117 protein-coding genes and 2 tRNA genes (1 of these 119 running past the window's edge) are annotated in these 115,343 nt (G+C 35.5%); 50 read left to right on the forward strand and 69 right to left on the reverse strand.

Annotated elements, in window-relative coordinates; all coding sequences use genetic code 11:
- Positions 1–127 precede the first annotated feature (127 nt).
- The 5 genes from ACVFVN_RS07925 to ACVFVN_RS07945 all read right to left on the reverse strand — a co-directional run bounded on the left by ACVFVN_RS07925 (position 128) and on the right by ACVFVN_RS07945 (position 7,037).
- A complete protein-coding gene (locus ACVFVN_RS07925) occupies positions 128–1,027 on the reverse strand; it encodes an MBL fold metallo-hydrolase (protein WP_456234847.1) in 900 nt (299 codons plus the stop codon).
- A 90-nt stretch (positions 1,028–1,117) separates the two neighbouring features.
- Positions 1,118–3,676 (reverse strand): type I DNA topoisomerase, encoded by a 2,559-nt coding sequence (gene topA / locus ACVFVN_RS07930; RefSeq protein ID WP_456234848.1) that lies wholly within the window; start codon positions 3,674–3,676, stop codon positions 1,118–1,120.
- Between the two features lie 53 nt (positions 3,677–3,729).
- A complete protein-coding gene (locus ACVFVN_RS07935; protein ID WP_456234849.1) occupies positions 3,730–4,881 on the reverse strand; it encodes a hypothetical protein in 1,152 nt (383 codons plus the stop codon).
- Between the two features lie 5 nt (positions 4,882–4,886).
- Positions 4,887–6,023: an EpsG family protein gene (locus ACVFVN_RS07940; RefSeq protein ID WP_165134298.1), complete on the reverse strand. Its 1,137-nt coding sequence runs from the start codon at positions 6,021–6,023 to the stop codon at positions 4,887–4,889.
- Between the two features lie 3 nt (positions 6,024–6,026).
- Positions 6,027–7,037 (reverse strand): hypothetical protein, encoded by a 1,011-nt coding sequence (locus ACVFVN_RS07945; protein WP_456234850.1) that lies wholly within the window; start codon positions 7,035–7,037, stop codon positions 6,027–6,029.
- A 299-nt stretch (positions 7,038–7,336) separates the two neighbouring features.
- Here ACVFVN_RS07945 and ACVFVN_RS07950 point away from each other — a divergent pair, with 299 nt between their 5' ends.
- From ACVFVN_RS07950 to ACVFVN_RS07985, 8 genes are all read left to right on the forward strand, one after another.
- Positions 7,337–8,962, forward strand: a complete 1,626-nt coding sequence (locus tag ACVFVN_RS07950) for a tetratricopeptide repeat protein (protein WP_456234851.1) — start codon at positions 7,337–7,339, stop codon at positions 8,960–8,962.
- Between the two features lie 156 nt (positions 8,963–9,118).
- On the forward strand, positions 9,119–10,393 hold the full coding sequence (locus ACVFVN_RS07955; RefSeq protein WP_456234852.1) for a T9SS type A sorting domain-containing protein: 1,275 nt from the start codon (positions 9,119–9,121) through the stop codon (positions 10,391–10,393).
- A gap of 314 nt (positions 10,394–10,707) precedes the next feature.
- Positions 10,708–14,199 (forward strand): isoleucine--tRNA ligase, encoded by a 3,492-nt coding sequence (gene ileS, locus ACVFVN_RS07960; RefSeq protein WP_456234853.1) that lies wholly within the window; start codon positions 10,708–10,710, stop codon positions 14,197–14,199.
- Positions 14,200–14,295: 96 nt separating this feature from the next.
- Complete coding sequence (locus tag ACVFVN_RS07965) at positions 14,296–14,682, forward strand: TraR/DksA family transcriptional regulator (protein WP_165134313.1); 387 nt, start codon at positions 14,296–14,298, stop codon at positions 14,680–14,682.
- A gap of 98 nt (positions 14,683–14,780) precedes the next feature.
- Positions 14,781–15,023 carry a DUF6576 domain-containing protein gene (locus ACVFVN_RS07970; protein ID WP_456234854.1) on the forward strand — a complete coding sequence of 81 codons (243 nt, stop codon included), beginning with the start codon at positions 14,781–14,783 and terminating at the stop codon, positions 15,021–15,023.
- Between the two features lie 9 nt (positions 15,024–15,032).
- Positions 15,033–15,224, forward strand: coding sequence for a DUF2683 family protein (locus ACVFVN_RS07975; RefSeq protein ID WP_165134316.1), 192 nt, complete (start codon positions 15,033–15,035; stop codon positions 15,222–15,224).
- A complete protein-coding gene (locus tag ACVFVN_RS07980) occupies positions 15,224–15,868 on the forward strand; it encodes a lipoprotein signal peptidase (protein WP_456234855.1) in 645 nt (214 codons plus the stop codon). Before ACVFVN_RS07975 ends, ACVFVN_RS07980 begins: the two co-directional genes overlap by 1 nt.
- 70 nt (positions 15,869–15,938) lie before the next feature.
- On the forward strand, positions 15,939–16,580 hold the full coding sequence (locus ACVFVN_RS07985) for a SanA/YdcF family protein (protein WP_456234856.1): 642 nt from the start codon (positions 15,939–15,941) through the stop codon (positions 16,578–16,580).
- Positions 16,581–16,692: 112 nt separating this feature from the next.
- On the opposite strand, the gene ACVFVN_RS07990 is transcribed toward ACVFVN_RS07985, so the two are convergent.
- Positions 16,693–17,958: a T9SS type A sorting domain-containing protein gene (locus ACVFVN_RS07990; protein ID WP_456234857.1), complete on the reverse strand. Its 1,266-nt coding sequence runs from the start codon at positions 17,956–17,958 to the stop codon at positions 16,693–16,695.
- A 259-nt stretch (positions 17,959–18,217) separates the two neighbouring features.
- Positions 18,218–19,498: a T9SS type A sorting domain-containing protein gene (locus ACVFVN_RS07995; RefSeq protein WP_456234858.1), complete on the reverse strand. Its 1,281-nt coding sequence runs from the start codon at positions 19,496–19,498 to the stop codon at positions 18,218–18,220.
- A 396-nt stretch (positions 19,499–19,894) separates the two neighbouring features.
- Here ACVFVN_RS07995 and ACVFVN_RS08000 point away from each other — a divergent pair, with 396 nt between their 5' ends.
- The 3 genes from ACVFVN_RS08000 (at position 19,895) to trpS (ending at position 23,535) form a co-directional block, all read left to right on the forward strand.
- The gene (locus tag ACVFVN_RS08000) at positions 19,895–21,358 is read left to right on the forward strand and encodes a helix-turn-helix domain-containing protein (protein ID WP_456234859.1); all 1,464 of its coding nucleotides are present in this window, start codon (positions 19,895–19,897) and stop codon (positions 21,356–21,358) included.
- Positions 21,359–22,501, forward strand: a complete 1,143-nt coding sequence (locus tag ACVFVN_RS08005) for a tetratricopeptide repeat protein (RefSeq protein WP_165134328.1) — start codon at positions 21,359–21,361, stop codon at positions 22,499–22,501. It abuts the gene before it with no gap.
- A gap of 65 nt (positions 22,502–22,566) precedes the next feature.
- Positions 22,567–23,535 (forward strand): tryptophan--tRNA ligase, encoded by a 969-nt coding sequence (trpS, locus tag ACVFVN_RS08010; RefSeq protein ID WP_165134331.1) that lies wholly within the window; start codon positions 22,567–22,569, stop codon positions 23,533–23,535.
- 43 nt (positions 23,536–23,578) lie between these two features.
- Here trpS and ACVFVN_RS08015 read toward each other — a convergent pair whose 3' ends face one another.
- Together ACVFVN_RS08015 and ACVFVN_RS08020 are read right to left on the reverse strand one after the other, a co-directional pair.
- Positions 23,579–23,875: a GNAT family N-acetyltransferase gene (locus ACVFVN_RS08015; RefSeq protein ID WP_456234860.1), complete on the reverse strand. Its 297-nt coding sequence runs from the start codon at positions 23,873–23,875 to the stop codon at positions 23,579–23,581.
- Positions 23,876–24,061: 186 nt separating this feature from the next.
- A complete protein-coding gene (locus ACVFVN_RS08020; RefSeq protein WP_456234861.1) occupies positions 24,062–25,273 on the reverse strand; it encodes a type IX secretion system plug protein in 1,212 nt (403 codons plus the stop codon).
- Between the two features lie 58 nt (positions 25,274–25,331).
- Between ACVFVN_RS08020 and ACVFVN_RS08025 the strand changes: the two genes are divergently transcribed.
- A complete protein-coding gene (locus tag ACVFVN_RS08025) occupies positions 25,332–25,970 on the forward strand; it encodes an MBL fold metallo-hydrolase (RefSeq protein WP_456234862.1) in 639 nt (212 codons plus the stop codon).
- A 33-nt stretch (positions 25,971–26,003) separates the two neighbouring features.
- Here ACVFVN_RS08025 and ACVFVN_RS08030 read toward each other — a convergent pair whose 3' ends face one another.
- Both ACVFVN_RS08030 and miaA read right to left on the reverse strand, forming a co-directional pair.
- A complete protein-coding gene (locus tag ACVFVN_RS08030; RefSeq protein WP_456234863.1) occupies positions 26,004–26,564 on the reverse strand; it encodes a thioredoxin family protein in 561 nt (186 codons plus the stop codon).
- 2 nt (positions 26,565–26,566) lie between these two features.
- Complete coding sequence (miaA, locus tag ACVFVN_RS08035; protein WP_456234965.1) at positions 26,567–27,469, reverse strand: tRNA (adenosine(37)-N6)-dimethylallyltransferase MiaA; 903 nt, start codon at positions 27,467–27,469, stop codon at positions 26,567–26,569.
- Between the two features lie 67 nt (positions 27,470–27,536).
- Between miaA and ACVFVN_RS08040 the strand changes: the two genes are divergently transcribed.
- Together ACVFVN_RS08040 and ACVFVN_RS08045 are read left to right on the forward strand one after the other, a co-directional pair.
- On the forward strand, positions 27,537–28,691 hold the full coding sequence (locus ACVFVN_RS08040) for a methionine aminotransferase (protein ID WP_456234864.1): 1,155 nt from the start codon (positions 27,537–27,539) through the stop codon (positions 28,689–28,691).
- The gene (locus ACVFVN_RS08045; protein ID WP_456234865.1) at positions 28,688–29,251 is read left to right on the forward strand and encodes a DUF2911 domain-containing protein; all 564 of its coding nucleotides are present in this window, start codon (positions 28,688–28,690) and stop codon (positions 29,249–29,251) included. The genes ACVFVN_RS08040 and ACVFVN_RS08045 overlap by 4 nt, the downstream gene beginning before the upstream one ends.
- Before the next feature lie 206 nt (positions 29,252–29,457).
- Here the strand turns inward: ACVFVN_RS08045 and hutG are convergent, their stop codons facing one another.
- The 3 genes from hutG to ACVFVN_RS08060 all read right to left on the reverse strand — a co-directional run bounded on the left by hutG (position 29,458) and on the right by ACVFVN_RS08060 (position 33,231).
- Positions 29,458–30,375 carry a formimidoylglutamase gene (gene hutG, locus ACVFVN_RS08050; protein WP_456234866.1) on the reverse strand — a complete coding sequence of 306 codons (918 nt, stop codon included), beginning with the start codon at positions 30,373–30,375 and terminating at the stop codon, positions 29,458–29,460.
- Between the two features lie 2 nt (positions 30,376–30,377).
- The gene (hutI, locus tag ACVFVN_RS08055; RefSeq protein WP_456234867.1) at positions 30,378–31,601 is read right to left on the reverse strand and encodes an imidazolonepropionase; all 1,224 of its coding nucleotides are present in this window, start codon (positions 31,599–31,601) and stop codon (positions 30,378–30,380) included.
- Positions 31,602–31,743: 142 nt separating this feature from the next.
- Positions 31,744–33,231 (reverse strand): catalase, encoded by a 1,488-nt coding sequence (locus ACVFVN_RS08060; protein WP_456234868.1) that lies wholly within the window; start codon positions 33,229–33,231, stop codon positions 31,744–31,746.
- A 171-nt stretch (positions 33,232–33,402) separates the two neighbouring features.
- On the opposite strand from ACVFVN_RS08060, the gene ACVFVN_RS08065 reads away from it, so the two are divergent.
- The 5 genes from ACVFVN_RS08065 to ACVFVN_RS08085 all read left to right on the forward strand — a co-directional run bounded on the left by ACVFVN_RS08065 (position 33,403) and on the right by ACVFVN_RS08085 (position 38,164).
- Positions 33,403–34,356 carry a hydrogen peroxide-inducible genes activator gene (locus ACVFVN_RS08065; protein ID WP_165134364.1) on the forward strand — a complete coding sequence of 318 codons (954 nt, stop codon included), beginning with the start codon at positions 33,403–33,405 and terminating at the stop codon, positions 34,354–34,356.
- 189 nt (positions 34,357–34,545) lie between these two features.
- A complete protein-coding gene (gene metK, locus ACVFVN_RS08070; protein WP_456234869.1) occupies positions 34,546–35,826 on the forward strand; it encodes a methionine adenosyltransferase in 1,281 nt (426 codons plus the stop codon).
- Positions 35,827–35,910: 84 nt separating this feature from the next.
- A complete protein-coding gene (locus tag ACVFVN_RS08075; RefSeq protein WP_456234870.1) occupies positions 35,911–36,408 on the forward strand; it encodes a hypothetical protein in 498 nt (165 codons plus the stop codon).
- A gap of 180 nt (positions 36,409–36,588) precedes the next feature.
- The gene (locus ACVFVN_RS08080) at positions 36,589–37,179 is read left to right on the forward strand and encodes an RNA polymerase sigma factor (RefSeq protein WP_456234871.1); all 591 of its coding nucleotides are present in this window, start codon (positions 36,589–36,591) and stop codon (positions 37,177–37,179) included.
- Positions 37,180–37,456: 277 nt separating this feature from the next.
- Positions 37,457–38,164: a YjjG family noncanonical pyrimidine nucleotidase gene (locus tag ACVFVN_RS08085; RefSeq protein ID WP_456234872.1), complete on the forward strand. Its 708-nt coding sequence runs from the start codon at positions 37,457–37,459 to the stop codon at positions 38,162–38,164.
- A 28-nt stretch (positions 38,165–38,192) separates the two neighbouring features.
- Here ACVFVN_RS08085 and ACVFVN_RS08090 read toward each other — a convergent pair whose 3' ends face one another.
- From ACVFVN_RS08090 to smpB, 3 genes are all read right to left on the reverse strand, one after another.
- The gene (locus tag ACVFVN_RS08090) at positions 38,193–38,933 is read right to left on the reverse strand and encodes a YebC/PmpR family DNA-binding transcriptional regulator (protein ID WP_165134378.1); all 741 of its coding nucleotides are present in this window, start codon (positions 38,931–38,933) and stop codon (positions 38,193–38,195) included.
- Between the two features lie 110 nt (positions 38,934–39,043).
- A complete protein-coding gene (locus ACVFVN_RS08095; RefSeq protein WP_456234873.1) occupies positions 39,044–40,534 on the reverse strand; it encodes an OmpA family protein in 1,491 nt (496 codons plus the stop codon).
- A 67-nt stretch (positions 40,535–40,601) separates the two neighbouring features.
- Entirely contained in the window at positions 40,602–41,060 is a 459-nt protein-coding gene (gene smpB, locus ACVFVN_RS08100; protein WP_165134384.1) for an SsrA-binding protein SmpB, read from the reverse strand.
- Positions 41,061–41,138: 78 nt separating this feature from the next.
- On the opposite strand from smpB, the gene ACVFVN_RS08105 reads away from it, so the two are divergent.
- Positions 41,139–42,761 carry an ABC-F family ATP-binding cassette domain-containing protein gene (locus tag ACVFVN_RS08105; RefSeq protein ID WP_165134387.1) on the forward strand — a complete coding sequence of 541 codons (1,623 nt, stop codon included), beginning with the start codon at positions 41,139–41,141 and terminating at the stop codon, positions 42,759–42,761.
- A 54-nt stretch (positions 42,762–42,815) separates the two neighbouring features.
- On the opposite strand, the gene ACVFVN_RS08110 is transcribed toward ACVFVN_RS08105, so the two are convergent.
- The 3 genes from ACVFVN_RS08110 to ACVFVN_RS08120 form a co-directional block, all read right to left on the reverse strand.
- Positions 42,816–43,460, reverse strand: coding sequence for a response regulator (locus ACVFVN_RS08110; protein WP_456234874.1), 645 nt, complete (start codon positions 43,458–43,460; stop codon positions 42,816–42,818).
- 12 nt (positions 43,461–43,472) lie between these two features.
- Positions 43,473–44,249 carry a sensor histidine kinase gene (locus ACVFVN_RS08115; protein WP_456234875.1) on the reverse strand — a complete coding sequence of 259 codons (777 nt, stop codon included), beginning with the start codon at positions 44,247–44,249 and terminating at the stop codon, positions 43,473–43,475.
- Between the two features lie 338 nt (positions 44,250–44,587).
- On the reverse strand, positions 44,588–45,340 hold the full coding sequence (locus tag ACVFVN_RS08120) for an RDD family protein (RefSeq protein ID WP_456234876.1): 753 nt from the start codon (positions 45,338–45,340) through the stop codon (positions 44,588–44,590).
- A gap of 23 nt (positions 45,341–45,363) precedes the next feature.
- Between ACVFVN_RS08120 and ACVFVN_RS08125 the strand changes: the two genes are divergently transcribed.
- From ACVFVN_RS08125 to ACVFVN_RS08155, 7 genes are read left to right on the forward strand one after another with little or no spacing between them, the layout of a single operon-like run.
- Positions 45,364–46,356: a stage II sporulation protein M gene (locus ACVFVN_RS08125; protein ID WP_456234877.1), complete on the forward strand. Its 993-nt coding sequence runs from the start codon at positions 45,364–45,366 to the stop codon at positions 46,354–46,356.
- Positions 46,325–47,293: a DUF4013 domain-containing protein gene (locus ACVFVN_RS08130; protein WP_456234878.1), complete on the forward strand. Its 969-nt coding sequence runs from the start codon at positions 46,325–46,327 to the stop codon at positions 47,291–47,293. The genes ACVFVN_RS08125 and ACVFVN_RS08130 overlap by 32 nt, the downstream gene beginning before the upstream one ends.
- Positions 47,286–48,059 (forward strand): DUF4129 domain-containing protein, encoded by a 774-nt coding sequence (locus tag ACVFVN_RS08135; protein WP_456234879.1) that lies wholly within the window; start codon positions 47,286–47,288, stop codon positions 48,057–48,059. Before ACVFVN_RS08130 ends, ACVFVN_RS08135 begins: the two co-directional genes overlap by 8 nt.
- Positions 48,059–49,231: a hypothetical protein gene (locus ACVFVN_RS08140; RefSeq protein ID WP_456234880.1), complete on the forward strand. Its 1,173-nt coding sequence runs from the start codon at positions 48,059–48,061 to the stop codon at positions 49,229–49,231. The genes ACVFVN_RS08135 and ACVFVN_RS08140 overlap by 1 nt, the downstream gene beginning before the upstream one ends.
- Before the next feature lie 19 nt (positions 49,232–49,250).
- Complete coding sequence (locus ACVFVN_RS08145; RefSeq protein ID WP_456234881.1) at positions 49,251–50,243, forward strand: AAA family ATPase; 993 nt, start codon at positions 49,251–49,253, stop codon at positions 50,241–50,243.
- A gap of 4 nt (positions 50,244–50,247) precedes the next feature.
- Positions 50,248–51,570: a DUF58 domain-containing protein gene (locus tag ACVFVN_RS08150; protein ID WP_456234882.1), complete on the forward strand. Its 1,323-nt coding sequence runs from the start codon at positions 50,248–50,250 to the stop codon at positions 51,568–51,570.
- 25 nt (positions 51,571–51,595) lie between these two features.
- The gene (locus tag ACVFVN_RS08155; protein ID WP_456234883.1) at positions 51,596–52,015 is read left to right on the forward strand and encodes an OsmC family protein; all 420 of its coding nucleotides are present in this window, start codon (positions 51,596–51,598) and stop codon (positions 52,013–52,015) included.
- A gap of 87 nt (positions 52,016–52,102) precedes the next feature.
- On the opposite strand, the gene ACVFVN_RS08160 is transcribed toward ACVFVN_RS08155, so the two are convergent.
- Both ACVFVN_RS08160 and rho read right to left on the reverse strand, forming a co-directional pair.
- A complete protein-coding gene (locus tag ACVFVN_RS08160) occupies positions 52,103–53,053 on the reverse strand; it encodes an isopenicillin N synthase family dioxygenase (RefSeq protein ID WP_456234884.1) in 951 nt (316 codons plus the stop codon).
- Positions 53,054–53,156: 103 nt separating this feature from the next.
- A complete protein-coding gene (gene rho, locus ACVFVN_RS08165) occupies positions 53,157–54,935 on the reverse strand; it encodes a transcription termination factor Rho (protein WP_456234885.1) in 1,779 nt (592 codons plus the stop codon).
- A gap of 167 nt (positions 54,936–55,102) precedes the next feature.
- On the opposite strand from rho, the gene ACVFVN_RS08170 reads away from it, so the two are divergent.
- The gene (locus ACVFVN_RS08170; protein WP_456234886.1) at positions 55,103–55,492 is read left to right on the forward strand and encodes a DUF4293 family protein; all 390 of its coding nucleotides are present in this window, start codon (positions 55,103–55,105) and stop codon (positions 55,490–55,492) included.
- 104 nt (positions 55,493–55,596) lie between these two features.
- The gene (locus tag ACVFVN_RS08175; RefSeq protein ID WP_456234887.1) at positions 55,597–57,435 is read left to right on the forward strand and encodes an ABC transporter ATP-binding protein; all 1,839 of its coding nucleotides are present in this window, start codon (positions 55,597–55,599) and stop codon (positions 57,433–57,435) included.
- Between the two features lie 12 nt (positions 57,436–57,447).
- On the opposite strand, the gene ACVFVN_RS08180 is transcribed toward ACVFVN_RS08175, so the two are convergent.
- The 10 genes from ACVFVN_RS08180 to ACVFVN_RS08225 all read right to left on the reverse strand — a co-directional run bounded on the left by ACVFVN_RS08180 (position 57,448) and on the right by ACVFVN_RS08225 (position 64,331).
- A complete protein-coding gene (locus ACVFVN_RS08180) occupies positions 57,448–57,984 on the reverse strand; it encodes a hypothetical protein (protein WP_456234888.1) in 537 nt (178 codons plus the stop codon).
- A 32-nt stretch (positions 57,985–58,016) separates the two neighbouring features.
- Complete coding sequence (locus tag ACVFVN_RS08185) at positions 58,017–58,490, reverse strand: hypothetical protein (protein ID WP_456234889.1); 474 nt, start codon at positions 58,488–58,490, stop codon at positions 58,017–58,019.
- Positions 58,487–59,038 carry a hypothetical protein gene (locus tag ACVFVN_RS08190; RefSeq protein WP_456234890.1) on the reverse strand — a complete coding sequence of 184 codons (552 nt, stop codon included), beginning with the start codon at positions 59,036–59,038 and terminating at the stop codon, positions 58,487–58,489. Before ACVFVN_RS08190 ends, ACVFVN_RS08185 begins: the two co-directional genes overlap by 4 nt.
- A gap of 46 nt (positions 59,039–59,084) precedes the next feature.
- On the reverse strand, positions 59,085–60,392 hold the full coding sequence (sufD, locus tag ACVFVN_RS08195; RefSeq protein WP_456234891.1) for a Fe-S cluster assembly protein SufD: 1,308 nt from the start codon (positions 60,390–60,392) through the stop codon (positions 59,085–59,087).
- Positions 60,393–60,442: 50 nt separating this feature from the next.
- Positions 60,443–60,844, reverse strand: a complete 402-nt coding sequence (locus ACVFVN_RS08200) for a four helix bundle protein (RefSeq protein ID WP_456234966.1) — start codon at positions 60,842–60,844, stop codon at positions 60,443–60,445.
- Positions 60,845–60,874: 30 nt separating this feature from the next.
- Positions 60,875–61,618 (reverse strand): Fe-S cluster assembly ATPase SufC, encoded by a 744-nt coding sequence (gene sufC / locus ACVFVN_RS08205; protein ID WP_456234892.1) that lies wholly within the window; start codon positions 61,616–61,618, stop codon positions 60,875–60,877.
- A 170-nt stretch (positions 61,619–61,788) separates the two neighbouring features.
- Positions 61,789–62,052, reverse strand: a complete 264-nt coding sequence (locus ACVFVN_RS08210) for a four helix bundle protein (RefSeq protein ID WP_456234893.1) — start codon at positions 62,050–62,052, stop codon at positions 61,789–61,791.
- Between the two features lie 55 nt (positions 62,053–62,107).
- On the reverse strand, positions 62,108–63,553 hold the full coding sequence (gene sufB / locus ACVFVN_RS08215) for a Fe-S cluster assembly protein SufB (protein ID WP_456234894.1): 1,446 nt from the start codon (positions 63,551–63,553) through the stop codon (positions 62,108–62,110).
- Between the two features lie 38 nt (positions 63,554–63,591).
- Complete coding sequence (locus tag ACVFVN_RS08220) at positions 63,592–63,849, reverse strand: four helix bundle protein (protein WP_456234967.1); 258 nt, start codon at positions 63,847–63,849, stop codon at positions 63,592–63,594.
- A gap of 152 nt (positions 63,850–64,001) precedes the next feature.
- Complete coding sequence (locus ACVFVN_RS08225; protein WP_165134453.1) at positions 64,002–64,331, reverse strand: HesB/IscA family protein; 330 nt, start codon at positions 64,329–64,331, stop codon at positions 64,002–64,004.
- Positions 64,332–64,658: 327 nt separating this feature from the next.
- Here ACVFVN_RS08225 and ACVFVN_RS08230 point away from each other — a divergent pair, with 327 nt between their 5' ends.
- On the forward strand, positions 64,659–65,459 hold the full coding sequence (locus ACVFVN_RS08230) for a GLPGLI family protein (protein ID WP_456234895.1): 801 nt from the start codon (positions 64,659–64,661) through the stop codon (positions 65,457–65,459).
- A gap of 30 nt (positions 65,460–65,489) precedes the next feature.
- Here ACVFVN_RS08230 and ACVFVN_RS08235 read toward each other — a convergent pair whose 3' ends face one another.
- The 14 genes from ACVFVN_RS08235 to ACVFVN_RS08300 all read right to left on the reverse strand — a co-directional run bounded on the left by ACVFVN_RS08235 (position 65,490) and on the right by ACVFVN_RS08300 (position 79,218).
- Positions 65,490–67,223 (reverse strand): hypothetical protein, encoded by a 1,734-nt coding sequence (locus ACVFVN_RS08235; protein WP_456234896.1) that lies wholly within the window; start codon positions 67,221–67,223, stop codon positions 65,490–65,492.
- 1 nt (position 67,224) lies between these two features.
- Positions 67,225–67,791: an LPS assembly lipoprotein LptE gene (gene lptE / locus ACVFVN_RS08240; RefSeq protein ID WP_456234897.1), complete on the reverse strand. Its 567-nt coding sequence runs from the start codon at positions 67,789–67,791 to the stop codon at positions 67,225–67,227.
- Between the two features lies 1 nt (position 67,792).
- Positions 67,793–69,079, reverse strand: a complete 1,287-nt coding sequence (locus ACVFVN_RS08245) for a sigma-54 interaction domain-containing protein (protein ID WP_165134462.1) — start codon at positions 69,077–69,079, stop codon at positions 67,793–67,795.
- A 71-nt stretch (positions 69,080–69,150) separates the two neighbouring features.
- Positions 69,151–69,501: a hypothetical protein gene (locus ACVFVN_RS08250; RefSeq protein WP_456234898.1), complete on the reverse strand. Its 351-nt coding sequence runs from the start codon at positions 69,499–69,501 to the stop codon at positions 69,151–69,153.
- Positions 69,502–69,508: 7 nt separating this feature from the next.
- Entirely contained in the window at positions 69,509–69,733 is a 225-nt protein-coding gene (locus tag ACVFVN_RS08255) for a PDDEXK nuclease domain-containing protein (protein WP_456234899.1), read from the reverse strand.
- 46 nt (positions 69,734–69,779) lie between these two features.
- Complete coding sequence (locus ACVFVN_RS08260; protein WP_456234900.1) at positions 69,780–70,370, reverse strand: DUF1016 N-terminal domain-containing protein; 591 nt, start codon at positions 70,368–70,370, stop codon at positions 69,780–69,782.
- Positions 70,371–70,391: 21 nt separating this feature from the next.
- Complete coding sequence (miaB, locus tag ACVFVN_RS08265) at positions 70,392–71,828, reverse strand: tRNA (N6-isopentenyl adenosine(37)-C2)-methylthiotransferase MiaB (protein WP_456234968.1); 1,437 nt, start codon at positions 71,826–71,828, stop codon at positions 70,392–70,394.
- A 264-nt stretch (positions 71,829–72,092) separates the two neighbouring features.
- A complete protein-coding gene (locus ACVFVN_RS08270) occupies positions 72,093–72,707 on the reverse strand; it encodes a hypothetical protein (protein ID WP_456234901.1) in 615 nt (204 codons plus the stop codon).
- A 205-nt stretch (positions 72,708–72,912) separates the two neighbouring features.
- Positions 72,913–73,596, reverse strand: a complete 684-nt coding sequence (locus ACVFVN_RS08275) for a M15 family metallopeptidase (protein WP_456234902.1) — start codon at positions 73,594–73,596, stop codon at positions 72,913–72,915.
- 29 nt (positions 73,597–73,625) lie between these two features.
- Positions 73,626–74,855 carry a rod shape-determining protein RodA gene (gene rodA / locus ACVFVN_RS08280; RefSeq protein WP_456234903.1) on the reverse strand — a complete coding sequence of 410 codons (1,230 nt, stop codon included), beginning with the start codon at positions 74,853–74,855 and terminating at the stop codon, positions 73,626–73,628.
- The gene (locus ACVFVN_RS08285) at positions 74,852–76,819 is read right to left on the reverse strand and encodes a peptidoglycan D,D-transpeptidase FtsI family protein (protein WP_456234904.1); all 1,968 of its coding nucleotides are present in this window, start codon (positions 76,817–76,819) and stop codon (positions 74,852–74,854) included. The genes rodA and ACVFVN_RS08285 overlap by 4 nt, the downstream gene beginning before the upstream one ends.
- Complete coding sequence (locus ACVFVN_RS08290) at positions 76,816–77,322, reverse strand: rod shape-determining protein MreD (protein ID WP_456234905.1); 507 nt, start codon at positions 77,320–77,322, stop codon at positions 76,816–76,818. The genes ACVFVN_RS08285 and ACVFVN_RS08290 overlap by 4 nt, the downstream gene beginning before the upstream one ends.
- Positions 77,312–78,166: a rod shape-determining protein MreC gene (mreC, locus tag ACVFVN_RS08295; protein ID WP_456234906.1), complete on the reverse strand. Its 855-nt coding sequence runs from the start codon at positions 78,164–78,166 to the stop codon at positions 77,312–77,314. Before mreC ends, ACVFVN_RS08290 begins: the two co-directional genes overlap by 11 nt.
- Positions 78,167–78,192: 26 nt before the next feature.
- Positions 78,193–79,218 (reverse strand): rod shape-determining protein, encoded by a 1,026-nt coding sequence (locus ACVFVN_RS08300; protein ID WP_165134492.1) that lies wholly within the window; start codon positions 79,216–79,218, stop codon positions 78,193–78,195.
- Positions 79,219–79,473: 255 nt separating this feature from the next.
- Here ACVFVN_RS08300 and hemA point away from each other — a divergent pair, with 255 nt between their 5' ends.
- From hemA to hemE, 4 genes are read left to right on the forward strand one after another with little or no spacing between them, the layout of a single operon-like run.
- Positions 79,474–80,763, forward strand: a complete 1,290-nt coding sequence (gene hemA, locus ACVFVN_RS08305; RefSeq protein WP_456234907.1) for a glutamyl-tRNA reductase — start codon at positions 79,474–79,476, stop codon at positions 80,761–80,763.
- Positions 80,738–81,652: a hydroxymethylbilane synthase gene (gene hemC, locus ACVFVN_RS08310; RefSeq protein WP_456234908.1), complete on the forward strand. Its 915-nt coding sequence runs from the start codon at positions 80,738–80,740 to the stop codon at positions 81,650–81,652. Before hemA ends, hemC begins: the two co-directional genes overlap by 26 nt.
- Positions 81,653–81,667: 15 nt before the next feature.
- Entirely contained in the window at positions 81,668–82,336 is a 669-nt protein-coding gene (locus tag ACVFVN_RS08315) for a uroporphyrinogen-III synthase (protein ID WP_456234909.1), read from the forward strand.
- Positions 82,337–82,340: 4 nt separating this feature from the next.
- Positions 82,341–83,366: a uroporphyrinogen decarboxylase gene (hemE, locus tag ACVFVN_RS08320; RefSeq protein ID WP_456234910.1), complete on the forward strand. Its 1,026-nt coding sequence runs from the start codon at positions 82,341–82,343 to the stop codon at positions 83,364–83,366.
- A 36-nt stretch (positions 83,367–83,402) separates the two neighbouring features.
- On the opposite strand, the gene ACVFVN_RS08325 is transcribed toward hemE, so the two are convergent.
- The 3 genes from ACVFVN_RS08325 to ACVFVN_RS08335 form a co-directional block, all read right to left on the reverse strand.
- Positions 83,403–83,663 carry a hypothetical protein gene (locus ACVFVN_RS08325; protein WP_165134507.1) on the reverse strand — a complete coding sequence of 87 codons (261 nt, stop codon included), beginning with the start codon at positions 83,661–83,663 and terminating at the stop codon, positions 83,403–83,405.
- Positions 83,664–83,894: 231 nt separating this feature from the next.
- Positions 83,895–84,194, reverse strand: a complete 300-nt coding sequence (locus ACVFVN_RS08330) for a hypothetical protein (protein ID WP_456234911.1) — start codon at positions 84,192–84,194, stop codon at positions 83,895–83,897.
- A 111-nt stretch (positions 84,195–84,305) separates the two neighbouring features.
- On the reverse strand, positions 84,306–84,797 hold the full coding sequence (locus tag ACVFVN_RS08335; RefSeq protein ID WP_456234912.1) for a YkgJ family cysteine cluster protein: 492 nt from the start codon (positions 84,795–84,797) through the stop codon (positions 84,306–84,308).
- Positions 84,798–85,021: 224 nt separating this feature from the next.
- Here ACVFVN_RS08335 and ACVFVN_RS08340 point away from each other — a divergent pair, with 224 nt between their 5' ends.
- On the forward strand, positions 85,022–85,399 hold the full coding sequence (locus ACVFVN_RS08340; protein ID WP_165134516.1) for a group III truncated hemoglobin: 378 nt from the start codon (positions 85,022–85,024) through the stop codon (positions 85,397–85,399).
- Here ACVFVN_RS08340 and ACVFVN_RS08345 read toward each other — a convergent pair.
- From ACVFVN_RS08345 to hflX, 6 genes are read right to left on the reverse strand one after another with little or no spacing between them, the layout of a single operon-like run.
- A complete protein-coding gene (locus ACVFVN_RS08345; RefSeq protein ID WP_456234913.1) occupies positions 85,396–85,722 on the reverse strand; it encodes a DUF6122 family protein in 327 nt (108 codons plus the stop codon). The two genes, ACVFVN_RS08340 and ACVFVN_RS08345, sit on opposite strands and share 4 nt — an antisense overlap.
- Positions 85,722–86,441: a DNA alkylation repair protein gene (locus tag ACVFVN_RS08350; protein WP_456234914.1), complete on the reverse strand. Its 720-nt coding sequence runs from the start codon at positions 86,439–86,441 to the stop codon at positions 85,722–85,724. Before ACVFVN_RS08350 ends, ACVFVN_RS08345 begins: the two co-directional genes overlap by 1 nt.
- The gene (locus ACVFVN_RS08355) at positions 86,442–87,074 is read right to left on the reverse strand and encodes a CatA-like O-acetyltransferase (protein WP_456234915.1); all 633 of its coding nucleotides are present in this window, start codon (positions 87,072–87,074) and stop codon (positions 86,442–86,444) included.
- Positions 87,074–88,360, reverse strand: a complete 1,287-nt coding sequence (locus ACVFVN_RS08360; protein WP_456234916.1) for a cation:proton antiporter — start codon at positions 88,358–88,360, stop codon at positions 87,074–87,076. The genes ACVFVN_RS08355 and ACVFVN_RS08360 overlap by 1 nt, the downstream gene beginning before the upstream one ends.
- 22 nt (positions 88,361–88,382) lie before the next feature.
- Positions 88,383–89,030 (reverse strand): DUF4919 domain-containing protein, encoded by a 648-nt coding sequence (locus tag ACVFVN_RS08365; RefSeq protein WP_165134531.1) that lies wholly within the window; start codon positions 89,028–89,030, stop codon positions 88,383–88,385.
- Entirely contained in the window at positions 89,023–90,240 is a 1,218-nt protein-coding gene (gene hflX, locus ACVFVN_RS08370; RefSeq protein WP_456234917.1) for a GTPase HflX, read from the reverse strand. Before hflX ends, ACVFVN_RS08365 begins: the two co-directional genes overlap by 8 nt.
- A gap of 95 nt (positions 90,241–90,335) precedes the next feature.
- On the opposite strand from hflX, the gene ACVFVN_RS08375 reads away from it, so the two are divergent.
- Positions 90,336–90,614: a hypothetical protein gene (locus ACVFVN_RS08375; RefSeq protein WP_456234918.1), complete on the forward strand. Its 279-nt coding sequence runs from the start codon at positions 90,336–90,338 to the stop codon at positions 90,612–90,614.
- Positions 90,615–90,677: 63 nt separating this feature from the next.
- On the opposite strand, the gene ACVFVN_RS08380 is transcribed toward ACVFVN_RS08375, so the two are convergent.
- Complete coding sequence (locus ACVFVN_RS08380) at positions 90,678–91,112, reverse strand: hypothetical protein (protein ID WP_456234919.1); 435 nt, start codon at positions 91,110–91,112, stop codon at positions 90,678–90,680.
- Between the two features lie 93 nt (positions 91,113–91,205).
- Here ACVFVN_RS08380 and ACVFVN_RS08385 point away from each other — a divergent pair, with 93 nt between their 5' ends.
- The 3 genes from ACVFVN_RS08385 to ACVFVN_RS08395 all read left to right on the forward strand — a co-directional run bounded on the left by ACVFVN_RS08385 (position 91,206) and on the right by ACVFVN_RS08395 (position 95,023).
- The gene (locus tag ACVFVN_RS08385) at positions 91,206–93,338 is read left to right on the forward strand and encodes a S46 family peptidase (protein WP_456234920.1); all 2,133 of its coding nucleotides are present in this window, start codon (positions 91,206–91,208) and stop codon (positions 93,336–93,338) included.
- Between the two features lie 100 nt (positions 93,339–93,438).
- On the forward strand, positions 93,439–94,506 hold the full coding sequence (locus ACVFVN_RS08390) for a calcium:proton antiporter (RefSeq protein ID WP_456234969.1): 1,068 nt from the start codon (positions 93,439–93,441) through the stop codon (positions 94,504–94,506).
- A gap of 1 nt (position 94,507) precedes the next feature.
- Entirely contained in the window at positions 94,508–95,023 is a 516-nt protein-coding gene (locus tag ACVFVN_RS08395) for a GNAT family N-acetyltransferase (RefSeq protein WP_456234921.1), read from the forward strand.
- Between the two features lie 258 nt (positions 95,024–95,281).
- Here ACVFVN_RS08395 and bcp read toward each other — a convergent pair whose 3' ends face one another.
- Entirely contained in the window at positions 95,282–95,731 is a 450-nt protein-coding gene (bcp, locus tag ACVFVN_RS08400; protein ID WP_456234970.1) for a thioredoxin-dependent thiol peroxidase, read from the reverse strand.
- A gap of 28 nt (positions 95,732–95,759) precedes the next feature.
- On the opposite strand from bcp, the gene nth reads away from it, so the two are divergent.
- The gene (nth, locus tag ACVFVN_RS08405; protein WP_456234922.1) at positions 95,760–96,380 is read left to right on the forward strand and encodes an endonuclease III; all 621 of its coding nucleotides are present in this window, start codon (positions 95,760–95,762) and stop codon (positions 96,378–96,380) included.
- A gap of 47 nt (positions 96,381–96,427) precedes the next feature.
- On the opposite strand, the gene ACVFVN_RS08410 is transcribed toward nth, so the two are convergent.
- A complete protein-coding gene (locus ACVFVN_RS08410; RefSeq protein WP_456234923.1) occupies positions 96,428–98,239 on the reverse strand; it encodes a DUF885 domain-containing protein in 1,812 nt (603 codons plus the stop codon).
- Positions 98,240–98,405: 166 nt separating this feature from the next.
- Here ACVFVN_RS08410 and ACVFVN_RS08415 point away from each other — a divergent pair, with 166 nt between their 5' ends.
- From ACVFVN_RS08415 to ACVFVN_RS08450, 8 genes are all read left to right on the forward strand, one after another.
- Complete coding sequence (locus tag ACVFVN_RS08415; RefSeq protein WP_165134555.1) at positions 98,406–98,864, forward strand: hypothetical protein; 459 nt, start codon at positions 98,406–98,408, stop codon at positions 98,862–98,864.
- Between the two features lie 97 nt (positions 98,865–98,961).
- Complete coding sequence (locus tag ACVFVN_RS08420) at positions 98,962–99,894, forward strand: ferric siderophore ABC transporter substrate-binding protein (RefSeq protein WP_456234924.1); 933 nt, start codon at positions 98,962–98,964, stop codon at positions 99,892–99,894.
- Positions 99,895–99,948: 54 nt separating this feature from the next.
- Complete coding sequence (locus tag ACVFVN_RS08425) at positions 99,949–100,587, forward strand: MotA/TolQ/ExbB proton channel family protein (RefSeq protein WP_456234925.1); 639 nt, start codon at positions 99,949–99,951, stop codon at positions 100,585–100,587.
- A 1-nt stretch (position 100,588) separates the two neighbouring features.
- Complete coding sequence (locus tag ACVFVN_RS08430) at positions 100,589–101,245, forward strand: hypothetical protein (protein WP_456234926.1); 657 nt, start codon at positions 100,589–100,591, stop codon at positions 101,243–101,245.
- Positions 101,246–101,319: 74 nt separating this feature from the next.
- The gene (locus tag ACVFVN_RS08435) at positions 101,320–102,588 is read left to right on the forward strand and encodes a bifunctional folylpolyglutamate synthase/dihydrofolate synthase (RefSeq protein WP_456234927.1); all 1,269 of its coding nucleotides are present in this window, start codon (positions 101,320–101,322) and stop codon (positions 102,586–102,588) included.
- A 47-nt stretch (positions 102,589–102,635) separates the two neighbouring features.
- A tRNA-Val gene (locus tag ACVFVN_RS08440) sits at positions 102,636–102,710 on the forward strand.
- Positions 102,711–102,742: 32 nt separating this feature from the next.
- Positions 102,743–102,817, forward strand: a tRNA-Val gene (locus ACVFVN_RS08445).
- Between the two features lie 496 nt (positions 102,818–103,313).
- Positions 103,314–103,760, forward strand: a complete 447-nt coding sequence (locus ACVFVN_RS08450) for a VanZ family protein (protein WP_165134621.1) — start codon at positions 103,314–103,316, stop codon at positions 103,758–103,760.
- On the opposite strand, the gene ACVFVN_RS08455 is transcribed toward ACVFVN_RS08450, so the two are convergent.
- From ACVFVN_RS08455 to pepT, 4 genes are read right to left on the reverse strand one after another with little or no spacing between them, the layout of a single operon-like run.
- Complete coding sequence (locus ACVFVN_RS08455; RefSeq protein ID WP_456234928.1) at positions 103,757–104,659, reverse strand: glycosyltransferase family 2 protein; 903 nt, start codon at positions 104,657–104,659, stop codon at positions 103,757–103,759. The two genes, ACVFVN_RS08450 and ACVFVN_RS08455, sit on opposite strands and share 4 nt — an antisense overlap.
- Positions 104,656–105,621 carry a glycosyltransferase family 9 protein gene (locus tag ACVFVN_RS08460; protein ID WP_456234929.1) on the reverse strand — a complete coding sequence of 322 codons (966 nt, stop codon included), beginning with the start codon at positions 105,619–105,621 and terminating at the stop codon, positions 104,656–104,658. Before ACVFVN_RS08460 ends, ACVFVN_RS08455 begins: the two co-directional genes overlap by 4 nt.
- Positions 105,618–106,037: a SufE family protein gene (locus ACVFVN_RS08465; protein ID WP_456234930.1), complete on the reverse strand. Its 420-nt coding sequence runs from the start codon at positions 106,035–106,037 to the stop codon at positions 105,618–105,620. The genes ACVFVN_RS08460 and ACVFVN_RS08465 overlap by 4 nt, the downstream gene beginning before the upstream one ends.
- A gap of 8 nt (positions 106,038–106,045) precedes the next feature.
- Positions 106,046–107,296: a peptidase T gene (gene pepT, locus ACVFVN_RS08470; protein ID WP_456234931.1), complete on the reverse strand. Its 1,251-nt coding sequence runs from the start codon at positions 107,294–107,296 to the stop codon at positions 106,046–106,048.
- A gap of 161 nt (positions 107,297–107,457) precedes the next feature.
- Here pepT and ACVFVN_RS08475 point away from each other — a divergent pair, with 161 nt between their 5' ends.
- Both ACVFVN_RS08475 and ACVFVN_RS08480 read left to right on the forward strand, forming a co-directional pair.
- Positions 107,458–108,306 (forward strand): hydroxymethylglutaryl-CoA lyase, encoded by an 849-nt coding sequence (locus tag ACVFVN_RS08475; RefSeq protein WP_456234971.1) that lies wholly within the window; start codon positions 107,458–107,460, stop codon positions 108,304–108,306.
- 81 nt (positions 108,307–108,387) lie between these two features.
- Positions 108,388–108,792 carry an OsmC family protein gene (locus ACVFVN_RS08480; RefSeq protein WP_165134633.1) on the forward strand — a complete coding sequence of 135 codons (405 nt, stop codon included), beginning with the start codon at positions 108,388–108,390 and terminating at the stop codon, positions 108,790–108,792.
- 1 nt (position 108,793) lies between these two features.
- On the opposite strand, the gene ACVFVN_RS08485 is transcribed toward ACVFVN_RS08480, so the two are convergent.
- The 7 genes from ACVFVN_RS08485 to ACVFVN_RS08515 form a co-directional block, all read right to left on the reverse strand.
- The gene (locus ACVFVN_RS08485; protein ID WP_456234932.1) at positions 108,794–109,120 is read right to left on the reverse strand and encodes an SUF system Fe-S cluster assembly protein; all 327 of its coding nucleotides are present in this window, start codon (positions 109,118–109,120) and stop codon (positions 108,794–108,796) included.
- Between the two features lies 1 nt (position 109,121).
- Positions 109,122–109,814, reverse strand: a complete 693-nt coding sequence (locus tag ACVFVN_RS08490) for a 3'-5' exonuclease (protein ID WP_456234972.1) — start codon at positions 109,812–109,814, stop codon at positions 109,122–109,124.
- A gap of 81 nt (positions 109,815–109,895) precedes the next feature.
- Complete coding sequence (locus tag ACVFVN_RS08495; RefSeq protein WP_165134639.1) at positions 109,896–111,230, reverse strand: quinol:cytochrome C oxidoreductase; 1,335 nt, start codon at positions 111,228–111,230, stop codon at positions 109,896–109,898.
- Between the two features lie 11 nt (positions 111,231–111,241).
- Positions 111,242–111,937, reverse strand: coding sequence for a c-type cytochrome (locus tag ACVFVN_RS08500; protein WP_456234933.1), 696 nt, complete (start codon positions 111,935–111,937; stop codon positions 111,242–111,244).
- Position 111,938: 1 nt separating this feature from the next.
- Positions 111,939–112,460 carry a DUF3341 domain-containing protein gene (locus tag ACVFVN_RS08505; RefSeq protein ID WP_456234934.1) on the reverse strand — a complete coding sequence of 174 codons (522 nt, stop codon included), beginning with the start codon at positions 112,458–112,460 and terminating at the stop codon, positions 111,939–111,941.
- The gene (nrfD, locus tag ACVFVN_RS08510; protein WP_165134648.1) at positions 112,447–113,844 is read right to left on the reverse strand and encodes an NrfD/PsrC family molybdoenzyme membrane anchor subunit; all 1,398 of its coding nucleotides are present in this window, start codon (positions 113,842–113,844) and stop codon (positions 112,447–112,449) included. The genes ACVFVN_RS08505 and nrfD overlap by 14 nt, the downstream gene beginning before the upstream one ends.
- Before the next feature lie 18 nt (positions 113,845–113,862).
- Positions 113,863–115,343: the 3' end of a TAT-variant-translocated molybdopterin oxidoreductase gene (locus tag ACVFVN_RS08515; protein WP_456234935.1), read on the reverse strand. Its footprint extends 1,582 nt past the window's final position; only the last 1,481 of its 3,063 coding nucleotides appear in the window; the start codon falls outside the window, past its right edge — the gene reads right to left on this strand; the stop codon is at positions 113,863–113,865.

Raw genomic sequence — 115,343 nt, forward strand, 5'->3', positions numbered from 1 at the left:
GAGGCGACGGTCTTCGAAAGGCGAAGCCTAGAGAAGATAGACGTCCGAGCGAAGCAAGCAAGATACAGCGAACAGCCCGGCCGCAGCAAAGAATTAGAAAAGGAGGCGGATTGCCAGGAAAGAAAAACTATATTCTTCCTTGTTGTTTTAGCTTCCAATATCTTAAAAGTCCAGAAACCGACATCCAAGAAGGATTAGCGTATTCATAAACTTGAATTTCATCGGCAGATAAACCTTTTTCCTGAAGTTGTTGTTTGGTATAAGCCATAAATTTTGGAACAATTTCCTCAGCTGGAACATTCTCATCAAAATAAGGTTGAATCCAATTTGCCCAATCGTCCAAAATTAATCTAAGTTCATGGGTAAGTTGCTTAACGTTTTCTTGTCGACCGAAATGCGTCAAATAAAAAGCTTCGGCGTTTTCAGCATCCAATTTATCCAAAGAAGATTTCCATAATTCTATATTGATATCTGGCGGCGGACAAGGCGGAACAACAGGATGATTCCCGATTTTAACACCACCAACATCTCCCGTGAATATAACATTTCCTAATTTATAAGAATTGTGATGAACAGCGTGTCCAGGTGTATAAATGGTTTTAAACTCATGCTCACCAATTTTAATGATATCGTTATCATCCACTTTTACAAGCAGGTTTTCTGGAATGGGTTTCATCTCACCCCAAAGTCGATCCATATCGTCTCCATAAATCATTTTTGCGGAGTTCCAAAGTTTTTCTGGGTTCAGCATATGTGGATAACCGATAGGATGAACGTAAATTTTCGCTCCAAGTTCTGCAAACTTCCAAGCTGCACCAGCATGATCAAAGTGAATATGCGTTAACAAAACGTGTTTTATATCTTCAATTTTGAAACCTGCATTTTCGATGGCTGATTTTAAATGAAGAAAAGTAGATTCTGGACCAGATTCAATAAGCACCAAACCATCCTTACTTGGAATTAAAAAAGAACCTATCGCATGTGGCGTATCTTGAAATTGTAAATCAAGGATTTTGATTTCGGACATAATTGAGATTTTTTTTGAACAAGACAATTTACAATAAAAAAGCCATCTACAAAATCTTGCAGATGGCTGAATTTATATTTTAAAGAAAAATTATTTCTTTTTCGTTGTTGTCGTTTTTTTAGCTGCTGGCTTTTTTGCGGCAGCTTTTTTAGCAGGAGCCTTTTTCTTTTCTTCAAAAGCTTTTGGATCTTGTTCTTTAATCCATGCTTTTACAGTTTCCAAATCAATTTCTTTAAGCTCTTCGGCGTCGTATTTTTCGCCATCGGCTCTTTTCGGAATTTTAAGATTGGTTTTTCCGAACTTAATAAATGGTCCCCAACGTCCGTTTTCAAGAGCGATTTTCTCTTTTTCCCATTGTTGAATATAACGGTTGGCTTCTTTTTCAAGTTTAGCTTCTATTAATTCAACAATATCGTTTTGAGAAAGATTATTGAAATCATATTTCTTAGGAACATTAATGAAAATGGATTGGTATTTGATAAATGGACCAAATCTTCCCGTTCCTTTGGTTACAGGTTCTCCTTTATAACTCGCAATTGGCGCATCGGCTTTTTGCTTTTCTCTAATAATTTCTTCGGCACGCTCCTGATTTACAGATAGTGGATCTTCACCTTTTGGAATTGAAATATAAGTTTCGCCCCATTTCACGTAAGGCCCAAAACGTCCAACGCCAATAGTTACACCTTGACCTTCAAAATCATTAAGATCAAAAGGAAGTTTGAACAATTCCAAAGCCTCTTCTAAAGTAATGGTTGCGATATTTTGACCACTCATCAATGAGGCGAAAATTGGTTTTTCTTCGTCTTCCACTTCACCAATTTGAATCATCGCTCCAAAACGGCCAATTCTTGCGTGAACATTTTTACCCGATTTAGGATCAATTCCTAACAAACGGTCTCCAGTAGCGCGTTCTGCATGTTCTTCAACATCTTCAATTCTCGGATGGAAAACACCGTAGAAATCTGTCATTAAGTTTTTCCATTCTTTTCCGCCATTGGCAACATCATCAAATTCTTGCTCAACTCTTGCTGTAAAACCAAAATCTAAAATTTCTGCAAAATTAGACGTTAGGAAATCATTCACCACTTCACCAATATCTGTAGGAACGAATTTATTTTTATCGCCACCGAATTTCTCGTCAAGAACTTCTTTTTTAATATTTCCTTTCGCTAAAGAAATACGTACAACTTCTCTGGTTTGTGGCTCTATCTCACGCTTGTCAACATATTCACGATTCTGAATTGTTTGGATAGTTGGTGCATAAGTAGAAGGACGACCGATGCCCAATTCCTCCAGTTTTCTTACCAAACCAGCTTCCGTATATCTTGCAGAAGGTCTTGTAAATTTCTCCGAAGCAACAATTGATTTATACTCTAAAACTTCACCTACTTTTACTTTTGGAAGCAGTTTTTCGTTGTTTTCTTCATCATCATCCTCCGTTTTTACAATGCCGTAAGCTTTTAAGAAACCATCAAAAACAATAACTTCTCCTTGCGCTTCAAAATGCTGTGGCAAACTTGGATTTCCGATTTCGATAACCGTTTTCTCAATTTTAGCATTCGACATCTGAGAGGCTAAAGTTCTACGGTAAATCAGTTGATATAATTTATTAAGCTGTGCATCGCCAATACTTTTCACAGAAAAATCTGTTGGACGAATAGCTTCGTGAGCTTCTTGTGCAGAAGCCGATTTTGTAGTATAATTTCTTGGAGAAGAATATTCTTTTCCGTATTCTGATAAAATTTGAGATTTAGCGCCTTGGATAGCTTCTTGAGATAAATTCACGGAGTCGGTTCTCATATAAGTTATAAAACCTTCTTCGTAAAGTCGTTGCGCTAAACGCATGGTTGTGGTTACATTATAACCCAATCTTGAAGACGCTTCCTGCTGAAGTGTAGATGTTGTAAAAGGTGCCGAAGCCGAGCGCGTACCTGGTTTTGTTTCTACATTTAGAACTTTAAACTCGGTATTTTTGGCTTGCTCTAAAAATTGTTCCGCTTCAGATTCTTTAGCGAAATCTTTTTTAAGCTTCGCTGCAATATCCTGTTTTGAATCATTAAGAAAAACAGCATCCACTTTGAAACTCGCTGTTGGAGTAAAATTTCGGATTTCCTTTTCTCTTTCCACAACAAGTCTTACCGCTACCGATTGTACTCTACCCGCAGAAAGTCCTGGTTTTACTTTTTTCCAAAGAACGGGTGACATTTCGAAACCTACAATCCTGTCTAAAACGCGTCTTGCTTGTTGTGCATCGACTAAATTTTGATCGATATCTCGTGGATTTTCAATAGCTTTTAAAATTGCATTCTTGGTAATTTCATGGAAAACAATTCTTTTTCTGTTTTCGGGCTTCAATTTTAATTCTTGAGCCAAATGCCATGCAATAGCTTCTCCTTCGCGGTCTTCATCGGAAGCCAACCAAACCATTTCGGCTTTTTTAACTGCGGCTTTCAGTTCTGTTACCAATTTCTTTTTATCGGCAGAAACTTCGTAATCTGGCGTAAAATTACTCAAATCTATACCCATCCCTTTTTTAGGCAAATCCCTTATGTGACCGAAGCTAGATTTAACTTCGAAATCTTTCCCCAGATATTTCTGGATGGTTTTTGCTTTTGCAGGTGACTCTACGATAACTAGATTTTTGGACATTCTGAAATTTTCTGCAAAAGTAGAGGTTTTTTTTTAAAATGAAATTTATTGCATCAAATCATTTTATGAATCAGCTCAAGAGGAACAAAAAACAATCTGTAAAACAAGCCTTCGCAGGTGAAGCCTTTTCCGGACATTTCTACTCTATATATTAATGATATAAGAATTATTAGCACACTTATTATATGGGTTTTGTTCAACTGAATCGGAGTATATTGCCAAATAGATTTTGTGGTCTTTTGAAACATTGGAAAAAGGATAATTAAAAACATCATGTGGATGTACATCCATCTACCCCAGTCGATTGCTAAAACAAATAGTGGCAACGAAAACAAAAAGGCACCGAGTAGTAAAAAGGCTAAAATCTTCTTAAAGTTTTCGACTTTTAAATAAAATAAAATATGGAAAACACTAATAGCAAAACTAAAAAAATACCATCGATAATCATCAAAAGCATTTTTGATATAGTCTCTTTCGTTAATATCCCAAAAGAAAATACCACGCGTCATAACAACGTCACGCTCTTTGAGAATCACCAAGGATTGTCCTTCGTTGATATTTCCGCCAAACACGACAATCAGAATTGCGGGAACAAAAACTGCAACAAAGAATTTAAAATAGCGTCTATACTCAAATTTACCTTCCTTTAGATACAAGGCTATTACAAAATAAGGAACAAAGAACAAGGTAACTTCATGCAAAAACATGGTCACAAATAATCCCAATGTTATCAGCCACTCTTTAGGTCGTGTTAATCTATTGTTAATTAAGAAATAAACCAGAAAAGAAAACAAAAGAAAGACAATAAATTCTTTTTTTCCGGCATAATCAACAGTGTTAAAGAGCCCAACAAAGCCGACCGATGACAACATCAGCGATATATATGGCAGGTCGATTTTCTTATGTTTTATAATTTTAAAATAATTAAAAAAGAATAAGAAAATGATAACAAACTGAAATCCAAAAACGATAAAGTTTAGTTTTAACCCTGTAATATCTTGGATCAAAAAAAAGAAACTTCCGGATAATCCACGTCTTTTGAAACCGCCATCTTGATAGTTAATCAACCAATCTCCGAGAATATAACCATCGAATTTAGCATTATGAAACCACGTAAAAACCAAAGTATAAAGTGCCGTCGCTAGCGTAATAATATAGGCTAACGCTTTGAGATTTATTTTTTCTAAAGCTTTTTCCAGTTTCATTAACTTTAAGGAAGGATCCAGTTTTTATAGGTATCAATTGTAAATCGCCCTTTAATAATATTATTAAAAGTCGAGAAAACGAAAAAGTTGAACACCACCAGAAATAAAATAAACAAATGGATTAATCTTTTAGTCCCCTCATTAACAACATACATCGCATTTGGGATAAGAATGTAAGCAAATCCCACAAATACGCCTGCTAATCTAGACGAGAAAATCGGATTATTCCTGAATATAAAATAAAAACAAATTCCGATTACAGCATAATTCCGATGGTATTCGTAATAAGGATATTTCTTTTTCATCGGCGTGTCAAAAACAAACAAAAAGAAGGTAATAATAAGCATCATGGCTTCTGGAATTCCAAAACCTCCTCTTTGGCGGACAATCTCTTCATTCATATAACCATTAAAACCAACAACCATGGAAATATCCGTTGTCATAGAATCTAGCCAACTTCCAAAAATTCTGTACACTTCAAAAGGCGAAGCAATAATGGATGCGATAATTAATAATATCATCCACATTTTGTTGAGCGGAATTCTTGCCACCCAATACATTGGCAATAGAATATAACAAACATTGTGTATGCCTCCAGCAATATGAATGAATAGCAAGTACATCCAAACTCTACGTTCTTTGATATATCGAATCGCAAAATAAGCGATGAAAGAACCTAAATTTTGTCGCATTTGACCACTTTCTCCAATAAAATATCCTGGAATAAATAGTAATAGCAACAACGTGAAGGGATAAACTGTGTTTTCCTCCACAAATTTATTTTTGAAGGTAATAGCCAATATCGCAACCACAAAGGTCAACATGTAAAATGGCGCCTTAAATCCTACTATTATTTTGTTAATCAAAACATAACCCCATTCCAACTCAACAGGCGTGGGCGGATCCAAGGTCAAAGCTTTAAGAAAAATACTCCAATAGTCTTTTGAAGCAGACCAATAGTAAATCCCCATATAACTTCCATAATCGGCACCTACATTATTTCTAAAACCGGCTAATACAATAAGATAAGCACCAAAATAATACAAGTATTTTCGATTAACTTTTCCAGCATAGACTTCATGAAAACTAAAAATTATCATGATAATCAGCGCTACGATAAAATACGGATGCAGAATACTCATATCTTATACGGATAGTTTTAGATCGGTTTTAGAACTAGATGCTAAGCAAATGGCAGCTACGAAAATCGGCAAAAATAGTCTTGTTTCCCAAAACAAACCTACCAACACAATCATTAAAAAATAAGGCAAAGATAAAATCAAAAACCGATTAAAAATATCTTTCCGACTTTTATCCACAACTAATTTCCTAAGAATCCCTATCCCAATTATACCGAACAATAATCCCAGCAAATTAAATGGACTTGTGAAATTCTGTCTTAGATAAACGCCTTCAAAGAAAGTTGTTTCTTGTTGTATAATAACTGTTCTTAACAAAATATAAGGAATGATAAAGGCCAAAACTAAAATGATAAGATTGGTAAAATCCTTTGTTTTTAAAGATTTTAAACTTTTAAAATCGATAAATAAAGCACCGAAAAACGCAATATTAAGACAGGCTGTTTCCCGAACAAAGGTTGAAATAAAAATAACAAAAGCCGTTAAAAAAACATAATTTAACTTTCTTGATTCCTGATATTTTAAACTAAAAAAAATACCCATCAAAAAAAACATCAACGCGATAGAATCGCCATTTGTAGGGACATATTGCGTCATGCAAACCAACAATACACCAACCAAAAACAACAGCAAATTCTTCTGATTGGAAAAACCTAAATTCTTACTCAGTAGATTAATAACCCGTTCAAAAACAACAAATGAAACACCAAAGAATATCGCATTAGTAAGGAAAATACTATGATAATACACCGTTCCGCTTTTCAGCAAAATAGGTTTTAGCATCAATAGATAATTTTCAATAATATAATGAAGGCCGTTGTTCATCTCAACACTGACATAGTTGGGAATAATGCGATAAGCATAGACCGACGAAAAAATAAAATCGGGCGGTTGTTCCAGATATTTTATTTTGACGTAAGATGACTCAAAGCCATAATAGGTCATGAAAAGCAAAAGAAAAGGAAAGACAATCACTATCAAAAAATAATTCAGGCTTCCTTTCAGTAGATCAGGCATGGGGATTTTGTGTTTTTAACTTTTGCAAAATAATTATATATTTTGACATTAATGCAAATGTAAAAGTTTTTTTAGTCTTAGGAAAAATATACAAAAATAAACTGCCAACACTCCTAATATAAAAATACCTATTAAACAAAGTAAAATTTTAGGATTGAGAATAATTTAATAATAAAATCTACCAACGTCCTAAAAATTAGATTTTTTATTTCAAAAGCTTTCAATATTCAGCAATATTCAATAATATTGTTAATAATTTAATAATTACAGATTATCAACATCAAATCATCACTTTGTACATGTCAAAATTTATATTTTTAGTAAAGAAAAGCATTTATATCGGTATGCTTTTCATTTCTGCATCCTTATTTTCTCAATACAAAGTGGCTGTTCTTACCGACAGCCTACTCCAAAGTAAAGATCCCAAAAAAAATGTTGAACTGAGCCTTAAAATTGCTGATCAACTCAAATTTAAAAATTTTGAAAGAGCCAAATATTACATCAGCCTGTCCAAAGACAACACCCAAAAAATTGATACCGACGAGGCCTGGATCAACTTTTATAAAAAATCAGGGAAAATTTATTTTGATGTTGACGCGCTCGATCTCTTTGGAGAATCTCTTCTCAAACAATACGAATATTATAAAAATACCACACACGAGCGGCGCTATAAGCTAGAAAACCAACTTGCCATTTTGTACGCAAGACTCAACGACAAAGATTTGGCATTGTATTATTTCAATAAACTTTGGGAACATTATAAGAAACAGAAAAACTACCCAATGATGGCACAGACGAAAACCAATATTGGAAATCTGCATCTTAATTATGACTTTCCCAAAAAAGCTTTATCCTACTTCGAAGAAGCTTTGGTGTATTTAGAAAAAAGCCAGGACAAAAGTTTAGAACAAGAACTCTTAACCAACATTGGCAGAACATATACCAAGCTCTCCCAAAATGAAAAAGCACTTGATTTTCTTACAAAAGCAAAATCAAAAACCAACGATACAACAGATAAAGAAACACAAAGCTGGATAAGCCAAAACATTGCCGATGTCTATATCCAAATGAAAAATGCCGACCAAGCTATTCTCTATGCGCGCCACGCCGAAAAACTAGACAACACCCAGAACACTTTTTCACAAAGAGATCTTTTAGAAACACTTTACAAAGCTTATCTTCTTAAAAAGGATTACAAAACCGCTTCGGAATATTTTGTAAAATATGACAATGCCAGGAAAAACCTCAACATAGAATCGAAAGCCGTGAATGTTGAAAAAATAAAGATTGATTACAACAATAAAATAAAAAACCAAGAACTAGAAATCGCCAACAACAAAAAACGCTCATCACTCATCATTGCCATTTGCAGTCTTGTAATATTATTGCTCATCTTTTTCATCATTATTATTAAATACAAAAACAAATTGCTAAAAGCAAAACTAGACAACCAACTGAAGGAATATAAAGAAGCAGAACTGAAACAAGAACTCGAAATCCGAAATAAAGAACTGACCATAAAAACCATTAAAGAAACAGAGCAAAAAGAACTTTATCAATTTCTGATGAACGACCTCAAAAAAATACAATCCGACGCTGTAAAAACCGACGTAAAAAACACTTTAAACCATGTCATTAAAACAATGACACAAAACGACGCCTATAATAATTGGGAAGAATTTGAACTTAGATTTTCTAATGTATATGAATCTTTTTATAAAAAACTAGACGCATTACATCCTAATCTCAGCGCACTAGACAAAAGAATTTGCGCACTCATAAAACTTAACCTTTCTACCAAAGAAATTGCAAATATTACCAAATCTTCTATTCGATCAATAGAAAATATCCGAACCAGATTGAGAAAAAAAATAGGATTAACCAATAGCAAAACCGATCTCAACAAATATTTATTAGAATTATAAACACCATACAAAACTCTGATTTGCAACAAAATAAAACCAAATGAGTATATAATGAGTACTCACAAATCTCGAGTTGAGCATATATAACGCACCATAAAGTTTGCCCGAATTTTTCATAATCCTAAAATTTGCCGAACAATCATTAAAATTTTAAACATGAAAAAAATCGCTCTTTTAGGCTTGCTCTTTCTCTCACAATTGAGCTTCTCTCAAAAAGCCCAAAACTTTGAAAGCAAAATCACCTTTCAAAAAACAAATCCAGAAGGTTGTCTCAATTTTTATTATGGCCCTTTCCCCGAAGAAACTTTCACCCCAGAATGTCGAGGAAGAGAAGAACAAATCTTCACAGCCTCGCGCTACAACACGTACTCCAACGTCAATGTTAGCGCAGGAGTAGCCTACACTTTCATTACATATTCCGAATACAACAGTCTAAAAAAGGCTTTCATAACAATTTCCAACGAAGAAGGAACCGAAGTGTATGCTTCAGGAACGGACAGAATAACTTGGACTTCAACAAAAGATGAAGTTGTAAGATTTTATGTGCACCCAGATAATCAATGTGGAGATTCTGACGAAAGCGTGAAAAAATATATCCTCTGCGGCGCTGTTCCTCCAGAACCCACATACGGGTGCGACCAATCTTACAATGGACCATTCTGGGTCGCTTGCTCGGTAAGCGGAGAAGCTGGATACTTAACAGCTGATGACTTTTTTGTCCCGAAAGATTCTGAGGCTTTCAAATTAAACTCTTTAAAATTTCTTTTGGTGCCTTTAGCAGGAACAGAAGATTTTCTAAAATATAAAATCGAAATCCGAAAAGACAACAATAATTCTCCAGGTGATGTGATAATAGCCTACGACAATCCCGATGTAGAAGTTATACAAAACACAGAAGAAATTATGGGATTCCCAACTTATTGGGCTAATGTCACAATCCCTAACAATGGACTAGAACTTCCTGTAAACCAACAAGAAAATACCAGATATTGGGTAACTATACAAGTTTGGTCCAAGTCCAACAATAACATTGGAATCCTAAATTTCCACCGAATCAACGGATGGCTTACCTCTCCAACTTTTCAAAGTCTGAACGATAGAGCAACATGGATTACCACAACTTGGCAAGAAGATCCAGGCTTAGAAAGCATTTGGTCTTTTGATGCGGATTGTAGCTTGATGGCTGTCGACGACGCTAATGCTGACAAAATCACATTTTATCCAAATCCTGTAAAAGACATCCTGAATATTTCTTCTACAAAATCAATTAAAGAAGTCAATATCCTTAGTTATACAGGACAAAAACTAATGACCATTAAAGATGTGAAAAACAATCAAATCAACATTTCTTCTTTAACATCAGGAAATTATTTAGTAAACATTAAACTGGAAAGCGGAAGTATCAAAACTTTCAAAATACAAAAAAAGTAAAATCATTTACATAAGAATTTTAAAGGCGACTAGGCAACTGAGTCGTCTTTTGTTTTCAGAAATACTAACATCGTTTTTTTCTAAATCTCAATATCATTTATTTTAATTTTTCCTATAAAAACAAAACTAGAGCTAGTCTCTCTCCTTTTAAAATTTCTATTCCCAGCTTATAGATTTTTAAATATTTTAATTTCTCAGCACATTTTTATATTTAGGTGCAACAATTCTCAGCATACATCTCACAATTTTCTCCTATATTTTCACTAAATTCGCAAACTTAATCATTTAGTATAAAAGAACTTGAGACTAAGAAAATGAGTCAATTTAAAGAATATAAAAACCTCAATCTCACCCAAGTTGCAGAAAATATCGCTGCCAATTGGAAAGATAACGATACATTCAAAAAATCTGTGGAAATCCGCCAAGGGTATCCAGAATTTGTATTTTATGAAGGACCTCCTTCTGCAAATGGATTACCAGGAATTCACCACGTTATGGCGAGAGCAATTAAGGATATTTTTTGTCGTTTTCAAACTCAAAACGGGAAACAAGTTTTCCGTAAAGCAGGTTGGGATACACACGGACTTCCTGTGGAATTGGGCGTTGAAAAAGAACTAGGCATCACCAAAGAAGATATAGGCAAAAAAATCACGATTGAAGATTACAACAAAGCCTGTCGCGAAGCGGTAATGCGCTACACCGATGTGTGGAATGACCTTACCGAAAAAATTGGTTATTGGGTAGATCTTGAAGATCCGTACATCACCTACAAACCAAAATACATGGAAACGGTTTGGTGGTTGTTAAAACAATTGCACAACAAAGAACTTTTGTACAAAGGTTACACCATTCAGCCGTATTCCCCAAAAGCAGGAACAGGTTTATCTTCTCACGAATTGAACCAACCCGGAACTTATCGTGATGTTTCAGACACGACGGTTGTTGCTCAGTTTAAAGTAAAAAATCTTTCTGAAAAAACCGCTTCTAAAATTGCTAGTATTTCAAAAATTGAAAGTTGCGATATTGCCGAAAACACTTGCGGAGGCGCTTTACATTGGGCTGAATTCGATAATGAAAAACAAGCACCTATCTACATTTTAGCTTGGACAACCACACCTTGGACCTTACCTTCCAACACGGCGTTAACAGTTGGTCCAAAAATCGATTATGTTTTAGTAAAAACTTTCAATCAATATACTTTTGAACCGATTAATATTATCTTGGCGAAAGCTTTGGTAACAAAACAATTCGGGAAAAAATTTGTGGAAGGAACCGATGAAGATTTTGCGAATTACACTTCAGAATCCAAAACCATTCCTTATCAAATTTTAGCAGAATTTAAAGGTTCAGATTTGGTGGGAACAACTTATGAACAGCTTGTTCCTTGGTTTTTACCTGCTGAAAATCCTGAAGAAGCTTTCCGTGTAATTCCTGGAGATTTCGTAACGACGGAAGACGGAACAGGAATTGTACACACGGCGCCAACTTTTGGTGCAGATGATGCGAAAGTAGCTAAAGATGCTGGCGTTCCGCCAATGTTGGTGAAAGACGAGCACGACAATTTAGTTCCTTTGGTGGATTTGCAAGGAAAATTTATTCATGGAGAAAATGTTCCTGAAGTTTTCGCTGGAAAATATATTAAAAACGAATATTACGACGAAGGAAAAGCACCTGAAAAATCTTGGGATGTTCATTTGGCGATTCAGCTGAAAGAAGAAAACAGAGCTTTCAAGGTGGAAAAATACGTTCACTCCTATCCGCATTGCTGGAGAACCGACAAACCGGTTTTATATTATCCTTTGGATTCTTGGTTTGTGAAAATGTCTCAAGTGAAAAACCGTTTGGTAGAGCTGAACGAAACCATCAACTGGAAACCAAAATCTACTGGAGAAGGGCGTTTTGCGAATTGGTTAGAAAACGTAAACGATTGGAATCTTTCCCGTTCAAGATATTGGGGAATTCCATTGCCAATTTGGCGTACTGACCCTTCGACAAGCTCAGGGCAGGTTGAAGAAAAAGTTATTGGCTCTGTTGAAGAATTATACAACGAAATCGAAAAATCTATTGCAGCAGGACAAATGCACGAAAATCCGTTCAAAGGATTTGAAATCGGGAATATGTCCGAAGAAAATTATGACTTAATCGATCTTCATAAAAATGTGGTGGATAAAATTGTCTTGGTTTCCGATTCTGGAAAACCAATGAAGCGTGAAAGCGACTTGATCGACGTTTGGTTCGATTCGGGTTCTATGCCTTACGCACAGCTGCATTATCCGTTTGAAAACAAAGAATTGATCGACGATAAAAAAGCCTATCCTGCGGATTTCATTGCGGAAGGCGTTGACCAAACTCGTGGGTGGTTCTATACGCTTCATGCGATTGCGACGACGGTTTTCGATTCTGTGGCGTACAAAAATGTGGTTTCTAACGGTTTGGTTTTGGACAAAAATGGCCAAAAAATGTCTAAACGTCTCGGAAATGCGGTCGATCCTTTCGAAACGCTTTCTGTGTACGGTCCAGACGCGACACGTTGGTATATGATTTCCAATGCGAATCCTTGGGAAAACTTAAAATTCGATATTGAAGGAATTGATGAAGTTCGTAGAAAATTCTTCGGAACGCTTTACAACACCTATTCTTTCTTCGCTTTGTACGCGAATGTTGACGGTTTCAACTATTCAGAAGTGGAAGTTAAAAACAAACCAGAAATCGACAGATGGATTTTATCTGAATTGAATCTTCTCATTAAAGATGTAAAAGCATTCTACGAAGATTATGAACCAACGAAAGTGGCAAGAGCCATCAATACTTTTGTGAACGATAATTTGTCAAACTGGTACGTTCGACTTTGTCGACGAAGATTTTGGAAAGGCGATTACAGCGAAGATAAAATTTCGGCTTACCAAACTTTATACACTTGTTTGGAAACAGTGGCGAAACTTTCCGCTCCAATTGCGCCATTCTTCATGGATCAGTTGTATCAGGATTTGAACTCTGTTACTGGAAAAAATAGTGCAAATTCAATCCATTTAACAGATTTCCCAGTTGCAGATGAAAGCTTAATCGATACCGATTTGGTGGAAAAAACGCATTTGGCTCAAAATATTACGTCGATGGTTTTCTCATTGAGAAAAAAGGAAAACGTAAAAGTTCGTCAACCGCTTCAAAAAGTGATGATTCCTGTTTTGGATAAGAAAACGGAGGAGCAAATTTTAGCGGTTTCGGAACTCATTAAGCAAGAAGTAAACGTAAAAGAACTTCAATTAATTAATGCGGAAGAAGCCTCACATCTCATTGTGAAACAAATTAAGCCGAATTTCAAAGCTTTAGGTTCTAAATTAGGAAAAGACATGAAAACTGTTGCTGGAGCAATTTCTCAATTAAGTTCAGAGCAAATTACCCAGTTGGAAAAAGACGGAAAAATGACGATTGCAGGTTATGAAATCGGAATTGAAGATGTTGAAATTTCCACCAAAGATATCCCAGGTTGGACGGTGGCAAGCGACGGAAAAACAACTGTGGCATTAGATTTGACGCTAACGGAAGAATTAAAATCCGAAGGAATTGCCAGAGAATTCATCAATAGAATTCAGAATCTTAGAAAAGAAAAAGATTTCGAATTAACGGATAAAATCTCAATTGGTTTAGAAAACAACAATCCTTTCGCAGAGGACATCAATAAAAATAAAAATTATATCACGGCAGAAGTTTTGGCAGAAGAAATTGCGATTGTAGAAAGCCTTGATAGTTTTGATGAAATCGAAATAGAAGAAGTGACATTTAAAGTAAAAGTTAAGAAAGCTTAAATAAAAATTAAAATTTGTTGATTTTTTTTCATCATCATATCGATTTTTTTTTCTTATCTTTAAATTTATATATCAAATCAAACAATAAACATAGTTATGAATACAGCAGAAGAAAAGTTGCGTTATAGTGATGCCGAGTTGCAGGAATTTAGAGAATTAATCCAAGAAAAAATCAATAAAGCCGAAAAAGACTTATTACTTATAAAAGAGAGTTTTATCAATGACCAAAACAATGGTACAGACGACACTTCACCAACCTTTAAGGCTTTTGAAGAAGGTGCTGAAACCTTGAGCAAAGAGCAAAATGCTTTGTTGGCTGGGCGTCAAGAAAAATTTATTCGTGATCTAAAAAATGCATTGATCAGAATACAAAACAAAACCTACGGCATCTGTCGTGTTACAGGAAAGTTAATCTCAAAAGAAAGGCTGAAAGCTGTACCACACGCCACATTAAGCATTGAAGCTAAAAATATGCAACGATAAAATAAAAATCTATATTATGTAAATTGTACAGCCTACAATTTTCAATAACCAATCAAAAGGTTTACAAAAATTTGTAAACCTTTTTTTGAATATAAGTTATGACAATAGTTAGCATCATTCTCATTATTATCGTTATTTTTGCCTTTGTTTTTAGAAAGAAAATAACATCGACGGTTTTGTCTCAGGAAGAAAAATATATCAGTATTGACGATAGGTTCAACGAGAGAAAACGAGAACGCGAAAAAGAAATCGACCAACTTCTCAGTAAAATGGGAAAAAACGGCATCGATGATTTGAGTTCTAAAGACCGAAAAAGATTAGAAGAATTGTCCAAAAATTAAATTAAAATTATGGAATCTATTATTGTACATACAAAAAATACAACAGAATTGGCCGCACTGAAAAGTGTACTAAAAGATATGAATATCGAGTTCGAAAAATTTCATACCAGAAACCATTTTCACAACAAAAAAACGATCACAAAAATCAACGATAAAACGTCGGAAAAAATTAATCGACCGTCAAAACCTAAAGGCTTATAATGAAGAAGATTGCTTTAATAACGTTTTTAATTTTATTAATTGATCAAGCATCAAAAATCTATATTAAAACCCATTTTCATCTTGGTGAAAGCGTTGAAGTTTTCGGCCTTAGCTGGTTCCGATTAACATTTGTTGAAAATCCAGGCATGGCGTACGGACTACATTTTGGTGGACTTTGGGGCAAATATATTTTGATTATTCTGAGAGTTGCTCTCGCCATCGGTATGGTGGTGCTTTTCAAAAAATGGTTAAAAGAAGGTGCTTCCAATTACCTCATCATGCCGATGGCGATGATCTTTGCTGGCGCGCTTGGAAATGTTATTGATGGCATGTTCTACGGAATGATTTTCGATTCTGGAACCATGTATGAAGAAAGCATTGGACGTTGGATCGATTATGATGGTATTTCCCAGTTGACACCTTTGGGACAAGGTTATTCGCAGTTTATGCGTGGTTGCGTGGTTGACATGCTACATTTCCCTTTGGTTGATACAACTTGGCCAGATTGGGTTCCTATTTTTGGAGGAAAACACATTGAGTTTTTCAAGTATATTTTTAATGTTGCGGATTCTGCAATTACGGTAGGCGCTTTATTCTTGTATATTTTCAGAAAAAAAGCATTCCCTAATGGTTTAGATTTTTAGATTAAAACCTTGACAAGCCAGAAATAAATATTATTTTTAAAATTCAATAAAAAACTCGCGAATTTTAGAAATGAAAATATTCAAAAAAATATTGATAATTGGACTGATACTCGCAGTAGTGTCAGCCTTTTTTGTTTGGGGTAGCAATTTTAAAATAGAAAAGGATACCAAGGATTTTGTAACATCCGATCTCTCAAAAATTCCTAATGAAAAAGTAGGTTTGGTTTTGGGCACTGGAAAAACATTAGCCAATGGAACACCCAACTTGTACTTTACTTATAGGATGGATGCTGCGGCAGAATTATACCACGCTGGAAAAATCAAATATCTTATTGTAAGTGGCGACAACTCTCGAAAAAACTATAACGAACCCGAAGATATGAAGCTTGCACTTATTGAAAAAGGAATTCCTGAACATCACATTTTTGAGGATTTTGCAGGATTCCGCACATTAGATTCGGTGGTACGCGCAAAGGAGATTTTCGGTCAGTCTTCTTACATTATCATTTCGCAGCGTTTCCATAACGAGCGTGCTGTATTTTTAGCGCAACAAAACGGCATCGCCGCTTTTGGCTATAATGCAAAAGATGTCAATAGAGCTGCTGGCTTCAAAACCAATCTACGAGAGAAGTTTGCAAGAGCCAAAGTTTATTTGGATTTATGGTTTGGTATAGAGCCGAAATTTGGTGGCGAAAAGATTTCGATTTTTTAATTCTATTTTAAAAAAAAATCTTTTTTTACTTTAAAATTACATTCTGTCTATAAAAAAAGAAAACCGTCGCAATGACGGTTTTCTCTTTCATTAACCTAACTTAATATAGAAATTACTCTTTTACAAATTTGATACTTTCTGTTATACCATTCTTTGTTACTTTAAGAATGTATGCACCTTTCGCTAATTGAGAAACGTTCAGCTTATTATCTTTAATTGTTTTTGTTGCTAGAACTTTTTGACCTGCAAAATCGTAAACTTCAAGATTTTCCAATTTGTCTGCATTGGTAATATTCAATACGTCAACAACAGGGTTTGGATAGATTGCAGATTTTGAAACTTTAACATTATTTGTGGCTAATGCTGAGTCTGGTAATTTGATTACGAAACCTAAATTTTCATCATTTTTAGTACCAATTCCTACGATATATTTTCCGTTTGGTGACATACCTAATGGTAATGAAAATGTCATTCCTTCGGCATCAACTCCTAGACTTTGTACATAGTCGTTAAGATCAACAACTCCATTTTCTTTAGTCCAGATAAATCCGTTTCCAGAAAATGCGCTTTGTCCCCAAGGTCTATAGAAACCTAGCACTTTTTTTCCATCGTCTGTAACAGCAATAGAGCCACCAATATACATTGGGTCTTCGTGTGGTAATTCTAGATAACCGTCTGTCTCGTTCCAGATATATGGCCAGTCATAGTTGGCACCAATCATGGTTTTACCATCTGGCGTTACAGCGAAGATTTCTCCAACATTTTCGCCATCGTTATTTTTCAATAAATGTTGTACGCCATTTTTCCAATAAGCACCAAAACGATCAAAATCGTCATCTTGCCATCCTACGATAATTGTCCCATCATCATTAATTCCGTTAGCTCTAGAACTCGTTTCTGGAAAAGTACTTCCCAAATCAACAAGGCCACCTTCTTGTGTCCATTTAACAGCGTGAGCTTCCATGCCGCTAACAAATCCAAGTCCTACAACAGTAGAGCCATCGCTAGTCATTCCCCACGCTGACACCTCTTGTCCTAGAACTAGCGCGCCTAGGTATTTCCATTGTCCTGTTTCAACGTTATAGAGCGCCATTTCTTCTCCCATCGTGTTAGTGTTGGTCATGGTACCAGAGATGAATTTTCCATCGATTGTTACATTTGTCGTCCCACCTATTTGCGCTCCACTTGCTGGCTCGCCAATTACAACTGTGCCTCCAGCCTCTGTCCACATAATATGACTGCCGTACATTACATTTCCAACAGCTACGCCATTGTTAGATACGTCTGTCATAAATCCCATATCTACCGTTTCATAAACTTGAGATTTTGCTAATCCTAAACTACAAATTACAAGTGCTGCTGTGTAAATTTTCTTCATAATAATAATTAATTAATTGCTCACCAAACATAGTGTAAAAATTGTAGAAACAAAGCATATATGATTTTGGATATTCGAGAAAAAAGAAAATTTTATTTTACAAAAAACTCATTATCAAATAATTACAAATTATAACATTTTAAAACCAACAAGATTTATTTTTAATAAAAATTTCGCATGATAGCAGAAATTTTTAATTTAAAATATTAAAAAGCCAACTCAAAAACAGAGTTGGCTCTTCATCAAATAAAAAATAGATTTATTCTTTTATGAATTTGATGCTTTCAGTTTTACCGTCATTATTTACTTTTAATAAATAGGAACCTTTCATTAGACTTTGAATATCGATTTGTTTATTTTCAATATTCTTATTCGAGCTCACTTTTTGACCGGCCATGTTAAAAATTTCTATCGTATCCAACTTGCCCGCGTTTTTAATATTTAATACATCTTTAGCTGGGTTGGGATAAACTCCAATTTTTGATTCTTTAGAAGAATCTGCGGTTGCCATCGTTTCATCCGCGAGTTTAATTACAAAACCTCGTGCGTCTTCGGTATTAATTGCGATTCCTGCCAAATACTTTCCATTCGGTGAAATTGCCATTGGCAAGACAAAATTAAGGTCCAACGTATCGTAACCCAAACTCGCTACATAATCGTTAAATGTTTTAAGACCTCCAGTTTTTGTCCAGATAAAACCTTCGCCATCAAGCGCCATTCCTCCATCTGGTGTAAAGTAGCCAACAATGGTATTACCATCACTAGAAACCGCGGTTGCAGAACCGTGGTAAGAAGGATATGGTGGGGCAATCGCGGTATAACCTTCTGTCGCGCTCCATCGGAAAGCATCGCCATTGAGAGCCATCCCAACAATTACATCACCATCTGCAGATGCTGCAATTGCTTCACCAACATTTTCTCCATTGGTTGTTTTAATATAATTTTGTACACCATCTTTCCAATAAACACCTTGGCGACTTCCTGTGGTATTATCTTGCCAACCTACAACAATTTTACCGTCACCACTTACACTATTTGCACGAGAGCTTCTTCCTGACACAGTACTTCCTAGAGAAAGCATACCGCCAGTAGATGTCCATTTAATGGCATTTGCTCTAGAAGCTGTTTGCCATCCCAAACCTACAATTGTATTAGCATCATAAGATGCTCCCCACGCTGAGCTTGTATCTGTACCAGAACTCACACCAAGTCCTCCCAAATAAGTCCATTGTTGCGATGCAACATTATAACGAGCCATCTCATCTTTTCCTGTTGCAGGGTTTGTCATAGAACCTGTTACAAAATTACCATCTCGAGAAATAGATGTCATACCAGCAATGTAGTCATTGCTAGTCTCTCCGATAGCCGAACCGCCATCTGCCTCCGTCCAGATCACCTGCAAAACACCATATACATTCCCTACGGCAACACCGTTGTCTGAGACACCTGTCATTTGTGCAAAGCTACCAACATCGTAAACTTGTGCATTGAAGTTAACCAACGAAGCTAAAAATAGCATTGAAGCGTAAATTTTTTTCATAATAATTATTATTTGATTGAAGTAGTTCAAACTTACAGAATAGGCTAACGTTTTATATAAAGTTCCTTTTTAGAATTTCGTGAAAACCCAAAAAAAGTTTTACAAACAACTCACCACCAACAAATTAAAATAAAAAGTCCACTATAGAACTCCACGAAAAACACCTTGAAGTTAACTGTAAAAAAGACTTAGCCTTTAAAATCAATTATAGAATTGCAATGCAAAAGAATATGCAATTCATTAAAAAATTAAATTTGCAAGCGATTTTATTCATAAAAAATAAGTTAAATTTGTTAAATGTTGTGGCAAAAAGTGTGTTTTAGTTTTTTTCTAATAAGTACGATAATTTTATCGGCTCAGAAAAAAACTGATTTTGAAATAATGCTAGAAAATAGCATGGAAAAACTCTATCAAGATCCTGATGCTTCTATAAAATCCACCAAAAACATTAGCGTAAAACCTAATGAACAACATCAAAATCTTATTCTCAAAAGCATTCTTGCAGAAGCCTATACGTTGCAAGGCAATTATCCCGAAGCAGTAAAAATGGCTTTGGAAAATATCAATCAAGATAATTATTGGCAAAAGCAAGATCTATTTCTCATAAGTCTGGCGATGATCCAGCAATACCAAAATCTTGGTCTTTATGAACAAGCAGGTAAAATCATCACAGATCTGTTAAAAAACACCAATGCTGACAATCAAAAAACAGATCAACCGTTGATGTATGCCAAACTCTATCAGCTACAAGCCAGAAATTTTTATACTCAGAAGCAATATGACAAAGCATTGCTCAGCATGCAAACAAGTCAAATGTTTTGCAAATCAGAAACCTGGAACACGAATTTTATCAGCATAGAAAACCAATTATTAGCGTCCCAGATTTATTTTGAAAAAAGAGATTTTTCGACTTCTAACAAAATTCTAGATGATATTTTTGACACGTTAAAACAAGACCCAAATCTTGATTACTTCTACGCGGCGACTTACGATCAACAATCGAAATTATTCTTCCAACAACAAGATTATCCAGCTTCGGTCAATGCGTTAAAATCTGCTTTAGCCAAAATAGAATCCAAAAATTATCTTGTTTTAAAAAATAAAATCTACGCCCGGCTAGCATTGAGCTATCTCGCACTGAAAGACACGGTCAACTACGAAGAATTCGAAAAAAAACATCAAGAAACAAAAACCAGCTTGAGCGAAAATAAAAAGGAAGCCACTCGAAGATTATTACAGCTTAACCAAGATTACGAAAATCAGAATTTCAAAAATTTCTTGTACAAAAAACAATCTACATTCTACATCTCATTATCTATGGTTTTAGCTATTTTGGCGGGTTTCGGATTCTGGTATTATCAAGAATTTCAAAAACGGAAAATGCTTTATAAACAAGTTTTATTTTTTGAAAATCAACAAAAACTATTTTCTCAGAATACGCCAACAAAAGCTGATACGGTAACAAAGTCAAATGCAAAAAAACAACTAATTATTCCGAAAGAAACGGAAGAAGAAATCCTTCAAAAATTAGAAAAGTTTGAGAATTCAAAATTGTTTTTGGACAAAAACATGTCATTGGCGGCTTTGGCAACGCAACTCGAAACCAACACCAAGTACCTTTCGGAAATTATTAACAAATACAAAGAGAAAAGCTTCACCGCATACATTAACGAGTTGAAAATCAACCATATTGCTTATTTATTAACGACAGACACAACTTACCGACAATACAAAATAAGCTACCTCGCTGAGATTGCTGGTTTTACATCGCATAGTACATTTACAGTTGTTTTTAAAAATGTCACAGGCCTTTCACCAAACGAGTATCTTCAACAGATGAAAAAACGTAAAATTTTGTAGATGATGACCAAGCTGCTTTACATCTTACTTATTTTTCCACTAATGCTTTTATCGCAGAGTATTAGCGATGATTCTTTGTTGAAACGCGCTCATGCGGTAATGTATGACAGTCCCGAAGAAACGATAAAAATTACAAAAGGACTAACAAAAAAAACAAAAAGCAGCGAAAAAACAGCCCATTATTATATGTTGCTGTCCAATGCCTATATTGCTAAACGCGATATCGATAGCTCGTTATATTATATTAACCAGACCAGCAACCTCATCAACAATTCGGATATAAAAATAGCTACAAAAGTTAGAATTCTCAATCATATTGCGGTACAATATCAACAAATGGAATTGTATGACAAAGCTTTGGAAACGCTGGATCGTTCTCAGGAATTATGCAACCAAATTCCGGCTGGTCGATACCATCGAAATTATTATTGGGAATTTATCAATATTGTGCGAGGCATGGTTTATCGTGCCCAGTCCAATCCAGAGATGGCTTTAGAAAAATTCAAATCTGCTTTAAAATATTACAAAACTATACCTGCCGACAAAAGCCTTCTGGCCAACATGAGCGTCATCGCTTACAATATTGGGAATTGTTATTTGGATCTCAAACAATTTGGTCCAGCAGAAATTTATTTTAACGAGTCAACAGACTACGCAAAAAAAGCGCAAAGTAAAAGCTTAGAATCTTTCGCTTACAAAGGTATGGCTGAAAAATTCTATCTCATTCACCAATACGACAAATCTTTAGAACTCCTAAAAAAAGCTGAAGATTTGGCAATTCCTGTTGGGGATTTAACACTCAAAGAAGGCATCTACAAGCTAATGTCCGATAATTATTTGGTATTAAATGATTGGCAAGATTACCAAACTTACAATCAAAAATACCAAGAAGTTCGACAAACAAAAGAAGCGTCTGAGTTGAAGTCGCTCAACCGCTACATCAATCTTCACAGTGATGAAATTTCGAAAAAAAAGGAAGAAACTTCAAAGCGTTTTGGTATTTATCAAATTATTTTAGTTGCTACAAGTCTTATTCTGTTATTGTTTTTAATTAACCTGATAAAAAAAACGCGACAAATCAATAAGTATCAGCAAGAAAAAATTTCTGAATTTTTAAATACTGACCGCGAAACAAAAATCTAAAAAGCATCATTCTAAAAGTCTTGTGTAATGCTGATTCTTTCGTAATTTTGTAACAAATCAAAATAATGTCAAGAATTTTAACAGGTATACAAGCTACAGGAACTCCACATTTGGGAAATCTTCTAGGAGCGATTATTCCCGCAATCGAATTATCAAAAAAAGAAGAAAACGAATCTTTTTTATTTATTGCTAATCTCCACACGTTAACATTGATAAAAGATGCGGAAACCTTGCGACAAAACACTTACGAGATTGCAGCGGCCTGGCTGGCTTGTGGCTTGGACACAGAGAAAACTTTTTTCTACAGACAAAGCGACATTCCTGAAACTTGTGAATTAACTTGGTATCTTGATTGTTTCTTTCCTTTCCAAAGACTACAATTGGCCCATTCTTTCAAAGATAAATCGGATAGGCTTGCAGATGTTAACGTAGGACTTTTCAATTATCCGATTTTGATGGCGGCGGATATTTTATTGTACGATGCAGAGATTGTTCCTGTTGGGAAAGATCAGCTTCAGCATTTAGAAATCACAAGAGATGTCGCAGAAAAATTCAACCGTCAAATGGGTGACGTCTTGACTTTACCATCAGCAGAACTACAAAAAGACACCATGTATGTTCCCGGTACCGATGGTCGAAAAATGTCAAAATCTATCGGAAACATCATCAATGTTTTTGCACCTCAAAAAGAACTAAAAAAACAAATAATGTCTATCGAAACTGATTCTAAATCTTTGGAAGAACCAAAAGATCCAGAAACCGACAAAGTATTTGCAATATATCAATTGATTGCTACACCAGAACAAACTGAAGAATTAAGAGCCAAATATTTGGCGGGAAATTTTGGTTATGGTCATGCAAAAACAGAATTGCTAAATCTTATCTTAAATCGTTTTGAAAAAGAAAGAGAACTTTTCGATTATTATATGACGCATCTCGACGAATTGGAAGCCAAGCTCCAAGAAGGTGCAGCCAAAACAAAACCTATTGCGCAAGCGACATTAGCAAAAGTGAGACAAAGCCTCGGCTTTTAACAACAGAAGCGACTCGTTTGAGTCGCTTCTGTTGTTATAAAAATTAAGATTTCAAAAAGACATCTTGTACATCGTCCATTTTTGTCATCACAGTTCTGGCATAAGAGCAATGTGGATAGACCTTCCAATTGTTTTGCCTTGCAAAATCGATGGCTTCTTTTACCATGAGTTTTCCTAAACCTTGACCTTCGAATTTCGGGTAAATATTAACAAAAGAAATGACAAACCGACTTTCTTCTGGCATAATGGTGTAAGTGAGTCGTCCAACCTCTTCGGTATCATTTTGCATGGTGAAAAAACCGCCGTTTCCGGATTGTTGATTTTGGTATGTATAAGTCATATCTAAATATTTTTGTTTGGTTGTCAAAATTTGTTCCAAATATTCTTTGGTTTGCGATAGGGATAGTAGCGGATATCCTTTTGCAATGCGGCTGAGCGGAGCCGAAGCCCATTGTAAAAGATAGAAGCGGATAGCCCGGTCCCGAACGCTTTGGCAAAAAGCCTGGCTCGGGAATCGCCCAAAATATTACCTTACAGGGGTACGATATTCGCCGTAACCCAATAATCCATCATAGTTTCTGCCAAATGGTCTGTAATAAATCATGGCTTGATAGAGGTTTTCTGTTTGCCAAAAATTACCATTAATTTCTCCATAGTTTAAGCTTCCATCAGGATTTTTTGTAGCCAACATGTAGTTGTAAAAACCTTGTTTTAGAAAGATATCCGCAATATACATTTTGTTGGCGTCGTCATATTTCATGATGCTTTTATCATCGGCTTTGTAATCGTTAAACATTCCTAAAACATAGATGTCTTTGTCCATTTTCAGACTTTCTAAATAGAAATGTACCCAAGAATAATCGCCTTCTTTGTTAGCATCTCTTTCAATTCCTAAGTCGTTTCTTCGGAAATAATACGCGCCATTGACATCGGGATAGGGTTGATAAGTGTCTGGATAGGCCCATACTGGGAAAAGATAAGTTTGATTTTGTCCATTCTCGGTGCTGACATTGGCGACCATATCATAAGCCTGGTTGAGGACTTTGTTATCGAAATAATAAAATTCACTATTTCCCGGAAAGGCTAAACTGAGTTGTTGAAAGAGCATTTTGTTTCCCAAAGTTGACGTTGGTCTTTGGTTCGACATAAGGCTGTTCCAATTGTTATTTTGCATGAGAGAAAGTGTGATCGACGTAATATTATTGGTCACACTAGTTCCGCTACCAACCGCTTGAACCTCGATGCGTTGACGCAAATCTGGCTTTTTAGCATCTTGAAATCTTGAGAGTTGCAAACCGACATTCGCACCTTCTTCATACACCATAAATCTTTTGGTAAATAATGGTTTCTCAGCCGAGTCTTTGTAAACTATCAATTCAAAATTCCCAGAAATTTTAGGACTTATTTTTTCATTTGGAAAAGTCAAAGTATAATGGGTATAAGCCTGAACTGTGTTAAAAGAATATTGGAAATTGTCGATTAATCCATTGAGGCTTCCATTGGCATATTCTGTAAAAAATAAGCCGTCCTCTTGCCAATTGCGGTCATAATGTTTGATCGTATAGCGATAAACCTGGCTGCTATTCGTTAAATCATCAAATCTTAAAATAAGTTGTTGATTAAAACCTATTATGGGCGTCTCGTCGTTTGTCTGAGGATTAAACAATTGTATGCCAGCAATCTTTTGGGCTTGAAGATTGATGATTATCAAAAGGAAAACAAAACTTAATTTCTTCATTTCACGAATATAAGAAATTAGAATCGATTTGGTATTTTTGTAGGATTAAGAATTAAATATGTTACACATCAAGAATTTTGCTTTCAATCCGTTTTCGGAGAATACTTATGTAATTTATAATGACGACAAAGAAGCATTCATCATCGACCCTGGCAACTTCCAAGTTCATGAAACGCAACAAATAGAAAGTTTTATCACAGAACACCAATTAAAAATTAAGAATATACTTCTAACACATGCACATATCGATCATGTTTTGGGATTGCAATGGGCATTTGACAAATACAATGTTCCTGTGTTGTTACATAAAAATGATAAAGAACTACTTGACCGTGCACCACTTAGCGCCATGCAATTTGGATTTCAGTTCACGCCATTTGTTGGAAATTTAGAATTTTTGAATGAAGGCGACATTCTAAAATTAGGCGAGGAAGAATTTAAAATTTTGTTTGTTCCTGGGCATTCGCCGGGAAGTATTGCTTTTTATAATGAAAAAGAAAAATTTGTGATTTCTGGAGATGTTTTATTTTATGGAAGTATCGGAAGAACAGATTTGTACAAAGCCAATTACGAGCAACTTATCGATAGCATCAAAACAAAGCTTCTGGTAATGGATTCTGCAACGCAAGTCTATAGCGGACACGGCAATCCTACAAGTATCGGTTTTGAAAAAGACTACAATCCATTTTTGAAATAAAAAACGCTCTCAGTTTTGAGAGCGTTTATATTTTTAAGCTTTCCATTTGATATTGCAACCCATACTAGGCATTTGCATATCTTCTTGAGGTTGATCTGCTAAAAGGTTTTCAAAAGCTATAATCAAATCTTCACCCGTAACTTCTTTATGATTTCCTGGTCGAGAGTCGTCCATTTGTCCGCGATATACGAGTTTCAGATCTTTATCAAATAAGAAAAAATCTGGCGTGCATGCTGCTTGATAAGCTTTAGCAATCTCTTGCGATTCGTCATAAAGGTATGAAAAATTAACACCGTGTTCGTCAGCAAAATCCGCCATTAGCTCTGGACTATCAGCAGGATAAGCTACGGCATCGTTGGCACTTATCGCAACGAATTCGATACCTTGAGTTTTGTAATCGTCATACAGTTCTGCAATTTTTTCAATAACATTTAATACAAATGGGCAATGGTTACAGATAAACATTACCAAAGTCGCTTTTTCGCCTTTAAGAGCATTTAGCGTTTCTATTTTATTTTCTTTAGACGGATTAGGAAGAGCAAAATCTGGAGCAAGAGTTCCTAAAGCCAACATATTAGAAGGTGTATTAGACATAATTATAAAATTTGTTGTAGCAAAGATAAGCTTTCTTCGACAGAATTTTCGTAGTTAACCCAATTAAGCTGTTGTAGTTTTTTGTTCCAAGTTACTTGACGTTTGGCATAGCGTCGCGAATTTTTCTTGATTTCCTCAATTGCAAAATCCAAAGTCCATTCGCCTTCCATATATCGAAACAACTCGGTGTAACCTACGGTTTGCAAAGCCACTTTATCACGATGAGCAAGCAGACCAGTTGCTTCTTGCAAGAGACCTTGTGCCATCATAATATCGACACGCTGGTTGATACGGTCATAGATAACTTCTCTCGGCGCATCTATGCCTATTCGGAAAGTTTCAAAATTCCGTTTGTCTTTGGGAGAAACCAGATTTTCGGTATAAGATTTTCCCGTTTGAAAAATGATATCCAAAGACCTGAAAAGACGTCTTGGATTTTCGAGATCGACATTCGAATAATATTCTGGATCTAAATTTTTTAAAAGATGTTGAAGCGGCTCAATACCTTCATGTTCAAAAATATATTGTAAGAGTTTTTGGTGTTCTTCATCTGCTTCGGGCAAATCGTTCATACCTTCGACCACTGCTTTTTCGTACATTCCGCTTCCTCCCACCATGACAACATAATCATGATCCACAAACAATTCGTCCAATTTTACAAGCGCTTCTTTCTCAAATTGCCCAATTGAATAGTAATCGTCAATGCTTAGGTTCCCGATAAAATGATGCGACACGGCAGCCAATTCTTCATCAGAGGGCACGGCAGTTCCTATTTTCATTTCTTTGTAAAACTGTCGAGAGTCACAAGAAATGATTTCGGTTTTCAGAAACTTTGCAATTTCGATTGCCAATTTTGTTTTTCCGATTCCCGTAGGTCCTACAACAGAGATAAGCCGCTTCACAATTTTATTTTTTTGCTAAAATACAAAATCGAATAATTATTATTAATTTTATTCAACTTTCAAAATATTTATGACTCCACAAATCAAATCCAAATTGCCAAAAGTTGGGGTGAGCATTTTCACAGAAATGAGCGCCTTGGCAGCCAAAGAAAATGCGGTCAACCTTTCACAAGGATTCCCAGATTTCCCAATCGATCCAAAACTCACACAATATCTCGAAGAAGCTTCAGCAAAAGGTTTTAACCAATATCTTCCCATGGCTGGTTTTATAGATCTAAGAGAAGCTATTGCCAAAAAAATAATCGACGCGCATGATTCAGAATATGATATTGACACCGAAATAACTGTAACTTCTGGCGCTACCCAAGCTATTTTTACAACAATCGCTACTTTAATAAGCCCCGGCGACGAAGTGATTATTATAGAGCCCGCATACGATTGTTACGAACCAGCAATTGAGCTTTTCGGTGGAATTGTTAAACGATTGAGTCTTCATAAACCTGATTATAAAATAGATTGGCAGCAACTCAAGAATTTGATTTCGAACAAAACCAAATTGATGATTTTTAACAATCCAAATAATCCTTCGGGGCAGATCCTAAGAGAAACTGACATCCAAGAACTTATCAAATTGGTAAAAGACACCAATATTATTTTGTTAAGTGATGAAGTTTACGAAAATATCACTTTTGATAATCAACAACATTTAAGTTTTGTACGATATCCCGAACTTAAAGAACGAAGTTTCGTTATCGCTTCTTTTGGGAAATTGCTTCATATTACAGGCTGGAAACTCGGATATATTTTGGCTCCCAAAAACCTAATGACCGAATACAACAAAGTTCACCAATTCAATGTTTTTTGTGCCAATGCTCCAGCACAATACGCTGTTGCAAAATATATGAAACAAACAACAGATTATACCGAAATCGCGACAATGTATCAATCCAAACGCGATTATTTTAGAAAAGCAATTTCAGAAACTGGATTCAAATTATTAAACTGTGAATCCACCTACTTCCAGTCGGTAGATTTTTCTGCAATATCAGATCTAGGCGATAAGGAATTTTGTTATAATTTAACACAAAATTATAAGGTTGCAGGTATTCCTTTCTCGGCCTTTTATCATAATTTTATAGACGAAAAGGTCATCCGTTTTTGTTTTGCCAAAAAACAAGAAACTTTAGACCAAGCAATCGAAAATTTACTTAAACTTAAAATATGAAAAAATTAATTGGTATTAGCTTTTTATGCGTTGGACTATTAGGAATTGCCCAAACCAAACAAGATCCAAAAGAATTAAAATTTGCAAAAATAGATGTTAGCCCTTTAGATATTGTGTATTATCCTCTGGATGCAGCAACTGGGAAAAATGTAAATCCAGTGATGAAGGTTATCTATTCTAGACCACAAAGTAAAGGACGCACCATCTTCGGAAACCTTATCAAATACAACGAAGTTTGGCGTTTTGGCGCCAACGAAAATACAGAACTCAAAGTTTACAAACCAATCAACATTGACGGAAAAGAAGTTTCTGTTGGGACATATAGTATTTTTGCAATTCCTGGAGAAACCGAATGGACCATAATCATCAACAAAGCAACCGACGTCTGGGGTGCTTATAGCTACAATTCCGCTAACGACGTTGTTCGCATGAAAGTTCCTGCTACAAAATTGGCAGCTCCTATCGAGAACTTTTCGATTAGCTTTGTAAAAACCGATAATGGCGCGAATATGGTGGCCGCTTGGGATACAGCACAAGTAAGCCTTCCTGTTAGTTTTTAAAATATGGGCGTGTCCCAACACCCCGCCTGAAAAATATTTTTGGATTTCTAAGAAATAGTCTAGCAGTCGGGGCGCTGGGTCGGTCTTCTACGGACTACACTTCGTTTCGGTCCACAATATAAGGCGAAGCCTGCGGCTTCGCCTTATATTGTGGACTTTGTCTTTCAGACAAATCCTTCGTCCACCTCACGCACCACAACAGTCCATTATACCATAAACACTTCATTAACAAGACAAGCAGCCAATCTCGCGGTACGCTCCTGAATATCAAATTCAGGATTCACCTCTGCAACATCCAAAGCTTTCAATTTTTGACTCGCCAAAATATGACGATACAAACTCATAAAAGCAGGATCAGCAAAAATACCGTTATAAGCCGCAGCGCTCACGCCTGGCGCAATCGCCACATTAAAAACATCCATACAAATCGTAACATACAAGACATCTATACTTTCTAAAAACCGATTAACCTCGATATAAAGTCTTGGAAGGTTTTCAAAAAACAATTCTTCTGCCAAGATATAATTCATTCCGAGTTGGTGTGCGGTATCAAAAAGTTTTAACGTATTGCTATTCCTTTGTATCCCAATATGCAAACTATTAAGCACTCCTTCTTGAGCAATTTGCCAAAATCCAGTCCCGGAAGTTGCTAATCCATTTTCAGGCTCTCTATTATCAAAATGAGCATCAAAATTTATAATACCAATTTTGGCATCAGGAAAAGCTTTTCTCATGCCAGAATAATGCGCAAAAGTGATTTCGTGTCCGCCGCCCAATCCAATTGACTTTCCATCAGATTTTAAAATATCAGAAACATTTTCCGCAAAATTATCTTGTGCCCATTCTAGATTTCCATCTAGACATTCTAAATTCCCAAAATCCAACAAGTTAAAATCGGCTTGTACAACAGGAAAATTTGCCATATTTTTTCTAATAAGATCAGGCGCTTTCAAGGCGCCAACTCTACCTTTGTTGCGCTTTACACCTTCGTCAACAGCAAAACCTTGTAAAACAAAATCCCCTTCTTTAATATCAGAAAATTGTGTCCCACTTTTAACTTTTTGAAAAATTCTGTGGTACAAAGCCTCATCGCCATCGTAACGTCCCTGCCAATCAAAATTCATATTTAAACTATTTCTGCATTTATAAAAGTGTGTTTTGCTGTCAATCGCCCTTGATAATACAAAATATTTTGGAAATTATCCGTTTCGAAACTTACAAAGTCAGCTCTTTTGCCAATAGCAATTTGGCCACGATCTTTAAAACCTAGTGCGTAGGCGGCACGATAAGTCAAAGCTGCCAAGACTTCTGCACTAGTTAATTTTTGAAATGTTGCCAATATTGAAGCTTGCGTTATCAAATTCCCCATTGGCGCAGATCCGGGATTCCAATCGCTGGCAATTGCAAAAATAGCACCTGCATCCAAAAGTTTTCTTGCTGGTGCAAAACGATCCCCCAAGCCAATGCTTGCCCCTGGAAGAGCAATGGCAACAGTATTTGATTTTGCAAGGAAGTCTACGTCTTCTTCTGCTGTAGCTTCTAGATGATCTGCGGATTGCGCACCAACCTCTACCGCGACACGAGAACTTCCTGGCGTAAACTGATCCGCATGAACTGTTAACAAAAAGCCCATTGCTTTTGCTTTTTCTAAAAAAATTTTGGCTTCTTCTGGTTGAAATGCTGATTTCTCAATAAAAACATCTACGCGTTTGGCTAAACTTTCTTCTTTAACTCTCGGTAGAATTTCATTTAAAATATAATCAAGATAAGCTTTATTATCTCCAACGAAATCTCTCGGTTTAAGATGTGCTGCTAGACAAGTAGGGACTAAAGTAGCTTTGGTTTTAGCCTGAGCTTTTTTAATAATTCTAAGCATTTTTAATTCTTCATCAACATTCAGCCCATAGCCACTTTTAATTTCAATCGTGGTGATACCAAGGCTTAAGAGGTAATTAATCCGCTCCAATGTCAATTCCAACAACGCGTCTTCCGAAGCATCTCTTGTATGTTGTACACTACTCCAAATTCCTCCTCCCGCTTCTGCTATTTCAAGATAACTTTTGCCTGCATTTCTCATAGCAAAGTCGTTGGCTCTGTTCCCTCCAAAACAGATATGTGTATGCGCATCTACAAAAGCTGGCAACAGAACTTGTGTGCCTTCAATTTTTTGGGTAGCGATGTCTTTATATTTTATGCTTAAATCATCAAGACTTCCAAGATCAACAATCTTGTCATCATTTACAACAACGGCTACATCTTCAAGAATTTCTAAAGCCTCATCCTGGATTTTTCCTCTAAGTGGCATTTTATCTAAAGTGACAATTTGTTTAAATGGTCCTATTAATTTCATGTAAAAAATTTTGTGCAATAAAATTAAGAATAATGTTTCATCTTGTAATTGTAAAAAGCGAAAAGTATTTTGGACATAATAAAAAATGCAGTTTTCCCATTTGTGAAGAACTGCACTTTTTATTTTTTAAAATTTACTAAACCTACTTTGCGTGGGTCATCATATTGGCATCAATATTAACATTAAGGCCTTGTGCGATTTTCATTCCCAACTCAATATTTGCTCTGAAAAAATGACAAAGTTGACGGTTGATGATTGTGGCGCGCATTGGTCCATCAATAGCATGCATCGAAGAAACAATATTATTAACCAAAGCAGAGCGATCATCGTCATTCATCGCTTTTGTATATAAAAGTCCTGGCTGCGTATAATGGTCGTCATCATTTTCGTTTCGATCAAAATTTGAAATACGCGTGTTATCCAAATCATATTCAAAACTTCTGTATGCTGGATCTGGTTTTATATTATCAAAACTATTTGGGTAATAATTGGGCTTGTCTTGATATTGGCTAGAATCCGCCATACGGCCATCTCGTTGATAATTGTTAGCTGCAAAAGGACATCTGTTAACCTCCAAAAGATGCGAGTTAGTGCCTAGTCTATAACGATGTGCATCAGGATAAGAAAATAATCTGCCTTGCAACATTTTATCTGGCGAAAAACTAATTCCGTCAACTAAATTGCTCGGTGAAAAAGCTGCTTGTTCTACATGTGCAAAGTAATTGATAGGAATTTCATTAAGTTCCATCTCACCGACTTCCAAAAGGGGAAATTCTGAATGTGGCCAAATTTTAGTTACGTCAAAAGGATTCCAACGAAATGCTTTGGCTTCATCATCTGTCATCACTTGGATGTATAGTGTCCATTTTGGAAAATCTCCATTCTCAATAGCTTTTACCAAATCTTCTTGCGCAAAATCAGGATTTTCTCCTTTCATTTTGTTGGCATCTTCTTGGTTAAAATTTTTAATGCCTTGTTTGGTTTTAAAATGAAACTTAACCCAAACCCTTTCATTATTTGCATTTATCATTGAAAACGTATGTGATCCAAAACCGTGCATGTGTCGATAACCGTAAGGCGTGCCACGATCTGACATCAAAATCATAACTTGATGCAATGACTCTGGATTAAGACTCCAAAAATCCCACATCATGGTTGCGCTTTTCAGATTGGTTTTGGGTTGACGCTTTTGAGTATGAATAAAATCTGGGAATTTTTTTGAATCTTTTATGAAAAAAACAGGCGTATTATTACCTACCAAATCCCAATTCCCGTCTTCTGTATAAAATTTCAATGCGAATCCGCGTGGATCCCTTTCGGTATCTGCACTTCCTTTCTCGCCTCCAACCGTCGAGAAACGAGCAAACATACGGCATGAATTTCCAAGTTTTGAAAACAATTTCGCACGGGTATATTGGCTAATATCATTTGTGACCGTGAATTTCCCGTAAGCCCCAGTGCCTTTCGCATGAACGACACGTTCGGGAATACGTTCTCGCACGAAGTGAGCCAAGTTCTCCTGAAGAATAAAATCTTGCAATAAAACAGGTCCTCGCGGCCCAACTGTTTGAGAATCTTGGTGATTATAATAAGGTGAACCTACAGCATTGGTTAACTTTTCCGAACTCATAAAAGCTACATTTTTAAACTATAAAGTTACGCATTATCCTTGATAATTTTTAGCTTAAAAACATAATTATTCGTTAAAAAGATTATTATATTTTGACACTTAATACATTTGAAAAAATATATTTATGATACAAATTAATAGCTATATTTGTAATAGATAAAGTATATTAAAGTGAACATTCAACAACTCGAATATCTTATTGCTGTCGATAAGTATAAACATTTTGGAAAGGCTGCACAAGCTTGTTTCATTACACAACCTACGCTGAGTGCAATGATTCAGAAATTTGAGGAGGAACTTGACCTTAAAATTTTTGATCGTACAACCCATCCGATACGTACAACAGATGCAGGAAGTGTTATTATTGATCAAGCTAAAGAAATTGTTGACGCTGTCAACGAATTAAGAAATAAAGCGCATCAACTCAACAATATTTTAGCTGGGAAAATTAATATCGGGATAATACCAACTGTTGCTGGCTACATTCTCCCAAACGAAATTTTTAGTTTTATATCCAAAAATCAACAAATTGATTTAAATATCAAAGAAATGACGACGGACAATATCATAAAAGCTTTGAAATCGGGAGAGCTTGACGCTGGCATTATTTCCACACCTTATGATGCTGCCAATGAATTTTATCACGACTTCCTATTTAATGAAGAACTAATGCTTTATATTTCTGATGAAGATTGCCAAAAGAAAGAAGAGCGTTTTGTTGTCCCAGAAGAAATCGATGTTAACAAAGTGTGGTTGCTAGAAGAAGGCAATTGTCTGAGAACGCAATTTGAAAACATTTGCCATCTTAAAGAAAACAAATTAAAGCCTAAAAATTTGGATTTTGCAGCTTCTAATGTTTCAACTTTAATCCAAATGGTTGATAAGTTAGGTGGTATCAGTATTATTCCAGAAATGGGTGTTGACCAACTAGCACCAGAACAGAAATGCAAGGTTTCCCGTTTTAGAAAACCCTTCCCTTATCGTGAAGTTAGTTTAATTTATTATAAACCGACTTACAAACAGAGAATTATTGATGAACTTATCGTACAAATAAAAACATCGATAGAAAAAAAACTTAATTTTTATAAAGCTCCCAATGATTATAACAATGTAAAACCTCAGTAAATGAGGTTTTTATTTTTATTGGATACATTATTTTGATTTAATAAAAATACTTAATAACTTTGCACAATTAAATCTGAGGAAAAATTTGTAACTGATTGCAACCTCCATAAAAAATGCTAAAACAGAAATTTCTTTTTAGTTCCTTTATGTGTTGACCACAATTTTTTTCTAATTAAAAAAAGGAATATTATGCCATATTTATTTACATCCGAATCCGTTTCGGAAGGACATCCTGACAAAGTTGCAGATCAAATTTCTGACGCCCTAATAGACAATTTTTTAGCTAATGACAAAGACTCTAAAGTAGCTTGCGAAACACTAGTAACAACCGGTCAAGTCGTGTTAGCAGGTGAAGTTAAATCCAAAGCTTATCTTGATGTACAATCTATTGCTAGAGATGTTATCAACCGTATTGGTTATACGAAAAGCGAATACATGTTCAATGGAGACTCTTGTGGAGTTATCTCTGCAATCCACGAACAATCTTCTGATATTAACCAAGGTGTCGACCGCGTCATTTCAGCAGGCGATTTTGATTCTAAAGCCAATGCACAAGGCGCTGGCGACCAAGGAATGATGTTTGGTTACGCGACTAACGAGACCGAAAACTACATGCCTTTGGCTCTAGATCTAGCGCATCAAATCCTTAAAGAACTTGCAGTTCTGAGAAGAGATAATGATGCGATCAAATATCTAAGACCCGACGCAAAAAGCCAAGTCACTATTGAATATTCTGATGACCACAAACCTATTAGAATTGACAGTATTGTTGTATCGACACAACACGATGATTTTGGGTCAGAAGAAGCAATGCTTGCCAAAATCAAAAAAGACATCATCGAAATTTTGATTCCAAAGGTTCGAGAAACTCAAAAACCAGAAATTCAGGCTTTATTTAATGATAAAATCAAATACCACATCAACCCAACTGGGAAATTTGTAATTGGTGGACCACACGGTGATACAGGTCTTACTGGAAGAAAAATTATCGTGGACACTTATGGGGGAAAAGGTGCACATGGTGGTGGCGCTTTCTCTGGAAAAGACCCTTCAAAAGTTGACCGTAGCGCTGCTTACGCTACAAGACATATTGCGAAAAACCTTGTTGCAGCAGGCGTTGCTGATGAAGTTTTGGTACAAGTTTCTTATGCTATTGGTGTGGCGGAACCTTGTGGACTATACATCAATACGTATGGAACATCAAAAGTTAACCTTCATGATGGAGAAATCGCAAATCGTGTATCGAAATTGTTTGATTTGAGACCTTATGCGATTGAGCAAAATCTTAAACTGCGCAACCCAATCTATCAAGAAACAGCCGCCTATGGACACATGGGACGTGAGCATTATATTGGTTCAAAAACATTCAAAAAATCCGATGGCAGTACAAAAACTATTGACAACTTAGAATTTTTCACTTGGGAAAAACTAGACCGAGTAGATGATATTAAAAAAGAATTCGGTTTATAATCGAAACTTTAAAATCTTTAGCAGCTTTATTCGTTTGGATAAAGCTGTTTTTATTTAATTTTGACATTCATTAAACCTATTTAAATGAAATTAAAAACCATAATACTAACGCTTACAATTGTATGCATCGCTCAAATTTCGTCGAGCCTAAAAGCGCAATCAACCACACATACTTTGCTAAATATCGGCTATGTATATCAAAACCAAAGTTTTGCAGATGTTGGACTTAAGTTTTTATTTTTAAAGAATGATGATGTATTGTATCGCGTTGGTGCTACCGCCCTGATGGGATCTGCTAATAACGACTTCGCAATTATGCCAAAGCTACAAGCTGATATATTACTAAACTTTCAAAAAGACGTCGACCTATTCCATTCGCATTATTTCTTAATAGGTGCGGAAGCGACAAGCAAGTACATAGCTCCAAAGGTCGGTGTTAGTCTTTTGGGAATTATAGATCTTACTGCAGGATACGGATTCGGGTTTTCAGGACAAGATCTCAATGGCAAAAGATTAAAAGGTTTCAACTTAAATTTTGGCATCAACCTACCTTTCGTAATGATTAATGATTTTTTGAAATAATTCGAGTCTTCTAAAAATGTTAAAATTTAAATTTTAAGACTTCATTAACTTTTTTTTAGTATATTTACCAACATCAAATTACTAATCTATCGACAAAAATTTTATCTCTTTTTTAGACAAACATCGTTGAAATTACGAAATGCACAAGCATTTTGCAGAATCCATGTGAGAGATAAAGTTATGAAAACACAAACCGATAGTCAACTAATCAGCTATTACCAAAACGGTTGCGAAGCGTCTTTATCAAGACTTATACAACGCCATCAAAAAGAATTATTTAGCTTTATATTTTATAAAGTTCTGGATGAAGAGCTAGCTAATGACCTTTTCCAAGAGACTTTTATGAAAATAATTGTTACCCTTAAAGAAGGGCGTTATAAGGAAGAAAACAAGTTCATCCTTTGGGCGAAACGAATTGCCCACAATCTAATAATCGATCATTATCGCTTAAAGGCAAAACACATTAAGGTTTCCGAATCTTCCTATCAAGATGAAGAATTCAGCATTTTTGATATCATTAAAGAACCCGAAGACAATATCGAAGACTTTTTGATTAATCAACAAATAAACACTGATTTATTCAGAATACTTGGCATGCTTCCAGAGAATCAGCAAGAAGTTATCAAACTAAGATTTTTTGATGGCTTAAGTTTTAAAGAAATTGCTGAACACACAAACTCTAGTATTAATACGACTTTGGGACGTGTTCGATATGCGCTAATTAATCTTCGTAAAATAATGGAAGACAATAACATAATTTTAACAAAATAATAAATAATAAATAGAGACTGAATTGCGTTCTGTAGGTATAAGATAAATCGCCTATGAAAAAAAACGACACTTTAGCACTTAAAACATTGAAGCCTAAAAAGGAAACTATCACATTTTTACTAAATTTTTCCAAGACTTTGGAAATAGTAAGATTAAAAGATAAAAGTCCAATTAGAATTATCAAGAATTAAGATAAAACCTTTTCAAATACTATTAAAGTTTTAGATTAATGATTACAGTCATTTTGTATGGTTAAAATTGATTATTTTTGTGCCTTATGAACAATATAAGGCACATTTTTTTTGATTTAGATAATACATTGTGGGACCATCGTAAAAACGCCTACCTTACTATAAAAGATTTATTCATCAAAACGAATATTTCTGAAGAATACAACATCGACTTCGAAATTTTCCACAAGACTTATAACCGAATTAACGAAAATCTTTGGGAATTAATTCGTGACGAAAAAATTGATAAAGAATATTTGCGCAAACACAGATTTTATGATACTTTTTTAGAATTTGGAATTGACAATTATAATCTTTCACAATATTTTGAAGCCCATTTTCTTGACCAAATATTGTCTTACAACCATTTAATGGATGGCACTCAAGAATGTCTTGATTATTTAAAATCCAAAGAATATAAACTTCACATCATATCCAACGGCTTTCAAGAGGTTACAGAACGAAAATGCATATTGTCTGGAATTTCAAACTATTTTGAAAGCATAACCAGCGCAGATTCTATCGGTAAAAGAAAACCAAACACCGAAATTTTTGCTTATGCTTTAGATAAAGAGAATGCAAATATTGGAAATAGTTTAATGATTGGTGACGACTGGATTGCCGATATAATAGGTGCGACAAATTACGGAATGAAAGCAATCTATTTCAATGTTCTTGATGAAGACATTCCCTATTCTGAAAATCTAGACTTTAAGACGATTTCTAAGCTGAAAGAACTTCAAAATATCTTATAAAAAAAGCCGCAAATGCGGCTTTTTAATTTTATAAAGATTCTAAGTGTTCATCAGTAATTTCCATATTATGGAAAACATTTTGCACATCATCATCATCTTCAAAACGTTCTAGCATTTTCATATTGGTAGCAAATTGCTCAGCTGTAACTTCCTTAGTATTATTCGGGATACGCTGTAATTCGGCACTTTTAACCTCAATGTTGATTTCATCTAATTTGTGAGACAACATTCCAAAATCTTCAAAAGCTGTGGTAACAATAACCTCCGTTTCATCTTGGTCAATATCTTCTGCCCCACCATCAATCAATTCCATTTCAAAATCATCCCAAGGCATAGAAATATTAACCTTATCAATAGTGAAGATTCCTTTTCTATCAAATAAAAAAGACAACTCTCCATTTTTTCCTAAGTTTCCATCGAACTTATTAAAAATAGCACGAACATTTGCAACCGTTCTTGTAGAATTATTGGTTGTACATTCCACAAAAAATGCTACACCACCTTGCCCATAGCCTTCATAAGTAATCTCTTCATAGTTTTCTGCCTCTGCCCCCGAAGCTTTCTTAATCGCTCTTTCGACATTATCTTTCGGCATATTAGCACCTTTAGCATTCTGAATGCAACGACGTAAGGCTGGATTAGATTCTGGATCTGGACCTCCAGCTTTTACAGCTAAAGCTATATCTTTCCCTATTTTCGAAAAGGTTTTGGCCATCTTATCCCAGCGTGCCATTTTCGAAGCTTTTCTATATTCAAATGCTCTTCCCATTTTAATCTGTAATTTATTCTACAAAAATACTTTCAATTGGTGAATTATAAAAATTTTTAAACAAAAAAACACCCTCAATTGAGGGTGTTATATTTAGAAAAATAAGTTAATTATTTTTTCTTTTTAGCTGGAGCTTTTTTCTTAGCTGGCGCTTTTTTAACTACCTTCTTAGTAACTACTGGAAGGTCAGATTTTTGCATTGACTGCCAAGCATCTTTATTAACAGCTGTAACAACTACAACTCTGTCAACTTGTCTATCTGCATCTGAAGCTTTTTCATCAACAGTAGCTTTTTGCTCACCAACACCAATTGATTTCAATTGATTATCGCTAACACCTCTAGCCTCTAAAGCTCTTACTACTGAAGCAGCTCTTTCTCTAGAAAGTTTTAAGTTGTAAGCCTCAGAACCTTTCTTATCTGTACGACCTTCTACTAAGAATAATCCGTCTTTAGCATCTTTAATGATCGTAGCAGCTTGGTCTAATTTAGCGTTAGATTCAGCTTTGATAGTTGATTTGTTGAAATCAAATAAGATTCCTTTAAGAGCACCTGTAGCTTCTAAAGCATAAGCTTCAGCTGGTTTTGGACAACCGTTGTATTCTTTAAGACCGAATACTGTAGGACAAGCATCGTCTTTGTCTAATACACCGTCACCATCCGTATCTGGCCAAGGACAACCGTTGTTTTCAGCTGGACCAGGAACAGTAGGACATTGATCATCTTTATCTAATACACCATCTCCGTCAGTATCTGGCCAAGGACAACCGTTGTTCTCTTTTGGACCAGCAACATCTGGACATTGGTCATCAATATCAGGAATACCGTCTCCATCTGTATCAGGACAACCTTGGAATTCTGCTAAACCTGGAGTATCTGGACATCTGTCTTCTTTATCAGGGATACCATCTTTATCTCTATCTGTGTTACCAAATCTAAATAAGATTGAAGCAGAAGCTTGCCAGAAGTTAGCGATGCTAGATTTATCAACTGGAGTTGATACATAATCACCTTGAACACCCAAACCGAAGTTTTTAGTAACCCAAAGATTAAGACCAGCACCTGTAGCAACTGTGAAGTGATTAGCTTTGCCAGCTCCTCCATCACCATCAAAAGCAGTATAAGTACCTCCTCCTCTTTGTTTTGTATCAGTAATTGGGAAACTAACACCCGTATAATCATGTCTTAGGTAGTTAGCACCAACTCTTAAGTAAGGATCAAACCAAGACTCTTCATTCCAAAGACCATTGAATTTGAATTGTAAACCAAGACCTGTTTGTAAGAAGAATTCTTTATCAAGACCAAATCTCTTGTTATCAACATTACCTACAGTTGTTTGCCAGTCTAATACCAAATACTTGTTTAAGTTTCTAGCAACTGTTAATTTAGATAATGGTGGAGTAATTGAGTATTTTGAAACTCCGAATAAATTTTGTTTAAAATTCCACGCAGAGAACGTACCACTAAACTGGCTTCTTTGCGCTACGTGGTTTACGCCATGCATACCTACACCGATAACCCATGGGTTACTTGTAGTCTGCGCGAAAACAGTAGAGGCAATAGTAAGTGCCAATGCTGAAATTCCTAATTTTAGATTTTTCATAGAATTAAATGATTAAATAATTGATAATGCAAAATAAATATAATTTTTCGTTATAAACAAAGTTTTTTTAACTTTTCTTTAATAGTCTTTGAAGGTTAACTTTATTCTCTCGGTCTTTAATTGCCTCTCTTTTATCATAAAGTTTTTTTCCTCTAGCCGATGCAATCAGGAGTTTTGCTTTTCCTCTATCGTTAATATATAACTTTAAAGGTATTATCGTATTACCAACATCCTTTAACTTTTTTTTAAGTTTTTGCAATTCGTATTTATGCAGTAACAACTTCCGTGCCCTTTTAACTTGATGATTATAAAAAGTCCCGAGTTTATATTCATCTATCTGCATATTAATAATATAAAGTTCATCACCCTGGAATTCACAAAAACTTTCTGTGATGGAAGCTTTTGAAGAGCGTAAGGATTTAATTTCTGTACCAGTCAAGACAATACCAGCCTCATACTCATCAAGAATCTCGTACTCAAAACGAGCGCGCTTGTTAAAAATATTAACTGTTTTTTCTATTTTCATAGGCTTTTATATAGAGTAATGGAGACAATTTATTATCCCAACTAAATTTCGTATTTTTGCACAAATTTACAAAACTCTATGTTAACAGTATCTAATTTATCACTTCAGTTCGGAAAAAGAGTGCTTTTCGATGAAGTCAACATAAAATTCACTAAAGGAAATTGCTACGGAATTATTGGTGCAAATGGCGCAGGAAAATCTACTTTTTTGAAAATACTTAGTGGAAAACAAGACGCAACAACAGGGAATGTATCGCTAGAAACAGGAAAAAGAATGTCCGTTCTTGAGCAGGATCACTTTGCTTATGATAATTTCACCGTTTTGGAAACAGTTCTTCGTGGAAACAAAAAACTTTTCGAAATCAAAGAAGAGATGGATGCGCTTTATGCAAAACCAGATTTCTCTGATGAAGACGGCATCAAAGCTGGAGAGCTAGGGGTTATATATGATGAAATGGGTGGTTGGAATGCCGAGTCTGATGCGCAAACTATGTTGTCAAACGTGGGCATCAAAGATGAAATACACTACCAAATGATGTCCGAATTAGAAAACAAAGACAAGGTAAGAGTTTTGCTTGCGCAGGCTTTGTTTGGAAATCCAGATGTTTTGATTCTCGATGAGCCTACCAACGATTTGGACATAGACACTATTGCTTGGTTAGAAGACTTCTTAGCAGGTTATGAAAATACAGTTATTGTAGTATCGCATGACCGCCACTTCCTAGATGCTGTTTGTACACACATCGGTGACTTAGATTATTCTAAACTTAACCTATATACAGGTAACTACAGCTTTTGGTATCAAGCTTCACAATTAGCAACAAGACAAAGAGCACAAGCTAACAAAAAAGCAGAGGAAAAGAAAAAAGAGCTCCAAGACTTTATCGCAAGATTTAGTTCTAACGTCGCAAAAGCGAAACAAGCGACTGCACGTAAGAAGATGATTGACAAATTAAACATTGAAGACATCAAACCTTCTTCTCGTCGTTATCCAGCAATTATTTTTGACCAAGAAAGAGAAGTTGGAGATCAAATTCTTGAAGTTAAAAATCTTGAAAAAACAAAAGACGGCGAACTATTATTCTCAAATATTGACATCAACCTTAAAAAGAATGACAAGGTAGCTATCATTTCGAAAAGCTCATTAGCAATTACTGAGTTTTTCCAAATTATCACAGGAAATACAGAAGCCGATAAAGGATCTTTCCAATGGGGTGTGACGACAAAACAAAGTTATATGCCTCTTGACAATGCCACTTTCTTCCAAGATGATATTAATCTAGTAGACTGGCTGCGTCAATTCGTTTTAACAGACGAAGAAAGACACGAAGAGTATGTAAGAGGCTTCTTAGGCAGAATGCTTTTCTCAGGCGATGAAGCTTTGAAATCTTGTACAGTCCTTTCTGGAGGAGAAAAAATGCGTTGCATGTTCTCTAGAATGATGTTGCAAAAAGCCAATGTTTTAGTATTAGACGAACCAACCAACCACTTAGACTTGGAAAGCATTACAACTCTGAATAACTCTTTATCGAACTTCAAAGGGAATATTTTATTATCTTCTCATGACCACGAAATGTTACAAACAGTCTGTAACCGTATCATCGAATTAACACCAAAAGGTGTCATTGATAGAGATATGTCATACGATGAGTATCTTGAAGATAAAAAAATCAAAGAATTAAGAGATCAAATGTATTCTTAAAAAAACAAAGACCACTGATTTTCGGTGGTCTTTGCTTTTATGAACAATTAAAATTTAGTTTACTTCTATCAATTTATGCTTAATCGCATATATAACCAGTCCTATTCTTGTTTTAACATCTAGCTTTTGAAAGATATTTTCTCTATACCCATCAATAGTTTTGGGACTTAGGCACATTTCATCAGCAATTTCTTTGTAGGTTTTTTCTGTACAAGCTAATTTAATAAATTCGAGTTCTTTGTCTTTTAGAACAATCGTTTCGTTGCTTTTATTAAGAGAATGAATCAAAAAATTGGAGACCATTTCAGAGTAATAGAAGCCTTTTTCATAGACCTCATCTAGTGCTTGTTTAAAAAGATTCGGACTTGTATCTTTTAATATGTAGCCTTTGGCACCATTGGTCAACATTTTCAAAACTGTTTCTTCCTCATTATTAACGGACAATGCCAAAACTTTAACATCAGAATAGTTAACATTAAGATACTTCATCGTTTCCACACCGTTCATTATCGGCATATTGACATCCAGCAATACCAAATCTGGTTTTTCCATATCATTATCCAAAGCATTGATAAAATCTTTCCCATTTACAAAATGTCCAACTACGGCATAATTTCCAAAAGTCCCTATTAAATAACTTAAGGATTGTGCAAACAATTGGTGATCATCAACAATTACTATCTTCAGCTTTTCTTTCATAAAATAATCTACTTATAAATATGGATAATCGATTGTCATCAAAGTTCCTTCTCCTAATTTCGAATCAATCGCATATTTAGCATTAATAAGCTTTGCTCTGGTTTTGATGGTTTTAAGACCAGCTCCAGACATTTCTTTACCTTTTACAACAAAACCTTTACCGTAATCTCGCACGCTTATAAAGCAGTTTTGAAGGTTATTTTTAATTTCAAGTTCAATTTTTACACTTTGTGAATGTTTTAAAATATTGTTAATAATCTCTTGAAGCATTCTGTATATAATAACCTGATGCGCTATGGAAATATTGTTCGGGGCACTTCCAATTAGCTTAAAATCGCATTTTATGTTTTTTAGAAATTCTATTCTTTGCAAGTCCTTTTCTAATAAATCTGTGAAAACTACTTCGTTTTGCACTTCAGAAAGACTGGCTTTGGAAATATAGCGTATTTCTTCCAAAGACTTTTCTATTAATTTTTTTACGGCAAGACTATTTTCTTTTTCGGTTTCGTTGTCTTGACAACTAATTTGCATATTAAGTTGCATAAGCGCAGCGGAAAGAATTTGCCCGACATTGTCATACAATTCTCTGGTAAAGGCCAAAGTTCTTTCTTCTTTTATCTCCAGCAAAGAATTTTGTAAAGCGGATTGAAATTTAATTTTTCTTTCCAATTGTTTAATACGCAATTTGGCTTTTCTTCTTTTAAAAAAAACCAATACCATGATAAGCAAAATCAAAAAAAACAAAATGCCAGTAAGCCAATTATCCAGCTGCAAATTAATCCAAAGCATGTCTAAAATTTAAGAAATTGATTTTACACAATCTACAACAACTATTTTAAGCCTTATTTTAAGAAATATGAATGTTTCCCATAAAACAATCCAACAAAAGTAATTCCTCGTCCAAACATACAAAAGGGGAAATTTCCCCTTAATTTTTAAGGCATTTTCCTGATTGACTTTATAATAAATATATTCTACATTTGTTCCAACAAAAACACTAATTATATAAAACCAATAACCATTAAGACCAAAAAAGAGACTACCAAAAATGATAGTCTCTTTCTTATGGAAGAATTCTTCATCATTCACTTTTTCGAAAAACTCTGAAAATTAATTAGACATAAATTTTAAGATATTTTCCCAGTGTAGAAATTATAATCTTTAATTACAATATTAATGAATTGCAAATCGGTATAGGTAAGATTATCCGCATCCAGCTTGATAGTTTGTTTTATTTTATCTGCTAATTTTTTAACAAGCATTGTATCTTTAGCTTTTATAGCACGTTGATAATTTTCTTTAATAATTCGGATATCATTGTCATTCAATAAAATAACTTGAGGAAATACCGGAATATAATCCTCCTTTAACTCCTCCAAAATGGTATGCGACATATTAACATCACTTTTTAAAGAAATAACCGCGCATCCTGCAACTACATCGCCCAAACGTTGATTGTATTTTGAAGTCACCATACTTATCAAACCAACCACGCCAAAATTAGAATAAACATCAATAAGTCGCATAAACCAACGCATGAGATAATCTCCAAAGCTTGCTTCGTAACCATCTATTTTGACCACACGAATTTTCATTAATTTCTTACCAGGTGTTTGGCCTTCGAAAAAACTTTCCAGAACAAAAGTATAAACAATCGCTGGCAAATACATAATTGCCATAAAAGCACCATAGGACAAATTATCCCACCCGCTCATAAAACTACCAATACGCAAAACATCAAAAAGAATCCAAGCTGCTGCAAAAGCATACGCTAGCTTTATAAACACATCAATTACAAAAGCAAAAAACCGTTCTCCAACGCTTGCAATTTTGAAATCGATGTTGACATTTTGAGATGTATTGATACCTATTTGATTCATTTTTTTGTTACATTAGCAAAATCATGAGAGAAATCGCTTTCATTAAGCAAAATAAAGAAAAATGGTTGGAAATCGACCAAGTCATTCAGGGAAAAGTCAAAAAAAATCCTGATGATTTGTCATCTTTATATATTAGCATTGTTAACGACCTCTCTTTTGCACAAACTTATTACCCTAAAAGTAAGACGACGGTTTATCTTAATTTTTTGTCCTCTCAAATATTTCAAAAAATCTATAAAACCAAACGTGTCGAAGACAATAAAATTAAATCCTTTTTTTTAACAGAAGTTCCTCTTATTGCCTATCAATACAGAAGATATTTGTTATATTCGATTTGTTTTTTCTTAATATTCACGGGCATTGGCGTATTGTCGTCAATTTATGATAAAGAATTTGCTCGACTTATTTTGGGCGATGATTACATTAACCAAACTTTAGAAAACATCAAAAAAGGCGATCCCACCGCGATCTATGGACAAGGCTCAACTTGGGGAACCTCGCTTGTTATTATTCTGAACAACATCTATGTCGGTGCCAGATTGTATGTTTACGGAATATTCGGTGGTGTCGGAACTATTTATGCTTTATTTCAAAATAGTATTATGCTAGGCGCTTTTCAGTATTTTTTTAAAGACCAAAGTGTTTTATTAGAAAGTGCAAAAGGTATATGGCTCCACGGTACTTTTGAGATTATAGCTATGATTATCGAAGCTGTTGCAGGACTTATTTTAGGCGCTTCTATTCTGTTTCCAAAAACCTATTCGAGATTTGAGTCTTTCAAGTTTGGTTTTAAAACGAGTATGAAACTTTTCCTAAGCACACTACCTTTTACAATTGTCGCAGGAATCATCGAAGGTTATGTTACAAGGCACGCACAGGTAATGCCCACCTGGATCAACTTATTAATCATAATTATTAGTCTATCTACAATAGGATTCTATTACGGAATTTATCCAAGAATAATTTATAAAAAACACATAAACGATGCAAATTTTCCAGGAGCGAAACTTTGGTAATTTGGTAAGCGATACTTTTAATTTTTTCCGAATTTATGGTAAAGATTATTTTAAAAGCTACTTCATTATCAACGGAGCTTTATTGCTCATCATGACCTTGTTGTCGATCTTTTTTTATCGTGAATTTTTTATGCAGATTTTCGTTGCTAATGCTGGTGGCGAAAGCTATCTGTTCGAAAGTTATTTTAGCAACAACTGGCCAATTTTGGTTTTGGTGGGCAGCATCGCTTTTATTTTATTATTCATAATCGCTGTCGTTGTTTATACTTTTCCAATTTTCTATATGAAACGACTTGGTGAAAATCAAACCAAAATATCAACAGACAATCTCCTGACGGATATGCGAAAAAATGTGGGGAAGTTTTTCATGTTCTGTTTGCTTACGGTAATTATTGTAATGCCTGTGATGATGATTTTTATAGCGATATCATCTTTTTTGATGATGATTCTCATTGGATTCTTCTTATTCATTTTAATGATGCCTGCTTTTTATAATGTTTTATATTTGACGTTATACGATTATATGAGCACCGACAAAGGCTACTTCGCAGCTTTGAGCTATTCGGCAAGAAGCGTTTTTGGAAATATGTTCGATAGTTCACGGACTAGGTTTTGGAAATATTGGGGATCAACTTTAGTTCTTGGGATTATCATTTATATCATCAGTATGGCCTTTTCGATGATTCCGTATTTTATGATAATCGGCAATATGAGTCTTAATCCAAACTATGACCAAATCAACGATCCGAGTACTATTTTTTCGGGCGTTATGGGTATTGTATTTTTTGTCTCTTATGGCATTTCGGTTTTAATAAGCTCCATTGTCTACAATCTTATGGCTGTTAACGCAGGATTTATGTATTATGATAGCCGAAAAGACCTTCATCGCGAATTGGATATTAACGAAATTGATACAATTGGACAAGTTGATGCGTAATCTGTTTTCTATATTTATATTTTTAGTTGTCACACCGATTTTCGCTCAAGAACAATCGCCTGTTGTTGCGGAAAAATTGGTGATGGAATCCAACGAAAAATTAGTAGAAACCGATTCTATCCTTAAAACAAATTATCAAACCGAAAACCAAATTACACCGCGAAAATTTAGCCCAAACTACCAGAAAAAATACCGTGATGAAGATTTTGATTATCGTTTGACAAAACCGCGTGAATCGATTTTTGCAAAATTCGAAAGATGGCTTTCCAAAATCCTTCAAACGCTTTTTGGAGAATTTGACACCAATAAAACAGGTAAATACACCAGCCTTGTTATCCGAATTTTTGTGATTTTACTCGTTGGATTTTTACTGTATTTTATCATCACCAAATTCTTTTTGAAAGAAGGCAATTTCTTCTTCAGCAAAAAGAATGAAAAACTGAAAATCGCCACCGAAGATCTTCATGAAAACATCCATGAAATTAATTTTGAAAAAAGCATTTCCGAGTTTGAGTTGCAACAGAATTACCGATCGGCGATACGCTATCAATTTTTGTATTTGTTGAAAAAACTTTCTGATCAAAAACGTATCGATTGGAACATCGAAAAAACCAACCGAGATTACAGCCGCGAGTTGAAAAATCAAGACCAAAAAACACAGTTCGATCGATTGACTTATATTTTTGAAAATGTTTGGTACGGCGAAATCAATCTGGATCACAATCGATATAACAGTTTCAAAACCCATTTTAATAACTTTAAATAATGAGCAAAAATTTCAAAATATATCTTGGTGTTTTTCTCGTTATTTTGGTGATAATGGGAGTTTTCCAAATCAATAAAAAACCTTTGTTGGATTGGCGAAAAAACTTCGATCCTAATTCCAAAACGCCTTTCGGACTATTTGTTTTCAATGCAGAAGCGGATCAACTTTTTGGCAATCAATTAAAACGTATTGACCAATCGCCTTACGATTATTATACTTCGAAAAAAGAAAATGGAAATCACAATATTTTAGTCATCGAAAAAAGCTTGGACCAAGAATCTTGGAACCAAATTTTTGACCAAGTAAAAGCTGGATCCAACGCAATTTTTATTGGACGAAGCTTACCAAATAACATCGAAGACAGTCTCAAAATTAGACTTTGGAATATTAATTCTGATGATACTTACACCTTAGAATTTACGGATAAAATTCTAGCCAAAGACACCTTGTACATCAACAGACTTCCTGACAGAAAAGGTTTTACAAGGATTGATCCCAAACACGAAATTCTCGGCTATAACAAGACCACAGATTTTCAGAACAATTATTACAAAAATGCCAACTTTATAAAAATCAATTTTGGAAAAGGTCATTTCTACTTTTATTCGGAACCCATAGCCATTTCCAATTATTATTTGCTAAAAAGCAGATCCAATTATCCCGCTAAGTTATTTTCGTTCTTACCTCAACAAAAAACAATTTGGTTTACCGAAAGCCAATCGGTGGGCAATTCGCAATCTAACATGCGTTTTATACTGGCGAATCCGGCCTTGCGTTATGCACTTTATCTCGCAATAATTGGTCTTGCTTTATTTATGTTTTTCAATGCAAAACGCAAGCAACGCATCGTTCCAATTATTGAACCTCTGAAAAACACCTCTTTGGATTTCGTAAAAAGCATCGGAAACCTATATCTCCAAGAAGGCGATTTCCATGATATGATGGCGAAAAAAGCACAATATTTTTTAAATAAAGTTAGACTGGACTTACTCATCGATACGCACAAATTGGATGAGGATTTCATCAAAAAATTACAATTAAAAACAGGTGTTCCTGTAGAACATATTCAAGAAGCGGTATCTTTAATCAAGAAAGCACAAGATCCTTATTCTAGCGTTATGAAAGAAGATTTTATAAAAATGAATAGCCTACTCAACAACATCATCAAATAGATTTTGAAAATTAAAAATTATGGAAAACCAAGAGCAACAAAGCAACGACTTCCAATCCAGAATCGACATGTCAGAGCTTAGCAATAGTTTGCACAATATAAAACGAGAAATTTCTAAAGTTATCGTGGGGCAAGACAAAATGATTGAACATCTTTTGGCGGCACTATTGTCCAACGGTCATGTTTTGATAGAAGGTGTGCCAGGCGTTGCCAAGACAATTACGTCGAAACTTCTCGCCAAAACCATCGATGTCGATTTCAGCAGAATACAATTTACGCCCGATTTGATGCCTTCCGACATTTTGGGGACTTCAGTTTTCAATGTCAAAGACTCGGATTTTAATTTTAAAAAAGGACCCATCTTCTCAAATTTTGTTTTGATTGATGAGATCAACCGTTCACCAGCTAAGACACAATCGGCACTTTTCGAAGTTATGGAAGAACGCCAGATAACAATGGACGGCGTAACCTATCCTATGGAAGAGCCTTTTCTGGTAATCGCCACTCAAAACCCAATAGAACATGAAGGCACTTATCGTCTTCCAGAAGCGCAACTCGATCGTTTTTTATTCAAAATTGAAGTTGGCTATCCAGAACTTGCTCAAGAGCTCGAAATTATTAAAAACCAACATTATAGTAAAGTTGATGACAAAACCGAAGTTGTAAATCCTGTGGTTTCTGGCGCACAACTGAAAAGTTACCAAACTTTAGTAAAATCCGTCGTGGTTGAAGAAAATCTTCTAGAATATATTGCTAAAATTATTGTTAACACAAGAGAAAACCAATTCTTATATCTTGGCGCTTCACCAAGAGCGAGTTTGGCGTTATTAATGGCGGGTAAAGCTTTTGCTGCCATCCGAGGACGCGATTTTGTTACGCCTGACGATATTAAAGAAGCCGCTTTTGCAGTTTTGCGTCACCGAGTTATTGTTGCGCCAGAACGCGAAATGGAAGGCCTTACTGCTGACGAAATTATCAAACAAATTCTCGATACGATAGAAATCCCTCGATAGATCCATGAAAAATCTACATCTTAACAACCGATTTTTTTTCGCGCTAATCCTAGCGGGCGTTGTCTATGTGTTAGCTTTTTTCTTCCCGATTTTGATGTGGTTAGCGCATCTTATTTTAATTGCAATTTTAGTTTTAATTTTTTCGGATTATCTCATTTTATTCAAAGTTAAAGATGGAATAAAAGCCAACAGAATCCTTCCCGAAAAATTATCGAATGGCGATCAAAATCCTGTAAAACTCAATATTAAAAGCAATTTCCCATTCAAAACGAATATTAAAATTATTGACGAAATTCCATTTCAGTTTCAAAAAAGAGATTTTTTTATTTCTAAAAAACTTCAGGCTAAAGGCGATTTGTCATTACAATACAAGCTTGAGCCGAAAGAACGCGGTGAATATAATTTCGGAAACCTCAATGTTTTTGTGAGTTCAGTTATAGGATTTGTGTCAAAGCGTTTTCAATTTCAAAACGGAGCAACTTTGCCAAGTTATCCATCTTTTATACATCTAAGAAAGTATGAATTGATGGCACTTCAAAACGAATTTCTTCTAGGTGGAATTAAAAAAATTCGAAAATTGGGACATACGATGGAGTTTGAACAAATCCGAGAATATGTACAAGGCGACGACATCCGAAGCATCAATTGGAAAGCCACATCCAAGACCAATCGTCTTATGATTAATCAATATCAAGATGAAAAATCGCAACGCATTGTCATGCTTATCGACAAAGGTCGCACGATGAAAATGCCGTTCAATGGATTGAGTCTTTTAGATTACTCGATTAATGCAACGATGGCGCTTTCTCATATTATTCTTAAAAAGGGGGATCGCGCAGGAATGATGTCATTTTCTAAAAAAATGGAAAATCGTGTGGCGCCAGATAACAAATCGGGACAACTTCGTAAGATATCAGAAGCTCTATACAACATTCAAACTAATTTTTTCGAGAGCGATTTTAATCGATTATATCAAGACGTAAAATTTAGTCTTAATCAACGAAGTCTAATTTTGTTATTTACAAATTTCGAGACTTTAGACGCGCTAAATCGTCAAATAAAATATCTACGAGGAATCGCCAAACAGCATTTGTTGGTCGTGGTTTTCTTTAAAAACTCAGAAATTCATAGCTTGTTAAAAACGAATCCTGAAAGCATACAAGAAATTTATGATGAAATCATCGCTGAAAAATTCGAGTATGAAAAAAAATTGATTATCCAAGAACTTAAAAAGTATGGAATTTTTTCGGTTTATACACTTCCTGAAAATCTCAACATTGATGTTATCAATAAATATTTGGAAATAAAAGCACGAGGAATTTTGTAATTTTACTTGGTAAAATAAATTTAAAATGAAAATACAACTTAATAGAATTAACGACGATTATTTATTCGAATGCACGAATCAAAATGGACATTCAATTTTGCTTGACAACACTTCAAAAGAAGGCGCAACAGGCGTTTCTCCAATGGAGACCATCTTGATGGCGGTTGCTGGTTGTAGTGGAATCGATGTGGTTTCTATTCTAAAAAAACAACGTCAAACGATAACCGATTTCAAAGCGGAAGTGGAAGGCGATCGTATACAGGTTGAAGATGCTAAACCTTTTAAACACATCAAAGTGATCTTCAAGCTCGAAGGCGATATAGATCCTAAAAAAGCACAAAAAGCCGCCGAATTGTCTTTTGAAAAATATTGTTCTGTTTCTAAAACTTTGGAACCAAATGTTGAAGTGACTTACGAAGTTTTTGTTAATGGTGAAAAAGCTTAATCCAAAGCTTAACTAAATAATTAAACAAAATAAAAGTCAGCAAAATTTGCTGACTTTCTTTTAATCAAATGAGAATTTGTACAAATTTTATTTTTTTATCAAGCCCAATTCTATCAATCTTTCTGTTAAAAATTCTCCTGCTGTAATGTCTTCGTAAGCTTTTGGATGATCTTCATCAATTGTGTTCTCTAATACATTAAGAGGCATTTCGCTAATGGGATGCATAAAAAATGGAATAGAAAAACGTGATGTTCCCCACAATTCTCTCGGTGGATTTACCACTTGATGAATCGTCGATTTCAGTTTGTTGTTAGAATGTCTGGACAACATATCGCCTACGTTAATTACCAATTCGTCATCTTCTGCAATCGCGTCAATCCATTCACCATTATGGTTTTGGACTTGCAGCCCTTTGCCTTGTGCCCCCATCAACAATGTAATCAAATTAATATCGCCGTGTGCCGCTGCTCTTACAGCATCTTTTGGCTCTTCGGTAATTGGCGGATAATGGATTGGTCGAAGAATAGAGTTTCCGTTTTTCGCGTACTTGTCAAAATAGAACTCATCCAAACCAAGATAAATCGCTAATGCGCGAAGCACATATACGCCTGTTTTTTCCAACATTTGGTAAGCTTCTTTACCAACGTCGTTGAACTTTGGAAGTTCTTCAACAATAACATTTTCTGGGTATTCAGATTTTAATTTCGGATCATCTTCAACATATTGCCCGAAGTGCCAAAACTCTTTTAGGTCGCCCGTTGTACGTCCTTTTGCAGATTCTTTACCAAACGAAACATAACCACGTTGTCCACCGATACCGGGAATTTCGTACTTTGATTTTGTTTCTAAAGGAAGATTGAAAAAGCTACGAACTTCGCCGTAAAGATCTTCAACCAATTGGTCAGCAAGAAAGTGACCTTTGAGTGCTACAAAGCCGATGTCTTCGTAGGCTTTTCCGATTTCATTTACAAATTTTTGTTTACGTACCGGATCATCCGATAGGAAATCACGCAAGTCAACACTAGGAATGTTTTGCATTTTTGTAATTTTTAATACGGTTTAAAATTAATAAAATTTGAGAAACAAAATTACTTTTCATAAAAAAAGCAGAACTTTTTCGGTTCTGCTTTTAATACTCAAATTATTTATTCATGGACATCAAGAATTCTTCATTATTTCTTGTGTTTTTAATATTCTTCATAACGAACTCCATGGCTTCCATAGGATTCATATCTGACAAATACTTTCTCATAATCCACATTCTTTGTTGTGTGACCTCATCTTGAAGAAGATCATCACGACGCGTACTAGATGCAACTAAATCTACTGCTGGATAAATACGTTTGTTTGCAATTTTTCTATCCAATTGCAATTCCATATTACCTGTTCCTTTAAATTCTTCGAAAATCACTTCGTCCATTTTGGAACCTGTATCGATCAAGGCTGTTGCTATAATAGTTAAAGAACCGCCTCCTTCAATTTTTCTGGCCGCTCCGAAGAAACGTTTTGGCTTATGAAGCGCATTGGCATCAACACCACCAGAAAGAATTTTTCCCGAAGCGGGCGTTACGGTATTATAAGCTCTCGCCAAACGCGTAATGGAATCTAACAAAATAACGACGTCATGACCACATTCTACCATACGTTGTGCTTTTGACAAGACCAAATTGGCAACTTTAACATGTTTTTCCGCTGCTTCGTCAAATGTGGATGCAATAACTTCTGCATTCACGCTACGTTGCATGTCAGTAACTTCTTCCGGACGCTCGTCAATCAAAAGTACTATCATGTAAGCTTCTGGATGATTGGCAGAGATGGCATTGGCGATATCTTTTAACAAAATCGTTTTACCCGTTTTGGGTTGTGCCACAATCATAGCACGTTGTCCTTTACCGATAGGCGCAAAAAGATCCACAATTCTTGTTGAAATGGTTGAATTTCGTCCAGCCAAATTAAACTTCTCTTGTGGGAAAAGTGGTGTGAGATATTCGAATGCAACACGATCTTTAATAAATTCTAAATCGCGACCATTCACTTCTGTCGGTTTTTGAAGTGAGAAATATTTTTCACCTTCTTTTGGAAGCCTTACAATACCTTTTACAGAATCTCCCGTTTTCAAACCATAATTACGAATTTGATTGGTCGAAACGTAAACATCATCTGGTGAAGAAATATAACTAAAATCCGATGAACGTAGGAATCCGTAATTGTCTGGGAGTATTTCTAAAACCCCCTCTATTGTTACCAAACCATCAAAATTGAACTCTTTCTTCGCAGACACTTCTTCCTGCTGAGTATTTTGTTCTTTATTTTGATTGTTGTTATTATTTTGTTGTTGGCTACCGCGATTCTGGTGTTGTTGACCTTGGGAATTTTTGTGTTGATTTTGCGGTTTTGGAGTATGTTGTTGTTTTGGAGCAACCTCTTCAGTAGGCTTATCCGTTGGAGTAGCTTCTATACTACTCTCTTCTTTTACTAGCTCTTCAGATTGGCTCTCTGTAGATTTTGCCATTCTTTTGCGAGGTTTTTTATCTTGCAGGTTTGCATTTGCTTCTGCTTTTGGCTTTGTTTCGGCAACAACCTCTTCTTTGGAAGCTTCTGGGGCTAATTCTATCTTCACCTCTTCTTTTGAAAGCTCTTCAGAAGCTTGTACATCTGGTTTTGCTTTGGGCTTTCTACCAGGCTTTTTTGCTGCTGGTTTTTGTTCTGGTTGTATTTCTTTATTTTCCACTTCCTTCATTGGTTGGTTGTTGGCTTCTAGATAAGATTTTATTTCGTTGGGATGGGTCGACTGATAATCTAAAATCGCAAAAACCACTTGTTCGTGTTCTGGTTTTCTACCGATTTTAACGCCTAACTCTTTAGAAATATGAGTCAATTCGTCGAGCGACTTTGACTTCAGCGTATCAATGTTAAACATAAATGTTGTAAAAAATTGTATTTTAAAACTTTGTAAGTAAGACAGTTAAACCAGGTGGTTTATGATTTTCTGAATGATTACTATGCAAATCTACATTAATTTTTGAAATACGCAAAAATTATTTTAAATTTGCTTAATCTTTTAAAGATAAAGTAGATACTAAAAGTATGATCCAAAGAATACAGTCTGTAACAATGTTCTTTGCTGTGTTATCAGCAGTCTTTTTATTTATAACATCTCAAGATGTTATTCTTATTGAAGGCATCCCTGTAATGATGTTAATATGTATCGCACTAGTCCTTCTAGGACTTCTAAGCATTTTTAGCTTTAAAAATAGAAAAAGACAAATACTGCTGAATAACGTCAGTATGATTATAAACGCTTTGTTGATCGGTTTATTAGGGTATTGGTTACTAAGTTTATCCGGAGGAATTAACTTTCCTGAGAAGGGTATTGAGCCTATTTTTCCAATCATGGCTATTGTATTTTTGCTCATGAGCAATTTATACATTCGTCGCGATGAGAAGCTCGTAAAATCTGTAGACAGACTTCGATAGACGTAACAACGATTTTTTTGAGTTTGAAACAGTTCCTTTTTTTTAAGGAGCTGTTTTTTTGTTATTGGTGAAATACATTACATTTGTAGCTTAATATAATATTAATGAATTTATATCGACGAATTCTAAAATTTGCCGCTCCTCATCAAAAATACATCTACGCGAGTTTATTTTTTAACATTCTATATTCATTATTCCAGATTGCATCACTAGGAACAATCCTTCCAGTTTTGGGTATGCTTTTCGGAACAATCAAAATGGATAAGGTCTTAGACAAGCCAATATACGACGGCCATATTACGCATTATTTTGGTTATCTTAAAGATTATTCTTATTACTTTATTCAATCTCAAGTTATAGAAAAAGGTGCGCTCCAAGTATTATTTTGGCTGTGTATTATCACAGCATTTATGTTTTTGCTAAGAAACATTTTCCGTTATCTAGGCGCTTTTACATTAATCTACTACAGAGTTGGCGTTACCAAAGATTTGCGAAGTGCGATGTATAATAAAGTCTTGGCTTTACCAGTTTCCTTTTTTACAGAACAAAGAAAAGGCGACATGATGTCGAGAATGTCCAATGATGTTGGCGAAGTTGAAAACAACATTCTTGGAAGTTTGGTAGATCTCATCAACTCACCATTTATGCTAATTAGCACTTTGGTAACATTGTTTTATCTAAGTCCGCAATTAACTTTATTTAGTCTCATTGTCCTTCCTATCATGGGAACTTTGATATCTTTTCTTGGTAAAAGTCTTAAAAGACATTCTCATGACGCACAAAACGAATTAGGGAATATCTTTTCTATCGTTGATGAAACATTAAAATCTTCAAAAATCATTAAAATTTTCAATGCTGACAAGCTGCTGAGTTCCCGTTTCTCCAACTCGATGACCAATTGGATCAACTACTCTGTAAAACTCGGACGCAAAAAAGAACTAGCGTCACCAATGAGTGAATTTTTAGGCGCCGTAACTTTTCTTATTATCACTTGGTATGGGGGAAAAGAAATTATTGTTAACAAAAGCATCAGCCCAGAAGATTTCTTAGTTTTCTTGGGAATATTCTTCCAAATTTTAGCGCCTATCAAAAGTCTTTCTTCATCTATATCGAATGTACAAAAAGCAGAAGCTTCTCTGGTGCGCGTTATGGATATTTTGGATGCCGATGTTAAGGTTGATGAAATCCCAAATCCAGTTCCTATTTCTGAACTTAAACATAAAATCTCTTTTGAAAATGTTGGCTTTTACTACAACCAAGAACATTTAATTTTAAAGAATTTCAACCTAGAAATTAAGAAAGGACAAACCGTCGCTTTGGTCGGACAAAGTGGAAGCGGAAAAACAACTATTGCTAACTTGTTAACGCGATTCTATGACGTTTCTGAAGGCAGTATTAATATTGATGGTGTTAATATTAAAAACCTAAATCTCAAACAATACCGCTCCATTCTCGGCATGGTCACACAAGAGTCGGTTTTGTTTAACGATAGTATTTACAACAATATCGCGATGGGCAAAGAAAACGCAACGCGAGAAGAAATTATCGATGCAGCAAAAATTGCCAACGCCCATAACTTCATAGAAAGCCTCCCAAATGGCTACGAAACCAATATTGGCGATGATGGCAACAAACTATCAGGTGGCCAAAAACAACGTGTGTCTATCGCGCGTGCGGTTCTTAAAAACCCACCAATTATGATTCTCGATGAGGCAACTTCTGCTTTGGATACCGAGTCTGAGCGTTTTGTACAAGATGCTTTAGAAAAAATGATGGAAAACAGAACTTCATTGGTTATTGCACACCGATTATCAACCATACAAAAAGCAGATCACATCGTCGTTATGGAAAAAGGAGAAATTGTGGAGCAAGGCAATCACCATAATCTTATGGAGAAAAATGGCGTCTATCGCAAGTTGGTAGAACTACAAAATTTTGAGTAAGATTTTTCTAAGCTACTTAGGCCCTATTATTTTTTCGGTATTATCTAAGACTTTTAAAAAATCTAAAAGACGTTCTTTTTCTTCAGCATATTTTAGTTGAAGTACAGATCCATCGCCCATTCTTTTATAATATTCTAAAGCTTTTTCGCCAAAGAATTTTTTGTGATAGTCGCTAACATCGGGGACATTTGGGAAGTCCGTATGAAATAACATTTCGTTATAAGCTTGCCATTCGCGTTCGTTTTTGTCCTCGAGTTTTACTTCTGGTGATTTTTGTCGAACATGCAACATCTCATGCGCTAGCATATTAATCACCAAATTAAAATCAAAATCAAATAAATTACGAGGTATCATCACCATTTGACGCTCACCAATATCGCCGTTTGCCGTTAGTAAAATTGAATTTTTCTCCAACTCATCTCGAAAACCAAAACCTTCTAAATTAGGATGATCTAAGCCAAATTCATACACCAGAAAATTAGCCAAATCGAGAATTTGATTATTCGATTTATAAGCATTAATATTAAACATCAGTTGATCGTGGGTCATCTCAAAATTTTCACTAAAATAAAAAACTTCGTTTACAATTTGGATTTTTTGTAAGTTTTAAAAATTCTCTCTCTCCGTAACGTCATCACTTTAACTTTTCGAAAAGGTTTAATCACTCTTTTAACTGGACTTAGCGTTCGTAGATAGATTGTAACCACCAAAGAAATGCAGGCTGCAGTTCCCAAAGCGCCACCAAAGCCTTTAAACTCTTTGGAAATGTTATTGTAAATTAATACAAATAAAATAGGCGCAATAAAAAGATTGAAATTTTTATAATGCTTTCTTGACGAAATCATCCCGATGAAAGTGGAACCAATCACGATAAAAGGAATATCTTTCGGAAAATCAAAATGCCAAAACCAAGTATTGAGTTGGTAAATTCCGCCCGTAATGGTTGCAATTAAACCTGATGCTCGAACGGGACCTAATTTCAAATTCTTATTCAGAAAATAAGTTAGCCAAGTGGCAGAAATTGCCAAAATAATACTGAAAACAAGCAACATCATGGCAAAATAAGTTTATAAATTAAATAAGCATAAAAAACGCCCATAAAAGCTAATGTTCCCAATTTTCCGCCAATTCCGTGAAAATAATGTTGCGAAAAAGAGTAAAAAATTCCCGTTAAAAAAGTGGCTAAAAAAATAAAAACATATCCATACGGAAGTTGCGTCATCCCAATGAAAGCGCCACAATAAATGACAATTGGCCAATGCGAAGCAGATTCGAATTTCTTATTGAGATTTCTCGTGAAACTTCCCACAAAACCCACCAAACCTGCCGACAAAACGGTATTGAAGCCTAATTGAGATTGTAGAAAATAAGTCGTACAACTTCCTATTAAAAACCAAATAAAAATAACAAAATGAAAATCATTTTTCTGAGAAATGTGAAGGCGATGCCTTTTTCTGTACGATAAAAACATTCCCAAAACGACTAATGAAAAAGCAATGACAAACCACGATTTCAATGGTTTTTCCTTAATAATAGCCACCACAAAATACACTTGGGCAGCAATAAAAAGCAATAGTAATATTCGAGGTAAAAGCTTCTTCAATTTATTTAATAAAAAAAGGGCGAAAATGCCCTTTTAAATTTTTATGTTATTCAACAACTAAATCCACTCCCAATTTCTCTGCTAAAAGCGAGGAAACCTTTTGTTTCAATGGCTCTATGTCGATATTTTGCATGGCATCATGAGCAAAAGCATATAACAATAAAGCTCTAGCTTCTTTCTCGGAAATTCCACGTGCACGAAGATAAAATAAAGCTTCACTATCCAATTGTCCAACTGTGCAACCGTGAGAACATTTTACATCATCTGCAAAAATTTCCAGCTGTGGTTTGGTATCAATTGTTGCACCTTCGTTCAACAAAACATTGTTATTTTGCTGATAAGCATTGGTTTTTTGAGCAATTTTATCAACAAAAACTTTTCCGTTGAAAACACCATGAGATTTTCCACCAAAAATTCCTTTATAGTTTTGGTAAGACTCACAATGCGGCGTTTTGTGATGAACTGCGGTATGATGATCCACCAATTGTTCGTGATCAATCACCGTAATTCCGTTCATAAAAGAGTTGATATTTTCTCCATTATGAATGAAATCTAAGTTATTACGAACCAATTTCCCACCAAAAGAAAACGTATTTACCGTCGCTAAACTGTCTCTTTCTTGTTTTGCGTAAGTGCTATCAATTAAATACGATGTATCGCTATCGTTTTGAAGTTTATGCCAATCCGCTTTTGCATTTGAATATGCAAAAATCTCAGTTACTGAATTCGTGAACACAAAACTTTCATCAAAATTATGGTGACTTTCAATGATTTCTACTTTTGAACCTTCTTCAACAATTAATAAATTTCGCGTATTGTAAAACGTGTTTTCTTGCTGATTTTGAGAAAGATAAAACACATGAATTGGTCTTTCAATCACTGTATTTTTGGGAACATGAAGGAAGAATCCGAATTTGCAATACGCTTCATTCAAATCCACAAAAGGATTGTTTTCTAAAGCGATGGTATTGAAATATTTTTCGAAAACGCTCTTATGTTTTTCGTCATTCAAAGCATAATTGAAAGAAAGCATCTCTACATTTCCGATGGAAATTTTAGACAGCTCCTTGTGCAATTCGCCATTTACAAAAACGATGTAATCGAAATTTTCTTCCCCCAAATGCAATTCATCAATCTGTTCTTTGGTGATGTGATGCTCTTTGGTCGCGAAAAAATTGTAGTTTTTTTCGGTAATTTCCTTAAGGTTGGTGTATTTATATTCTTCGTCTTTTTTCGTTGGGAAGCCAATTTTCTCAAACTTTTTCAAAGCCTGAATTCTGTTGTCATCCAAAAAACGATGACTTAGAGTTCCTAAAAAATCCGAATGATTATTTGTAATTTGTTCTAATATCATATTTGAAATTTGAGGTTTGAGATTTGAAATTCATGATGTTAAACCTTAGTTCATTCACCATTATTACTATTGAATTTATTTCCTTTATGAGTTGAATTTTTCAGATAGTTAATAAATCCCGAAAGTTTTTTTGAAATCTCTAAACTCTCATTTTTTAGTTTTAAATAAGTTTCTTCGTCTAAATATTTTCTATCAAATGCTCTTATAAGTTGCGATCGAACTTCTCCCGCAGACCCTTTGGATATTGCTAAAAAATTAACAAATTCACGATTGCCTTCTCTTTCGAAACCTTCAGCGATATTATCCATTATCGACGAAGAAGCTCTGTCAATTTGTGTTTTATCATACCTTTGAAATCTATCATTGAGCAAACAATTTTGATGAATAGACTCGCAAAATTTTCTAGCATTTTGCCAAATTTCCAAATCTTCAAAATTATTTATCGTTCCCACAATTTCAAATTTCAAATATCGAATCTCGAATTATTTCAGTAGCCAATCGTAGCCTTTATCTTCTAATTCTAGAGCCAAAGATTTGTCGCCTGTTTTAATGATTTTCCCGTCCGCTAAAACGTGTACAAAATCTGGTTGAATATAATTCAAAAGTCTTTGGTAGTGCGTAATCAAAAGAACTGCATTGCCTTCGTTTCTGAATTTATTCACGCCATCAGCAACAATTCTTAAGGCGTCGATATCCAAACCTGAATCGGTTTCGTCCAAAATAGCTAATTTGGGATTCAGCATCATCATTTGGAAAATCTCGTTTCTTTTCTTTTCACCACCCGAAAAACCTTCGTTTAATGAACGAGAAAGGAAATCTTTTTTAATTTCCAAAAGCTCAGATTTTTCACGAATTAAAGCCAACATTTCTTTTGCAGGCATTTCTTCTAAACCATTTGCTTTACGAGTTTCATTCAAAGCTGCTTTGATGAAATTGGTCACCGAAACTCCCGGAATTTCCACTGGATATTGGAAAGACAAGAAAATTCCTTTGTGAGCTCTTTCTTCGGGAGCATCTTCGTTGATGTTTTCACCTTCGAAAAGGATTTCACCATCGGTCACTTCATAATCTTCTTTCCCTGCAATTACAGACGAAAGTGTAGATTTACCAGCGCCGTTCGGACCCATAATAGCGTGAACTTCACCTGGTTTTATTTCTAAATTAATTCCTTTTAAAATTTCTGCGCCATCTTCAATTTGGGCGTGGAGATTATTTATTTTTAACATAATTCTAATGTGGTAATTTGAGAATGTGATAATGTGGTAATTTGAGAATGTGGTAATTATTGATTTGAGATTTTAAAAAAATATCTCGCTATTTAATTACCTGATTATCTCATTATTCTATCTCATTTTAGATGTTATAATTATTTTATTTATAATATTTTCTATTTCTTTTAATTCTGAATTAAATCCTCACAATTGGGATAACTTTCAGAATGTTGACAAAGCAAAAGCCAATAATTAGTTTCTTCTATTTCTTTCGCAGCGATTTTAAATTTATGTATAAAATCGTTATAACTTTCAGAGTTCTGAGCTTCTCGGGCATTCGCTCCAATCGAAGTTCCAGATCTGAGAAGTTGATTGGAAATCACAAATTTCTTTTGTCCATGTAGTAATTCGCAATATTTGATAACATTTAATGAAAAATCAAAAGTCATTTTTAATATAACATTCTCTTTCATTATCTAATTATCACATTTTCAAATTAACTAATTATCCTACCGATCCCTCAAGTGAAATTTCTAATAATTTCTGAGCTTCGATGGCGAATTCCATTGGCAGTTTGTTTAAAACTTCTTTTGAGAATCCGTTTACGATTAATGCAATGGCTCTTTCGGTATCAATTCCTCTTTGGTTACAATAGAAAATTTGATCTTCACCAATTTTTGAAGTCGTTGCTTCGTGTTCCAATTGTGCTGAAGGATCTTTTATTTCAATATAGGGGAAAGTATGCGCTCCACATTCATTACCCATCAACAAAGAGTCACACTGAGAGAAATTTCTCGCTCCTTTTGCAGAAGGCATCACTTTTACCAATCCCCGATAAGAATTGTTAGATTTTCCAGCAGAAATACCTTTCGAAATAATCGTCGATTTGGTATTTTTTCCGATGTGAATCATTTTCGTTCCTGTATCGGCGTATTGGTGATTATTGGTCACCGCAATCGAATAAAATTCGCCTACAGAATTGTCACCTTTCAAAATACATGAAGGATATTTCCAGGTTACTGCAGAACCAGTTTCTACTTGTGTCCAAGAGATTTTTGCGTTTTTCTCGCACATTCCTCTTTTGGTTACAAAATTGAAAACACCTCCTTTTCCTTCTTCATTTCCTGGATACCAGTTTTGAACCGTAGAATATTTAATTTCAGCATCATCCATTGCGATAAGCTCTACAACGGCTGCATGAAGCTGATTTTCATCTCTTGAAGGCGCCGTGCAACCTTCCAAATACGAAACGTAAGAACCTTCATCAGCAATTAACAGTGTTCTTTCGAACTGACCAGTTCCTGCCTGATTGATACGGAAATAAGTAGAAAGTTCCATTGGACATCTCACGCCTTTTGGAATATAGCAGAACGATCCATCAGAAAATACCGCCGAATTTAAAGCTGCATAAAAATTATCACCTCTCGGAACCACTGTTCCCAAGTATTTTTTAACTAAATCTGGGTGATTTTTGATGGCTTCCGAAATGGAACAGAAAATAATTCCTTTTTCCATCAAGGTTTCTTGGAAAGTGGTTTTCACAGAAACAGAATCCATTACGATATCTACCGCAACCCCTGTTAAACGCTTCTGTTCTTCGATATTAATACCTAACTTTTCGAAAGTTTTCAAAAGTTCAGGATCCACCTCATCCAAACTTGCCAATTCTGGTTTCACTTTTGGAGCAGCATAATAACGAATCGCCTGAAAATCTGGCTTTTCGTATTTGATATTTGCCCATGTTGGTTCTTTCATTTTTTGCCAAATTCTGAAAGATTCCAAACGCCAATTCGTCATCCATTCTGGTTCTTCCTTCTTTTCAGAAATTGCACGAACGATATCTTCATTCAGTCCAGTAGGGAAATCTTCATAATCGATTTTGGTTTCCCAACCGAATTCGTATTTTTTATTTTCTAGATCTACTCTTAGATCGTCTTCTGTATATTTCATAGTATTTAGAGATTTGGAAATTTAGAGATTTAGAAATTCTAAATCGTTTTTTCCAAATACTTTATAAAATGGTAAATTTCTTTTGTCATCACCAAACATTCCTCATTTAAATTTTGAAATGTTTCTTCGTCAGTCTTTTCTAATTCAAATAAAACTCGAAGCATATTTCTTACTTCTGCACAATTTTCTTTTGCAATCCACAAAAAGTGGATAAATTGTTTGTTGCTTCCGTATTCAGAACCTTCAGCAATATTATTAGAAATAGATAATGTTGCTCTTTTAATTTGATCTTTAATTGAAAACTATCTTTGCAAAGTTTCGTGATTAAGAATTTTAAAAACTTTAACAGTAAATGAAATTACTTTTTGATAAATAGGAAAACTTTCAAATGAAACCGTCATATCTAATCTCTAAATTTCCAAATCTCTTAATCTCTTATCTTATATTCTTACAAAGAAAAACTCTCTCCGCAACCGCAAGTTCTTGCAGCATTGGGATTATTAAAAACGAAACCTTTACCGTTCAAACCTCCAGAATACTCCAAAATGGTTCCCGCTAGATAAAGAATAGATTTTTTATCGATTATGACTTTAACGCCATTATCTTCAAAAACCTGATCGGCTTCTTCTTTTTTGTCATCAAACTTTAGGACATATTCAAGTCCAGAGCAACCTCCACTCTTAACGCCCACTCTTATATAATCGGTTTCAGGATTGAAGCCTTCCTCAGTCATTAACTGTGCCGCTTTGGCTTTTGCCTGATCTGAAACTTTAATCATTTTTATTTAGAATTAATTTAGACTACAAAAATACAACATATATTCCGCAATCTCAAATCGATAGATTCTATTTTAATAATTTAAGATTTACTTAAAGAATTTAACGAAATCTTCGAGTCATATAACCTATTCAATTCTAAGGTAAAATTAACAATAAATGATTATTATGATAAAACCATCAAAATAAATCACGTTAAAATATTGAATTAAAAATAAATCTATTTTTGTATGGCTTGTAAAATGGAAACTTAAAATTCATCATTCTTTACACCTTAATAATACAGATTTAACTTTTCAAATTTTAACTTGTCTAAAACAAAAAACAATATGAAATATATTTTTAGCATACTATGCTTTACTATTTTCCAATTTGGATATTCTCAAGCAACACGATTTATTTATCAGGCTACCATGACACCCGATTCTACTAATGTTTCAAAAAAAACTGAACGTGTTTATCTTGATATTGATGGACCAAACTCTACTTTCTATTCAGAAAATCGTGCAAAGCGAGATTCCGTAATGAATCGTATGCGACAAACTCGGAATTTCGATCGTAGCCAAATGCAAGATTTAAGATCGGGTATCGATTTTACAGTTGAAAAAAATCTAGTACAGCAGAATATAAATTTTAAACAACGCCTTGGCAGAGATCAATATACATACGCCGAAAACATCCCTAATAATTGGACAATTTTACCAGAAACTATAAAAATTGGAAATTATCAAACGCAAAAGGCCCAAATCCAATATGGTGGCCGAATTTGGTATGCATGGTTCACGCCAGAAGTGCCTTTGCAAGATGGTCCGTATAAATTTGGTGGATTACCTGGTTTGATTATAAAACTCGAAGACAGCAAAGGCGATTACAGTTTTGATTTGATGGAAAGCAAGAAAATCCCAAACCTACAATCACCACAAAGTCGAAGTCAAGACATCAGAATTACTAAAGAAAAATTCATGGTGACGCAGAAAAAATTCATGGAAGACCCAAGTAGCTTTATGGGTAATATGACCGGAAACAATCGTCGGTCTGCGCAAGGTACAAATCCTCGCCAAATGCAAGATGCACAAAAAAAACGACTCGAAGAATTGGCATCACGCAATAATCCTATTGAACTAAAATAAAAATAACCGAGTTTGTCACTCGGTTATTTTTTATGCTTTTCTTTGTTCTTTAATATCTTTAATTTTGGTTTCAAAGTAGTCTGTTTTTTCAGGATATTTTAATTTCAAAATTTCAAAAGCTTTAATGGCTTTGGAATACAGTTTTTGCTCCAAATAAAGATTCGCCAAAGTCTCGGTCATCAGATGTGAGATATCTTCTTTTTTCTCTTTTATTATGAAATTCGGTTCATCTTTCAACTGCGAAATCTTTGGTTGATTTTCGATAAATTGGTCAATCGCTTTTTGCTTTTTAATTTCTTTATCTTTTTCAATTTCTTCTGAGCGATCGATCTTTAACCAACTTTGCCACGTATTGATAAACTGACTAACATTACTTTTTTCTGTTTTATTTTCTAAAACATTTTCCTCAATATTATCCTCAGAGACTAAAATTTGTTCTGGAGTTATTTCTTCTTTATCTTGTAAAACTTCTTTTACACCAGAATCTTCATCTTTCACAATAGAAACCGATTCTCCAAAAAATGACACATTGAAAATAGGACGTTTGTCCTCCATAATTTCTGTTGATTCTTCTAGATTTGAATGGTCTGTTTCTAAAATCTCAGCCGCTTGATTTTCCTGCAAGTGAGCCACTTCCTCAGTTTGTATGGTTTCCGTTTTATCTAAAACTTGTTGTGAAACTGGATCGGAAGCCACTTTCCCAATTAAAGCATCGGGCTGATGTGTATCGATTGACATTGGCTTCCAAGTTGAATTTTCTATTTTTTCAATAATTTCTGGAACTGTATTATCTTCTTGAACGCTTGTTTCAACGACTGTTTTTTCAGCATTTTCTATTTTAGACTCTTCTAATGCTGACACATCAACTTCTTCGTTGAAAGGTCCAAAGTCCAGATTTTTTTCAGAAGTTTCTTCAACTTCGTCTAGAACAGGAAGATTTTGTTTTTGAGTTTTTTTCCCAAAAGCAATATCAACATCTTTGTGCTCCTTAACTTCAAACTTTGGTGGATTCAGAAATTGATGATGATTTTTAGGAACCGAAAATTTAACTTCTGGCAGAAAGTCATCAATTGCTTCAAAACTTACATCTTTGTTAACTTCTTCTTTAATTTCGGGCACAGTCAGCTCTTCAGTAATAATATCTTCTTTAGAAGTTTCCTCGACAATTATTTCAGTTTCTTCTGTTGATGTTTGTATGCTAGACGGATTAGAGTTATCAATAAATTCTTTTTGATTGTCGTTGAAGACATCTTTTTCCTTTTGAGATAGAATTTCTTTTTCGTCATTATTAACAACGACATCACTACTATCTTCCTTAGTCGAATCCCGCTTTATGTGCTGTTCAAGATTTTCTTCAATCGGTTTGTCTGTCTTGATAATTTCTGTTAGAAGAGTTCCTTCATCTTGTGTTTCAGCAGGATCGCTAGCTTTTACTTCTTCAATTTTATCTTCAGAAATGGGCTTCATGACTTCTGAAGCTTTCTCTTTTTCATCTTCTAAAATAGGTGCCGAAATCGCCTGAGATTCTTCTAGACTTTTTTTATTAATAAATTGATACAGAATTTTCTTGTCCGTTGTATAGGCTGCCGTTGTTGTCAAAACGTCCTTATAACGCTCTGGCATGTAAAGATGAATCCCATACAAATAAAGCGCTCGTACATTTTGGATGTACGGCGTATGTTCGATTTGTTTTTCGAGAAGTTGAAGGTCTGTATTCTGTATCAGCGACGGTTGCTGAAGAAGTTCTATAATTCTTGCATTCATATTACCAATCTGCTACAATATCATTAAAAATTTTGGTGATAATTCTGTCTGTCACAATCTTGACTTGCGAAGATTCTATCGTCATCAAATCCATATCGCTATTGAAAGTTACCTCATCTGTATAAGTTCTGTCAAAACTTTTTTTCTCTTCGCCCACGACGTGATTTTCATAATGCACTTTCACTGTCATTGTAAGTTTGTTTTGCGCCGCTTGTATCATATTTCCTGTAGAGCTGCTTTCTATCGGCGACGAAATCGTGGTGGGCGTTATGTTATAATCTATAATCTCTCCTTCAATAAGAATATCTGGTTTTTCAACAGCCCCCTTCAAAGTAGTTCTTTGCAAAAAACGATTCTGAATTGCCACAGTAAAATCCTGACTCAAATTCGGGTTATTGTTCGCTGCATTATTTGGGAAAGAGCGGATAAGAATGGTTTGTGTCTCTGGGCTCAATGACGAGCCAGTAAAACTATAACAACTTTGCATCATTAAAAATACTGCAAAAAGTGAAAAGAAAAACAAGTTTTTCAAGCTTGAGATTCTGATATTTGAAGTTCGAAATTTCATTTTAATCCTCTAGATTATACTGTTTTATTTTTCTATAAAGTGTACGTTGAGAAATTCCCAATTCATCCGCTGCTTTGTTACGTCTGCCGCGATGCTTTTCCAAAGCCTTTATAATCAAATCTTTTTCGTTGTTTTGAAGCGACAAAGATTCTGGTTTAGATTCTTCAACTTCAATATCCAAAACATCTTCGTAAGGATTATCGTCCTCAACATTCATTACATTTGCAGATTGTACATTGGGTTGATCCTTGGATTCAAAATACAAAAGTGAATTCGGGTTATGTACAGGTGTTGGTTCTGGCGTATAAATTCTATTAATTAAATTCTTTTCCTGATTGCTCAAATCACCATTTCCACGGTTTTTTATCAACTCCGAAGTTAAGGATTTTAAATCATTAATATCGTTTCGCATATCGAAAAGTACTTTGTACATAATCTCTCTTTCGGAACCAAAATCAGCAGAATTTCCGCTTCCACTTTTCTGAATAACCGCTGGAAGGTGCGTTTGTGTCGGAATATATTCGGCAAGTTTTACAGAATTTATTTCTCTATTTTGCTCTACAACCGTCATTTGTTCTACCAAGTTTCTGAGCTGACGAACGTTTCCTGGGAATGGATAATTTTCCAAATACTGAACAGCATCGTCTGTTAATTTCAATTCTGGCATTCTGTATTTTTCAGCGAAATCGATGGCAAATTTCCTGAAAAGCAAATGAATATCACCTTTTCTTTCTCTCAAAGCAGGCATATCAATTTGCACCGTGTTCAAACGATAATACAAATCTTCACGAAAACGTCCATCTTGGATCGCATTCATCATATTCACGTTGGTTGCAGCAACAATTCTCACATTGGTTTTTTGAATTTGAGAAGAACCCACTTTCATGAATTCACCACTTTCGAGAACTCTTAGTAATCTAACCTGCGTCTGCAAAGGCAATTCCCCTACTTCATCGAGGAAAATAGTTCCGCCGTCTGCGACTTCAAAATAACCTTTTCTGGTAGCTGTTGCGCCGGTAAAAGCGCCTTTTTCGTGACCGAAAAGCTCAGAATCTATAGTTCCTTCCGGAATTGCACCGCAGTTCACTACAATATAAGGTTGGTGTTTTCTTTTGGATTCGGCATGAATAATTTTCGGAATATGTTCTTTCCCAACACCAGATTCTCCGATGACAAGCACGGAAATATCGGTGGGAGCGACTTGTATGGCTTTTTCGATGGCGCGGTTAAGTGCAGGGAAATTCCCGATGATGCCGAAGCGGTTTTTTATGTTTTGTAATTCGTTCATTTGAATGATTTAATTTAAAGATTAAGAAATTGAGAGATTAAGAAATTATTTGAATTTATTAATCATCATTATTAAGCTAAAAATCTTATTTCTAAATCGTCTTTATTACGAACTTTTGAAGTTTTTTTCTGAATTTTTGAAACCTCACCAAAAGACCAGTTTTCAAATTGGTTTTTAGGTTGTGGAAAAGAAATCGTTTTTGAAGAAGATTCTACAAAAACATGCTGTTTTTTAAACTTCTGATTGTATTTGGAAATAAAGTGTCCAAAGTCTTTTAGCAGCTGTGTTGCGTCTTCATTAAAAACTTTATCAACCGATTTTTCTGAACAGAAACTCAGTTTATTTTCGACACAAAAAGCCTTTCCTGATTGGGAATTTCCAATCAAGCTCATTAAAATAATAATGTACGAAAGACTTTTCATATTTGTTTTATTCTTTCAATAAATTCTTAAATTCTTCTTTTGACGGAAGAACAGTTTTATATTTACTGGCAAAAATTTGGTCGTTATTTTCTGGCAAAGTATATTCTACTAAAGCTTCATTTTTGTCTTGACAAAGAATAATTCCAATGGTTTTATTCTCATCTTCTAAACGTTTTTCACGATCAAAATAATTAACATACATCTGCATTTGACCGATATCTTGATGTTTCAATTCGCCGATTTTTAAGTCAATTAATACAAAACATTTTAAAATTCGGTTATTCAAAAACTTGGCCTTTTTCTGAAAGTTTCAAAATTTCTTCCTTATCCTTACTTAAACTCAATCTCGAATACAATGCAGAATCGTATTGTCTTTGCAGTTCTCTTAAGCTCCAATTGTTTTTAAAAGATTCTATTTCGTAAAATTTTCTTTCATTAAGATCATTAATTCTCATTAATTTGAGATAATGTGACCATGAAAGATAAAAATTTATTTCATGATTTTTTGATTTTGAATCTTCAGTTTTCCCAAGCTCTGTTTGTTCTTTCGATAACTTTTTATTTTCTAAAAGGACAGACAGTGTTTGTCCTTTTGAATAAGCCAAAAAAAACTGTCGTATTTGTTTTAAATTTGAATAAAAAAAACCTTTTCCAAATTTTTCAGTTAACAAAATAGACAAATCTTTCAAAATAGCTTTTCCGTATTCTGCTCGGTTTTCTCCTTTTTGTTCATCTTCTACAATCATCCTTCCGATTTCAAAATAAGTTAGAACCATCGCTTGGTTAACAGTTGCGACAACTCTTTTTCTTGAATTCTCGAGTAATTCAGAAATATTTTGAAATAATATGTGAGATTGCAAATCGTTCATACAACTAAAAAAGAAAAATTTCTATTTCGCTGTTTCTCCCAAAAGCGTTCCTTGCGTATTTCCGTGAACAAAAACAGACACAATGTCGCCAATTTTTTGTCCTTCTAACTTATCGAAAACGCAAACAGCATTCTGAGAATTACGCCCTTTCCATTGATTTTCATTCTTTTTGGAAGTTCCTTCAATTAAAATTTCATGAACCCTTCCTACATAACCTGCCATTCTTTTTCTGGATAATTCACCTTGCAAAGCGATAATTTCCGCCAAACGTCTTTGTTTAACATCTGCAGGAATATCGTCTTCCATTTTTTTGTGCGCTGGCGTTCCTGGTCTTTCAGAATACGCAAACATATAGCCGTAATCGTACTCCACTTCACGCATCAGGCTCAAAGTATCTTGGTGATCTTCTTCAGTTTCTGTACAGAAACCAACAATCATATCTTGAGAAAATGCCACTTCTGGAACAATTTCTTTGGCTTTTTTAATCAGATCCAAATATTCTTCACGCGTGTGTTGACGGTTCATTAATTCTAAAATTCTGTTGCTTCCACTTTGCACTGGAAGGTGAACATATTTGCAGATATTATCGTGTTTCGCCATCATTTCGAACACGGAAGTCGTCATGTCATGTGGATTGGAAGTTGAGAAACGAATTCTCATTTCTGGAACAGCTTTCGCCACCAAATCCAACAATTGCGCAAAATCTACAGCGGTTGCTTTCTGCATTTCACTTGCTTTGGCGAAATCTTTTTTCGGACCGCCTCCGTACCATAAATACGAATCTACGTTCTGACCTAAAAGTGTGATTTCTTTATAACCATTTGCAGCCAATTCCTTACACTCTTCAAGAATAGAATGCGGATCTCGACTTCTCTCACGACCTCTGGTAAAAGGAACTACGCAAAATGTACACATATTATCGCAACCTCTGGTGATGGTTACATAAGCAGTAACGCCATTTCCGCCCAAACGAACCGGATTGATATCAGCATACGTTTCTTCCTTAGACAAAATCACGTTGATGGCATCTCTACCGTCTTCAGTTTCTTTTAAAAGATTGGGTAAATCTCTGTAAGCATCGGGACCAACAACCAAATCCACCAAATGTTCTTCTTCTAAAAATTTGGTTTTCAAACGTTCGGCCATACACCCTAAAACACCAACGGTAAGACTTGGATTGGATTTTTTCTGGTTTTTGAATTGGGAAAGACGCATTCTCACCGTTTGTTCCGCTTTTTCACGGATGGAACAAGTGTTTAAGAGAATTAAATCTGCTTCTTCAACGTTTAATGTGGTGTTGTAACCTTGTTCATTAAGAATGGAAGCTACAATTTCAGAATCGGAAAAGTTCATTTGGCAGCCATAACTTTCCAGGAATAATTTCTTAGAATTTTCTGGTTTTTCAGCGATTGCAAAAGCTTCTCCTTGTTTGGTTTCGTCTATATATTTTTCTTGCACGGTTTCGGGATTTAAGATTCGAGATTTGAGATTCGATTCTTCGACTTCGCTCAGAATGAAGACAGTCAAATACCGAAAATTAAATTTCAAATCAGTTTAGTGTGCAAAGATACGAATTTTGATGACAGAATGGCAGATAAAACCACGGCATTGTACAACTAATTAAATAAACGGCTCTAGAACCACACCTCCTTTTATCCTTGTTTTTATAGGGATTCCGTTAAATGTAGCAGGTTTTCAGTTTTTTTATAAATCTCCTTAAAATCATTCAAAAGATAGCGTGATTGGTAAAGTATAAAAAGATTTTGTAGGTACTCCTTTCTTTGTGGCAGATGTAAATTTATTCAGTTTTTTTATATTTCGAAACAATTGCTCAACTTGGGAAGTGCTTAGTTGATAATTCGCTTCAATAATACTCAGGTTTTGAATACTACCTAATTCATCAACATCGAATTTTATTTTAAAAAAATAAGTTCCATCCTGCATCGATTTTTTACTTACTATTTTCATTAACACATTGGCAACATCTATACGAAATTTACTTAGCCCTCCTGGATATTGAGGTTCGGTAAGGTTTCTATTCGTGAACATTTTAACACCAGACGGACTGGTTTTAAATTCGTAATCTAGAATGTCACTTGGATTAATCTCTGCGCTTGCCACGGCAGGAATAATAGTGTTATTATATACAGCAGGATTCCAATTTTTTAATTTTGGAAAAACTTTCTTAATAATATCATAAGCACATTGGTTGTTTTTAATACTTAAAGTATCAAAATCTTTAACATATTTAACTTTTTTATCAGGATAAACAATAAATCCAATTTTGTATTTTTCCTCTGGATTTTCACAGGCTTTAATATTATCCTCTAACATCATTTTTTGAAAATCCTCAAAAAAATCAGCTACTCCATTTTGATAAAAAAATTGGTTGGCAGGGTAAGCCTCTAAAATCTGAGCTTGTATAGCTTGGGATTTAAAGTTTACAAAAAAGAAAAATAATGATACTATTAATAATCGATTTATCATATAAATTTAATATTCGCAAAAATGCATTAAAATTTTTAAATTCCTAAAAAAAACATTATTTAATCACAAAATCAAAATAAGTCTCAGGAAAAGGCTCGTCTTTCAGCGTAAAATGCCACCATTCTTCTTGATATTCTTTAAAATTAAATTCTAACATCGCTTGTTTAAGTATCAATCGATTGGCTTGCTGTTGTACGGTAATTTGTGAAGCATCTTGATGCGAAATCGTTCCAAAAAAATCAAACGGACTTCCCATATCCACGTCTTTTCCTGTTATAAGATTGACCAAACTCAAATCGATTGTGCTTCCTCGCGTGTGTCCAGATTTGGAAGCAATATATCCTAATGTGAAAAGATCACGTTTGTCAACTTGTGGATAGAATTCGGCTTTGGCAATCGTGTCGTTAATGTCTTTTGCCCACACTTCAAAACTCGTCACCGACCGTTGTGGTCGATAAGCATCAAAAACTTTTAGAGCGAAGCCTTTTTTCTTTAATTCTTTTTGAACTTTCGCTAAAGCTTGAGTTGCTTTTTTGCTCATTATTAAAACAGGTTTCTCGTAACCGACAACAGGACGCCCCGTGAAATTATTGGACCCAAAATAACGCAAATCCACGATAATATCAGGAATTTCTCGTTGTACATAAACAAAAGATTCTGGTAAATTTTCTTCTCGAGAAGTACAAGAATTTAGACCTAAAAAAAGGATGAAACAATAGAAAATAATTTTGAAATTCATGGTTTTAATTTGACCACAAATTACAACATCTAAACAAGACTGTTTTTATCAGCGTAATTAAGTTTGAAAAAAATAAAAGTCATTATTGAAAAGGCCAACAACGAACTTCCACCATAACTAAAATAAGGCAACGGAATCCCAACAGTCGGGAACAAGCCCATAACCATCCCAATATTCATACAAAAATGCATCAACAAAATAGAGGCGAAACAATAGCCAAAAACCCTGTTGAAAGTGGATTTTTGATTTTCTGCGAGATAATAAATCCGTCCTATATATAAGGCATAGCACAAGACCAAAAGTGTACTTCCTACAAAGCCCCATTCCTCGCCAACGGTACAGAAAATATAATCTGTACTTTGCTCCGGAACGAATTTTCCTTGTGTAACCGAACCTTCTTTATAGCCTTTTCCTAAAAGTCCTCCCGAGCCAATGGCTGTTTTGGAATATAATAAATTGTAGCCCGATGTATCACGAAAAGCACGTTCGCCTTTATACAAAACCTCGATTCTTTCGCGTTGGTGTTTGGGAAGTTTTTCTAAAACCATTGGCGTTACATACGAGAAAGCCGACAACACACCGACTATTAAAACCACTGCGGATATACTCATGACATTCCAATGGATTCGATAAAAATTAAAGAAAATATAAATGGCTGTTATTAAGACAATTCCTCCAATAACATACAAAGGATTAATAGCTATCGAAATAAGAAAAACAGCGATAAAGACAAACATTATGCTAAAGAATTTCCCCGAAAAACCTTCTCTATAAATCGCAATAATAAACGCCAAAAACACCATAAGAGATCCCACATCAGGAATCATCAAAACAACAATTCCTGGAATGCCGATAATTGCCAAACAAGTGATTACATCGCGCTGACGTTTGATATCAAAATCAGGATTAGAAACATAATTGGCTAACATCAAAGAAACAGCAATTTTTGCAAACTCTACTGGTTGCAAACTGATTGGCCCGAATTTGTACCAATTTTTTTGGCCCATAATTTCTTTTCCGAAAGGAAATAACCCAACCAAAAGTAACACGCCCATCACATAAAAAACGAAAGACATATTCTCGAAAAATTTGGTTCTCATTACGAAAATAATAAGTCCTACAAAAACACTTATCCCGAACCACATCAACTGTCGCGCACCACTATCTGGATCCACACTCCCAATATTGAGAATTGCGAATATACAAATCACAAAATAAAGACCAAGCCCTAGTTTGTCTATGCCTTCTGCCCACTTCATGGTTTTGCTGTTTTTTTAGTTGAAGTATTTATGCTCGTTTGCTTTTTAGCATTTAGATTTTTTAAACTGTCTTTTATTTTTTGAAGTTTAATAGAATCTGGTTTTGGCGGGACATACTTTCCTATTTTTTTTAGATACTCGTTCCATTGGCGGCGATATTCTGGCTGAAAACTAGACGTTACCATCTTTTTATAAAGATGTTCTCTTTTAATCTCTCCTAGCAAATAACGCTCAGCAATAACTGTACAAGCTGGCCCTGCCCAAGTCGCACCAAAACCGGCATGTTCCATAACAGATGCTACAACAATTTTGGGCTTGTCAGCCGGAGCAATTAATACGAAAATAGAATTATCTTTCCCTTGCGGGACTTGTGCCGTACCTGTTTTTGCCAATTGTGTAAAGTCATTAGATTTCAATCCGCGTCCTGTACCACGAAGCATTACTGCCTCCATACCTTGAATAACTGGATCGAAATATTTCTTATCGACTTTCGTGTATTTTTTTTGTTTAAATAAAGGATTGGGGTTTGGCTTTCCATCAATATTTTTCACGATGTGAGGCGTAATATACCAACCACGATTGGCAATTGCCGCTGTAAAATTTGCTAGCTGCATCGGCGTCGTCAAAATATCTCCTTGTCCCATTCCGTTAAAAACAGCATTAATTGGTTTCCAATTTTTACCATTTCTACGGAGGTAAGTTTCCTCACTCGGCATATAACCTTTGCTACCTGTTGCAAGATCATTGTTCATATAAACGCCAAGTCCAAAACTCGCCATGATGTCTTTCCACTCATGCATTCCTTTGGATGGATTGCCCGGATATTTATTTAAAATCGCTAAATAAGCATATGAAAAATAGCAGTTACTCGACACTTGGATAGAAGGAATTAAAGGATCTGCACCACCGTGGCCTTTGATACGAACGCCCATATAACTAAAACCACCACCGCAAGGAAAGATGGTCTTTTCCGTCATTACACCCATTTCCATTGCAGCAAGTGCCGTTACCAATTTGAATGTGGAGCCTGGAGGATAAGCCGCCTGGATAGACCTATCGAACATGGGTTGATTGATACTGTCATTAACCAAGCGATAGATATTTTTCATCTTATCTGGACCTGTGAAAAGATTGGGGTCAACATCTGGACCTGTTGCCATCGTCAAAATCTCACCATTATTAGGATCCAAGGCTACAATCGCGCCACGTTTGTTCACCAACATTTCTTCAGCGATACGTTGTAAATCGTAATCAATGGTAAGTGTTAAATCCTTTCCTGTGACAACATCCTTGTCCAACTCTCCATTTTTGTAAGAACCAATGCTACGCTGACGAATATCTTTCTGAATGTACTTAATACCTTTTTCGCCTCTTAATTCTTTTTCATAAGATTTTTCAACACCACTTTTCCCAATGATATCCCCTGGAAGATAATACAAAGAATCTTTTTTAATATCCGCATCGTTCACCTGATTGGTATAGCCTAAAAGATTGCCCGAAGTATTGACTTCATATTGTCTTTGTGGACGCGAAACAATATTAAATGCAGGGAACTTAAACAAAATCTCTTGTATGCGCGCCATATCTTCGCGGCTCAGATTTTTCATAAAAGTCATTGGCGTCAGACGAGAATAGTATTTTTCTTTTTTAAGCGCATCTATCGTTTGGACGAACTGTGGTTTTGTCATTTTCATCAAATTACAAAAACCAATTGTATCAAAGTCTGGACGCATCAAAGCTGCGGTGTAAGAAATTTCAAAAGACGGTTGGTTGCCCACCAAGATTTTTCCATTTCGGTCAAAAATAACCCCACGTTGTGGAATTTCGTATTCGATTTTAATAGAAGTATTTGCAGCATTTAGCGCATATCTGTCTGTAAACAATTGCAAATAAGCTAGCCTAGCAATAAAAATTATTGCCACCACAAACAACACGACAATGAGTTTGAGATACTGAGGCTTCAAATTTTCTGTTTAATTTTAAATGCTAATGCGTAAGCAATGATGAATACAAAGGATATAAGACTGGTAAATACTACATTAAGTAAAATTTCAAAAAAACGATCGAATTTAAAAAACTCAACATACTGAACGATTAACTGATGTATGAAAATACTTGTTAATATAAAGACTACAAACTGTAACCATTGCAAAGATTGGAACGAAAAGAAATCCGTAGATGTATCGGTTGATGTTCTGAAAATTATCATTCTAAAATAGGCAATCGTAGTTGTCGCCAAAGCATTAATCCCCCAAGTGCCAAGAAATGCATCAATGGACAAACCTAGCAGAAAACTTAGTGCTAAAAAATGAAAATTATTTCTAAAAAAGGGATAGAACAACACAAAAACAGGATACAAAACTGGAATATATTTCCCAAAAAGCGTAATGCGATTCAGTATAAATACCTGAACCGCAACCAAAATTGCAATCAATGCGATATCGGAAAATACGTTTCTACTGACCATCTTTATTAATCTGTACTTGTAATGTATCTTGAATTTTCTGTACTTCCACTTTTTTAAGGTTTTTCACAACGTAGACTTTACTCAGAGGACCCATTTTTTCGTTTAACTCAACCGAAATATCCCAAAATCCTGTTTTGGTATCAACTTCATAACCTGCAATTTTTCCCACCATAATACCTTTCGGGAAAATCGCCGAACGACCATCTGTAATAACTGTGTCGCCAACTTTTAATGGTACATATTTCGGAATGTCTGAAAGATGCATCATACGAGAGTCGTCACCACGCCAGCTAAGCGTTCCGAAATATCCGGAATTTTTTAGCGCGGCACTTATTTTAATTTTATTCACACTTAATACAGATTGTACCAATGCATAATGATCGGTTGTATTAATAACGATTCCCGCAATACCATTAGGCGCTATAACGCCCATTTTTGTAGCAACACCTTGGAGTTTTCCTCGGTTAATAGTGAAGTAATTATTCTGACGGTTGATACTGTTATAAACAACTTCTCCGTCTACAAAAGTGTAAATCTGGCCACCACCAATTGTATCATGCACTCTACGGAACTGTGGATTTTCAGCACCTTCCTTCCCATAAAGTTGTTGAAGCAGTGCCTTATTTTGCACGACAAGATTTTCATTAATCTGCTTTAACTTAAGATACGAAGTTCCCTCATCGATGTAACCAGACACCCAAGCATTGAACGCGGTTGTCTGTGCAGCTAAAAAAGATTGCTGCATGGCGTTTTTCGAGAAAATTAATACTACTGCAATGATTTGCAAGAATATAAAGAAGACGAACAAAGCGTTCTTCGAAAATAATCTCAGCAAATATCCCATCCGTTATGTTACCTGAAAATTAGTAATTACTTAATTAAGAAATTGAATTTATCCATGTTTTTTAGCGCGATACCTGTACCACGAACAACTGCTCTCAACGGGTCTTCTGCTACAAAAACTGGCAATCCTGTTTTTCTGTGAATACGATCTGCCAAGCCTCTCAACAAAGCACCACCACCGGCCAGATAAATACCTGTTTTGTAGATATCCGCGGCCAATTCTGGAGGTGTCAAAGAAAGTGTTTCCATCACCGCATCTTCAATACGGATAATCGACTTGTCTAAGGCTTTAGCAATTTCTTTATAATTCACCATAATTTCTTTTGGCTTACCCGTAATCAAATCACGACCTTGAACTGGAATATCTTCAATATCAACATCCAGTTCTTCCACAGCTGAGCCAACTTCGATTTTCACACGTTCCGCAGTTCTTTCACCAATATATAAATTATGATGTGTTCGTAAATAATATGCTATATCACCCGTGAAAACATCACCAGCAATTTTTACAGATTTATCACAAACGATACCTCCTAAGGCCACAACCGCAATTTCTGTAGTCCCACCTCCTATGTCAATCACCATATTACCTTCTGGCTTCTGAACATCAATACCAACACCAATAGCAGCTGCCATTGGCTCATATATCAGTCGAACTTCTTTTGCATTTACTTTTTGCGCCGAGTCGCGCACCGCTCTTTTTTCTACTTCCGTAATTCCTGAAGGAATACAAATCACAATTCTCAAAGCTGGCTGAAACAATTTCCCTTTAATCCCAGGAATTTGTTTGATGAATTCTTTAATCATATGCTCGGAAGCATGAAAATCTGCAATAACCCCATCCTTCAAAGGACGGATTGTTTTGATATCCTCATGGGTTTTCCCTTGCATGTGTTTCGCTTGCTCTCCAACAGCAATCGGCTTTCCACTTTGTCTTTCAATCGCCACGATAGATGGCTGATCTATAACAATTTTATTATTGTGAATTATTAATGTATTGGCAGTACCTAAGTCAATCGCAATTTCTTGCGTGAACATATCTAATAAACCCATTTTTACCTGTCTATTTTAATTTACAAAGATATAAATTAAACGCAGAATTTTAGATTTTATCTATTAGCAAAAAGGTTAAATTTTTATTAAAATCTAAAAACTTATCCACAAGCACACCTCCAAATAAAAACAAGTTTCACTAAAGTCTGACTACTAAAAAGTTAAGCCATTTCAAAACTGAGCATTATCATAGAACAAGTCACAGCTTGAATCTGTCAAAATTCATTTTAAAAGCTTAACTTTGTGCTTGCAAAAATGAGTCATAACAACGATATTTTGAAGACGTCTAATTTCGCTGTACTTAGCATCAGTTACGAGAAAGCCGATGCCGAAGTTCGGGGAAAATTTGCGTTTTTTGATGAACATATCAAATCTTTTGTTAACCAAATTCACGACAAGGAATTTGGTGATGCTTTCGTTGTGTCCACTTGTAACAGGACGGAAATCTACACCACGACTTCCAATTATTTATTAATTGCAGAGCAATATTGCAAAACTATCGGCGTTAACTTATCAGAATTTTTACAATATGTTAACATTATCAAACGAGAAGACGCTGTACTGCATCTTTTCCGCGTTGCTGCTGGATTAGAAAGTCAAATCATTGGTGATTTCGAAATTGTCTCTCAAATTAAAAACGCTTACAACCGTTTCAAAAAACATAAAGAAAGCTCGAATCCATATTTGGAACGCGCTATCAACTCAGCGATTCAAATTTCGAAAAGAATTAAAACAGAAACTAGCATTAGCAATGGTGCCGCGTCTGTTTCTTATGCCGCTGTTCATTATATTTTAAACAATGTCAAAGCTGTTTCTGACAAAAACATTCTGTTGCTTGGCGTTGGCGAAATTGGACAAAACACAATCGAAAATCTCGTAAAACATGTCTATCAACCAAAGATAAAAATTGCGAACCGCTCTTTTGAGAAAGCTGAGAAAATTGCTGAAAAGTATAACATTCAACAAATTGCTTTTGAAGATTTCCCCGAAGAACTGAAACAAACCGATATTTTGATTGTTGCAACTGGCGCACAAAAATTCATTGTAAATCCAGAAAACTTCCCCGCGAACAAAGAAATGTTGGTTATAGATCTGTCAATTCCCAATAACGTTGCAAAAGAAATTGGAAATCTCAACAGCGTGGATCTTATCGATGTGGATGAACTTTCTCAGCAAATTTCGGAAACCATGGAACAACGCAAACGCGAAATTCCAAAAGCCGAAGCCATCATCAAAGAGATGAGCAAAGATTTTACAGAGTGGGAACGAAAAAGAAAATTTGCACCGAGTATTACCAATTTTAAAAACTCATTAAAAAACATAGAAGCCCACGAGCTCCACAACATACACAAGCGTCATCAATACGCTAAAGTTGAAGACATGGAACTTTCTGATAAATTAATACAGAAAATAACCAATCGATTTGCAAAATACATTCTTGAAAACCCTTGGAAAGCAGAGGAAGTTTCAAAATTAATGGAAGACATCTTAGTGCTTCACCAACCCAAAAAGACCGATAATGAAGACGATAAAAATAGGAACTAGAAACAGTCCATTAGCATTATGGCAAGCTAACGAAGTTGCTTCAAAACTACAAACGGCTGGCAAACTAACCGAAATCGTCCCAATCGTGTCGTCTGGTGACAAAAACCTTACGCAACCACTTTACGCAATGGGCATTACAGGTGTTTTTACCAAAGATCTTGACATCGCTTTGCTTAACAAAGAGATTGACATCGCCGTACATTCTTTAAAAGATGTTCCTACGCAATTACCAACAGGCGTACAGATAAGTGCCGTTTTGGAAAGAGATTTCCCACAAGACGTATTGGTTAGAAAAAGTGACGCCAAAAACAAAGACCTTAAAGATTTAAACATAGCAACAAGCAGCTTGAGAAGACGCGCATTTTGGTCGCACACTTTCCCAAACACTGACTTTGCGGACATTAGAGGAAACGTACAAACAAGGCTTAGAAAATTGGAAGAAGGCGTTGCGGATGCGACACTTTTCTCTTTGGCAGGTCTTAAACGCATGAATCTTAACATCAGCTACGAAGAAGTTGACTTCCTTTTGCAAGCTCCATCACAAGGGGTTGTTGGTATCGCGAGCCTTTCTGAAGATGCGGAACTTAATGAGATTTTAAATCAAATTAACCATGCAGAAACTCAAAAATGCATCCATATCGAAAGAGAATTTCTAAAAACTTTGGAAGGTGGTTGTACAGCGCCAATTGGTGCGCACGCCGAATTTATTGGTGACAAAATCCGTTTCTTAGGAAGACTATGTTCTTTGGACGGAAAAGACTGCATCAACGTTGAGGAGACAATAGACTGGAACCCAGAACAAAACTTCGGCGCAGAGTTAGCACAACAAGTTCTGAAGCGTGGTGGCAAAGACATGATGGCTCTCATAAAATCTCAAATAAACTCCTAATTAAAACCTTCAAAAATGCGCCTATTGTTAACCAAACATCTCAATGACGCAGACATTTCCAAATTGGGAAGTGATATTGTCGTGGATTTTGTAGAAGTCATTTCGATTGAGAAAATTACGTTTAAAATTCAGGATTTAAAAAATAAATCTTTGATTTTTACAAGCATTAATGCCGTTAAGAGTTTTTTTGAAAACGACACTTCTCACCAATTAACAAAACTACACCCAATCTATTGTGTTGGAGAACAGTCTGAAAAATTTTTAAACCAAAAAGGCTTCGAAGTTCTTGCTACAAAAAAGAATGCTGAAGAACTTTCCAAGTATTTTATAGAACAAAATAAAGACGAAGATTATCTTCATTTCTGTGGCGATATCGCTTTAGAAACTTTAGGGAAAACTTTTACTAAACTTGGAAAAAATTACACTAAAGTCGTTTCTTACGCCACCAATTTGACTTATCCAAAGTTTAATAAAGAATATGATGCTGTGGCATTCTTCAGTCCTAGTGGCGTTAGAAGTTTTACTAAATTCAATTCTTTAGAAGCGAAAATTATTTTTTCAATTGGAGAAACAACCACCAATGAAATCCTTAATTCAACAAAGAAATCCGCTATAACGAGTGCGGAGAATACAACCGAAGATTTACTAAATCTGATTCGTCAGCACGCGTCAGAAAAAAAATAAGAATATGATTAAAAACGATTTATATCTAAGAGCTTTGCGCGGCGAGATTGTGGAAAGACCTCCTGTGTGGATGATGAGACAAGCTGGGCGCTATTTACCAGAGTTTATTGAACTTCGCAATCAATATGATTTTTTCACACGTTGCCAAACGCCAGAGTTAGCTGCAGAAATTACAGTTCAGCCAATTCGCAGATTCCCTTTAGACGCAGCGATTTTGTTTTCAGACATTTTGGTGGTTCCGCAGGCCATGGGTATTGATTTTAAAATGAAAGAATCCGTTGGTCCTTGGCTAGACAATCCTATACGAACTAAAGAACAAGTTGACGCCATCGAAGTTCCGAATGTTGACGATACGCTAAGCTATGTTTTTGACGCCATCGAATTGACACTTCAAAAGCTCGATAACGACATTCCATTGATTGGTTTTGCAGGAAGCCCATGGACAATACTTTGCTATTGTGTGGAAGGCAAAGGCTCTAAAGCTTTTGATATTGCTAAGTCATTTTGTTTTACACATCCTGAAGCAGCACACTCATTGTTGCAAAAAATCACCGATACCACCATTGCTTATCTAAAACGAAAAGTTGAAAAAGGCGTTTCTGCGGTACAGATTTTTGACTCTTGGGGAGGCATGTTGTCACCAACAGACTATCAGGAATTTTCTTGGCAATACATCAACCAAATTGTTGAAGCACTAAGTCTGGTTTCCCCAGTTGTTGTTTTCGGAAAAGGATGCTGGTTTGCGCTTGAAGAAATGTCAAAATCAAAAGTTTCCGCTTTGGGGGTTGACTGGACTATTACACCAGAATTTGCAAGACAATTGACAAATAATAACATCACACTTCAAGGTAATTTTGATCCCGCAAGACTACATTCTTCACCAAAAGTTATCCGAAAAATGGTTCACGAAATGATTAATCGTTTTGGAAAAGACAAATATATCGCCAACCTCGGCCATGGTATCCTACCAAACATTCCGGTAGAAAACGCGGAAGCATTTATCCGCGCTGTTGTTGAGTGGAAAGCATAAAAAAACAAACCCCAAGTTTTAACTTGGGGTTTGTTTTTAATTTTTCTTTCTTGCGTGAGCCGCTGGTACTGCTTCGCCATTTTCACGCTTTCTTTGTAGCGTTTTTTCTTGCTCTACAGTTTTTGCATCAACCTCTTGCATTTTGACGGCGCCCATCTGGACTTGCTGTTTTGGTGCTTCTGCTTTTGGTTTAATACGTTCTGTTTTTGCTTTTCCTGTATTCGCTTTTGAAGACTGAGCACTCATCATTGCAGCACCTCCAACAAAGAAAACTGCGCATAGTAAAACTTTTTTCATAACAATATTTGGATTTAGTGAACACTAATTAACGAATATTATTCCATTAAAAAATCAATTTATATGTTTTTTAACATTTTTTAACGTTTTTAAATCAAAAATGTATTATTTTTTATTTTAACAAAACACCTAATATAACAAATTATTAGTTATTTCATTTTAAATAATAAAACCTAATATCCAATCACATTAGGTTTTAATACTATTCTACTATTAATTCTATAAAATAATCTATTCTACTTTTGGCATTTTTTTCTTTGGTTCTTCAGTTTTTACAGCTTTGTTATCTTGAAGTACAGCAGAATGATTCATATTTTCTTTTGCTAATTTAGCCTGCACCTTTTTATCATTAGCAATAATTTCTGATTTTTCTGTAGTCGCATTCTCTTTCTTTGTTAGCTTTTCAGCTTTCGGAGCCACTTTCATAGTTTCGGTTTTAGCAGACATTGTCTTTTTAGCCTCTGTGGTTTGCGCTGTTACAACTACAAATCCCGCCGTTATAAATAGTGTTGCAAATATTAACTTTTTCATAATAATAATTTTAATGTTACATAGCCAAAACGCTAAAAAACAATTGCTATTATAAAAAATTAAAAACTTTAATAGACTTTAAAACACTTTATGAAAGCTTTTGATTTTCAACTACTTCTCCAAATTTTTTCTTAATTTTTCAACAAAAACATAAGCCGCTGGACAAATCAAGGTATTCTTCAAAGTCAGGTTATTAATCTGATAAATTTTCTTGCGATCTGTGTGTGGATACTCGCGACAGGCTTTTGGACGTACATCATAAATATTACATTTGTTATCATTTGGATCCAAAAAGAAACATGGCGTCGATTGCAAGACCCAGTCATTATCTTCGTCTAGTCGCAAAAACTTAGTCTCAAAATCCGAAATTCTCATCCGTAGATGCTTGGCTATGCGTTCTTTATCTTTCTCTGTAAAAAGCGGCCCTGTCGTCTTACAGCAATTTGCACACGCCAAACAGTCGATTTCTTCGAAAGTCTTCTCATGCATATCTTCCACCAAATAATCGAGATTTTTGGGTGGTTTCTTTTTTATTTGCTCCAAAAATTTTTGATGTTCTTTCGACTTTTGTTGCGCTTGTTGATTATAATGATTGATATCCAAAACTAAATTTTTAAGAATGCAAATTTACATTTTTTGGGCGCCATTTCCAGCTTTCGCTACTCGCTGTCTTTGGTTTGGGTTGCGCTTCGCGCAACCCAAACCAAAGACGAGCTCAAACACGTCGCTCTATCTGGGGCGCAATTTCCCCTATCGAAAGAAACAAAATGACAAATATCAAAATTCCATTTAACAATCAATAAGTTATAAAGCTTAACTTTGTTAGCATGAAAAATCTAGAAAGCAGAACCGATATTGAAGAACTCGTAAACAAATTTTATGATAAAGTCATCAAAGACGATATTATTGGCTTTTTCTTTACTGATATTGCCCAAATAGATTTGCAAAAACATCTCCCGAAAATGTATAATTTTTGGGAAAGCATACTTCTTGGCAATTCAGTATACGAAGGAAATCCCATGCGCGTACACTTTCCGCTTAACCAAGTTGTCGCGTTAGAACAACATCATTTCGAGCGTTGGCTAGAGCTTTGGCAAGATACTTTAGAACAAAACTTCGAAGGCGAAAATGTAGATACAGCCATACTTCGCGCCCAAAATATCGCCCGAATTATGTCTTATAAAATGAAAATTGCACGGTCTTAAAGATTAGGATTTAGCCACATGTCGATATAATCTGTCAACATATGAAACAACAATCCTACGCTAACAATCCTAAGTTTTCCTTTGAAAAATAATAGTAGGAAATAAATGCCTATCGCATAATAAGAATGCAAAAAGTGAAAGCCAACACTTGCGCGATTAGGATCAAAAATAGGAGTTGCAAAAAGATGGTCAACATCCACCAACATCGTCAAAAGCATAATGAAATAAGCTTTCTTCCATTCCCTTCGGAAAAACAACCACGCCAAAACTACAGGAAATACAAAATGCAAAACATAATGGATTATCGGTCTTAAAATCTCCATTATATTCTGGATTTTAAATAATCTTGTCGCAAATCTTCATCCAGTTTTTCTATCGCGTAACGCAAGCATGTTCTCGGCATTTCTTTATAATATAGATTTAAAAAATTCAAAAGCGCGGACTCATCTTGTCCTCCCATTTCGCGAAGAAGCCAGCCATTGGCCTTGTGCATCAAATCATGTGGATGTTTTAGATTTCTAACGACAAAATCCTTAGTCAAATCGAAACGTTTCTTTTTAACATAAAACATGGTTCCAACAACAGCAATTCTTTTATGCCACATTTCATTAGATTTTGACAGATTAATGAGTAAATCATCCCGCTTTTGTTCGAAAGCGAATCGTCCCAGAATTTTGTAACAAGAACTATCCACCAAATCCCAATTGTTAACATACTGAAGATGATTGAGGTAGAATTCTACAATTTGCTCTTGTAACACGATATCCTTTTTTGACTTCTCAAATTTGTTTATCAAAATAAAGAGTGCCGTTAAACGTTCTTCATGGTATTTTGAAGCAATAAGCTGTGCCAATTCTTTCAAACTAATTTTTTCAGTAAAGGCTTTAGCAATCAGTCGTTGATCTGGAACTTTAACACCCAAAAACAAATCGCCTTCACCATATTCGCCAGGTCCAGTTTTGAAAAACCGTGGAAAAAATTCCGCTTTTTCGGGAATCGCCAAATCGCGAAGCGCCGCTTTCAACTCATCAACAACAGTCATTTATTTCTGATTTAATTCTTTCTGAAAAGCTTCTAGATACATCGCAATATGTCGTCCATCCATCAACGCATGATGTGCTTCCACAGAAATGGGCATCATCTTTCGACCATTTTTTTCGAGGAATTTTCCAAAAACAATTCTCGGAATACTTTCTTTATTATTAACATTGGTAGGATGCAAAATCGCAGAGAATTGTTGCCACGGAAATGTAGAATGTCTTATGAGATTAACATCCAATTCTTCGTTGCTCAATCGCAAACCCGTGGAATTGTGCACAGCTTCAATCTCTTTTTGTAAACGCGAATTAAAGATTTGAAAATCTTCTGAAAATTCTATAAAAGCAAATCCAAAAGTTCCATCTTTCCGCGCTATCGTAGAGCCTGCGTGTATCACATCGTATTGAAAAACTTTATCTCCAACAATTCTTAATTTGAAAGCTTCTACACTATTAACCGCCAACATGGACTTATGAAGATAATGTGCAAAAAAGGATTCTTTGCGCTCTTTTGCCAAACGATAAGTTTCGGTACAATTGACTTCTGTAACAATTCCAAAAGAAGGTTGATCCATTTTGGAAAAGAATTCATAATGTTCTTTTCGGTTCCAATTTTCAATATTTATTTCAGATCTCATCAATGCAATTTTTCTTCAATAATTTCTTCTTGCAATTCTTCTTCGGTTGCAATTTTCTTTGGATTAGCAACTTTCCCAATGCTCAAACCTTGGACAATAATCGAGAAAACCACCACACAATAAGTAATACTCAAAATAATAGTACTGTACTCACTTTTCGGAATAGACATGGCCAAGGCAATAGACACACCGCCGCGAATACCGCCCCAGACAAGAACTTTAACGGTTTGCGGTGTAAATCGATTTTTGGAAGACATCAACTTTGTAGGCCCCCAAATGGAGACAAATCGGGCTACTAAAACGATACAAATGGCAACAAGACCAGGAATCATGTAATGATCTAAATCTTCAATCATTAAAAGTTCGAAACCGATGAACAAGAATAAAACCGCATTTAGGATTTCATCAATTAATTCCCAAAATTTAATCAAATAATCTTGCGTGATAGATTTCATTTTAAAATTTTTATTAAAATTCCCCATGAATAATCCCGCAGCAACCATGGTTAATGAACCAGAAATATGCAATTGTTTAGCAATGAGATAACCGCCCATAACCACAGAAAGTGTTACCAAAACTGAAATGATATAATCGTCAACTTCACGCATCAACCTCGATGTAAAATAGCCCAGTAAGACACCTAATAAAAGTCCGCCTCCAGCTTCATGAAGTAATAACAACCCGATACTTTCAGCATTAACATCTACATCCACACCAATTGCCAATTGTAACAATACTGCAAAAACAACAACCGCCATACCATCATTAAACAATGATTCGCCGGCAACTTTCGTTTCCAGAGATTTTGAAACTTTTGCTTGTTTCAGAATACTTAAAACCGCAACAGGATCGGTCGGAGAAATCAAAGCTCCAAAAACCAAGCAATATAACAAAGGCATCTCTACCCCAACCAAAGGCAAAAGATAAAACACCCCAAAACCTACAATAAAAGTAGAAATAACAACGCCAACGGTTGAAAAAACAACAACTGGCCAAATCTGTTCTTTGAGATCGTTGATGTTAATATGGATTCCTCCGGCAAAAAGCAGAAAATTAAGCATCGCACCCATGAGGACTTCGGTAAAGTTGATACTGTTCATAAGGTCATGAAGATGACCAAAAGTACGAGGCAAAACAGCCTCTCCAAAAAATACTAAAAAGGTAGAAACGGCAATCGCAATTACCATAATACCAATGGTACTCGGCAGTTTTAGAAATCGATAATTAATGTACGAAAATATCGACGCGAGAACGATTAAGATAGAAAATGAGTAATATAACTCCATTTGTTTTATTTAAATTAAAATTTTATTCCGGGGCATAGCCCACAACATTGATGTAGATATTTTCTTTTCCATTTCCCCACACATCCATCATCCCGTCTTGCGAGGCTTGGGAAAATCTTTGGTAATCATGAAACGGAATTTTTAATAAATTGAGTAAAACATATTCTTCGCCAACTGTATTTACCAAGTATGGAGAATCTGGTGTATTGCCAGCGCCAGAAGCAAGAACCGTCGCAGAAACCATTCGAAATTTTTGTAACGTGAGCATAAATTTGTTTTGGTTTTGTACGTTTTCAAAACATTGTAATAACAACAACAAAACTTCAAGATTGCTCGGATCTTTAAAATGCAAATCTTCGCCAAGTTTGATAGCATCATCAAATTTACTTTGCTGAAACTTTTCTCCAAACTTCTGAAAATCTGTACCAAAAGGGCTTAACTTATGCGCTGTAAATCTCTTTCCGTAATACAAATGAAAAGCCTCTGCACTATCGATAGCCTGAGGCATGCCACGGAATTTAAAAAGTAAACGCTCATAGAAATATGGTGACTTTTTATCTTCAATATTTTTTTTGATTTCTATAAAATCGGGCTTGTTTTGACCAAAAGATAAAAATCCAAACATCAAAACAAAGAGAAAAAACACGCTTCTTTTGACAACTTTATTCATCTTCTTGCTCATCATCAAAATATTCAAACAAGAAATCGTTGTAAGGGAAACGAGAAATATGAATTTTCATGACCTCATCGTAAATCATTTTCTTCATTTCAGGAAAATTTTCTTTCGTTAAAGCAGAAATAAAAACAGTCGGGAATTTTGACTTTGCCATCCATGTTTTTTTCCATTCTTCCAAAGAAATATTCTTACGCGTCGAAGGTGTCAAATCATCATCAGCCTTTCTTTCATAAGAAAAATCATCGATCTTGTTAAACACCATTATCATTGGTTTTTGATGCGCATTAATCTCCATCAAAATCTGATTGACAGAATCGATATGATCTTCAAAACTTTCGTGCGAAATATCCACAACGTGGATTAAAAGATCTGCCTCGCGCACTTCATCCAAAGTGGATTTAAAAGATTCCACCAACTGCGTTGGCAATTTTCTAATAAAACCAACGGTATCGGTCAAAAGAAAAGGAAGATTTCCAATTACAACCTTACGAACCGTGGTGTCCAGAGTTGCAAAAAGTTTGTTTTCTGCAAAAACCTCCGATTTTGACAAAGCATTCATCAAAGTAGATTTCCCCACGTTGGTATAACCCACCAAAGCAGCACGCACCATTTTTCCGCGGTTGTTACGCTGTGTCGCCATCTGCTTATCAATCGTTTTCAGTTTATCTTTCAAAAGTGAAATTCGGTCGCGGATAATACGTCTATCGGTTTCTATTTCGGTTTCTCCAGGACCGCGCATCCCGATTCCACCGCGTTGTCTTTCCAAGTGTGTCCACATTCTGGTCAATCGAGGCAAAAGATATTCGTATTGTGCCAATTCTACCTGAGTTCTTGCATAAGACGTCTGGGCGCGCTGTGCGACAATATCAAGAATAAGATTGGTTCTGTCCAAGATTTTCACCTCCAGCTCGCGTTCAAGATTTTTGAGTTGCGAAGGCGAAAGTTCGTCATCAAAAATAACGGTTCCGATTTCGTTTTCTTTAACGTAAGCTTTTATTTCTTCTGCTTTTCCGCTTCCTACAAAGGTTTTGGAATCTGGTTGTGATAGTTTTTGGGTAAATCTTTTTTCGACGCTTGCACCAGCTGTATAAGCCAAAAACTCCAACTCGTCCATATATTCTTGCAGCTTATCTTCATCCTGATCTCGTGTAACAAGACCTACTAATACAGATTTTTCGTATTGATGTTCTTTCTTTTCTAGCATTAAATAAGTGTTCTATTTGTAAGATTGACAAGGTAGTTTTTTTGAGTAAAAAATGCAAAAATTAGTTTTAATTTTATTTAAATTTAATTTAAAAAATGAACGATTTAGAAATTTTAAAGAAATATCTTAAACAAGAGCTCAAATTGGAATTAATAAAACCAAATTCTAACGAGGTTTGTTTTGCTTTTAACAATCACGAATTAAGAGATGATTTCAAAATCAGCTTTAGCATTGGGGATGTTGAAAAATATTTAGAAAACATCAAAAAATACCCTGCTCTTGCCGACAATAAAAATGATTTTGTATTAAGAGAAAATTCTACAATTCTTTTCCCCAAAAGCACAGAATCATTTTGGAAAATTGTTCAATTCTAAAAACAGATTTCTAAGACTTTCGCCTTCATGACCATTTATATTTACTAAGAACAATTGTCATCTTTAATCCCAATCCGAAGCTACAAATTTTAATAAAAGTTGATCGTTATGATATAATTTCAAAAAGTGACCTCCGATTTCGTAACGGTTAACTTTAGCCATCTCGTTTCGGAAAACATATTCTATAGCCTCTGTTTCGATACAATTTTTGAAAGGATTGTCTTTGGTTTTAAATTTAATTTTATCATCAACAATTCCCGAAACCTGAACTGAAAAATTGCCACAACCGAGATTGGCCATATTTCCAGAATGAAGCGTCAAATCCAGTTGCGCTTTATTTTTCATTAATTGTTCTTTGGTATAACCGACTAGCGAGGTCAACATCCATTGTCTTTGCAATTCGACTGGTAACCTTTGTTTTGATACCAAAGCTTTGCATCCAAAAAGCAAGATTAACGGTGAGAGAATTAAAAAATATTTAAAAAACAATGATTTCATTTTATAATAAATTATCAAAAACTGCATTTTACCACACTAAAATTAAGACTTTCTAGAATAATTTGATTAATTTAGCCAGCAAAATTTTACTCTATGAAAAGAATATTTTTAGCACTTACTTTCTTGCTAAGTTTTGCTCAGATGAGAGCAGATGAAGGAATGTGGCTATTAATGCTTATCAAACGTCTTAACGGCGTAGATATGCAAAAAGAAGGCCTAAAATTGACACCTGAAGAAATCTACTCTGTTAACAACTCTAGCTTAAAAGATGCTATTGTACAATTCGGAGGTGGATGTACTGCAGAAATTGTATCAAAAGAAGGCTTGTTATTTACTAATCACCATTGTGGTTACGGAAATATTGCAGCACTTTCTACTCCAGAAAAAGATTATCTTACCAACGGATTCTGGGCGATGAAGAGAAGCGAAGAGCTTCCTGCAAAAGGGCTTTCTGTAAGATTCATGGTAAGAATGGATGACGCAACACAAAGAATTACTTCTAAGTTGAACAACACAATGTCTCCTGAAGAAAGAAAAAAAATCATCGATGCAGAATATAAAGCAATCCAAACTGAAAACAGCGACAATGGAAAATACACAGTTGTTGTAAAAGATTTCTTCAACGGTAACGAGTTTTATTATTTTGTATATCAAGACTTCAAAGACGTTAGATTGGTTGGTACACCGCCTAACTCTTTAGGAAAATTTGGTGGTGACACAGACAACTGGGAATGGCCAAGACATACGGCTGACTTCTCTGTATTCCGTGTTTATTCTGACGCTAACGGAAATCCAGCTGAATATTCTTTGAATAACGTTCCGATGAAGCCTAAACACTCTTTGCCAGTTTCTCTTAAAGGTTACAAACCTGGAGATTTCGCAATGATCATGGGTTATCCTGGTAGAACCAACCGTTATTTAACATCTTATGGTATCAAACAAATGGTAGAAAAAGACTATCCAGCTTGGGTAGAAGCTTCTAAAGTTGCTATGGATGTGATGAAAAAACACATGGATAAAGACCAAGCTGTTAAATTAGGTTATGCCTCTCAATATGCTTCTGTGGCTAATTATTGGAAAAATAGACAAGGTACAATTGACGCTGTTATCAAAAACGGAACCATTGCTGACAAACAAAAAGTAGAAGAAGCCTATAACCAATGGGCAGCAATGCCAGGAAACTCTGAAACTTATTTCGGTGTTCTTCCAAATATTGATGCATATTACAAACAAGTATCCAACAGAAATGTTGAGAGAAACTATATGTCTCAACTTTCTAGAAATGCTAAATATGTAGGTGTCGCTGCTTCGTTAGGAAGTTTGTTCAAAACTTATGCAGATCAAGACGAAAGTGGAAAAGCGCAAATGAAACAAAAAGTTACAGATGCGATTAACAGAGTTTATGAAACCTTTAATCCAAAATTAGAAGGCAATATGCTAACAGCTATGTTTAACCTTTACCAACTAAGAGTTAACAAAGAAGTAGCTTCGCCAACGATTATGAAAACCGACGTTTCTACCGTTGCCAATGTAGCATTTGCTTCAATATTTGCTAACAAAGAATCCGCAATGAAATTCTTAAACAACCCCGACAGATTAGTTATCGATGCAGATCCACTTAAGAAAATTGCTGACGGAATTGTTACAGAACAAAAATTAGCAGGAGAAACTTACGATAAAGTTGATGACAACTTTGCAGACAACACAAGATTATTCTTAGACGGTCTTAGAAAATCTCAACCTAACAAAAGCTTCTACCCAGATGCTAACTCTACAATGAGATTAACGTATGGCTCTATCGATACGCTTCCAAAAAGAGCAGATAGAAATTATAAAGGCATCAAAGAAAACTACTATACAACCATTGACGGTATGGTAGCTAAATACAAAAAAGGTGACGAAGAGTTTGATCTTCCAAAAAAATTAATGGATCAAGCTAAGAAAAAAGACTATGGTCAATATGCTGACAAAGACGGAAACCTTTATGTTAACTTCTTATCAAACAATGATATTACAGGTGGTAACTCTGGTTCTCCAATATTGGATGCTCGTGGTAACCTTATCGGACTTGCTTTCGATGGTAACAGCGAAGCATTGAGTGGCGATATCGTTTTCGAACCAGCATTACAAAGAACCATCAACGTAGATGCTAGATTTGTACTTTGGGTAATCGACAAATTCGCTGGAGCTGGACACCTTATCAGCGAAATGGAACTTGTAAAATAATACCTATTAAATATAATATTTTCAAAGAGATGCTAAATTTAGCATCTCTTTTTTTGTTTTTTTTTCAAAAAAATTGTACTTTGTGAAAAATAGAATTTTGATGAAACTAAAACTACACTGGACACACATATTCCCAATCTTAGCATGGATCTATTATTTTACGGGAATTACAGACAATAACAGTTGGTTTAGCTTTATCGGAGCAATTTTATTAATCACAAGTGTCCTTTCTGCAGTACATCATGCCGAAATCGTCGCTCTAAAAGTTGGCGAACCTTTCGGGACAATTATCCTTGCACTTGCTATTACAATTATCGAAGTGGCTTTAATTATTTCCTTAATGATTGCGGGAGGCGATTCCGCAGTGACACTTGCCAGAGACACTGTATTCGCAGCTATAATGTTAATTTTAAACGGAATTCTCGGTGCTTGCCTTTTGGTTGGTGGCGCCAAATTTCATGAGCAATATTTCGCAAGATCATCTGCCAATACAGCTATGGTAAGCTTGGTTGCCATTTTAGTATTGACTTTGGTTCTTCCAAATTACACAACGAGCATTAATGCACCATTGTTCAACAATGCACAATTAATATTTTTCGCGGTTGCCTCTTTAGTTATTTACGGAGCCTTTCTTATGGTACAAACCGTACGTCACCGCAATTACTTTTTAGCTGAAGGCGAAGGCGAGCACGACAACGCTATTCCACCAACAAACACAAACACAATCGTGAGTTTGATTTACTTATTAATATGCCTCGGAATTGTTGTTTTAATGGCGAAAGCTCTATCTCCAAAAATTGAGGAAATTGTCCACAACATTGGCGCACCAAAATCCTTAGTCGGTGTTATCATTGCCGCAGTTGTATTATTACCAGAAGGTTTTGCGGCGATAAAAGCTGCACGAAGAAACCATTTGCAAACGAGTCTTAATCTGGCTTTGGGTTCTGCTTTAGCGAGCATCGGGCTAACAATCCCCGCTGTGGCTATTGTTTGTTTAATATACGATTTTCCTTTGGTACTTGGTCTTGACATCAAATCTATGGTGCTAATGGCTTTATCTTTATATATTGTGATGCTATCACTTAACCGAGGAAAAACCAATGTCTTATATGGCGTGGTCCTTTTGGTTGTTCTTATGGCTTACATATTCACAGTTATTGTTCCTTAATATGACATTTAAAAGTTTTGAAACCGAAAGACTTATTCTAAAACCAACTGATCTGGAAGATGTTGATTTGATATTTGAATTGATGAACAGTCCAAAATGGCTAGAATACATCGGCGATAGAAACATCAAAACCAAAGAAGATGCGCGACAATACATTCTCGATAAACATCTTCCAAATTTTGAAAACAATGGCTACGGAAGCTATACTGTAATTTTGAAAGAAAATGGTAACAAAGTTGGCTCTAGCGGGCTTTTTAAAAGAGATGTCCTAGAAGTTGTCGATATTGGATTTGCTTTTTTACCAGAATACGAAGAAAAGGGCTATGGCTACGAATCTTCAAATAAAATTTTGGAAGTTGCAAAAGCAGAATTTGGATTAAATAAAGTTTCTGCAATTACACTTCCAAACAATATAGCATCACAAAAACTAATTGAAAAGCTTGGGCTTACGTATCAAAAAATGATACAACTTTCCCAAGATGACGATGCGTTGATGTATTACGAAGGCAATTTGTAAATTATTTGTTTAAAATATCCGAATTAAAAAACAGAGCCTTGTTAGGGCTTTAAACCCTAACAAGGCTTCTCTATCTACATCCAAAATCTTATAAAAAGCCCCAATCTGCGTGAGGGCGAAGCGCATTGTTGGAGCTCGTTTTTATGAGGTGGCTTCGACTGCACGAAGCCACCTCATAAAAACAGCGACTGCGCGAAGGCCGACCCGCTTGTTTTTGCAATGACAAAGCTAGGAAAAACAAAGGGGCACGCCCAAATTTTACTTTTCTAAAATCTGAGCGGCGTGATCTTTTGTTTTTACTTTTTCAATTATATTGGTGCAAATAGAATTCTCGTCGAACACAAAAGTGGTGCGTACGATTCCCATAAACTCGCGACCCATAAATTTTTTCAACTGCCAAACGCCAAATTTATTGATAACATCGTGATCTTCATCTGCCAAAAGATCGAAAGGCAATTCGTTTTTCGTAGCGAAATTAAGCTGTCTTTTTTCCGAATCTGCACTCACCCCAAGAAGTTGATAACCTTGTTTTTTCAGAACCGAATAATTGTCTCGCAAATTACAAGCTTCCATCGTACAACCAGGCGTACTGGCTTTTGGATAGAAAAAAACCACTAATTTTTTCCCTTTGAAATTTGATGATTTTATAACCTTTCCGTCTTGATTTTTTGCTTCGAACTCAGGAAGCGCTTCACCAATCTGTAACATATCTTTTTTCTGTAAATTTACAGTCATTATGACGAAAAAACAAAGAGCCCAAATAATACTCGACGAGTTGGAAAAGTTGTATCCAGTCCAACCCATCCCATTACACCATACCGACCCTTTTACTTTATTGGTTGCTGTCGCACTTTCTGCACAAACGACCGATAAAAAAGTCAATGAAATTTCGCCGAATCTTTTCGAAGTTGCAGGAACGCCTCAACGAATGGCCAAGTTAGAAGAATGGGAAATAAAAGAACTTATCAAAGAAATCGGTCTTAGCAATACCAAAGCTAAAAACCTCAAAAAAATGTCCCAACTTCTTTTGGAACGCCACAATGGGGAGGTTCCCCAAAGCTTTGAAGAATTGGAAGCATTACCTGGTGTTGGACACAAAACAGCATCTGTAGTGATGAGTCAGGCTTTTGGTGTACCAGCTTTTCCTGTAGATACGCACATCCATCGCTTGATGAAACAATGGAAATTAACAGAAGGCAAAAATGTTGTTCAAACAGAAACTGATGCGAAAAAACTTTGGCCTGAAAATACTTGGAACAAACTTCATCTTCAAATTATTTTCTATGGTAGAGAATATTCGCCAGCTAGAGGGAAAGGTGATAAAGATTTTTTAACTAAAATGTTATTTGAAAAATAAAAAGTTCGGCGCATCGTAGATGCGCCGAGCTTTGTTTATCATAAGATTTATTTTTGCTTTTTAGCCCACAGTTCCATTTTTCTATCTAGAACATCCAAAGGCAAACAACCTTGACTAAGGACTTCGTTGTGGAATGAAGCGATATTAAATTTCTTCTTCAAATCTTTTTGATACTTATCACGAAGCTCTCGGATTTTTATCGCACCTATTTTATAACTTAAAGCCTGACCTGGAATTGCCATATAACGCTCTACTTCGGCAGTGGCGCCAGCCTCATCATAAGCGACATTACTTAAGAAATATTTAATGGCTTCCTCACGAGTCATCTGCCCAGTATGCAAACCAGTATCAATTACCAAACGCACCGCACGCAGCATCTCATCACTCAAAGAACCCATTTTTTGATAAGGATCCGTGTACAGTCCAAATTCAAGGCCTAAAGACTCACAATAAAGCGCCCAGCCTTCGCCATAAGCGCCTAACCATCCGAATCTCATAAATCTCGGAAGTTTGGTATTTTCTTGTTGTAGTGATACCTGATAATGATGTCCTGGAATAGCCTCGTGCAGAAACAAAGATTCCATACCGGATGTAACATTGAATTTTTTGGGATCAGGAATAGGCATATAGAAAATCCCAGGGCGTTTTCCATCTGGCGTCCCTTGGATATATTCTGCACTGGCACTGGCCTCACGAAACTTTTCAGTTTGGCGGATTTCGAAAGGGGTTTTTGGTGTTACCGAAAACATTGTTTCTAGTTTCGGTGTTATTTTATCTAAAATCGATTGAAATGCGTCCAAAATTTCTTGCGATGAATGATAAGGCATTGCTTTTGGGTCTTGTTTAACGAAATTTAAAAACTCTTCCAAATTTCCTTTGAAACCAATTTTATTTTTAACCTGCTCCATTTCTTTACGAATACGAGCAACTTCTTTAAGCCCTAATTCATGAATTTCGTCTGGTGTTTTGCTTGTTGTTGTCCAACTTTTAACATAATAATTGTACGTATTAGCGCCATTTGGCAATGCATTGTACCCATCTGTCAATCTTGCTTTTGGGAGATATTCGTTTTTAAGAAAATCGTGCATTTTGGTGTAAGACGGGATAATTTTACTTTTAATAGCATCCTGATAAAGCTTTGCATATTTGTTCGCTGAAACAGGTTTAAAGTTTTTAGGAAGACTTTTGATAGGTCCGTAAAAAATATTCTTCCCAAAATCCAAAGAATTAATTTCCTCGGCAGCCATCTGGTCAATCATTTTTACAACCAAACTTTTCGGTAAAACAACGTCTTTTGACATCCCTATTTTAAAATTTGCAATGGCGGCATCCATCCATGCAGGAAACAGTTCCATTCTTTTCAGCCAATTTTCATAATCTTTTTCGGTTCTAAAAGGTTGACTTCCTTTGCCACTTCCTAACAATGGAAAATCCAATGGCAATCCCGAAAACTGAGTGAAAGGTATATATTCTGGATGATAAGCGTAACGCTCTTGTCGATCTTTCAATGTATAATCCAAGACATCATAAACGGTTTTGTCATCATCAGAAAGCCCTTCGTAATCAACTTGTTTTAATTGTTTTTGGACATCATTATAAAAAGAAACCTCTTTAGAAATAAAGTCTTGAGAAATATTTATCGGTAATTGATCATTATACACACTATCGCCTTGTGTGGTAGCTTCTAGCGGATAAAGTTTAAGATATTCTGCGTAGTATTTTTCTGCAATATCGTACAGATTTTCGGCTTTACTAGAGTCATTGGCCGTCTTTAACATTGGTGAGTCGTTTTTTTTGCAAGCACTTGCAATACACGCCACCAAAATGCCAAGGCTAATGCTTATTATTATTTTTTTCATATTCTCTTAAGACTTATAGCTAACAAAATTAAAGAAATATCATAAAACATTGTTCATAACTTCCTATTTAAAATTTTAAATTAAATATTTTCTCAATTAAATCAATTTTTTATCTTTGTTCTAATTCAAGAATATTTAAAAACAAGAAACATTAGTACACCTTGCTATGAAAGGGCTATTAAAAATTTATCATCCGGATGAAACTTTGAAATATCACATCCAGAACACTTACTGCAAAGCAGTTTACAACAATTCTTTGAACACTTTAGAAGTGGAAATTATCACCAGCGACACTTTGGATCATGTAGATGACGACTCGTTACAATACAATTTTCCGCAACTATCGTTAAAGGTTTCCGACTTCCCTATTAACTCGGATGAGCTTCAAAATCAAAGCTTTAAAATCGAAGACAATGACGAAGATCAATATACAGAGGTTGACTTACATGACGATGAAGAAGCTTTTCTTTATGAAAATGAGCTAAGCTTTGAACTTAATGAGAAGGGCGAACTTCAACTGTTTTGGCAAGGCGAAATCGATGATTTCTATACAAAGGGTGACGAACCAATTCCTTTTAAACTAAAATGTCATTTCAAACAAGATGATATTGAGGTTGACGAATAATCTCTGATTTAACCAAATAATATAAAACCTATCTAATTCGTTATAGTACCAGACTTATAATGAGAGATAGGCTTTTCTTTAATAAAACCATTAGTAGATGTATCAAGATTTAGACGATATTGTATTTGAAGACCGACACAAAGCTTACGGTGCTTATGCTTTTCGCAAACATTATGAGCATACACTTACTAAAGCTTTATTAATTGGTGTTGCTATATTTTTATTATTGTTTTTACTATTTATAACCAATGTAAAAGCGCTTGATGATAAAAAAACTGCCAACGAAGACATGGTCCAAATGGATATTACCAACATGCTCATCAACTTTGGTGACGAAACCAACGGAAAAGGCATCGAAGAACCCAAACAAGAAGAGCCCAGCGCAGCCCCTTTAGAATCAAAAATTTTGGAGGAAACGATTGTAGAAATAGCAAAGCCAAGTTTGGAAAAAATAGAAAAACCTATTCCAGAAAATACCGTTCCGACGCCGACACGTGAGAAAGCAGCAACCGTAACACCCAAAGCTTCTAAAGCAGATAAAAAGGCAACAAATGTCACAATGGCAAGTACCACAAAAAAAGCAGATGCAACGCCAAATGCAAAAGGCAACATCAAAAAAGATGGTGGCACAGGCGATGGACGAGGCAATGCCGCTATAGGAAGCCTTTTGGCAGGCCGAGGCGCCAAGGGCAGAAGCCAAGGTACTGGCACAGGAGATGGCAACACTGGAGATCCTTTGGGTGGCGCAGGAGATGGCGATAGCCGAATTGGTATTGACAGAAAATTAATTGGTTTTATACCAGGAACCATGGGACGCGGCGGCAACCAACCCCAACAAGAATGTACAGCTTCTGGAAGCATTAGCATTGCTTACACAGTTGACAAAGCTGGGAATGTTGTTTCTGCAAGTCGCGCATCTGGTATTTCGGACGCATGTGTTGTCGCAACATCTATCAAATGGGTGAAGCAATATGTAAAAGCAGAAAAATCGTCTGTTTCTTCAAAAGGCACCTACAAAATCGTCTTTTAGATTTCTTTTAAACCTAATAAAAACCTAACTTTAACGACACAAATTTTTAATCAAATGGCAGACAAACATATTTCTGTATTAGAATTTCTTTTTGGTGGCGGACTTATCGAAACACTTATCGTTATCTTATTATTTATCATTGGATTAGCAGCTTGCTATTTTTTTATAGTTCGTGTTTTAAAACTAAATCAAGAGAATAAAGTTGACCCTTATTTGATTAAAAACCTTAACGACATGCTGAGTGAGGCGCGCGTTGACGCAGCAGTTGACTTTTGTAGAAGAGACAACTCTCCAGAAGCTCGTTGTATCGAAAAAGGACTTTCTCGCGTTGGACGACCTATCAGCGAAATTTCTAACGCCATGGAAACCCAAGCGCAGGTAGAAGTTCATTACGCTGAAAAATATGTTAATTATCTAGCTAGCATTTCTGGCATTGCTCCTATTTTGGGAAGCATCGGTAGTGTTATCGCATTTGCTGGAATCTTTTCTGGACTGTCACATACTGCCGTAGATTCTCAACAACTATTATCGGCATCTTTCTACAAAGCTTTGTCACCAGCATTAGTTGGTTTAATTATTGGCTTTTTAGCATACCTATTCAATAATTATTTGGTAGCTAAAATCGATTATATGGTGATGAAAATTCAATACCATACTAACGAGTTTTTAGACATCATCAACAAACCTGCTTAACATGGAATTTCGCAGAAAAACCAAAACATTAAAAGGTGTTCCTCTTGGGATGTATACCGTATTGGTCCTTTTGGTTATCAGTTTGTTTTGGGCAAACTCAAGTTTTGTCAACCTTGAACAACTCGAAGATTCTTCATTAAAAAAAGATAGTTTAGAAATTGTACCTCAAACTGTTGAAGAACCCGAAGTCGACAGCCTTTCCAAACCCGAAATCTATATTCCAGAAGTTGCTGTAAAACCATTGGAAGACAGCCTTACAACAGCACCTGCAGTAAAAGAGGAAATACCTCAAGAAAAAATAAACGAAAAAACCGCCGACCAAAAGAAAGACAATTTAAAACCTAAAAAAGAAGAAGAAACCAAGAAAACCTCCGAACCGAAGAAGACAAAAATCGGTACCGAAAGAAAATTGACAGCTTTTATCCCAGGCACAATGGGAAAACCAGGAAAACTTCCAAGTAGCAATTGCAAAACCAAAGGCGAACTGGTTATGTTCATCACCATTGACGAAACAGGCAAGGTTATTTCTGCCGGACGCAGCAAAGGCATTTCGGATCCATGTAATATTACGGCAGCGGTTATTTGGCTTAAAAAATATGTGAAAGCCAATAAAAAACCAAACGAAACCTCGACCGGAACCTACACCATTAAGTTTTAAATTTTTATTAAACTTTTTAATCTTGAACGATTAAAGAACTCTGACACTTAATTTTGCATTATAATTTTTTTATTATGCCTTTCAAATCACCTACAGAATTTACAGAAAGCAATTATAAAGAAGCCATTGACTGGCTTTTTGCACAAGTGCCTAACTATCAACACGAAGGTGAATCTGCCTACAAGCCAGGTTTGCAAAATATCACAAAACTGTGTGCGTACTTTGGAAATCCACACAACAGCCTAAAATGCATACACATCGGCGGCACCAACGGAAAAGGCTCTACCAGCAATATGTTGGCATCTATCTTACAAGAAGCTGGATACAAAATAGGGCTTTACAATTCGCCACATTTGGTACACTTTACAGAACGAATAAAGGTCAATGGAGCGCAATGCGACAAAGCCTTTGTCTATGACATGATTCTTAAATTACAAGATTTGCCAGAAGACATCCAACCTTCTTTCTTTGAGTTTACCACGGTGATGGCTTTTGAATATTTTAAAAGACAACAAGTCGATTACGCCGTTATAGAAGTTGGACTCGGTGGGCGATTGGACGCCACTAATATTATTTCGCCTTTAGTTACCGCTATTACCAATGTACAGCTCGATCATCAAAATATTTTAGGAAATACAATAGAGGAAATTTCTTATGAAAAAGCAGGCATTATTAAATCCAGCATTCCAATAATTTCGGGTGACGATAATCTTGTTGTAAAAAGTATTATTAAAGAAAAAGCATCAGAAATTGACGCAAGCTTTCTCGATGCTACCCAAATAGATGCAAACTACTCATCTGACCTTGAAGGGCTTTATCAAAATAAAAACAAAAAAGTCGTTATCGGAATCATCCATGAATTACAAAAAATAGGATTAAACATTTCCGAAAACAATATAAAAGATGGATTCCTAAATGTGCATAAAAACACAGGATTCATAGGACGTTGGTTTATCTTTTCCAAAGAGCCTTTGACGATTTGCGATACAGGGCATAATCAAGCTGGATTGGAAAACGTTTTTCAACAGCTTAATTCTTACAATCAAAAAAAACATATTGTTTTAGGTTTTGTAAATGATAAAAAGATTGATGATGTCACAAAAATTCTTCCAGAAAACGCAAGCTATTATTTTGTAAAACCAAGCATCAGCAGGGGCCGACACCCAGAAGAATATCAAAATCTACTCGAAGAAGCTAAAATTTCTTATAAAATTTTCGAAACCGTCCAAGAAGGCTATCTCGCTGCAAAACAAGAAGCTACAGATGACGAAATTATTTTTATTGGTGGAAGCAACTTTGTAGTTGGAGAATTTTTAGAAAAAAATTTGGAGACTAAAGAATAAGTTGTATATTTGCACCACTCAAAACGAGAAAATAAATCTCGAAAAGAGGGTTCTTAGCTCAGTTGGTTCAGAGCATCTCGTTTACACCGAGAGGGTCGGGGGTTCGAATCCCTCAGGACCCACACAAAAGGAACGAAACCTTTCAAAAAAATTCGGGTTCTTAGCTCAGTTGGTTCAGAGCATCTCGTTTACACCGAGAGGGTCGGGGGTTCGAATCCCTCAGGACCCACACAAAATCCCAAGTCGAAAGATTTGGGATTTTTTTTATTTCAGCCATTTACTTCTTACAAACGGATCAGGGATCAAGGGCTGGATCAGTAACAAAAGTTGGGGAGAATGATTAGAATCCTACATTTGCACTATGTACAACGATCACGAATTATTGAAGTTTTTACGGATCAAGCAAAGTCTTAATTTAACATTTCTTTTGAAATAACAGCTCTTCAAAACTTCGATTACAAACTATAATACCAAAATAACAACCTTACACAAAAGCCAGATAATCAAATATTTACATTTTAAATATTCTTTATTTGACTATTTAATACACTAGTTTAAAAGCAAAATTCTATTTATCATAATATTAAAAATTCATAAAAGTTTAGATTTTTTATCTTTTTAACACGCCTGAGGAATCATATTTGTACACAAAATTCGCGTTTAAACAAATAAAAAATCTTTTGTCATTTTATTCGCTATAAAGACAGCAAAAAATTGTGAAGTTTATGAAGAGATATTATGCGCCTTTGCTTGGTTTTTATACCATTTTTCTATTGTATATGATGTTTTACGGCTCGGGTAGAGAAGCCGGACCAATCGGCTACTTACAATTACAGCCTTTTGAGACTATTAATATGTTTTTTAAGTCTAAAGTTGAGGCTCAGCACTTTGCGGTTAATATTATTGGGAACATCGTTGTATTCATGCCATTTGGTTGGATGGGACTTATTTCTCAGAAGTATTTTTCTTTCCCAAAATTACTAATTGGTTTTCCAATTGCCATTGCAATTATAGAATTAACCCAATATTGGAGCCATCGTGGTACGGCAGATGTTGATGATCTTTTCCTAAATACATTAGGAATGATTTTGGGTTTTGTAACCTACAGTATAACTAAATATTTCTACGAAGATTGGATGTTCGAAAATGAACCGAACCTCGAATACGCTTAGGCTTTTGACATTTCGCGTGATAAAATGCCGAGTTTGTAAAAATCAAGAATTCTAAGATGTGCTTTTCCTGTTTTTAATCGGGCTTTAAGAAAAGGTTCAACAATATAAAAACAAAGATTAAACAAAATATCCAAGTAGAAATTATTAAGCTTTTGATAGGCTTTGCTTAACCTAAGATCGACCACTTTATCTTTTGTTTTGGGATCTTTTAAAATACAGGCCAAACTTTGTGCAGCTTCTGCTGCTTTGCTTGTAAAGACAATATTGGATTCGATATCGTTGTTGAAAATTGGATTTTCTAGGTGACGAATATGGATATTTGCTACTTTCAATTCCATAGCGAAGAGCAAATCTTCATAACCATAATTCTTTAATTTTTCATCAAAACGAAATTTTTTAAAAATCTCTTTTTTAATTACAAAATTATTCGTCTGAAAGCCCAAATATGGTCGTTGCTGTCTTTTTTTTAAATTAAGATTTTCTCTTTTTGTAGCATAATTCCATCTCAATTGATAGGTTTTTTCTGGTTTTGTACGGGATACGGTTCTGCCTCCATACATAACATCAGGCTGTTGAGATTGGATGTATTCCAAATAATCGCTGATAAAGTTTTTAGAAATAATCTTTCCGTCGCAATCTAAAAACATTAAATAATCACCGTTTGCATATTTTAAAAACAAATTCCGAATTGCCGAACGACCTATGTTTTCTTCTAAACTTTTAAAAAAATCAACAGAATGTATTGCAGGAGAATTGATATTTAAAAACTCTGGTTTTGAAGCGTCATCAATTAGTAAAATTTCTGCATCGAGTTGCCTGGTTTCAATTTCTTCTTTTAGGTTTGAAATTAAAACATTGACATCAAAATTATGAATCGGTATGCAAATCGACAGCTTCATATTTTATCTAAAATCTGCTGGATATGAAGTTCTTCTAAACAAGCATAGTCGCCACGATAACAGTCTTTATCTCCAAAAACAGAACAAGGCCTACAGCTAAGGTCTTTAACCTGAACCACATCATTTTCGGATTGTCCATAGCCTAAAAACCCAGCATAGGTATGCGTTGAGCCCCAAATGGAAAGACATCGCGTTCCCATAAGACTTGCCAAATGCATATTGGCAGAATCCATGCAAATCATTAATTCTAAGCTCGCTATAATATCCAATTCTTGTTTTAAACTTAGCTTTCCTGCAAGACTATGTGTGTTAGGAATCTCGGTTTCCCAGCGCTGGAGGATATCCGACTCTTCTTTGCCGCCTCCAAAGAAATAAACTTTTTGACGTTTCGCAAGTTGCTTAACAAGCTCATAAGATTTCTCGAGAGGAAGCATTTTCCCTTTATGCTGGGCAAATGGAGCGAAACCAATGCCGTGTCTTTCTGCTACCCTACTTCGTAACTCATAAGACAATTCAAGCTTGTAGCCCATTCTTCGAAGTATGCCCGCATAGCGATCGACAGTTCGCCGAAGCTGAACTTTATTAAGATTCCAAACATCGGTAAGATGCTCTTTCTCTTCTTTACCTTTATTAATTTTAAAAACCTTATAACCGTGCCTTCTCGCAATAGAATCAATTAGTTTGGTCCGAATGACATCGTGAAAATCTGCAACAAAATCGGGTTTATAAAGCTTTAAAATTTCGCGCCCTAATTTTCTAATACCTAAAATACCTTTATAGTTATCGAAGTCAACACCATGGAACTTAAGATTAGGAACATCATCAAACAAATCCGCAAAATTCTGGCGGCTAACAAAAATAATTTCCACATCTTTATTTTGCTCCAGAAATTCTCTGAAAACAGGGACAGTCATGGCCACATCTCCAAAAGCTGAAAAACGGTATGCTAGGATTCTTTTCACTTTTTTAATTGATATGCAACGGCATAGAATTTAATTTGTTTTGTCATCGCCATAAGTCCATTGGCTCTGGAGGGTGACAAAAACTCTTGTAAACCTATTTCTGATATAAATTCAAAATCAGAATCCACAATCTCTTGTGTGGCATGTCCACTGTAGATGCTTACCAACATAGACACAATCCCTTTGGGTAGTATCCCATCTGAATCGGCATCGAAATAAAGTTTTCCATCTTCAAAACGTGCATCTATCCACACTTTGGATTGACAGCCACGAATGAGATTTTCGTCTATTTTTTTATCATCAGGAAGAGGTTTCAGAGATTTTCCCAGGTCAATAATATATTCATATTTTTCTTCCCAGTCGCCTAAAAAAGCGAACTCGTCCACCAACTCCTTTTGTTTCTCTTTAATTGTCATCAGCTAAGTTATTTAACAGATTGAGCGATGTTTACAATAACTTTAACAGCGGCTTCCATATTTTCTATTGGAACAAACTCGTATGGTCCATGGAAATAATGTCCACCAGCAAAAATGTTGGGACAAGGCAGCCCCATATACGAAAGCTGCGCACCATCTGTACCACCACGGATGGCTTTTATTTTAGGCTCAACACCAGCATCTTTCATTGCTTGTTCTGCAATTTCAACGATATGCATTTTACCTTCAAACTGTTTTTTCATATTAAGATACTGCGATTTTATTTCTAAAGTTGCAGTGCCTTCACCATATTTCTCGTTGATAGCATCCACTTTTTGTTGCATTAAGACTTTACGAGCTTCAAACTTAGCATCATCGTGATCTCTAATAATATATAGAAGTTTCGCTGCAGCTACATCTCCTGTAAAATCTGTTAAATGGAAAAAACCATCGTACCCTTTTGTTGTAGCTGGCGTTTCGTTACTTGGAAGCGATTGGATAAATTCTGAAGCGACCAATCCTGCATTCAACATTTTCCCAAACGAATATCCTGGATGTACGGACACACCTGCAAATTTGATAACAGCACCTGCAGCATTGAAATTTTCATACTCCAATTCTCCAATCTCGCCGCCATCCATCGTATAAGCCCATTCGGCACCAAATTTCTCAACATCGAATTTGTGTGCGCCACGACCTATTTCTTCATCAGGATTGAATCCAACTGAAATACGACCGTGCTTAAGCTCTGGATGTGCCAAAAGATACTCTGCAGCCGTTACAATCTCAGCAATGCCTGCCTTATCATCAGCACTCAACAATGTTGTACCATCTGTTGTGATAATGGTTTGGCCGATGTATTTTTTAAGATCAGTAAATTTTTTAGGAGATAAAACAAATCCTGTTTCTTTATTTAAAAGTAAATCCTCACCATCGTAATTTTCCCAAATCTGAGGTTTAACATCAACTCCATTGAAATCTGGCGTGCTATCGTAATGCGCAATGAAACCAACCTGAGATACTTTTTCTTCAATATTTGAAGGTATAAATCCAAATACATAACCATGCTCATCCATGCTTACATCTTCCAGACCCAATGTTTGCAATTCGTTATAAAGATATTTTGCCATGTCCCATTGTTGTGGCGTGGACGGCGTTGTCTCACTTTCAGGATCACTGGTTGAAAAAATCTTAACGTATGTAATAAATCGGTCGACCAATTTTTTGCGCCATTCCGATGTAAATTCTATTGACTTCATCTTTTTTGGTATAATTAAAGCAAAGTTATATATTTATGCATGGAATGGCAAATGCTTATACGCTTTTCTAAACAGCATTTTTGATGACAATTGTCTTTTAATTCTTTAAAAAATATAGTCATCTCCAGAATTTGGTAGAATAAAAATAGTAAATGAAAGAACTGTTTCTAACAGAATGTCCACGGGACGCTATGCAAGGTTGGGGCGAATTTATCCCAACTCAAAAAAAAATTGATTACATCAACGCCTTAATGGAGGTCGGTTTTGATGTATTAGATTGTGCTAGTTTTGTAAATCCGCGCACTATGCCACAAATGGCAGACTCAGGAGATGTCGTTGATGAGATTGATAAATCTTTGTCCAATACAAAATTATCTGTCATTGTTGCCAATCTTCGCGGTGCCGAAAAAGCTTTGGAACATGATAATGTTGACATTTTGGGATTTCCTTTCTCGATTTCGGAGACATTTCAACATCGTAATACCAACAAAAGCCGAGAAGATGCTTTTGAAGAAATTATCAAAATTCTAGATTTAGCAAACGCACAAGGAAAACAGCTAAATTTGTATTTCTCTATGGCTTTTGGAAATCCTTATGGCGAAAGCTGGGCTTGGGAAGATGTGGATTTTTGGGCAAAGCGTTTTGATGAAGTTGGAATTAAAGAAATACTTTTATCGGACACAACAGGTGTTGGTGATACCGAGCGCATCAGTCTTTTGTTTAATAAAATCCCTTGCAAATATCCTAATATTAACTTCGGGGCACATCTACATAATCGTTACGAAGATTCTTATAAAAAGCTAAAAGCAGCTTACGACCAGGGATGTCGACGATTTGACAGTGCAATTAAAGGAATTGGCGGTTGCCCTATGGCGAAAGATGATCTTGTGGGAAATATGCCTACAGAGCAGGTTTTCAACTTTATGGCTGTTGAAAAAATTGATATTCATCAAAACATGTTAAACTTCGAAAGCACTTATAATAAAGCTAAAGATATTTTTCATTTTTAATATTTTTGCAAAACATTACTTTATATTCTAACATATTTAGCAAAATAATGATTAAATTTATAATACATTAATACTAAAACTATGACTTCTAAAACAACTTATTTAGGCAATAACGAGATGGATTCTGTTCATGAAGATTCTGGCAATACCATGCACATCGGGATTCCACAAGATAACTTTAACAAGAGAGATAACTTCTCGCCTACTGATCTTTTCGCAACCTCTTTAGCACAAAGTATTTTTGCAGCGATAAGTGTGCTTGGAAAAGATAGGAATATCGACATTACAGGAGCAACTTGCGAATTGAAAAAAACCATGTATTTCCAACCAAGAAGAATTGGAGAAATATTCTGCGTTTTAAAATTTCCGCAAAAGCATTCTGAAGACGAAAAGAAATTTATCGAAGATACTGCACACAATTGTCCTGTGTATTTGAGTCTTCACCCCGATATCAAGAAAATTTTGATATTCGAATACGCAGACTAGTTTATAACATTCCGAGTTCGAAGCGCGCTTCCTCACTCATCATATCTTTTGTCCATGTAGGTTCGAAAGTCAAGTTAATTTTAGCAGCGGTAACGCCTTCTACAGCTTTCACTTTTTCTTCAACCTCCATGGGCAAAGATTCTGCTACCGGGCAATTCGGAGATGTTAGCGTCATTACCACAACCACTTGTCCTTCGTCCGAAATTTGCACATCGTACACCAATCCCAACTCATAAATATCTACTGGAATTTCTGGATCATAGATACTTTTAAGCTCTCTGATGATGTTATCTCCGATGTCTGCAATTTGTTCGTCTGTATATTTCATTTTAATCTAAACGTTTTATAATATCTTCCTGTCTCATACGTCGGAAAATATTACACAAAGTTAAGACATCTTTTTCACAATATTTAACTATTCTTAATAAGTCTTTCTCCTCGTAATAAATTTGAGCGACTTGTGAACCATCAATATCGTCTTTCGGGGTTGGAATATTAAAAATATGGGCTAATAATTCTAAAGATACATAAGACTTCCAATCACCGAATTTCCAAAGCTCCATCGTATCGATATGTGGAATTTCCCAGGGTTTTTTACCAAACATTTGAAAAACTTTGGGAGGTTCAATGCCATTTATTAAAAGCCGGCGCGCTATGTAGGGAAAATCAAATTCTTTTCCGTTGTGTGCACAAAGTATAACATCGCGAAGTCTTGCGCTGTTGAAAATTTGGCAAAATTCTAATAATAAGTCTTTTTCATTATCATTATAAAAAGATTTAATTTTAAGTTTAGCTTGATCTACTATCCCGATAGAAATACAAATAATCTTTCCAAACTCTGCCATAATGCCTGCTCTTTCACCGTAGAAATCATCGGCAGTAATGTCATCCTTACGTTGATTTTTAGTTTTCTTATCCCACAGCATTTGCGTCGCTTCATCATTATCGCTATAACTCGGATTCTGTGGTACAGTTTCTATATCTAAAAAGAGGACCTTTTCAATGGAAATTGCCTTTATCATCATTTTTTATTTTAATATTAAATATACAAAAAAAAGAAGCCCGAAAAATATCGGGCTTCAAATTCTAAATAACAATATCTCTTAAAAAGGATATTCGTAAATCTCTGATTCGTGGAAGAATGGGTTTCCAGTTGGCATTAATTTTAATTTTGTTAATGCTGTAAATACTACAAAAACAAATAAACCAACAACCGCTGCGAACGATCCAACTGTTAATAATAGAGTTGGAATGTTGTTCCAATAAGGGCCTACTGTTCCCGGCATTACCATGTTGAAATAATCAACCCAGTGTCCAAAGATAACAATAACAGCCATAGTTGTAACCACTTTGTAATTACGTTTTATGCTACTACTTACTAGAATTAACAATGGTAGTAGGAAGTTAATAATTAACATTGGTAAGAATGTTGGACCGTAATACTCGAATCTACCGAAGAAGTAGTTAACCTCTTCTGGAACGTTTGCATACCAATAAAGCATGAACTGACAGAACCAAAGGTATGTCCAAAGCATACTTGTTGCGAACAAATACTTACCTAAATCGTGTAAGTGGTTATCATTGAACTGAGGATAAAATCCTTTTTTCTTTAAATAAACAGCTACCAAGATAATTGCAGCTACAGCAGTTGCTAAACAACTCACCATAGAATACCAAATATACAATGTAGAATACCAGTGAGGGTCTATTGACATCAACCAATCCCAAGCCCACGCTGCAGAAGCAAATCCGAAGAATGCGATGTATCCTACGCTCCAGTTGTATAGACTAGCATATACTTTTCTGTCGCCGTTAGTATCGTCCACTTTCTTAGAAGTTTGTTTAAGCTTCCATGCAAAGAAGCTCGCTCCTAATACATAGATAAATGTTCTAATAATATAAGACGGAATATTTAAGAACAATTTCTTCTCATAAATAATCACATCGAAATGTGGGTCATTAGGATCTGTTAATGCTGGATCCATCCAGTGGAACAAATGTCCCATGTGGAATGCATTTAGCAAAACAATTATAATAAGAATAGCGCCTCCGTATGGGATAAAAGAAGCCACAGCTTCCATAACTCTTGTTACAATAATAGACCAACCTGCATGTGCCGCATGCTGAATACTATAAAAGAATAAAGCAGCACAACTAACTCCGAATAAGAATACCGCAGCAACATGAAGCGCAGCCAACGGCTGGTTTCCAACTTGCATTTTAGCGTGATCTAAATGCGCTTGGTGGTCTTGTGGACCTACCATTTCGCTAGAGTGTGTTGGGTTATCATGACCACCTGAATGAACAGCTTCCATCCAGTGGGTAATAGTAGTATCATCAATTCCTTTATTTAAGGCAAATCCAGCCGCAAATAACACTAATCCTACAACAATCAGTATAATGGAATATAATCTTAACTTAGGTGAAAAACTATACATGTTCTTACTTTTTATTTTTTAGTATTAGTATTAGTTTCAGTAGCTGTTGCAGCCGCAGCATCGCTTGAGTTAGCTGTTTCAGCAGGAGCAGCAGCACCTTTGAACGCGTTCATCACATATAGCGCCACTCTCCAACGGTCACCAGCATTAAGCTGACCTGCGTAAGAACCCATGGCATTTCTACCATTAGTTAATACATAGTGTACAGAGCCAATTGTGATTTCTCTATCTTTATAATTTGGAACTCCCGAATAAGCGCCTGATTGAACAATTGAACCTTGTCCATCTCCTCCCACACCATGGCAAGCAGCACAAGTCTGGTCATATAAATGTTTGCCTCTTTCAAGATCTTTCTCAAGATTTTTAGCGACAAGAGGGGAAGTAGTCATTGTTTTTGAAGCATCGTAACCTGCATTGTATTCGTCTACATTTTTAGGCAATGCTTGGTCTTCAATAATACCGTCTGCATTCTGAGGAACAGAACCTTCTACAGGTTTTAATCCTGTTGCGCCATTGTTAGCAACAAAAGCTGGGATTTCGTTTTCGTGTTTGGAATAAGCGTCTTCTGCCTTCATCAATGGATCATAAGCCACTGGGAAGTACATATCAGGGAAATACACCAAAGGTGGATTCTCTTTACTACAAGAGGTTAAAAGAACACTTGCAAAACCTAAAACGGTAGTAATTTTAATAATATTCTTTTTCATCTTAAGCGTCTTTTACTGTTATTTCTTCAACACCAGTATCTACAAGAATCTGTTTGATCGTTTCAACATCATCTGATACAAATTCCATCAGGAACTTATCATCCGTTGTTCTTGGATCTGGATTCTGAGGTTTTGCCCCTGGATACATTTTATTTCTAACTAAATAAGTTAATGACATAAGGTGCGCCGCACAGAATACCATTAGCTCAAACATTGGCACCACGAAAGCTGGCATATTGTGTCCCCAGTCAAAAGCGGGTTTACCACCAATATTCTGAGGCCAGTCACGAATCATAGTATAATACGTTACTAAAGCTCCAATTGAAACACCATAAACAGCGTAGAAGAAAGCAGCATCAGAAATTCTTGTTTTTCTAAGACCTAAAGCTTTGTCTAGTCCGTGTACTGGGAAAGGCGTATAAACTTCGTTAATCTTGATACCTTTATCAGTGAAGGCTTTAACGCCGTGCATTAAATCATCGTCGTCGCCGTAAAGTCCGTAAATAATTTTAGTGGTGCTCATCTCCTTCTTTTGCTTTATAAGTTTCACCTGAAATTTTCAAAATACTCTTCAATTCTGCCTGTGCAATTACAGGGAATGTTCTTGCATATAATAAGAACAATACAGAGAAGAAGCCTATCGTACCAAGGTATACACCAACGTCAATAATTGTCGGCATAAACATTGTCCATGATGATGGTAAGTAGTCTCTTGATAAGTTGATAACAATAATATCAAAACGCTCGAACCACATACCAATGTTAATAATCAATGCAATAATAAATGTTGCGAAGATGTTTGTTCTAACTTTTTTGAACCAGAACGCAGCTGGCACCACCAAGTTACAAATGATCAACGCCCAGAATGCCCACCAATAAGGTCCTGTTGCTGCACCTGGAGAAAGATATACGAAATCTTCAAATCTAGATCCAGAATACCAAGCGATAAAATATTCGCAAGCATAAGCCACTGTTACCATACCACCTGTTAAGATGATTACGATGTTCATAATCTCAATGTGGTACATTGTGATATAATCTTCTAAGTGACAAACTTTTCTTGCAACTAACAACAGTGTTTGTACCATTGCAAATCCTGAGAAAATCGCCCCCGCAACGAAATAAGGAGGATAGATGGTTGAGTGCCAACCCTTAATAACCGACGTTGCAAAGTCAAATGATACCGTGGTGTGTACAGAGAATACAAGTGGTGTTGCTAAACCTGCAAGAACCAAAGACAGTTCTTCAAATCTTTGCCAATGTTTTGCTTTACCGCCCCATCCAAATGAAAGAATTGTATAAATCTTTTTGTTGAATGGTGTTTTAGCTCTATCTCGAATCATTGCAAAATCCGGAATAAGTCCCATGAACCAGAATACAACTGATACTGAGAAATACGTAGAAATCGCAAATACGTCCCAAAGTAGTGGTGAGTTAAAGTTAGTCCACAAAGACCCGAATTGGTTTGGCAATGGGAATACCCAATAACCTACCCAAACTCTACCCATGTGGATAACCGGGAAAATCGCTGCTTGACAAACGGCGAAAATCGTCATCGCCTCGGCAGAACGGTTAACCGACATTCTCCATCGTTGTCTAAATAATAATAGTACAGCGGAAATAAGTGTACCGGCGTGACCAATACCTACCCACCATACGAAGTTGGTAATATCCCAACCCCAGTTAATGGTTTTGTTTAATCCCCAAGCACCTATCCCCGTTCCGATTGTGTATGCAATACAACCAAATCCGTAGATAAACAGTACTAATGCAGCGTATAGTGATGCCCACCATAGTTTTCCTGCACGTTCCTCGATAGGTCTTGCGATATCTTCCGTAATATCGTGATAAGTCTTATGACCAATAATTAAAGGTTCCCTTATCGGAGCTTCGTAATGTCCTGACATCTTTTACCTATTTATTATTTAAACGTTATTTTCTTTTCTATTTCTAATCTTCGTGTGGTAGAACACGTTTGGCTTGGTACCGATTTCTTCAAGTAAAATATACTTTCTCTTATCGGTGAACAATGTTCTAACTTCTGAGTTGACATCGTTCATATCACCAAATTTCATTGCGCCTGTAGAACAAGCTTTAGAACAAGCCGTTTGGAATTCTCCATCAGCGACTCTTCTTCCTTCCTTCTTAGCTTCAAGGATAACATTCTGTGTCATTTGGATACACATAGAACATTTCTCCATAACCCCTCTTGTTCTTACAACAACGTCCGGATTAAGAACCATTCTTCCCAAATCATTATTTTGATTAAAATCAAACTTATCGTTTAGGTTATATGTAAACCAGTTGAAACGTCTTACTTTATATGGACAGTTGTTCGCACAATATCTTGTACCAATACATCTGTTATAAGCCATTTGGTTTTGACCTTGTTTACCATGTGATGTTGCCGCTACTGGACAAACAGTTTCACAAGGAGCATGGTTACAATGTTGACACATTACTGGTTGGAAGATAACATCTGGCGTTTCGTTTGGTTCAATTAGAATGTTGTACATTCCTGGAACGTCTAATCCACCATCAACAGCTTCTTGTTGTGATAATTTACCGTCTTGTTTTACTTTATCAAACTCTTTTGGTAGTTTCGAAGTATAGTAACGGTCAATTCTCAACCAATACATATCACGAGACATTCTCACCTCTTCTTTTCCAACAACAGGAACGTTATTTTCTGCTTGACATGCGATAACACACGCGCCACAACCAGTACAAGAGTTAAGATCTACTGACAAGTTAAAATGTGATCCATCTGTATCATCGAAAGAGTCCCAAAGGTCAATCTTTCCAATTGGAAGTGCGCCACCAATAGTGTGCATTTCTAATGGTTTATTCCACTCATTAACATCACCTAGGAATTCTGTAAGCGTTGCTTCTTTAGCAATCTCATATCGTCCCATAAGTGTATTTTGAAGCTGTACTCCAGCAAACTCATGCTCTTCTCCAGCATCTTTGATACTTACGTTTGATAAAATCGTATTGTAACCATCAAATAGTGGATAAGCATTAACTCCTGTTTCCGCTACTTTACCAGAATCTTTTTTACCATAACCTAAGGCTAAACCTAAAGATCCATCAGCCTGACCTGGCTGAATAAATACGGGAAGAGATTTCAGTTCAACACCGTTAACAGTCAAGTCAACTGTAGAACCATCAAGCTGCATTCTTCCGTTAAGCTCATTTTTGATACCTAAACGCTCTGCATCTTTAGGAGAAATAGTTAAGTAATTATCCCAAGACAATCTTGTGATTGGATCTGGAAGCTCTTGTAACCAAGGGTTATTAGCTTGTGTACCATCACCGATTGCTGTATTAAGATATAATTGCAATTCTAAATCTGAAGCTTTGAAAGCGTTCAATTCAGCAACTGCTTGACCAGCGTTTCCACCAG

The organism is Soonwooa purpurea (genome assembly GCF_053891095.1).

What these genes read in the sequence shown, in the direction of transcription:
- ACVFVN_RS07925 (WP_456234847.1), bottom strand. Translation starts at nt 1,027, where the DNA reads ATGTCCGAAATCAAAATCCTTGATTTACAATTTCAAGATACGCCACAT.
- topA (WP_456234848.1), bottom strand. Translation starts at nt 3,676, where the DNA reads ATGTCCAAAAATCTAGTTATCGTAGAGTCACCTGCAAAAGCAAAAACC.
- ACVFVN_RS07935 (WP_456234849.1), bottom strand. Translation starts at nt 4,881, where the DNA reads ATGAAACTGGAAAAAGCTTTAGAAAAAATAAATCTCAAAGCGTTAGCC.
- ACVFVN_RS07940 (WP_165134298.1), bottom strand. Translation starts at nt 6,023, where the DNA reads ATGAGTATTCTGCATCCGTATTTTATCGTAGCGCTGATTATCATGATA.
- ACVFVN_RS07945 (WP_456234850.1), bottom strand. Translation starts at nt 7,037, where the DNA reads ATGCCTGATCTACTGAAAGGAAGCCTGAATTATTTTTTGATAGTGATT.
- ACVFVN_RS07950 (WP_456234851.1), top strand. Translation starts at nt 7,337, where the DNA reads ATGTCAAAATTTATATTTTTAGTAAAGAAAAGCATTTATATCGGTATG.
- ACVFVN_RS07955 (WP_456234852.1), top strand. Translation starts at nt 9,119, where the DNA reads ATGAAAAAAATCGCTCTTTTAGGCTTGCTCTTTCTCTCACAATTGAGC.
- ileS (WP_456234853.1), top strand. Translation starts at nt 10,708, where the DNA reads ATGAGTCAATTTAAAGAATATAAAAACCTCAATCTCACCCAAGTTGCA.
- ACVFVN_RS07965 (WP_165134313.1), top strand. Translation starts at nt 14,296, where the DNA reads ATGAATACAGCAGAAGAAAAGTTGCGTTATAGTGATGCCGAGTTGCAG.
- ACVFVN_RS07970 (WP_456234854.1), top strand. Translation starts at nt 14,781, where the DNA reads ATGACAATAGTTAGCATCATTCTCATTATTATCGTTATTTTTGCCTTT.
- ACVFVN_RS07975 (WP_165134316.1), top strand. Translation starts at nt 15,033, where the DNA reads ATGGAATCTATTATTGTACATACAAAAAATACAACAGAATTGGCCGCA.
- ACVFVN_RS07980 (WP_456234855.1), top strand. Translation starts at nt 15,224, where the DNA reads ATGAAGAAGATTGCTTTAATAACGTTTTTAATTTTATTAATTGATCAA.
- ACVFVN_RS07985 (WP_456234856.1), top strand. Translation starts at nt 15,939, where the DNA reads ATGAAAATATTCAAAAAAATATTGATAATTGGACTGATACTCGCAGTA.
- ACVFVN_RS07990 (WP_456234857.1), bottom strand. Translation starts at nt 17,958, where the DNA reads ATGAAGAAAATTTACACAGCAGCACTTGTAATTTGTAGTTTAGGATTA.
- ACVFVN_RS07995 (WP_456234858.1), bottom strand. Translation starts at nt 19,498, where the DNA reads ATGAAAAAAATTTACGCTTCAATGCTATTTTTAGCTTCGTTGGTTAAC.
- ACVFVN_RS08000 (WP_456234859.1), top strand. Translation starts at nt 19,895, where the DNA reads ATGGAAAAACTCTATCAAGATCCTGATGCTTCTATAAAATCCACCAAA.
- ACVFVN_RS08005 (WP_165134328.1), top strand. Translation starts at nt 21,359, where the DNA reads ATGATGACCAAGCTGCTTTACATCTTACTTATTTTTCCACTAATGCTT.
- trpS (WP_165134331.1), top strand. Translation starts at nt 22,567, where the DNA reads ATGTCAAGAATTTTAACAGGTATACAAGCTACAGGAACTCCACATTTG.
- ACVFVN_RS08015 (WP_456234860.1), bottom strand. Translation starts at nt 23,875, where the DNA reads ATGACTTATACATACCAAAATCAACAATCCGGAAACGGCGGTTTTTTC.
- ACVFVN_RS08020 (WP_456234861.1), bottom strand. Translation starts at nt 25,273, where the DNA reads ATGAAGAAATTAAGTTTTGTTTTCCTTTTGATAATCATCAATCTTCAA.
- ACVFVN_RS08025 (WP_456234862.1), top strand. Translation starts at nt 25,332, where the DNA reads ATGTTACACATCAAGAATTTTGCTTTCAATCCGTTTTCGGAGAATACT.
- ACVFVN_RS08030 (WP_456234863.1), bottom strand. Translation starts at nt 26,564, where the DNA reads ATGTCTAATACACCTTCTAATATGTTGGCTTTAGGAACTCTTGCTCCA.
- ACVFVN_RS08040 (WP_456234864.1), top strand. Translation starts at nt 27,537, where the DNA reads ATGACTCCACAAATCAAATCCAAATTGCCAAAAGTTGGGGTGAGCATT.
- ACVFVN_RS08045 (WP_456234865.1), top strand. Translation starts at nt 28,688, where the DNA reads ATGAAAAAATTAATTGGTATTAGCTTTTTATGCGTTGGACTATTAGGA.
- hutG (WP_456234866.1), bottom strand. Translation starts at nt 30,375, where the DNA reads ATGAATTTTGATTGGCAGGGACGTTACGATGGCGATGAGGCTTTGTAC.
- hutI (WP_456234867.1), bottom strand. Translation starts at nt 31,601, where the DNA reads ATGAAATTAATAGGACCATTTAAACAAATTGTCACTTTAGATAAAATG.
- ACVFVN_RS08060 (WP_456234868.1), bottom strand. Translation starts at nt 33,231, where the DNA reads ATGAGTTCGGAAAAGTTAACCAATGCTGTAGGTTCACCTTATTATAAT.
- metK (WP_456234869.1), top strand. Translation starts at nt 34,546, where the DNA reads ATGCCATATTTATTTACATCCGAATCCGTTTCGGAAGGACATCCTGAC.
- ACVFVN_RS08075 (WP_456234870.1), top strand. Translation starts at nt 35,911, where the DNA reads ATGAAATTAAAAACCATAATACTAACGCTTACAATTGTATGCATCGCT.
- ACVFVN_RS08080 (WP_456234871.1), top strand. Translation starts at nt 36,589, where the DNA reads ATGAAAACACAAACCGATAGTCAACTAATCAGCTATTACCAAAACGGT.
- ACVFVN_RS08085 (WP_456234872.1), top strand. Translation starts at nt 37,457, where the DNA reads ATGAACAATATAAGGCACATTTTTTTTGATTTAGATAATACATTGTGG.
- ACVFVN_RS08090 (WP_165134378.1), bottom strand. Translation starts at nt 38,933, where the DNA reads ATGGGAAGAGCATTTGAATATAGAAAAGCTTCGAAAATGGCACGCTGG.
- ACVFVN_RS08095 (WP_456234873.1), bottom strand. Translation starts at nt 40,534, where the DNA reads ATGAAAAATCTAAAATTAGGAATTTCAGCATTGGCACTTACTATTGCC.
- smpB (WP_165134384.1), bottom strand. Translation starts at nt 41,060, where the DNA reads ATGAAAATAGAAAAAACAGTTAATATTTTTAACAAGCGCGCTCGTTTT.
- ACVFVN_RS08105 (WP_165134387.1), top strand. Translation starts at nt 41,139, where the DNA reads ATGTTAACAGTATCTAATTTATCACTTCAGTTCGGAAAAAGAGTGCTT.
- ACVFVN_RS08110 (WP_456234874.1), bottom strand. Translation starts at nt 43,460, where the DNA reads ATGAAAGAAAAGCTGAAGATAGTAATTGTTGATGATCACCAATTGTTT.
- ACVFVN_RS08115 (WP_456234875.1), bottom strand. Translation starts at nt 44,249, where the DNA reads ATGCTTTGGATTAATTTGCAGCTGGATAATTGGCTTACTGGCATTTTG.
- ACVFVN_RS08120 (WP_456234876.1), bottom strand. Translation starts at nt 45,340, where the DNA reads ATGAATCAAATAGGTATCAATACATCTCAAAATGTCAACATCGATTTC.
- ACVFVN_RS08125 (WP_456234877.1), top strand. Translation starts at nt 45,364, where the DNA reads ATGAGAGAAATCGCTTTCATTAAGCAAAATAAAGAAAAATGGTTGGAA.
- ACVFVN_RS08130 (WP_456234878.1), top strand. Translation starts at nt 46,325, where the DNA reads ATGCAAATTTTCCAGGAGCGAAACTTTGGTAATTTGGTAAGCGATACT.
- ACVFVN_RS08135 (WP_456234879.1), top strand. Translation starts at nt 47,286, where the DNA reads ATGCGTAATCTGTTTTCTATATTTATATTTTTAGTTGTCACACCGATT.
- ACVFVN_RS08140 (WP_456234880.1), top strand. Translation starts at nt 48,059, where the DNA reads ATGAGCAAAAATTTCAAAATATATCTTGGTGTTTTTCTCGTTATTTTG.
- ACVFVN_RS08145 (WP_456234881.1), top strand. Translation starts at nt 49,251, where the DNA reads ATGGAAAACCAAGAGCAACAAAGCAACGACTTCCAATCCAGAATCGAC.
- ACVFVN_RS08150 (WP_456234882.1), top strand. Translation starts at nt 50,248, where the DNA reads ATGAAAAATCTACATCTTAACAACCGATTTTTTTTCGCGCTAATCCTA.
- ACVFVN_RS08155 (WP_456234883.1), top strand. Translation starts at nt 51,596, where the DNA reads ATGAAAATACAACTTAATAGAATTAACGACGATTATTTATTCGAATGC.
- ACVFVN_RS08160 (WP_456234884.1), bottom strand. Translation starts at nt 53,053, where the DNA reads ATGCAAAACATTCCTAGTGTTGACTTGCGTGATTTCCTATCGGATGAT.
- rho (WP_456234885.1), bottom strand. Translation starts at nt 54,935, where the DNA reads ATGTTTAACATTGATACGCTGAAGTCAAAGTCGCTCGACGAATTGACT.
- ACVFVN_RS08170 (WP_456234886.1), top strand. Translation starts at nt 55,103, where the DNA reads ATGATCCAAAGAATACAGTCTGTAACAATGTTCTTTGCTGTGTTATCA.
- ACVFVN_RS08175 (WP_456234887.1), top strand. Translation starts at nt 55,597, where the DNA reads ATGAATTTATATCGACGAATTCTAAAATTTGCCGCTCCTCATCAAAAA.
- ACVFVN_RS08180 (WP_456234888.1), bottom strand. Translation starts at nt 57,984, where the DNA reads ATGACCCACGATCAACTGATGTTTAATATTAATGCTTATAAATCGAAT.
- ACVFVN_RS08185 (WP_456234889.1), bottom strand. Translation starts at nt 58,490, where the DNA reads ATGATGTTGCTTGTTTTCAGTATTATTTTGGCAATTTCTGCCACTTGG.
- sufD (WP_456234891.1), bottom strand. Translation starts at nt 60,392, where the DNA reads ATGATATTAGAACAAATTACAAATAATCATTCGGATTTTTTAGGAACT.
- sufC (WP_456234892.1), bottom strand. Translation starts at nt 61,618, where the DNA reads ATGTTAAAAATAAATAATCTCCACGCCCAAATTGAAGATGGCGCAGAA.
- ACVFVN_RS08210 (WP_456234893.1), bottom strand. Translation starts at nt 62,052, where the DNA reads ATGACTTTTGATTTTTCATTAAATGTTATCAAATATTGCGAATTACTA.
- sufB (WP_456234894.1), bottom strand. Translation starts at nt 63,553, where the DNA reads ATGAAATATACAGAAGACGATCTAAGAGTAGATCTAGAAAATAAAAAA.
- ACVFVN_RS08225 (WP_165134453.1), bottom strand. Translation starts at nt 64,331, where the DNA reads ATGATTAAAGTTTCAGATCAGGCAAAAGCCAAAGCGGCACAGTTAATG.
- ACVFVN_RS08230 (WP_456234895.1), top strand. Translation starts at nt 64,659, where the DNA reads ATGAAATATATTTTTAGCATACTATGCTTTACTATTTTCCAATTTGGA.
- ACVFVN_RS08235 (WP_456234896.1), bottom strand. Translation starts at nt 67,223, where the DNA reads ATGAATGCAAGAATTATAGAACTTCTTCAGCAACCGTCGCTGATACAG.
- lptE (WP_456234897.1), bottom strand. Translation starts at nt 67,791, where the DNA reads ATGAAATTTCGAACTTCAAATATCAGAATCTCAAGCTTGAAAAACTTG.
- ACVFVN_RS08245 (WP_165134462.1), bottom strand. Translation starts at nt 69,079, where the DNA reads ATGAACGAATTACAAAACATAAAAAACCGCTTCGGCATCATCGGGAAT.
- ACVFVN_RS08250 (WP_456234898.1), bottom strand. Translation starts at nt 69,501, where the DNA reads ATGAAAAGTCTTTCGTACATTATTATTTTAATGAGCTTGATTGGAAAT.
- ACVFVN_RS08260 (WP_456234900.1), bottom strand. Translation starts at nt 70,370, where the DNA reads ATGAACGATTTGCAATCTCACATATTATTTCAAAATATTTCTGAATTA.
- ACVFVN_RS08270 (WP_456234901.1), bottom strand. Translation starts at nt 72,707, where the DNA reads ATGATGTTAGAGGATAATATTAAAGCCTGTGAAAATCCAGAGGAAAAA.
- ACVFVN_RS08275 (WP_456234902.1), bottom strand. Translation starts at nt 73,596, where the DNA reads ATGAATTTCAAAATTATTTTCTATTGTTTCATCCTTTTTTTAGGTCTA.
- rodA (WP_456234903.1), bottom strand. Translation starts at nt 74,855, where the DNA reads ATGAAGTGGGCAGAAGGCATAGACAAACTAGGGCTTGGTCTTTATTTT.
- ACVFVN_RS08290 (WP_456234905.1), bottom strand. Translation starts at nt 77,322, where the DNA reads ATGGTCAGTAGAAACGTATTTTCCGATATCGCATTGATTGCAATTTTG.
- mreC (WP_456234906.1), bottom strand. Translation starts at nt 78,166, where the DNA reads ATGGGATATTTGCTGAGATTATTTTCGAAGAACGCTTTGTTCGTCTTC.
- ACVFVN_RS08300 (WP_165134492.1), bottom strand. Translation starts at nt 79,218, where the DNA reads ATGGGTTTATTAGATATGTTCACGCAAGAAATTGCGATTGACTTAGGT.
- hemA (WP_456234907.1), top strand. Translation starts at nt 79,474, where the DNA reads ATGAGTCATAACAACGATATTTTGAAGACGTCTAATTTCGCTGTACTT.
- hemC (WP_456234908.1), top strand. Translation starts at nt 80,738, where the DNA reads ATGAAGACGATAAAAATAGGAACTAGAAACAGTCCATTAGCATTATGG.
- ACVFVN_RS08315 (WP_456234909.1), top strand. Translation starts at nt 81,668, where the DNA reads ATGCGCCTATTGTTAACCAAACATCTCAATGACGCAGACATTTCCAAA.
- hemE (WP_456234910.1), top strand. Translation starts at nt 82,341, where the DNA reads ATGATTAAAAACGATTTATATCTAAGAGCTTTGCGCGGCGAGATTGTG.
- ACVFVN_RS08325 (WP_165134507.1), bottom strand. Translation starts at nt 83,663, where the DNA reads ATGAAAAAAGTTTTACTATGCGCAGTTTTCTTTGTTGGAGGTGCTGCA.
- ACVFVN_RS08330 (WP_456234911.1), bottom strand. Translation starts at nt 84,194, where the DNA reads ATGAAAAAGTTAATATTTGCAACACTATTTATAACGGCGGGATTTGTA.
- ACVFVN_RS08340 (WP_165134516.1), top strand. Translation starts at nt 85,022, where the DNA reads ATGAAAAATCTAGAAAGCAGAACCGATATTGAAGAACTCGTAAACAAA.
- ACVFVN_RS08345 (WP_456234913.1), bottom strand. Translation starts at nt 85,722, where the DNA reads ATGGAGATTTTAAGACCGATAATCCATTATGTTTTGCATTTTGTATTT.
- ACVFVN_RS08350 (WP_456234914.1), bottom strand. Translation starts at nt 86,441, where the DNA reads ATGACTGTTGTTGATGAGTTGAAAGCGGCGCTTCGCGATTTGGCGATT.
- ACVFVN_RS08355 (WP_456234915.1), bottom strand. Translation starts at nt 87,074, where the DNA reads ATGAGATCTGAAATAAATATTGAAAATTGGAACCGAAAAGAACATTAT.
- ACVFVN_RS08360 (WP_456234916.1), bottom strand. Translation starts at nt 88,360, where the DNA reads ATGGAGTTATATTACTCATTTTCTATCTTAATCGTTCTCGCGTCGATA.
- ACVFVN_RS08365 (WP_165134531.1), bottom strand. Translation starts at nt 89,030, where the DNA reads ATGAATAAAGTTGTCAAAAGAAGCGTGTTTTTTCTCTTTGTTTTGATG.
- hflX (WP_456234917.1), bottom strand. Translation starts at nt 90,240, where the DNA reads ATGCTAGAAAAGAAAGAACATCAATACGAAAAATCTGTATTAGTAGGT.
- ACVFVN_RS08375 (WP_456234918.1), top strand. Translation starts at nt 90,336, where the DNA reads ATGAACGATTTAGAAATTTTAAAGAAATATCTTAAACAAGAGCTCAAA.
- ACVFVN_RS08380 (WP_456234919.1), bottom strand. Translation starts at nt 91,112, where the DNA reads ATGAAATCATTGTTTTTTAAATATTTTTTAATTCTCTCACCGTTAATC.
- ACVFVN_RS08385 (WP_456234920.1), top strand. Translation starts at nt 91,206, where the DNA reads ATGAAAAGAATATTTTTAGCACTTACTTTCTTGCTAAGTTTTGCTCAG.
- ACVFVN_RS08390 (WP_456234969.1), top strand. Translation starts at nt 93,439, where the DNA reads ATGAAACTAAAACTACACTGGACACACATATTCCCAATCTTAGCATGG.
- ACVFVN_RS08395 (WP_456234921.1), top strand. Translation starts at nt 94,508, where the DNA reads ATGACATTTAAAAGTTTTGAAACCGAAAGACTTATTCTAAAACCAACT.
- bcp (WP_456234970.1), bottom strand. Translation starts at nt 95,731, where the DNA reads ATGTTACAGATTGGTGAAGCGCTTCCTGAGTTCGAAGCAAAAAATCAA.
- nth (WP_456234922.1), top strand. Translation starts at nt 95,760, where the DNA reads ATGACGAAAAAACAAAGAGCCCAAATAATACTCGACGAGTTGGAAAAG.
- ACVFVN_RS08410 (WP_456234923.1), bottom strand. Translation starts at nt 98,239, where the DNA reads ATGAAAAAAATAATAATAAGCATTAGCCTTGGCATTTTGGTGGCGTGT.
- ACVFVN_RS08415 (WP_165134555.1), top strand. Translation starts at nt 98,406, where the DNA reads ATGAAAGGGCTATTAAAAATTTATCATCCGGATGAAACTTTGAAATAT.
- ACVFVN_RS08420 (WP_456234924.1), top strand. Translation starts at nt 98,962, where the DNA reads ATGTATCAAGATTTAGACGATATTGTATTTGAAGACCGACACAAAGCT.
- ACVFVN_RS08425 (WP_456234925.1), top strand. Translation starts at nt 99,949, where the DNA reads ATGGCAGACAAACATATTTCTGTATTAGAATTTCTTTTTGGTGGCGGA.
- ACVFVN_RS08430 (WP_456234926.1), top strand. Translation starts at nt 100,589, where the DNA reads ATGGAATTTCGCAGAAAAACCAAAACATTAAAAGGTGTTCCTCTTGGG.
- ACVFVN_RS08435 (WP_456234927.1), top strand. Translation starts at nt 101,320, where the DNA reads ATGCCTTTCAAATCACCTACAGAATTTACAGAAAGCAATTATAAAGAA.
- ACVFVN_RS08450 (WP_165134621.1), top strand. Translation starts at nt 103,314, where the DNA reads ATGAAGAGATATTATGCGCCTTTGCTTGGTTTTTATACCATTTTTCTA.
- ACVFVN_RS08455 (WP_456234928.1), bottom strand. Translation starts at nt 104,659, where the DNA reads ATGAAGCTGTCGATTTGCATACCGATTCATAATTTTGATGTCAATGTT.
- ACVFVN_RS08465 (WP_456234930.1), bottom strand. Translation starts at nt 106,037, where the DNA reads ATGACAATTAAAGAGAAACAAAAGGAGTTGGTGGACGAGTTCGCTTTT.
- pepT (WP_456234931.1), bottom strand. Translation starts at nt 107,296, where the DNA reads ATGAAGTCAATAGAATTTACATCGGAATGGCGCAAAAAATTGGTCGAC.
- ACVFVN_RS08480 (WP_165134633.1), top strand. Translation starts at nt 108,388, where the DNA reads ATGACTTCTAAAACAACTTATTTAGGCAATAACGAGATGGATTCTGTT.
- ACVFVN_RS08485 (WP_456234932.1), bottom strand. Translation starts at nt 109,120, where the DNA reads ATGAAATATACAGACGAACAAATTGCAGACATCGGAGATAACATCATC.
- ACVFVN_RS08490 (WP_456234972.1), bottom strand. Translation starts at nt 109,814, where the DNA reads ATGATAAAGGCAATTTCCATTGAAAAGGTCCTCTTTTTAGATATAGAA.
- ACVFVN_RS08495 (WP_165134639.1), bottom strand. Translation starts at nt 111,230, where the DNA reads ATGTATAGTTTTTCACCTAAGTTAAGATTATATTCCATTATACTGATT.
- ACVFVN_RS08500 (WP_456234933.1), bottom strand. Translation starts at nt 111,937, where the DNA reads ATGAAAAAGAATATTATTAAAATTACTACCGTTTTAGGTTTTGCAAGT.
- ACVFVN_RS08505 (WP_456234934.1), bottom strand. Translation starts at nt 112,460, where the DNA reads ATGAGCACCACTAAAATTATTTACGGACTTTACGGCGACGACGATGAT.
- nrfD (WP_165134648.1), bottom strand. Translation starts at nt 113,844, where the DNA reads ATGTCAGGACATTACGAAGCTCCGATAAGGGAACCTTTAATTATTGGT.